General features: G+C 59.3%; 116 protein-coding genes and 2 pseudogenes (2 of these 118 running past the window's edge). 44 read left to right on the top strand and 74 right to left on the bottom strand.

The window, feature by feature from the left end:
* The 5 genes in view from C5N93_RS16125 to C5N93_RS16105 are tightly spaced (at most 50 nt apart) and all read left to right on the top strand, a layout consistent with a single transcriptional unit that may run on beyond the window.
* Window positions 1–2052 carry the 3' end of a DUF4347 domain-containing protein gene (locus tag C5N93_RS16125; protein WP_242560075.1) on the top strand. The gene continues 6606 nt to the left of window position 1, outside the view, so only the last 2052 of its 8658 coding nucleotides appear in the window; the start codon falls outside the window, past its left edge; its stop codon occupies window positions 2050–2052.
* Between the two features lie 50 nt (window positions 2053–2102).
* Complete coding sequence (locus tag C5N93_RS16120; RefSeq protein ID WP_242560074.1) at window positions 2103–3695, top strand: TolC family protein; 1593 nt, start codon at window positions 2103–2105, stop codon at window positions 3693–3695.
* The gene (locus C5N93_RS16115) at window positions 3692–4549 is read left to right on the top strand and encodes an efflux RND transporter periplasmic adaptor subunit (protein ID WP_242560073.1); all 858 of its coding nucleotides are present in this window, start codon (window positions 3692–3694) and stop codon (window positions 4547–4549) included. The genes C5N93_RS16120 and C5N93_RS16115 overlap by 4 nt, the downstream gene beginning before the upstream one ends.
* A 4-nt stretch (window positions 4550–4553) precedes the next feature.
* Entirely contained in the window at window positions 4554–6005 is a 1452-nt protein-coding gene (locus tag C5N93_RS16110; RefSeq protein ID WP_242560072.1) for an HlyD family efflux transporter periplasmic adaptor subunit, read from the top strand.
* Between the two features lie 25 nt (window positions 6006–6030).
* Complete coding sequence (locus C5N93_RS16105; RefSeq protein WP_242560071.1) at window positions 6031–8145, top strand: HlyD family efflux transporter periplasmic adaptor subunit; 2115 nt, start codon at window positions 6031–6033, stop codon at window positions 8143–8145.
* 13 nt (window positions 8146–8158) lie between these two features.
* Here C5N93_RS16105 and C5N93_RS16100 read toward each other — a convergent pair whose 3' ends face one another.
* The 9 genes from C5N93_RS16100 to C5N93_RS16060 all read right to left on the bottom strand — a co-directional run bounded on the left by C5N93_RS16100 (window position 8159) and on the right by C5N93_RS16060 (window position 17048).
* Window positions 8159–9070 carry a sulfurtransferase gene (locus tag C5N93_RS16100; RefSeq protein ID WP_242560070.1) on the bottom strand — a complete coding sequence of 304 codons (912 nt, stop codon included), beginning with the start codon at window positions 9068–9070 and terminating at the stop codon, window positions 8159–8161.
* Window positions 9071–9129: 59 nt separating this feature from the next.
* Window positions 9130–9948 (bottom strand): ABC transporter permease, encoded by an 819-nt coding sequence (locus tag C5N93_RS16095; protein WP_242560069.1) that lies wholly within the window; start codon window positions 9946–9948, stop codon window positions 9130–9132.
* Window positions 9941–10732: an ABC transporter permease gene (locus C5N93_RS16090; protein WP_242560068.1), complete on the bottom strand. Its 792-nt coding sequence runs from the start codon at window positions 10730–10732 to the stop codon at window positions 9941–9943. The genes C5N93_RS16095 and C5N93_RS16090 overlap by 8 nt, the downstream gene beginning before the upstream one ends.
* On the bottom strand, window positions 10729–11538 hold the full coding sequence (locus tag C5N93_RS16085) for an ABC transporter ATP-binding protein (protein WP_242560067.1): 810 nt from the start codon (window positions 11536–11538) through the stop codon (window positions 10729–10731). The genes C5N93_RS16090 and C5N93_RS16085 overlap by 4 nt, the downstream gene beginning before the upstream one ends.
* The gene (locus tag C5N93_RS16080; RefSeq protein WP_242560066.1) at window positions 11522–12592 is read right to left on the bottom strand and encodes an ABC transporter substrate-binding protein; all 1071 of its coding nucleotides are present in this window, start codon (window positions 12590–12592) and stop codon (window positions 11522–11524) included. Before C5N93_RS16080 ends, C5N93_RS16085 begins: the two co-directional genes overlap by 17 nt.
* A 51-nt stretch (window positions 12593–12643) precedes the next feature.
* Window positions 12644–13978 carry an LLM class flavin-dependent oxidoreductase gene (locus C5N93_RS16075; protein WP_242560065.1) on the bottom strand — a complete coding sequence of 445 codons (1335 nt, stop codon included), beginning with the start codon at window positions 13976–13978 and terminating at the stop codon, window positions 12644–12646.
* 251 nt (window positions 13979–14229) lie between these two features.
* Window positions 14230–15165: an ABC transporter permease gene (locus tag C5N93_RS16070; RefSeq protein ID WP_277990333.1), complete on the bottom strand. Its 936-nt coding sequence runs from the start codon at window positions 15163–15165 to the stop codon at window positions 14230–14232.
* Window positions 15152–16033 carry an ABC transporter ATP-binding protein gene (locus C5N93_RS16065; protein ID WP_242560063.1) on the bottom strand — a complete coding sequence of 294 codons (882 nt, stop codon included), beginning with the start codon at window positions 16031–16033 and terminating at the stop codon, window positions 15152–15154. Before C5N93_RS16065 ends, C5N93_RS16070 begins: the two co-directional genes overlap by 14 nt.
* 1 nt (window position 16034) lies before the next feature.
* A complete protein-coding gene (locus tag C5N93_RS16060; protein WP_242560062.1) occupies window positions 16035–17048 on the bottom strand; it encodes an ABC transporter substrate-binding protein in 1014 nt (337 codons plus the stop codon).
* A 288-nt stretch (window positions 17049–17336) separates the two neighbouring features.
* Here C5N93_RS16060 and C5N93_RS16055 point away from each other — a divergent pair, with 288 nt between their 5' ends.
* A complete protein-coding gene (locus C5N93_RS16055; RefSeq protein WP_242560061.1) occupies window positions 17337–17693 on the top strand; it encodes a DUF4148 domain-containing protein in 357 nt (118 codons plus the stop codon).
* A gap of 21 nt (window positions 17694–17714) precedes the next feature.
* Here the strand turns inward: C5N93_RS16055 and C5N93_RS16050 are convergent, their stop codons facing one another.
* The 7 genes from C5N93_RS16050 to C5N93_RS16020 form a co-directional block, all read right to left on the bottom strand.
* The gene (locus tag C5N93_RS16050) at window positions 17715–18662 is read right to left on the bottom strand and encodes a hydroxymethylglutaryl-CoA lyase (RefSeq protein WP_242560060.1); all 948 of its coding nucleotides are present in this window, start codon (window positions 18660–18662) and stop codon (window positions 17715–17717) included.
* A gap of 4 nt (window positions 18663–18666) precedes the next feature.
* Window positions 18667–19632 (bottom strand): FAD-binding protein, encoded by a 966-nt coding sequence (locus C5N93_RS16045; protein WP_242560059.1) that lies wholly within the window; start codon window positions 19630–19632, stop codon window positions 18667–18669.
* A gap of 14 nt (window positions 19633–19646) precedes the next feature.
* Window positions 19647–20396, bottom strand: a complete 750-nt coding sequence (locus tag C5N93_RS16040) for an electron transfer flavoprotein subunit beta/FixA family protein (protein ID WP_242560058.1) — start codon at window positions 20394–20396, stop codon at window positions 19647–19649.
* Window positions 20393–21202 carry an enoyl-CoA hydratase/isomerase family protein gene (locus C5N93_RS16035; RefSeq protein ID WP_242560057.1) on the bottom strand — a complete coding sequence of 270 codons (810 nt, stop codon included), beginning with the start codon at window positions 21200–21202 and terminating at the stop codon, window positions 20393–20395. Before C5N93_RS16035 ends, C5N93_RS16040 begins: the two co-directional genes overlap by 4 nt.
* A 9-nt stretch (window positions 21203–21211) precedes the next feature.
* Complete coding sequence (locus tag C5N93_RS16030) at window positions 21212–22375, bottom strand: acyl-CoA dehydrogenase family protein (protein ID WP_069344124.1); 1164 nt, start codon at window positions 22373–22375, stop codon at window positions 21212–21214.
* A 43-nt stretch (window positions 22376–22418) separates the two neighbouring features.
* Window positions 22419–23630 (bottom strand): CoA transferase, encoded by a 1212-nt coding sequence (locus tag C5N93_RS16025; protein ID WP_242560429.1) that lies wholly within the window; start codon window positions 23628–23630, stop codon window positions 22419–22421.
* Between the two features lie 141 nt (window positions 23631–23771).
* Window positions 23772–25070, bottom strand: coding sequence for a citrate:proton symporter (locus C5N93_RS16020; protein ID WP_242560056.1), 1299 nt, complete (start codon window positions 25068–25070; stop codon window positions 23772–23774).
* A gap of 176 nt (window positions 25071–25246) precedes the next feature.
* Between C5N93_RS16020 and C5N93_RS16015 the strand changes: the two genes are divergently transcribed.
* Complete coding sequence (locus C5N93_RS16015; protein ID WP_069344122.1) at window positions 25247–26149, top strand: LysR family transcriptional regulator; 903 nt, start codon at window positions 25247–25249, stop codon at window positions 26147–26149.
* Here the strand turns inward: C5N93_RS16015 and C5N93_RS16010 are convergent.
* On the bottom strand, window positions 26125–27063 hold the full coding sequence (locus C5N93_RS16010) for a LysR family transcriptional regulator (RefSeq protein WP_277990332.1): 939 nt from the start codon (window positions 27061–27063) through the stop codon (window positions 26125–26127). The two genes, C5N93_RS16015 and C5N93_RS16010, sit on opposite strands and share 25 nt — an antisense overlap.
* Window positions 27064–27244: 181 nt before the next feature.
* Here C5N93_RS16010 and C5N93_RS16000 point away from each other — a divergent pair, with 181 nt between their 5' ends.
* Both C5N93_RS16000 and C5N93_RS15995 read left to right on the top strand, forming a co-directional pair.
* The gene (locus C5N93_RS16000; RefSeq protein WP_242560055.1) at window positions 27245–28873 is read left to right on the top strand and encodes an MFS transporter; all 1629 of its coding nucleotides are present in this window, start codon (window positions 27245–27247) and stop codon (window positions 28871–28873) included.
* A gap of 3 nt (window positions 28874–28876) precedes the next feature.
* The gene (locus C5N93_RS15995) at window positions 28877–29437 is read left to right on the top strand and encodes an NADPH-dependent FMN reductase (protein ID WP_277990331.1); all 561 of its coding nucleotides are present in this window, start codon (window positions 28877–28879) and stop codon (window positions 29435–29437) included.
* A gap of 327 nt (window positions 29438–29764) precedes the next feature.
* Here C5N93_RS15995 and C5N93_RS15990 read toward each other — a convergent pair whose 3' ends face one another.
* Window positions 29765–30064 (bottom strand): type II toxin-antitoxin system RelE/ParE family toxin, encoded by a 300-nt coding sequence (locus C5N93_RS15990; protein WP_242560053.1) that lies wholly within the window; start codon window positions 30062–30064, stop codon window positions 29765–29767.
* 507 nt (window positions 30065–30571) lie between these two features.
* On the opposite strand from C5N93_RS15990, the gene C5N93_RS15985 reads away from it, so the two are divergent.
* From C5N93_RS15985 to C5N93_RS15910, 15 genes are all read left to right on the top strand, one after another.
* Window positions 30572–31492: a hypothetical protein gene (locus C5N93_RS15985; protein WP_242560052.1), complete on the top strand. Its 921-nt coding sequence runs from the start codon at window positions 30572–30574 to the stop codon at window positions 31490–31492.
* Window positions 31493–31567: 75 nt separating this feature from the next.
* On the top strand, window positions 31568–32143 hold the full coding sequence (locus tag C5N93_RS15980; RefSeq protein ID WP_242560051.1) for a hypothetical protein: 576 nt from the start codon (window positions 31568–31570) through the stop codon (window positions 32141–32143).
* A gap of 57 nt (window positions 32144–32200) precedes the next feature.
* Complete coding sequence (locus C5N93_RS15975) at window positions 32201–32392, top strand: hypothetical protein (protein WP_242560050.1); 192 nt, start codon at window positions 32201–32203, stop codon at window positions 32390–32392.
* Window positions 32393–32858: 466 nt separating this feature from the next.
* On the top strand, window positions 32859–33161 hold the full coding sequence (locus C5N93_RS15970) for a hypothetical protein (RefSeq protein ID WP_242560049.1): 303 nt from the start codon (window positions 32859–32861) through the stop codon (window positions 33159–33161).
* A gap of 830 nt (window positions 33162–33991) precedes the next feature.
* Complete coding sequence (locus C5N93_RS28460) at window positions 33992–34600, top strand: hypothetical protein (protein ID WP_347403309.1); 609 nt, start codon at window positions 33992–33994, stop codon at window positions 34598–34600.
* 225 nt (window positions 34601–34825) lie between these two features.
* Entirely contained in the window at window positions 34826–35014 is a 189-nt protein-coding gene (locus tag C5N93_RS15955; protein WP_242560048.1) for a hypothetical protein, read from the top strand.
* A gap of 25 nt (window positions 35015–35039) precedes the next feature.
* On the top strand, window positions 35040–35303 hold the full coding sequence (locus C5N93_RS15950; protein ID WP_242560047.1) for a hypothetical protein: 264 nt from the start codon (window positions 35040–35042) through the stop codon (window positions 35301–35303).
* Between the two features lie 310 nt (window positions 35304–35613).
* Complete coding sequence (locus tag C5N93_RS15945) at window positions 35614–35865, top strand: major capsid protein (RefSeq protein WP_242560046.1); 252 nt, start codon at window positions 35614–35616, stop codon at window positions 35863–35865.
* A gap of 186 nt (window positions 35866–36051) precedes the next feature.
* On the top strand, window positions 36052–37737 hold the full coding sequence (locus C5N93_RS15940) for a hypothetical protein (RefSeq protein ID WP_242560045.1): 1686 nt from the start codon (window positions 36052–36054) through the stop codon (window positions 37735–37737).
* A gap of 7 nt (window positions 37738–37744) precedes the next feature.
* A complete protein-coding gene (locus C5N93_RS15935) occupies window positions 37745–38047 on the top strand; it encodes a DUF2523 family protein (protein WP_242560044.1) in 303 nt (100 codons plus the stop codon).
* A 3-nt stretch (window positions 38048–38050) separates the two neighbouring features.
* Window positions 38051–39103, top strand: coding sequence for a zonular occludens toxin domain-containing protein (locus C5N93_RS15930; RefSeq protein WP_242560043.1), 1053 nt, complete (start codon window positions 38051–38053; stop codon window positions 39101–39103).
* Between the two features lie 2 nt (window positions 39104–39105).
* Window positions 39106–40782 carry a type II secretory pathway protein gene (locus tag C5N93_RS15925; RefSeq protein ID WP_242560042.1) on the top strand — a complete coding sequence of 559 codons (1677 nt, stop codon included), beginning with the start codon at window positions 39106–39108 and terminating at the stop codon, window positions 40780–40782.
* Window positions 40783–40922: 140 nt separating this feature from the next.
* The gene (locus C5N93_RS15920) at window positions 40923–41699 is read left to right on the top strand and encodes a hypothetical protein (protein WP_242560041.1); all 777 of its coding nucleotides are present in this window, start codon (window positions 40923–40925) and stop codon (window positions 41697–41699) included.
* Between the two features lies 1 nt (window position 41700).
* Complete coding sequence (locus C5N93_RS15915) at window positions 41701–41934, top strand: DUF4224 domain-containing protein (protein ID WP_242560040.1); 234 nt, start codon at window positions 41701–41703, stop codon at window positions 41932–41934.
* A gap of 188 nt (window positions 41935–42122) precedes the next feature.
* The gene (locus tag C5N93_RS15910; RefSeq protein WP_242560039.1) at window positions 42123–43016 is read left to right on the top strand and encodes a tyrosine-type recombinase/integrase; all 894 of its coding nucleotides are present in this window, start codon (window positions 42123–42125) and stop codon (window positions 43014–43016) included.
* Between the two features lie 9 nt (window positions 43017–43025).
* Here the strand turns inward: C5N93_RS15910 and C5N93_RS15905 are convergent, their stop codons facing one another.
* Entirely contained in the window at window positions 43026–43571 is a 546-nt protein-coding gene (locus C5N93_RS15905) for a DUF4145 domain-containing protein (protein ID WP_242560038.1), read from the bottom strand.
* Window positions 43572–44066: 495 nt separating this feature from the next.
* Here C5N93_RS15905 and C5N93_RS15900 point away from each other — a divergent pair, with 495 nt between their 5' ends.
* Both C5N93_RS15900 and C5N93_RS28345 read left to right on the top strand, forming a co-directional pair.
* Window positions 44067–45287 (top strand): site-specific integrase, encoded by a 1221-nt coding sequence (locus C5N93_RS15900; protein WP_242560037.1) that lies wholly within the window; start codon window positions 44067–44069, stop codon window positions 45285–45287.
* 177 nt (window positions 45288–45464) lie between these two features.
* Window positions 45465–45587, top strand: a complete 123-nt coding sequence (locus C5N93_RS28345) for a hypothetical protein (RefSeq protein WP_277990375.1) — start codon at window positions 45465–45467, stop codon at window positions 45585–45587.
* A gap of 69 nt (window positions 45588–45656) precedes the next feature.
* On the opposite strand, the pseudogene C5N93_RS15895 reads toward C5N93_RS28345, so the two are convergent.
* The 3 genes and pseudogenes from C5N93_RS15895 to C5N93_RS15885 form a co-directional block, all read right to left on the bottom strand.
* Window positions 45657–45920: pseudogene (locus C5N93_RS15895) on the bottom strand (transposase family protein); the annotation flags it as partial.
* An 843-nt stretch (window positions 45921–46763) separates the two neighbouring features.
* Window positions 46764–47573: an ImmA/IrrE family metallo-endopeptidase gene (locus tag C5N93_RS15890; RefSeq protein ID WP_242560036.1), complete on the bottom strand. Its 810-nt coding sequence runs from the start codon at window positions 47571–47573 to the stop codon at window positions 46764–46766.
* 47 nt (window positions 47574–47620) lie between these two features.
* Window positions 47621–47944, bottom strand: a complete 324-nt coding sequence (locus C5N93_RS15885) for a helix-turn-helix transcriptional regulator (protein WP_242560035.1) — start codon at window positions 47942–47944, stop codon at window positions 47621–47623.
* 284 nt (window positions 47945–48228) lie between these two features.
* Here C5N93_RS15885 and C5N93_RS15880 point away from each other — a divergent pair, with 284 nt between their 5' ends.
* The 5 genes and pseudogenes from C5N93_RS15880 to C5N93_RS15860 all read left to right on the top strand — a co-directional run.
* On the top strand, window positions 48229–49347 hold the full coding sequence (locus C5N93_RS15880) for a metallohydrolase (RefSeq protein WP_242560034.1): 1119 nt from the start codon (window positions 48229–48231) through the stop codon (window positions 49345–49347).
* 13 nt (window positions 49348–49360) lie between these two features.
* Entirely contained in the window at window positions 49361–51598 is a 2238-nt protein-coding gene (locus C5N93_RS15875; RefSeq protein WP_242560033.1) for a ThiF family adenylyltransferase, read from the top strand.
* Between the two features lie 8 nt (window positions 51599–51606).
* Window positions 51607–52344, top strand: coding sequence for a hypothetical protein (locus C5N93_RS15870; protein WP_242560032.1), 738 nt, complete (start codon window positions 51607–51609; stop codon window positions 52342–52344).
* Window positions 52345–52485: 141 nt separating this feature from the next.
* Window positions 52486–55485, top strand: a complete 3000-nt coding sequence (locus tag C5N93_RS15865) for a hypothetical protein (protein ID WP_242560031.1) — start codon at window positions 52486–52488, stop codon at window positions 55483–55485.
* 429 nt (window positions 55486–55914) lie between these two features.
* Window positions 55915–56257: pseudogene (locus C5N93_RS15860) on the top strand (transposase); the annotation flags it as partial.
* 80 nt (window positions 56258–56337) lie between these two features.
* Here C5N93_RS15860 and C5N93_RS15855 read toward each other — a convergent pair.
* The 26 genes from C5N93_RS15855 to C5N93_RS15730 all read right to left on the bottom strand — a co-directional run bounded on the left by C5N93_RS15855 (window position 56338) and on the right by C5N93_RS15730 (window position 72549).
* The gene (locus C5N93_RS15855; RefSeq protein ID WP_242560030.1) at window positions 56338–56691 is read right to left on the bottom strand and encodes a hypothetical protein; all 354 of its coding nucleotides are present in this window, start codon (window positions 56689–56691) and stop codon (window positions 56338–56340) included.
* A 10-nt stretch (window positions 56692–56701) separates the two neighbouring features.
* The gene (locus C5N93_RS15850) at window positions 56702–57136 is read right to left on the bottom strand and encodes a GNAT family N-acetyltransferase (RefSeq protein ID WP_242560029.1); all 435 of its coding nucleotides are present in this window, start codon (window positions 57134–57136) and stop codon (window positions 56702–56704) included.
* Window positions 57137–57772: 636 nt separating this feature from the next.
* Window positions 57773–57994, bottom strand: coding sequence for a hypothetical protein (locus C5N93_RS15845; RefSeq protein WP_242560028.1), 222 nt, complete (start codon window positions 57992–57994; stop codon window positions 57773–57775).
* 31 nt (window positions 57995–58025) lie between these two features.
* Window positions 58026–58553: a DUF2846 domain-containing protein gene (locus C5N93_RS15840; RefSeq protein WP_242560027.1), complete on the bottom strand. Its 528-nt coding sequence runs from the start codon at window positions 58551–58553 to the stop codon at window positions 58026–58028.
* A 37-nt stretch (window positions 58554–58590) separates the two neighbouring features.
* Window positions 58591–58785, bottom strand: a complete 195-nt coding sequence (locus C5N93_RS15835) for a YqaE/Pmp3 family membrane protein (RefSeq protein ID WP_242560026.1) — start codon at window positions 58783–58785, stop codon at window positions 58591–58593.
* 720 nt (window positions 58786–59505) lie between these two features.
* On the bottom strand, window positions 59506–59814 hold the full coding sequence (locus C5N93_RS15830) for a hypothetical protein (protein WP_242560025.1): 309 nt from the start codon (window positions 59812–59814) through the stop codon (window positions 59506–59508).
* Window positions 59815–61274: 1460 nt separating this feature from the next.
* Window positions 61275–61631: a hypothetical protein gene (locus C5N93_RS15825; protein ID WP_242560024.1), complete on the bottom strand. Its 357-nt coding sequence runs from the start codon at window positions 61629–61631 to the stop codon at window positions 61275–61277.
* A 342-nt stretch (window positions 61632–61973) separates the two neighbouring features.
* On the bottom strand, window positions 61974–62609 hold the full coding sequence (locus C5N93_RS15820; RefSeq protein WP_242560023.1) for a hypothetical protein: 636 nt from the start codon (window positions 62607–62609) through the stop codon (window positions 61974–61976).
* 250 nt (window positions 62610–62859) lie between these two features.
* Window positions 62860–63516 carry a hypothetical protein gene (locus C5N93_RS15815; protein WP_242560022.1) on the bottom strand — a complete coding sequence of 219 codons (657 nt, stop codon included), beginning with the start codon at window positions 63514–63516 and terminating at the stop codon, window positions 62860–62862.
* A 125-nt stretch (window positions 63517–63641) separates the two neighbouring features.
* A complete protein-coding gene (locus C5N93_RS15810; protein ID WP_242560021.1) occupies window positions 63642–63914 on the bottom strand; it encodes a hypothetical protein in 273 nt (90 codons plus the stop codon).
* A gap of 17 nt (window positions 63915–63931) precedes the next feature.
* Window positions 63932–64360, bottom strand: a complete 429-nt coding sequence (locus tag C5N93_RS15805; protein ID WP_242560020.1) for a hypothetical protein — start codon at window positions 64358–64360, stop codon at window positions 63932–63934.
* A 295-nt stretch (window positions 64361–64655) separates the two neighbouring features.
* On the bottom strand, window positions 64656–65102 hold the full coding sequence (locus tag C5N93_RS15800) for a hypothetical protein (RefSeq protein ID WP_242560019.1): 447 nt from the start codon (window positions 65100–65102) through the stop codon (window positions 64656–64658).
* Between the two features lie 782 nt (window positions 65103–65884).
* On the bottom strand, window positions 65885–66151 hold the full coding sequence (locus C5N93_RS15795; protein WP_242560018.1) for a hypothetical protein: 267 nt from the start codon (window positions 66149–66151) through the stop codon (window positions 65885–65887).
* A 15-nt stretch (window positions 66152–66166) separates the two neighbouring features.
* Window positions 66167–66553, bottom strand: a complete 387-nt coding sequence (locus tag C5N93_RS15790) for a hypothetical protein (protein WP_242560017.1) — start codon at window positions 66551–66553, stop codon at window positions 66167–66169.
* Window positions 66554–66585: 32 nt separating this feature from the next.
* Window positions 66586–67029, bottom strand: a complete 444-nt coding sequence (locus tag C5N93_RS15785) for a hypothetical protein (RefSeq protein ID WP_242560016.1) — start codon at window positions 67027–67029, stop codon at window positions 66586–66588.
* A gap of 15 nt (window positions 67030–67044) precedes the next feature.
* Window positions 67045–67347, bottom strand: a complete 303-nt coding sequence (locus C5N93_RS15780) for a hypothetical protein (RefSeq protein ID WP_242560015.1) — start codon at window positions 67345–67347, stop codon at window positions 67045–67047.
* An 11-nt stretch (window positions 67348–67358) separates the two neighbouring features.
* Window positions 67359–67520 (bottom strand): hypothetical protein, encoded by a 162-nt coding sequence (locus tag C5N93_RS15775; protein ID WP_242560014.1) that lies wholly within the window; start codon window positions 67518–67520, stop codon window positions 67359–67361.
* Between the two features lie 349 nt (window positions 67521–67869).
* Window positions 67870–68043, bottom strand: coding sequence for a hypothetical protein (locus C5N93_RS15770; RefSeq protein WP_242560013.1), 174 nt, complete (start codon window positions 68041–68043; stop codon window positions 67870–67872).
* Between the two features lie 7 nt (window positions 68044–68050).
* On the bottom strand, window positions 68051–68593 hold the full coding sequence (locus tag C5N93_RS15765; RefSeq protein WP_242560012.1) for a uracil-DNA glycosylase: 543 nt from the start codon (window positions 68591–68593) through the stop codon (window positions 68051–68053).
* A gap of 157 nt (window positions 68594–68750) precedes the next feature.
* Entirely contained in the window at window positions 68751–68978 is a 228-nt protein-coding gene (locus C5N93_RS15760; protein ID WP_242560011.1) for a hypothetical protein, read from the bottom strand.
* Between the two features lie 153 nt (window positions 68979–69131).
* Entirely contained in the window at window positions 69132–69269 is a 138-nt protein-coding gene (locus C5N93_RS15755; protein ID WP_242560010.1) for a hypothetical protein, read from the bottom strand.
* On the bottom strand, window positions 69266–69679 hold the full coding sequence (locus C5N93_RS15750; RefSeq protein WP_242560009.1) for a hypothetical protein: 414 nt from the start codon (window positions 69677–69679) through the stop codon (window positions 69266–69268). Before C5N93_RS15750 ends, C5N93_RS15755 begins: the two co-directional genes overlap by 4 nt.
* A 73-nt stretch (window positions 69680–69752) precedes the next feature.
* A complete protein-coding gene (locus tag C5N93_RS15745) occupies window positions 69753–69971 on the bottom strand; it encodes a transcriptional regulator (RefSeq protein WP_242560008.1) in 219 nt (72 codons plus the stop codon).
* 76 nt (window positions 69972–70047) lie between these two features.
* Window positions 70048–70740: a site-specific integrase gene (locus C5N93_RS15740; protein ID WP_242560007.1), complete on the bottom strand. Its 693-nt coding sequence runs from the start codon at window positions 70738–70740 to the stop codon at window positions 70048–70050.
* Window positions 70741–71128: 388 nt separating this feature from the next.
* The gene (locus C5N93_RS15735; RefSeq protein ID WP_242560006.1) at window positions 71129–71887 is read right to left on the bottom strand and encodes a class I SAM-dependent methyltransferase; all 759 of its coding nucleotides are present in this window, start codon (window positions 71885–71887) and stop codon (window positions 71129–71131) included.
* Window positions 71888–72021: 134 nt separating this feature from the next.
* Window positions 72022–72549 carry a hypothetical protein gene (locus tag C5N93_RS15730; RefSeq protein ID WP_242560005.1) on the bottom strand — a complete coding sequence of 176 codons (528 nt, stop codon included), beginning with the start codon at window positions 72547–72549 and terminating at the stop codon, window positions 72022–72024.
* Window positions 72550–73041: 492 nt separating this feature from the next.
* Between C5N93_RS15730 and C5N93_RS15725 the strand changes: the two genes are divergently transcribed.
* From C5N93_RS15725 to C5N93_RS15715, 3 genes are all read left to right on the top strand, one after another.
* Window positions 73042–73299, top strand: a complete 258-nt coding sequence (locus C5N93_RS15725) for a helix-turn-helix transcriptional regulator (protein ID WP_242560004.1) — start codon at window positions 73042–73044, stop codon at window positions 73297–73299.
* 545 nt (window positions 73300–73844) lie between these two features.
* On the top strand, window positions 73845–74141 hold the full coding sequence (locus C5N93_RS15720; RefSeq protein WP_242560003.1) for a hypothetical protein: 297 nt from the start codon (window positions 73845–73847) through the stop codon (window positions 74139–74141).
* Entirely contained in the window at window positions 74141–74812 is a 672-nt protein-coding gene (locus tag C5N93_RS15715; protein WP_242560002.1) for a hypothetical protein, read from the top strand. Before C5N93_RS15720 ends, C5N93_RS15715 begins: the two co-directional genes overlap by 1 nt.
* A gap of 993 nt (window positions 74813–75805) precedes the next feature.
* Here the strand turns inward: C5N93_RS15715 and C5N93_RS15710 are convergent.
* Window positions 75806–76039, bottom strand: a complete 234-nt coding sequence (locus C5N93_RS15710) for a hypothetical protein (RefSeq protein ID WP_242560001.1) — start codon at window positions 76037–76039, stop codon at window positions 75806–75808.
* A 368-nt stretch (window positions 76040–76407) separates the two neighbouring features.
* Here C5N93_RS15710 and C5N93_RS15705 point away from each other — a divergent pair, with 368 nt between their 5' ends.
* Window positions 76408–76761, top strand: coding sequence for an SDR family NAD(P)-dependent oxidoreductase (locus C5N93_RS15705; RefSeq protein ID WP_301232332.1), 354 nt, complete (start codon window positions 76408–76410; stop codon window positions 76759–76761).
* A 59-nt stretch (window positions 76762–76820) separates the two neighbouring features.
* Here C5N93_RS15705 and C5N93_RS15700 read toward each other — a convergent pair whose 3' ends face one another.
* From C5N93_RS15700 to C5N93_RS15665, 7 genes are all read right to left on the bottom strand, one after another.
* Complete coding sequence (locus tag C5N93_RS15700) at window positions 76821–77141, bottom strand: hypothetical protein (RefSeq protein ID WP_242559999.1); 321 nt, start codon at window positions 77139–77141, stop codon at window positions 76821–76823.
* Window positions 77142–77430: 289 nt separating this feature from the next.
* Window positions 77431–78051 carry an MFS transporter gene (locus C5N93_RS15695; RefSeq protein ID WP_242559998.1) on the bottom strand — a complete coding sequence of 207 codons (621 nt, stop codon included), beginning with the start codon at window positions 78049–78051 and terminating at the stop codon, window positions 77431–77433.
* Between the two features lie 35 nt (window positions 78052–78086).
* Window positions 78087–78296: a hypothetical protein gene (locus tag C5N93_RS15690; protein WP_242560453.1), complete on the bottom strand. Its 210-nt coding sequence runs from the start codon at window positions 78294–78296 to the stop codon at window positions 78087–78089.
* A 151-nt stretch (window positions 78297–78447) separates the two neighbouring features.
* Window positions 78448–79473, bottom strand: coding sequence for a 2-keto-3-deoxygluconate permease (locus C5N93_RS15680; protein ID WP_242559997.1), 1026 nt, complete (start codon window positions 79471–79473; stop codon window positions 78448–78450).
* Window positions 79474–79505: 32 nt separating this feature from the next.
* On the bottom strand, window positions 79506–80636 hold the full coding sequence (locus C5N93_RS15675) for an Ldh family oxidoreductase (protein ID WP_242559996.1): 1131 nt from the start codon (window positions 80634–80636) through the stop codon (window positions 79506–79508).
* A 76-nt stretch (window positions 80637–80712) separates the two neighbouring features.
* The gene (locus tag C5N93_RS15670) at window positions 80713–82011 is read right to left on the bottom strand and encodes an MFS transporter (protein ID WP_242559995.1); all 1299 of its coding nucleotides are present in this window, start codon (window positions 82009–82011) and stop codon (window positions 80713–80715) included.
* 125 nt (window positions 82012–82136) lie between these two features.
* Window positions 82137–83693: an altronate dehydratase family protein gene (locus tag C5N93_RS15665; protein WP_242559994.1), complete on the bottom strand. Its 1557-nt coding sequence runs from the start codon at window positions 83691–83693 to the stop codon at window positions 82137–82139.
* Between the two features lie 223 nt (window positions 83694–83916).
* On the opposite strand from C5N93_RS15665, the gene C5N93_RS15660 reads away from it, so the two are divergent.
* Window positions 83917–84966: a GntR family transcriptional regulator gene (locus tag C5N93_RS15660; protein WP_242559993.1), complete on the top strand. Its 1050-nt coding sequence runs from the start codon at window positions 83917–83919 to the stop codon at window positions 84964–84966.
* Window positions 84967–85004: 38 nt separating this feature from the next.
* Here C5N93_RS15660 and C5N93_RS15655 read toward each other — a convergent pair whose 3' ends face one another.
* The 11 genes from C5N93_RS15655 to C5N93_RS15605 all read right to left on the bottom strand — a co-directional run bounded on the left by C5N93_RS15655 (window position 85005) and on the right by C5N93_RS15605 (window position 99009).
* Window positions 85005–86294, bottom strand: coding sequence for an MFS transporter (locus tag C5N93_RS15655; RefSeq protein ID WP_242560425.1), 1290 nt, complete (start codon window positions 86292–86294; stop codon window positions 85005–85007).
* Between the two features lie 123 nt (window positions 86295–86417).
* Window positions 86418–87161, bottom strand: a complete 744-nt coding sequence (locus C5N93_RS15650; protein WP_277990330.1) for an aldolase/citrate lyase family protein — start codon at window positions 87159–87161, stop codon at window positions 86418–86420.
* Between the two features lie 219 nt (window positions 87162–87380).
* Window positions 87381–88343 (bottom strand): LysR family transcriptional regulator, encoded by a 963-nt coding sequence (locus tag C5N93_RS15645; protein ID WP_242559991.1) that lies wholly within the window; start codon window positions 88341–88343, stop codon window positions 87381–87383.
* Between the two features lie 191 nt (window positions 88344–88534).
* The gene (locus C5N93_RS15640; RefSeq protein WP_242559990.1) at window positions 88535–89455 is read right to left on the bottom strand and encodes an isocitrate lyase/PEP mutase family protein; all 921 of its coding nucleotides are present in this window, start codon (window positions 89453–89455) and stop codon (window positions 88535–88537) included.
* Between the two features lie 78 nt (window positions 89456–89533).
* Window positions 89534–90853: an MFS transporter gene (locus C5N93_RS15635; protein ID WP_242559989.1), complete on the bottom strand. Its 1320-nt coding sequence runs from the start codon at window positions 90851–90853 to the stop codon at window positions 89534–89536.
* A 756-nt stretch (window positions 90854–91609) separates the two neighbouring features.
* Window positions 91610–92902 carry an MFS transporter gene (locus C5N93_RS15630; protein ID WP_242559988.1) on the bottom strand — a complete coding sequence of 431 codons (1293 nt, stop codon included), beginning with the start codon at window positions 92900–92902 and terminating at the stop codon, window positions 91610–91612.
* 63 nt (window positions 92903–92965) lie between these two features.
* Window positions 92966–93934: an amidohydrolase family protein gene (locus C5N93_RS15625; RefSeq protein WP_242559987.1), complete on the bottom strand. Its 969-nt coding sequence runs from the start codon at window positions 93932–93934 to the stop codon at window positions 92966–92968.
* Window positions 93931–95247, bottom strand: a complete 1317-nt coding sequence (locus C5N93_RS15620) for an MFS transporter (protein WP_242559986.1) — start codon at window positions 95245–95247, stop codon at window positions 93931–93933. The genes C5N93_RS15625 and C5N93_RS15620 overlap by 4 nt, the downstream gene beginning before the upstream one ends.
* Before the next feature lie 76 nt (window positions 95248–95323).
* Complete coding sequence (locus C5N93_RS15615; protein ID WP_242559985.1) at window positions 95324–97051, bottom strand: IlvD/Edd family dehydratase; 1728 nt, start codon at window positions 97049–97051, stop codon at window positions 95324–95326.
* A complete protein-coding gene (locus C5N93_RS15610; protein WP_242559984.1) occupies window positions 97048–97944 on the bottom strand; it encodes an NAD(P)-dependent oxidoreductase in 897 nt (298 codons plus the stop codon). The genes C5N93_RS15615 and C5N93_RS15610 overlap by 4 nt, the downstream gene beginning before the upstream one ends.
* A gap of 39 nt (window positions 97945–97983) precedes the next feature.
* Entirely contained in the window at window positions 97984–99009 is a 1026-nt protein-coding gene (locus C5N93_RS15605) for a 4-hydroxythreonine-4-phosphate dehydrogenase PdxA (RefSeq protein ID WP_242559983.1), read from the bottom strand.
* Between the two features lie 190 nt (window positions 99010–99199).
* Between C5N93_RS15605 and C5N93_RS15600 the strand changes: the two genes are divergently transcribed.
* The 3 genes from C5N93_RS15600 to C5N93_RS15590 all read left to right on the top strand — a co-directional run bounded on the left by C5N93_RS15600 (window position 99200) and on the right by C5N93_RS15590 (window position 101162).
* On the top strand, window positions 99200–100144 hold the full coding sequence (locus C5N93_RS15600) for a LysR family transcriptional regulator (RefSeq protein WP_242559982.1): 945 nt from the start codon (window positions 99200–99202) through the stop codon (window positions 100142–100144).
* A gap of 158 nt (window positions 100145–100302) precedes the next feature.
* Window positions 100303–100734, top strand: coding sequence for a hypothetical protein (locus C5N93_RS15595; RefSeq protein ID WP_242559981.1), 432 nt, complete (start codon window positions 100303–100305; stop codon window positions 100732–100734).
* 122 nt (window positions 100735–100856) lie between these two features.
* Window positions 100857–101162 carry a hypothetical protein gene (locus C5N93_RS15590; RefSeq protein ID WP_242559980.1) on the top strand — a complete coding sequence of 102 codons (306 nt, stop codon included), beginning with the start codon at window positions 100857–100859 and terminating at the stop codon, window positions 101160–101162.
* A 52-nt stretch (window positions 101163–101214) separates the two neighbouring features.
* Here the strand turns inward: C5N93_RS15590 and C5N93_RS15585 are convergent, their stop codons facing one another.
* Both C5N93_RS15585 and C5N93_RS15580 read right to left on the bottom strand, forming a co-directional pair.
* Window positions 101215–102147 carry a LysR family transcriptional regulator gene (locus C5N93_RS15585; RefSeq protein WP_242559979.1) on the bottom strand — a complete coding sequence of 311 codons (933 nt, stop codon included), beginning with the start codon at window positions 102145–102147 and terminating at the stop codon, window positions 101215–101217.
* Between the two features lie 93 nt (window positions 102148–102240).
* Window positions 102241–103626 (bottom strand): MFS transporter, encoded by a 1386-nt coding sequence (locus C5N93_RS15580; RefSeq protein ID WP_242559978.1) that lies wholly within the window; start codon window positions 103624–103626, stop codon window positions 102241–102243.
* A 361-nt stretch (window positions 103627–103987) separates the two neighbouring features.
* Between C5N93_RS15580 and C5N93_RS15575 the strand changes: the two genes are divergently transcribed.
* Window positions 103988–104929, top strand: coding sequence for a hydroxyacid dehydrogenase (locus tag C5N93_RS15575; protein WP_242559977.1), 942 nt, complete (start codon window positions 103988–103990; stop codon window positions 104927–104929).
* Window positions 104930–104940: 11 nt separating this feature from the next.
* On the top strand, window positions 104941–105633 hold the full coding sequence (locus C5N93_RS15570; protein WP_242559976.1) for an RraA family protein: 693 nt from the start codon (window positions 104941–104943) through the stop codon (window positions 105631–105633).
* A gap of 543 nt (window positions 105634–106176) precedes the next feature.
* On the opposite strand, the gene C5N93_RS15565 is transcribed toward C5N93_RS15570, so the two are convergent.
* The 3 genes from C5N93_RS15565 to C5N93_RS15555 all read right to left on the bottom strand — a co-directional run bounded on the left by C5N93_RS15565 (window position 106177) and on the right by C5N93_RS15555 (window position 110089).
* Entirely contained in the window at window positions 106177–108243 is a 2067-nt protein-coding gene (locus C5N93_RS15565) for a TonB-dependent receptor (RefSeq protein ID WP_242560424.1), read from the bottom strand.
* Window positions 108244–108315: 72 nt separating this feature from the next.
* The gene (locus tag C5N93_RS15560) at window positions 108316–109656 is read right to left on the bottom strand and encodes a sorbosone dehydrogenase family protein (protein ID WP_242559975.1); all 1341 of its coding nucleotides are present in this window, start codon (window positions 109654–109656) and stop codon (window positions 108316–108318) included.
* Window positions 109649–110089: a DUF2231 domain-containing protein gene (locus C5N93_RS15555; RefSeq protein WP_242559974.1), complete on the bottom strand. Its 441-nt coding sequence runs from the start codon at window positions 110087–110089 to the stop codon at window positions 109649–109651. The genes C5N93_RS15560 and C5N93_RS15555 overlap by 8 nt, the downstream gene beginning before the upstream one ends.
* A 155-nt stretch (window positions 110090–110244) precedes the next feature.
* Between C5N93_RS15555 and C5N93_RS15550 the strand changes: the two genes are divergently transcribed.
* From C5N93_RS15550 to C5N93_RS15540, 3 genes are read left to right on the top strand one after another with little or no spacing between them, the layout of a single operon-like run.
* Window positions 110245–111210 (top strand): NAD(P)-dependent oxidoreductase, encoded by a 966-nt coding sequence (locus C5N93_RS15550; protein ID WP_242559973.1) that lies wholly within the window; start codon window positions 110245–110247, stop codon window positions 111208–111210.
* A gap of 2 nt (window positions 111211–111212) precedes the next feature.
* Window positions 111213–111593 (top strand): CidA/LrgA family protein, encoded by a 381-nt coding sequence (locus C5N93_RS15545; RefSeq protein ID WP_242560423.1) that lies wholly within the window; start codon window positions 111213–111215, stop codon window positions 111591–111593.
* Complete coding sequence (locus tag C5N93_RS15540; protein WP_242559972.1) at window positions 111590–112309, top strand: LrgB family protein; 720 nt, start codon at window positions 111590–111592, stop codon at window positions 112307–112309. The genes C5N93_RS15545 and C5N93_RS15540 overlap by 4 nt, the downstream gene beginning before the upstream one ends.
* A gap of 53 nt (window positions 112310–112362) precedes the next feature.
* On the opposite strand, the gene C5N93_RS15535 is transcribed toward C5N93_RS15540, so the two are convergent.
* Together C5N93_RS15535 and C5N93_RS15530 are read right to left on the bottom strand one after the other, a co-directional pair.
* Entirely contained in the window at window positions 112363–113301 is a 939-nt protein-coding gene (locus C5N93_RS15535) for a LysR family transcriptional regulator (RefSeq protein ID WP_242559971.1), read from the bottom strand.
* A 244-nt stretch (window positions 113302–113545) separates the two neighbouring features.
* Window positions 113546–114762, bottom strand: partial view of a DUF1254 domain-containing protein gene (locus tag C5N93_RS15530; protein WP_242559970.1) — the 3' portion only. Its footprint extends 187 nt past the window's final position; 1217 of the gene's 1404 nt are visible here — the last part of the coding sequence; its start codon lies off the right edge, out of view; the stop codon is at window positions 113546–113548.

Here is a 114762-nt window from a genome sequence, read left to right as displayed (position 1 = left end):
GACAACGGCAGCTCGACGCCGATCACGGTCGACAACGGCATCATGCTGTCAGACCTCGATAACGGCACGCTGGCCTCGGCCACCGTGCAGGTCGGCAGCGGTTTCCACGCCGGCGAGGACGTGCTCGGATTCACCAATGACGGGCTGACGATGGGCAACATCACCGCCAGCTACAACGCGGCCACCGGCACGCTCACCCTGACCTCCGCGGGTGCGAGCGCCACGCTGGCACAGTGGCAGGCCGCCCTGAGTTCCGTGACCTACATCGACACGGCGATCTCACCCGCCACGGCCACGCGCTCCATCGACTTTACGGTCAGCGACGGCACCAAGGGCAGCCCCGTCTACTCGCGCAACATCGCCATCACCGCGACCGATCAGACGCCGCTGCTCACCAGCAGCAGCAACGGCGCTGCACCGTTCGTGGCGGGCGACAACGTTGTCTCGACACCGGTGGTCGTCGATAACGGCATCGTCGTCTCGGATCTCGACAACGGTACGCTGGCCTCGGCAACGTTCCAGATCGGCAGCGGTTTCCACGCCGGCGAAGACGTGCTCGGCTTCGTCAACGACGGTACGACGATGGGCAACATCGCCGCCAGTTACGATGCCGCCACCGGTACGCTCACGCTGACTTCGACCGGCGCGAGCGCTACGCTCGCCCAGTGGCAGGCGGCGTTGCGCTCGGTGACCTACACCGATACGGCGGTCTTGCCCGACACGGCGACACGCACTATCAGCTTCTCGGTGAGCGACGGTACCAAGTCCAGCCTCGCGGTCACCCGCAATGTGAGCGTCACGGCAACGCACCAGACGCCGATAGTCGGCACGGACGGCTCGACCCTGAGCTACACGGCCGACGGCAAGGCGACGTCGAGCGTCGTCATCGGTACGGGCATTACGCTCACCGACCGGAACGACACGCCGCCGACGTCAGCGACGGTCTCGATCGGTTCGGGCTTCGATCCGGCGCACGACGTGCTGAGCTTTGCCGCCAGCGCGGCGACGGGTGATATCACAGCGACCTACGACGCCGCGCACGGCGTGATGACGCTCAGCTCGGCGAGCGGCACCGCGACGCTTGCTCAATGGCAGGCCGCCATCCAGGCCATTACGTATCGCGACACGCAGAACGAAAGCAGGAGCGGCGCCCGGACCCTGACCTTCGTGCTCGGCGACGGCACCGCCAACAGTGCGCCAGTCTCACGCACACTGCAAATCAAGGCCGGCCAAAGCCCGGTGGGCGTGCCGATCCTGCCGCCGACGCCGCCGAATCATTTCGACGTGCCCAACGTGCAGCCGCAGCCGATTGTCTTCGGGCAGAGCAATCCGCTGATCGTCCCAGACGTCAACGGCCACAGCGACGGGGTCTCGAATCCGATCATCGTGAACGGCGCCCTCGACACGCCCGCGCCATTCGGCGTCATTCCCCAGCGGACGACCTTTACATTCGCTGCGCGCGGGGCAAGCGATGCGTCGCTCGGCGACACGCATGTGAGCGCGCTGGACTCCATCGTCCCGCCGGGTACGCAGGATGTGCCACCGCCCGCGATCGCGCGCACACTGCCCGCCGCCGACGTCAGTCCCGCACGCCAGCCGGGGCAGGCCTTCGTGCTCTCGATGGCGCCGCTGGTGCAGACCCCGTCGTCCACACGCAGCGGCGATGCCGCCGACACGCAGGTGGCGATCACGCTGGCCGATGGCGGACCGCTGCCGCAATGGCTGCATTACGACGTGGAGCACGACGTGCTCACGGGCACGCCGCCGGCAGGCTTGCGCTCCATGCAGGTGACGCTGCTCGTGCGCGACGCAGCCGGCAATCTGTCGCGCCGTGAGGTGACGCTGCACTTCGATGCACCCGCTCAGCGCGCACCGAATGCACCGAACGCACCGAACGCACCGGCCACCCCGGCAACACCGGCTGCCCGACCGCACGCCGCGCTGCCGCCCGCGAAGGCGTCGCTCGCCGCGCAGTTCGCCAACGCGCATGCGGCGCTCCACGTCGCGACAGCCCCCGGCGACTCGCACGCCGCGACGGGAGGCCGCTCGTGATCCCAGCTTTCCAGACTCAACTCGCTCAACTTAAAAAGAGACCCGTCGAAGTGAAAAACAAGCCGATCAAGGGACGCCTGCCGCGCCCCGCCCTGCTCGCGGTTGCGCTCGCCATCGTGTCGTTGTCCGGCTGCGCGATCAAGCCCGTGCCGTTCACCGATGCCGAACGCGCGGCAACGGCACAAGCCGACCGCACCACCATGTTTGCGGATCAGCAGCCGGTCACCGGTCCGATCACGCTTGACGAAGCGATGGCCCGCGCGATTCGCTACAACCTCGACCATCGTCTGAAGATGATGGAAGAGGCGCTCGCGCAACGTCAGCTCGACCTGTCGAACTTCGACCTGCTCCCGAAGCTGACGGCCGCCGCCGGCTATACGAACCGCAACCACGATCTGGCGTCGTCCTCCGAAGGTTTCTACACGCGTGAGCAATCGCTGGTGCCGTCGTTCTCGACCGACAAGAACGCGCGCACGGCCGATCTGAATCTGTCCTGGAACATTCTCGACTTTGGCGTGAGCTACTTCGAAGCGAAGGAACAGGCCGATCACCTGCTGGTGCTCGAACAGCGCCGCCGCAAGGTCGTGCAACTGATGATGCAGCAGGTGCGCGAAGCCTACTGGCAAGCTGTCGGTGCGCAGCGCCTGCGCGACCGTATCGGGCCGCTGCTCGCGGATGCGCAAAGCGCACTGGACGACTCGCGCGCCACGCAGGCACAAGGCCTGCGCTCGCCGGTCGAAACGCTCAACTATCAGCGCTCGCTGCTCGACCTGATGCGTCAGCTCGAAGCGGTGCGCGATCAGTTGGAAGTCGCCAAGCCGCGTCTGGCCTCGCTCATGAACCTGGAGCCGGGTCGCGACTTCACGCTCGCCGCGACCGATGCGTTCCGCGTGCCGAACTTCGACATGGCCATGCCCGCCATGGAAGACATGGCCTTGCAGCGTCGCCCGGAACTCGTCGAAGCGAGCTACAACGAGCGGATCAGCGTCAACGAAACGCACAAGGCGATCGCCAAGCTGTTGCCGGGCATCGAACTCAGTGTCGGCGCGCATTACGACAGCAACAGCTTCCTCGTGTACAACGCGTGGCGCTCGGCCGGTATCAGCGTGAGCTGGAACCTGCTGAACCTGCTCAATGCGGGCAACATTCGCGGCACGGCGCAGGCCCAGCTCGACGTCGCGAAGATGCAGCGCATGGCGTTGAGCATGGCCGTGCTCACGCAGGTACACGTCGCGCGCAGCGAACTCGGCGCCAAGACGCGTCAGTTCGACCTGTTCAAGCGCCTCAATGACGTCGACCAGCAAATCCTCGAACAGACGCACAACGCCACGGTGACCAACGCGAAGGGCAAGCTTGAAGAAATCCGCGTGGCGACGGCGGCCATGATGTCCGAGCTGCGTCTCTATCAAAGCTACGGCGAACTCGAGAGCGCTTACGGTCAGATGCTGGCCACGCTGGGCCTCGATCCGGTGCCGGCCAAGCTCAATGGCAACGACATCGCGTCGCTGACCCAGTCGATCGGCGAGGAACAGAAGCGCTGGGACGATATCGCGGTGCATGGCGTTCAGGCCGCCGCACTCGCCCAGCCAGGCCCGACCATTGCCGCTGCGGCAGCCTTGCCGACGGGAGCCGTGCAGAAATGACGTGGTTCGTGACTCACCGGGCAGCGCTTGCCGTCTCGCTGCTCGTCGCAACGCATGCCGCTTCGGCGGCATCCCCGCAGGCCGCACCGGTCGCGTACCCCCCGGCGCGATCGGTCCCCGGCCTCCCGGCCAGCAACGCGCCGGCCGCGCCGCCAGCAGCGTCGCCAGCCGCACCCGCCACGGCAGCCGACAGCAACGATTCGCGCATCCGTATTCAGCTCGTCTCGCGCGATCAGGTGGACGTGTCGAGTGAAGTCGCCGCGAAGATCGCGTCGTTGCCGTTCCGTGACGGCGACGCCTTCCGTGCGGGCCAGACGCTCGTCACACTCGACTGTTCGCTCTTCAGCGCGCAGTTGCGCAAGGCGCAAGCCGATGCCGACGGCGCACGTGACCTGCTCGAGACGAACCGCAAGCTCCAGGCGTTGCGCTCCATCGGCGACCTGGAGGTTCAGCAGGCGCAGGCGAAGCAGAAGTCGACGGCGGCCGACGTCGCCTACATGCAGGCAACCGTGCGCAAGTGCTCGATTGCAGCCCCGTTCGACGGCCGTGTCTCGAAGCGCAGCGCCGCCCCGCAGCAGTTCGCGGAGCCGGGAAAGCCGCTGCTGACCATCGTCGACACCAGCCATCTCGAACTGAAGATGATCGTGCCGTCGAAATGGCTCGGCTGGCTCAGGACCGGTCATGCGCTCAGTGTGCAGGTCGATGAAGTGGGCAAGACGTATCCGGCCAAGGTCGTACGCATTGGCGCGCGTGTCGATCCCGTCACGCAGACCGTCGACGTGACGGCCGCCCTCAACGGCAGCGCGCCCGAGCTACTCCCGGGCATGAGCGGCTGGGCGACCTTCGCGCGGTGACGGCATGACGCAGACCCAAATGGCCGAAGACGCCCAGCAAATCCGGATCGACGGCCAGCAGCTCGCGCTGTTGTGGCAACTCTCGATCCGGGCGCGCGCGGCGACGAGCGAGACGACACTCGGCTTCACGATCGTCAACGAGACGCTGGCGCTCGTGCCCTTCCGGCAGGCGGCGTGGTGGCGGGGCGACACGCCGGGCCACGTGGCGGCCGTCTCCGGCCTGCCGCAAAGCGATCCGAACGCGCCGTACGTGCAATGGCTCGGGGCGCTGTGCAAGGTCCTCGCCAAAGGGTTGCCCGAGGTCCCGCCGAAGGAGGCCGCCGCGCACGTGGAAGGTCGCGACGCGGCGGTGCTGCCGGCACAGCCGAGAGTGCGTGTCTTCACGGCGGACGACGTCGCGGCAGAGGAACCACACATCGCGGCGGAATGGGCCGAGTGGTGGCCGGCCCACGGCGCCTGGCTGCCGCTGGCCTATCGCGGCGGACACCCCGCCGGGGGTATTGTCTTCGCGCGCGAAACGCCGTGGAGCGCCACCGATCTCGCCCTGCTGAGCGAACTCGGGCAGGTGTGGGCGCACGCGCTCGAAGCCTTCTCGCCGCGTGCGCGCTGGCTCGATCGCGCGCGCGCCGTGCTGCGTCCCGGCAAGTTGCAGCGCCGTGTGCTGATTGCCGTCGTCGCCATCTGCCTGATACCGATGCGCCTGACGGTGCTGGCGCCGGCGGAAGTCACGCCGAAAGATCCGTTCGTGGTGCGTGCACCGCTCGACGGCGTCATCGACCATCTGTACGTGAAGCCAAATGAGCCGGTGAAGGCCGGCACCGCGTTGCTCGGTCTGGACGCCACCACCTTGCAGTCGCGCTACGCCGTGGCCCGCACCAACTTCGATGCGGCGCAGGAAGAGTTTCGGCAGACGGCGCAGCTTGCCGTGACCGACGACCGCACGCGTCTGGACATGGCCGAGCGACGCGGCAAGCTCGATCAGAGCCGCGCAGAGCTCGATTTCACGGCGCGGCAGCTCGCGCGCGTGAGCGTCAACGCGACGCGCGCCGGCGTGGCCGTGTTCAGCGACCCGAACGAGTGGACCGGCAAGGCGGTGGCCGTCGGCGAGAAGATTCTGGTGCTGGCCGACCCCGCGCATGTCGAGGTCACGGCCTGGCTACCGGTCGCCGACAACATCGACGTGCAGCCCGGCGCGGTACTCACGCTCTATCCCAAGAGCTCGCCGCTTACCAGCTACGACGCGCGGATCGACTCCATCGCCTGGCGCGCCGAACCGACGCCGGAGGGCGTGCTGGCGTATCGCGTGCGCGCCAGCTTCGAGGTCGACGGGAAAAGCGCGCAGCAGGCCCCGCTCGGTGCGATGGGCACAGCACGGATTCGCGGTCCGTGGGTCCCCGCCATCTACTACGTGCTGCGCCGCCCGTTGACGCTCGCGCGTCAGTGGCTGGGCTGGTAATTCCTCGCGCCCCTCGATTCGACTCATGGTCCGACTTCCGCAGCTCCGTCAGGAGCTCACCCTCACTCCCGGGGCCGCCACGCCCGATGGCGCCCCGACGTGGATGCTCCACGACCCGGCGGCAAACCGGTTCTTCCAGATCGGCTGGCTGGCGTTCGAGCTGCTTGCGCGCTGGCCGCTCGACGACGCGCACGCGATCGTCGAGGGTGTCAATCGTGAAACGACGCTCACCGCGACGCTCGCCGATTTCGAGGCGCTGGTGCGCATGCTGCGTCACCAGAATCTGCTGGTGTCGTCGAACGCCACCGACACGGCACGACTGGAACATCACGACGCCGCGCAGCAGACCTCACGCGCGATGTGGCTGCTCAAGCACTATCTGATGATCCGGATTCCGCTCTGGCATCCGATGCCGTTCCTACGCGCAGCCGAACGCTATGTGCGGTTCGCCTTCCGGCCGTTATCGTGGGTCGTCGTGGCGCTCGTCGCGCTGACGGGACTGATTCTGGTGTCGCGTCATTGGGACGAGTTCGTCCATACGTTCCATAACTACAGCGACTGGCGCGGCTTGATCGGTGTGGGGATTGCGCTCGGTTTCGCGAAGATCCTGCACGAGTTCGCGCATGCGTTCACGGCGCAGCGCTATGGCTGTCGCGTGCCCACCATGGGCATTGCGCTGCTCGTGATGCTCCCGGTGCTCTACACCGACACGACCGAAGCCTGGAAGGTACCGGGGCGTCGTGCGCGGCTCTGGATTGGCGCCGCAGGCATGTTGAGCGAAATCGCGCTCGCCGCCTTCGCGACGCTGGCGTGGAGCCTCTTGCCTGACGGACCGCTGCGTGCCGGAGCGTTCATGCTCGCGACCACGACCTGGGTGGCGACGCTGGCGATCAACGCGAGTCCGTTCATGCGGTTCGACGGCTACTTCCTGCTCTCCGACTGGCTCGACATGCCGAACCTGCACGACCGCGCGTTCGCGTTGGGTCGCTGGTGGCTACGCGAGCGGCTGTTCGGTTTCGGCGATCCCCAACCCGAGCCCTGCCCCGCCTCGCGGCGACGCTTCCTGATCGCGTTCTCGTTCGCCACCTGGCTTTACCGGCTGGTGGTGTTCATGTCGATCGCGCTGGTGGTGTACCACGCGTTCTTCAAGCTGCTCGGCATGTTGCTGTTCTGCGTCGAGTTCGGCTGGTTCATCATGCGCCCGGTGTGGCGCGAGGCGCAGGCGACGTGGCAGCGGCGCGACGAATTGCGCTGGTGTCGGGAAACGCGTCGCTCGGCAGTGCTCGCGGCGGTGCTCCTCGGTGTCCTCGTGCTGCCCTGGCATGCCGGAGTGAGCGCGCCGGCGGTGCTCGCGCCGCAGCGCGCGCAAGGGCTCTACACCGTTGCCCCGGGGTATGTCGCCGACACGCCGCCCCCGGCGCGCGACGGCCAGCATGTGCGCGCAGGCGAGACGCTCGCGGTGCTGGTATCACCCGATCTCGAAGCACAGTTGGCCTCGGCGACGACAAACGAAGCGATGCTGCGATGGGAAGTCGAGCAACAGTCGTTCGACGACCGGCTGCAAAAGCAGGGCACGGCGCTCGCCCGCCGATGGGAGTCGGCCCGACAGACTGTTGCCGGATTACAGGCTCAGATCGCGCAACTGACCATCACCGCGCCCTTTGAGGGCACGGTACAGGCCAACGACGACGCACAGGCGGCTGGCACGTGGCTGCCGCGCGGCGAACGGATCTACGACCTCATTGCGCCCGGCGGCGTAAAGGGGGATGCCTATGTCGGCGAGGACGACGTGGCGCGGTTGAAGGCCGGGCAATCGGCCACCTTCGTCGGGAGTCTGCTGGAGTTGGGGGCGCGTCATTGCACGATCGATGCGATCGACAAGGTCAACGTGGCAACGCTCGACGCGCCGTCGGTCGCCAGTCCCTATGGCGGCCCCATCCCCGCCGAGCAGAACGCGAAGACGCGCCAGCTGGTGCCTCTTACGGCGACGTGGCAAGTCCGGTTCGGGCAATGCAGCGGCGGCAACGGGCTCGGACGCGAGATCACCGGCACCGTTCACCTCGGCGCCGGACGTCAGAGCTTCGCGGTAGAAGGCGCTCGCTTCGTCGCCGCGGTGTTGCAACGGGAAGTGGGGTTCTGAGTTTCCAACGAAATCAGACGCTCACCTCAAGCTGCATCGGCAACTCCGGCGCACTGCCCCACTCTCCGAGCGATGCGTCGTAGAGACGCACGTTCGGATGCGCGAGCTTCATGAGCGCGAAGACCACGAGGCTCGCGGAGACCCCGCCACCGCAGTAAGCGATGACAGGCGTGTCGGCGTCGACGCCCGCCGCCGTGAACAGCGCGCGCAGTGCATCGTCATCGAGAAAGCACCCGCTGTCGGCATCGAGCAGACTTGCCGCGGGAATGTTGATGCTGCCGGGAATATGACCTGGCCGTCCTTTGCGCGGCAGCTCCTCGCCGCTGTATTGCGCAGGACGAAGCGCGTTGATCAGACGTGTCGCGGTGTCACCGCTCACGACGTGTTCCACGTCTTCGCGCTGCGCAACGTACGGTCGCTTCGGTGCGGGAGTGAACTCCCCCCGGGCAGTGCGCTCGCGAATGACGCCCTCTCCTGATTCGACCAGCCTCCCCTCGGCGATCCAGCGCGCTAACCCGCCGTCGAGCACGTGCGCGTTCGTGAATCCATAGGTCCGCAACATCCACCAGACGCGCGTCGCCCACCAGATCGACCCGGTGCTGTAGATCACGACCAGACTATCGTCGCCGATACCTAGCGCTTCGACGGCCACCTTGAAGGCCGCCGGGGGTGGCAGCATCAGGTGGAATCGATGCTCCCGATCCGAGAGCTGCGCATCGATGTCGATGAACTGTGCACCGGGAACGTGGCCCGCCTCGAAGGCGGCACGCTCCGGCTGCACACGCTGCCTGATCACGGGATCGACGACCATCGTGGCGCTGCAATCGAACACCCGTAAGTCCGGCCGATGCAGATTGGCAGACAGCCATTGTGTCGAGACCAGAAACCCCGGAACGATCCCGGCGGAAGACGCTTCATGCGACATCGAAAGACTCCAGAAATTCTATGACCCGGGCCACGACGGCCCGGCGTCACGGCAAGACGTCACGCGTCCGCCCAAGCGGCAAAGCGGCGCTGAATGCGGGCAATCGCGGCGTCTGCGAGATAGCCGACGAGCATCGTGACCAGCACATAGGCGTACACCTGTGCCGACTGAAAATAGCGCTGCGCCTGCACGATAGCCTCCCCCAACCCGCCGCCCGTGACCATCTCCGCCGTGAACACGGTAATCAGCCCGATCGGCAAGGCGATGCGAACGCCCGAGAGCAACGCCGGCACGGTCGCCGGCAGAATGACGTAGCGGAACAGGGCGTCCTGGCGCGTGCCGAGCGACTGCGCTGCCCATCGCAACTTCGGTGACACGAGCGATGCGCCTGACTCGGCAGCCACGATGAACGGAAACACGCACGTCGCGAACACGAGCACCACCTTCGACAGACTGTCCATGCCGAGCCAGACGGTAAACACCGGGATCAGCGCAATCTTGGGCAGCGGAAAGCCGAATGCGACGTAAGGCGAGAGCAACCAGCGACACACCCGGAACTCAGCCATCGCAAATCCCAGCGGAATGCCCACGACACCCGCCAACACGACGCCTGCCACCGCCCTGAGCACACTCGTGCCCAACGTCGCCCAAAGCTCCCCGGAGACGACGAGATGGGCGAGCGTGGCGAACACCACGGCCGGTGACGGCAGGAAAACGGCCCGAACCCACGCGTGGGCCGTCGCGACCTGCCAACCAGCCAGCACGGCGAGCAACACGAGCCAGGGCTGCGACAGGCGCCACAGCCGACGCAAGAGCATGCGTGCGCCGCGCGACCTCGGCTTCGCCGGGACTTCCATCAGTTCAAGCGTCTCAGCCATGGCGTTGTCCCGATTCGTGCCAGCGCAGCAGTGCGCCGGTCGACCAGCGCAGGGAGGCATCGAGCCCATACGCGACGACCGTCGTCACGAATAACGCCGCGAACAGATAGTCGTAACTGCCCTGATCGCCGTATTGTCCGACCAACTTCCCGATGCCCTGATTCGCGACGATCATCTCGCAGGAGATGGCGACCAGCAGCGTGAACCCCAACGCCACTCGCACGCCGGTCAGGATCTGAGGCAACGCAGCGGGCAAGACCACCCGCCACAGCAAGCCCGCGCGCGACGTCCCTAACGAACGCGCGCTCCAGAGCAGCACGCGCGGCACTTCACGTGCGCCGCGCAGGGAATAGACGATCAGCGGCAGCGCCGCAGTGATTGCAATCACGATCACGTTGGTCGCGCCGCCCACACCGAACCACAGCACCAGCAGCGGAATCAGCGTCGTCTTGGGCAATGCATAGGTGCAACGAACCACGGGGGTGGCAATGCGATCGAAGACGGGCGCCAACGCCATCGACAGGCCAAGCGGCACGCCTGTCAGTATTCCTGCGGCGAGCCCCAGGGCACTGGCGCGCAACGTCGCCATCAGATTGACGCCGAGCTCACCCGAGCTCACCAGATGTGCCGTCGCACGCCAGATGTCGGCCAGCGACGGGACGAACCCGTCGGTCAGCCAATGTGCGGATGCCGCCGCTTGCCAGACGACAAACAACGCCGCGACGGACAGCGTACCGGCCAGCGCGGAAAGATAGCGTTGTCCTGCCGGGGGCGCCGACGTCATGACGCTTCCTCGGTGAGCACGCCCCGCACCTGTTCACGCACCGACAGCCAGACGTCGTTACGCAGCTCGGAAAAGCGTGGCGAGAGCATGGTGGCTTCGCGCCCGAGCGAGCGGTCGAGATCGACATCCACGCGCTTGACGATGCGACCGGGGCGTCGCGACATGACGTAGATCGTGTCAGAGAGATAGACCGCTTCGTCGATATCGTGCGTGACGAGCAGCGCCGTCTTGCCGGAACGTTCGAACAGATCCAGCAGTTCGTCCTGCATGAACTCGCGCGTTTGGGCGTCGAGTGCGCCAAACGGCTCGTCGAGCAGGAGGATCTTCGGATCGCTGGCGAAGGTGCGTGCCAGCGCGACACGCTGACGCATGCCGCCCGACAGTTCGCGCGGATAACGTCGCTCGAACCCCTTGAGATGGATGAGCGCGATGTAGCGCTCGACCGTGTGTTCGATTTCCTCGCGACGCTTCCCCTTGCGGCGCAGGCCGTAGGCAATGTTCTCCGAGACGTTCAGCCACGGAAACAACGCGTATTCCTGAAACACCACGCCGCGATCGACGCCCGGCCCCCGGATCCGCTCGCCGAAGGTCTCACACACGCCGTGCGAGGCTTCGACGAATCCGCCGAGAATGTAGAGCAGCGTGCTCTTGCCGCAGCCGGAGGGGCCGACGAGCGAGACCAGCTTCCCGGCCGGTACGTCGAGCGCAATATTGTCGAGCGCGACAACGCGCTCCCCGTCCTTGTCGAAGAACTTCGACAGGCCGGCGACGTGAATGGCGGCCGTGGCGTCATGCGGGGCGGTCATGGTCAGGCCTGGTGCGGGAGATGAGGGGGAGATAAGAGGCGTCGACGTTCGCCGCGATCTTGACCGGCTTGGGCAGCAATCCGAGTTGTGCCATCGCATCGATGGGCGGCTGGAGACTCGCGGCGGAGATCGTTGCGTTCGGATCGCGGTAGAAGTCCTTGGGCGTCAGGAAGTACTCGTCCAGCGATGCCGCAGGGGTTTTCGCAAGATCGGCGGTCAGTGCCACCACTTGCTTGCGATTCGCCGGGTCGTAGATCCAGCGTTGCGCATCGACATAATCCGCCAACCACGCGCGCACGGCGGCCGACTTTTCCGTCAGGAACCGCGTGCGGGCGCTCTGGAACAGCACAGGGTACGGCGGCACGACACCGACGGCATCGAACACCGTGCGAATGCCGCCCTTCTTGGCTTCATCGACCTGAAACGGCATGGCAAGTACGCCCACGTCGATACGTTTCTGACGCAGCGCCGGCCCGATGTTGCCGAACGGCATTTCCACCACGCGCACGTCCTTGCGCGGATCGAGACCGTGCTTTTGCAGCGCGATGCGCAGGATGATGTCGACACTACCGTTGAACGCGTTCACTGCGACGCTCTTGCCTTTGAGATCGGCAATGGTGCGCACGGGGCTGTCGGCCAGCACGACGAACGGGTTCGACGCGTAGCCCTGCACGGCGTCGCGGTGAATTTCGGCGATGGCGGTCACGCCGCCGGGCACGGCGTCCTGGGCGACGGCGGTCGCCAGACTCGTGAATGCCAGCGTACCGATGTCGGCCTGCTCGGCAGCCAGCAACGTGGCAACGCCCGGTGTGCCGCGTGCCGTGGTCGTCTCGATCACGTACTCCTTGCCGTAACGCTTGAGGACATGGGCCTTGAACCAGTCGCTGGTGATGACGGTTTCAAGTTCGCCGGGTCCGACCACGCCGGCCGTTGCATAACGGATCAGCGGCGGCGCGGCGCGCGCGATCATGGGAAACGACAATGCGGTCGCCACCGCAGCGCCTTGCTTGATGAACTGGCGGCGCGAATGCCGCGGGGAATTGTCGTGTGCCATGAGATGTTTTTTGCAGGAAGCGAGAAGATTCGACCAGAAAGTGGAGCAGGCTCAGTGCGCCGGTCGTGCGAGTCCCAGGTGATCGCGAAGCGTGTCACCGGCATATTCCCGACGGAATACGCTGCGCGACTGAAGCTCGGGAATGACCAGACGCACGAAGTCTTCGATGCCGCCCGGCAGATAGGGCATCTGCACCATGAAGCCGTCGCATGCGCGTGCGTCGAACCATTGCTGCATGACGTCGGCGACCGCGCCGCCCGTGCCGTTGAAATCTCGCAATGGCCCGATGCCATAGCGCTTACCGATATCGCGCAATGACAGCCCCTGCTTGCGCGTGAGTTCCGCGACTTCCTTGTAGTGGCCCTGCACGCCGCCGACTTCCAGATCCGGCAGCACGCCGTCCTGCGGGAACGGCGAGAGATCGATATCGAGCTGGTAAGACAACGTCGAGAGACCGGCTTCCGGATCGCAGAGATCGTCGAGCAGCGCCTGCTTGTCGCGCGCGATCGCATCGGTTTCGCCCACGACCGGCACCATTCCCAACAGGATCTTCACGTCCTCCGGATTACGGCCATGCTGCGCCGCGCGCGCCTTGATGTCGTGATAGAAAGTCTGCGCCGAGTCTTGCGACGAGTGCGTGACAAAGATGACGTCGGCCCACTTGGCCGCGAAATCGCGTCCGCGACTCGACGCGCCCGCCTGAATGAACACCGGCCTGCCCTGCGGCGGGCGGCTGACATTCAGCGGCCCCTCAACGTTGAACCACTTGCCACGGTGCGAGATCGGGCTGACCTGCGCGGGATCGGCAAACTGGGGCGTCTCGCGATCGAGCGTGAGCGCGCCGTCGCGCCAGCTATTCCACAACTTGCAGGCGACTTCGACGAACTCGTCAGCGCGGTCGTAGCGGTCTTCGCGCGACAGCTGTTCGTCGAGCCCGAAGTTGCGGGCCTCGGCGTCCTGAAACGAGGTGACGATGTTCCATGCCACGCGCCCGGCACTCAGGTGATCGAGCGACGCAAGCGCACGCGCGACGTGAAACGGTGTGAAGTAGGACGTCGAGATCGTCGCGGCGAGCCCCAGATGCCGGGTGCTACCGGCGAGCGCCGAGAGTACGACGATGGGGTCCAGACGCAAGGCACCGAGCGCGCCATGACGCAATTGCGAGTCGAGACTGTCGCCGAGCCGGCGCGGCAGTGCCTGAATATCGGGCAGGAAGAGCATGTCGAAGCGACCGGCTTCGAGCAGGCGTCCGATTTCCTGATAGAAGCGCACCGAAAGGATGTCATGCTGTGCGGACGGATAACGCCAGCCGCCGTGATGACCGGAAACCGGACCGGCCATGACATAGGCGGCCAGATGCATTTGACGCGATGCTGCGTTCGACATACTGCGATATCCGAAAAGACATGTTCAACGATCGGCGCGCGGAAGAGTCGTGGGCTACGCCTGTCTCAGTCTTCCCAGAGCACTGCCAATACTTCGGGGCGGCACCGAACAACCGAGCCGCCTGTTCGAAAGCAGTATATGGGTGCCTGACGTGTTAACAAATTCGAATCGCTGCTAAGCAAATACAGAAAACCGATGCCGCGCGATGTGAACGAAAGGCGAATGCGGGCAGACCATCGACACCGAATCGCCTAAGCACTCTGCATCCCCCAGCGGCGCACTGTCACCCGGGCCAGCGTGTCGAAGACAAGGTGTTCGACGATCAGGCCGATGAGAATCACCGTCAGCAGTCCGGCGAAAACCTTGTCCGTGTACAGTTCGTTGCGGTTCTGATAGATGTACCAGCCGAGTCCCCCGGAGCCGGTATTCGCGCCGAACACGAGTTCTGCGGCGATCAGCGTGCGCCACGCGAACGCCCATCCAACGCGCAGCCCCGAGAGTGCTGACGGCAGCGCCGCCGGAGTGAGAATCCACATGACCTGACGCAATCCCGAAAGGCCGTAGTTGCGCCCGATCATCCTCAGCGTCGGTGACACGGACTCGAACCCGGAATAGACGCTCAGTGCCAGCGGCCAGAGCACTGCATGCACCAGCACAAACAGCAGACTCCCCGTGCCCAGACCAAACCAGAGCAACGCGAGCGGCAACAGCGCAATCGACGGCAACGGGTTGAACATGCCCGTGAGCAACGATAGCAAGTCGCGCCCCACCGCAGTCGTCATGGCGAGCGATGTCAGCACGAACGCGCAAAGCACGCCCAGCGCATAGCCCCGCAACAACACCCAGAGCGACGTCGCCGTGCGGGCGATGAGTTCACCGTTCAGCAAGCTGCTCCACCATGCGTGCGCCGTCGCTGTCGCGCTGGGCAAAAGCAGGTCATTGTCCACCCAGTGTGCAGCCAGCTCCCACAGCAGGATAAGCACGATGCCGATAGCCAGCTTGCGCCAGAAGGTCGGTGTGGCTTGCCACCATCGGCTGATGTCCACAGGTCGCGACACCGGTGCCGCGCCGTGTTCCTTCGGTGGTGCCGGAGGCAATATGCGCTCAGGACGCCGGGGCGGTCTGAGGCGGACGATATCTGACGACGTTCGATTCACTGCGTTGTCCTCGGTCTCACGCCGTTTCATGTTCGCCGAAAAGCAAATGATGAATGCGTGCGGTGGCATGTCTGAATTCAGGTGAGGCGGCGTCACCCGGCTCGAAGTCTCCAGCATCCAGTTCAGCACGCAGGCGCCCCGGCTGACCGTCGAGCAGGACGATGCGACTGCCGACGATGAGCGCTTCTTCGATCGAGTGCGTGACGAACAGCAGCGTGACGTGCGTGTCGTCCCACAGACGCAGCAGTTCCTCCTGCATGCGCAGGCGCGTCAGCGCGTCGAGCGCGGCGAAGGGCTCGTCCATGAGCAGCACGCGCGGACGCACGGCGAGCGCACGGGCGATGGCTACGCGCTGCTTCATGCCGCCCGATAGCGTGTGCGGATAGGCATCGGCGAACCGGGAGAGTCCGACCTTGGCCAGCGTCTCGTGCGCACGCTCACGCGCCTCCTGTCGCGACAGTCCCCTCGCGATGCGCAACGGAAACATGACGTTTTGCAGCACTGTTTTCCACGGTGCGAGTTGATCGAACTCCTGAAACACGAACATCCGGTCAATGCCCGGACCGTTCACCGTCTGCCCGTCTAGCGATATTTCGCCGCGTACCGGTTTGACAAAGCCTCCGATCGCCTTGAGCAGCGTGGACTTGCCGCAACCCGACGGGCCGAGAAGCACCAAGCGCTCAGCGTTGTAGACGTCGAACGAGACATCGTTCAACACGGGCACACGACGCGCGCGGTGCACAAACTCGATACCGAGATCGCGCACTTCCAGGACTTTCGAGCTGCCAAGCGCGTTCTCCAGCGCCGAAGGGGCCTCGCCGGGCAGGGGGGTGGCATCCCGCCCTACCCTCGCCCCGACATCCGTACGCGCCAGCAACTGAATGCTCGACGTCCCCATCTCAACTCCCCTGCCCCAGCGCAGGATCATCGAAGAAGTAGTCTTTCCATGAGTTCGCTTTATGACGAACGGCCCCCACTCGCTGCATGAATTGGGCAAGGCCCAGCGTGTTCTGCGGCGCAATCGAGAAATTGACCTTCGGGTCGGTGATGATGCTCACCAACAACTTCTTGTCGGTCTTGGACTGATTGACGCGAAGGTACGTATCGGCGGCCGCCTCCGGCTGATGTTTGACGAAATCAGCCGCACGCGCGAGGGCCAGCACGAAGGCGCGATACGTTTTCGGATTGTCGTTGCGGAATTTTTCGGTCGTGTAGAGCACCGTTGCGGAGCTCGGCCCGCCCAGCACGTCGTAGGAATCGAGCACGATGTGCGCGTTGGCGTTCGCGGCAAGTTCCTGTTCCTGGAACGGTGGCGTACCGAAGTGTCCTGTGATTTCGGTACCGCCCGCGATGATCGCGGCGGCAGCATCGGGGTGCGCCATCGTCTGCGTCCATTTATCCAGACGGTCGAACGCCGCGTCGCCCCATTGTTTCGCCGCAGCATATTGCAGCACGCGAGACTGCACCGACACCCCCACGGCTGGCAGCGCGATGCGATCCTTGTCCGTGAAATCGGCGATGGTGCGAATCTTCGGATTGTTGCTCACGAGGTAGTACGGCAGGCTGCCCAGCGACGCCACACCGCGCACGTTCTGACGGCCGTAAGTACGATCCCAAACCGTGATCAACGGGCCGACGCCCGCGCCGGCGATGTCGATCGCGCCGGACAACAGCGCATCGTTGATCGCAGCGCCGCCCGACAAACGCGCCCAATCGACCTTCACATCGACACCCAGCTTGCGCCCCTCCTGCTCGATCAATTGCTGATCTCGCACCACATTGAGCAGCAGATACACGATGCCGAATTGCTCGGCGATCCGTATCCGCCCTTCCGCGCGCGCCGCAGGCGCCGCGATCACCAACGAGAGACTGACGAGCAGCAAACGAACCAGCGGGGTACGAGCGAAGCGCATGGCAACCGTGACCTGTGGAGGGCAAAGAAGCGAAATTAGCGACGCCCTCGGCGAAGGTCAACGAAGCAAATCACACAAGGTTATGCCGACTGCGCTGATAAGTTCTTGCGCGCACTGGGCGCACAGGAACCGCATCGATCCCGAAACATTACAAAACGGTAATCATCAGGTCACTTTCGGGTCAGAAGCCAACGCGCAGAATGGGTTCACCCTTCGCGACATTGTCGAAGGCTGGCCGAACTGCTCCGGTTCCGGGTGCAGAGGCCTCTGACCCTTAAGGTGAATATGATGAAAGTACGCTTCTCCACACTGCTTGTTGTTTCCTGCGCACTGGCCGCACCGCTCTCGGCCTTCGCTCAATCGGTGAGCGCCAGTAACGCGCCGCTCACGCGCGCTCAGGTTCAGGCGGATCTCGTGCGTCTTGAAAAGGCCGGCTATCAACCGTTTGGCGGCGACGACGATTACCCCGCCAATATCCAGCGCGCCGAGGCAATCGTTGCGAAACAGGATGCTCAGTCGGGCAACGCCCAGCTCACGAGCGCCGCGATCGAAACCGGCGTTGGTATCGGCATCAATACCGGCATCAGCACCGGCAATCAACCGACCAACCCCGCCAACGGCCACTCGCTTTACGCGGGTAGCTGATGTCAGCGCAACGCACGCCAATCACACAGGTCTGAGATCTTGATTTCCGCGCAAACCGCCAGCCTTCTCGCGATTCGCGAGTAATGCACGAGCCACCCTGGAGGCTGGCGTCCGGTCCAATGCGTCCGATATCCATCCAGACGTTTCGACCAGCGAGTCCAGATCGATCCCGGTATCCGCGTCGAGGCCTTGCATGAGGTAGACCACGTCCTCCGTCGCCACATTGCCCGAGGCACCTGCGGCGTAGGGGCAGCCGCCCAACCCGGACACCGACGCGTCGAATATCCGCATGCCGCACACGTAGGACGCATGCACATTCGCGACGGCCATGCCGTAGGTGTCGTGATAGTGTCCCGCGAGCCGCGACATCGGCACGCGACCGGTCACCGCTTCGAGCATGCGTACGATGCTCGCAGGCGTGCCCACGCCAATGGTGTCCCCCAGCGACACCTCGTGGCAGCCGAGATCAAGCAGTGCGCCAGCGACATCGCGCACCCGCTGCGGGCTCACCTCACCTTCGTACGGACAGCCGACGACACAGGAGACGTAGCCACGAACGCGCACGCATTCCCGACGCGCCACATCGAAAATCGGCGCAAAGCGGTTCAGAGATTCGGCGATCGAGCAATTGATATTGCGCTGCGAAAACGCTTCCGAGGCCGCCGCGAACACCGCAACCTCGCTCGCCCCGCTGGCGATTGCGGCTTCAAGCCCCTTCAGGTTCGGCACCAGCACCGGATAGCTCACGCCCGGCTTGCGTTTCAGACGTGCCATGATCTCCGAGTGATCCGCCATCTGCGGCACCCATTTGGGCGAGACGAAAGCCGTCGCCTCGATGCACGTCAGTCCCGACCGTTCGAGCCGCTCAATCAGTTCGAGCTTGATATCGGTCCGAATGTGTTGCGACTCATTCTGCAAGCCATCGCGAGGCCCGACTTCGACGATCCGCACCTTGTCTTTCGAATGCATCGCGCTATCCCCCGAGTGCCCCGAGCGCCCCGAGCGCCCCGAGTGCCGTCGTCAGTTCCGGGACGACGGCAAACAGATCGCCGACCAGGCCGTAATCGGCCGCGCTGAAAATGGGGGCGTCCTCGTCCTTGTTGATTGCCACAATGACCTTCGAGTCCTTCATGCCCGCGAGATGCTGGATGGCGCCCGAGATACCGACCGCCACATACAACTGCGGCGCGACGATCTTGCCGGTCTGGCCGACCTGATAGTCGTTCGGCACGAAGCCCGCGTCGACCGCGGCGCGCGAGGCGCCGAGCGCGGCGTTCAGCGTATCGGCCAGCGGTTCGAGCACACGCGTGTAGTTGTCGCCGCTGCCGAGGCCCCGACCGCCCGAGACGATGATTTTTGCGCTCGTCAGCTCCGGGCGATCCAGCTTCGTGACCTCACGGCTCACGAACTGCGAGATACCTCTGTCTGCCACCGCGTCAATCCGCTCGATGGGCGCGCTTGCGCCTTCGTCCGCAACGGCGTCGAAGCCCGTCATACGAACCGTCATGACCTTGATCGGATCGGTCGACCGCACGGTGGCGATCGCGTTGCCTGCGTAGATCGGCCGCTCGAACGTGTCAGGCGAAGTCACCGCCGTAATGTCGCTGATCTGCGCGACGTCGAGCTTCGCGGCGATACGCGGCATGAGATTCTTCCCGTAGGCCGTGGCGGGCGCGAGGATGTGCGAGTACGCCCGCGCAATCGTCAGCACCGTCGCCTCGACGTTTTCTGCAAGGCCCGCAGCCAGTTGCGGCGCATCAGCGAGCAGCACCTTCGAAACACCCTCGATTTTCGCTGCCGCGCGCGCTGCGGCCTCCGTGCGATGACCCGCGACCAGCACATGCACGTCGCCACCGATCTTCTGCGCTGCTGCGATGGTGTTCAGCGTGGCGACTTTGACGCATTCGGCGTCATGCTCGGCGATAACAAGATTCGTCACTTCGTCACTCTCCCTTACAGCACTTTGGCCTCAGTCTTTAACTTCTCGACCAGCGCGCTCACGTCCGGCACCCGCACCCCGGCAGTTCGCTTCGGCGGTTCGGCGACCTTGAGCGTGATCAGACGCGGTGTCACGTCGACACCGAGCGCCTCCGGCGTCGTCGACGTCAACGGCTTTTTCTTCGCCTTCATGAGGTTCGGCAAGGTGACATAACGCGGCTCGTTCAGGCGCAGATCCGTGGTGACGACAGCCGGTAGCGCCAGCGACAACACTTCCATGCCGCCGTCCACTTCGCGCGCCACGATAGCCTTGCCATCCGCGACCGTGACGTTTGACGCGAACGTGGCCTGCGGCATCTCCGTCAGCGCGGCGAGCATCTGCCCGGTCTGGTTCGCGTCGTCGTCGATGGCCTGTTTGCCGAGAATCACCAGTTGCGGCTGCTCCTGATCGACCACGCCTTTCAACAGCTTGGCGACGGCAAGGGGTTGTAGTTCCTTGGCCGATTCGATCAGGATGGCGCGATCTGCACCGATGGCCAGCGCCGTGCGCAGCGTCTCCTGCGACTGCGCCGTTCCACAAGACACGGCGATGACCTCGCTGGCAACCCCCGCCTCCTTCAACCGCACCGCGGCTTCCACGGCGATCTCGTCGAACGGATTCATCGCCATCTTCACGTTCGCCACATCGACGCCGGTGCCGTCGGACTTGACCCGCACCTTCACGTTGTAGTCCACCACCCTTTTTACGGCGACCAGTACCTTCATCTTGCTTCCCCAGCGAATGACTGCGACACCCACTCTGCGGTGCGTTTGTGCAGAAACGCGTCAACGCCTTCACGGCCTTCAGCGGACGCGCGTACGTTGGCAATCAGTTTGGCCGTGCGGGCAATCAGTTCGCCGTCAATCGGCTGATTTTCCACCGCACCGATGAGCGCCTTGCTCTGCGCGAGCGCTGCGGGGCCTCCCGCCAGCAGTGCCGTCGTGAACTTGCCGATCGACGCGTCGATCTCTTCCGGCGCACAGACCGCGTGGACCCATCCGCTCCAATGCGCCTCTGCCGCCGAAATACGCTCCGCCGTCAGCATGTATCGACGTGTCGCCGCCGCACCGAGTTTTTGAACGATGTACGGCGAGATGGTGGCCGGCACAAGCCCGATCCTCACTTCCGAAAGGCAGAACTCCACAGTGGTTGCGGCGACGACGATGTCACACGCGGCGACAAGCCCCATGCCACCGGCGAATGCCGCACCGTGAACGCGCGCCACCGTGGGCTTCGGACAGTCGTTGAGCGTCTGAAGCATGGCGGCAAGGCGCATGGCGTCGGCTTCGTTCTCGCTGGCGCTGTACGTCGCCATGCGCTGCATCCACTGGAGATCCGCACCGGCCGAAAAGGCTTTGCCACGACCGGCCAGAACGATTACACGAACGTCGTCGCGCTCACCAAGCCGTTTTAGCGCGTCGTCCAGTTCCGCAATTACGGTTTCGTTCAGCGCGTTGCGCACGTCAGGGCGATTCAGCCATATCGTGGCGACCCGGTCGGTCACGTCGACGTCAAGGGTTTGATAGGTCATGACATCGCCTCAGTAGGATTTCGGCAAGCCCAGTGCCTTCTCGGCAATGAAACACAAGATCAACTGCGGGCTGACCGGGGCAAGGCGCGGAATCCATGCTTCACGCATGTATCGCTCGACGTGGTACTCCTTCGCGAATCCCATGCCGCCGTGCGTGAGAATTGCGTTCTGGCAGGCGTTGAAACAAGCCTCACCGGCGAAATACTTGGCGGCATTCGCATCGGCCGCACAGTTGCTTTTCGCGTCGTAGCGCGACGCCGCCTTGAGCACCAGCAGATTGGCCGCTTCCAGCTCGATCCACGAACGCGCGAGCGGATGCTGAATGCCCTGATTCTTGCCAATCTGCCGATCGAACACGACCCGTTCGTTCGCGTAGGTCGCCGCCCGTTGCAGGGCTGCACGCCCCAATCCCACCGCTTCGGACGCGATCAGGATGCGCTCGGGGTTCATGCCGTGCAGTATGTATTCGAAGCCTGCGCCTTCCTCGCCGATCCGGTCGCTCACCGGGATACGAAGCTCGTCGATGAACACCTCGTTCGAATCGACACACTTGCGGCCCATCTTCTCGATCTCCCTCACCTGAATTCGCGCGCGATCGAGGTCGGTGTAGAAAAGCGACAGCCCTTGTGTGCCCCGGGCTTCCTCGATCGGCGTGGTGCGCGCCAGCAGCAGAATCTTGTTCGCCACCTGCGCGGTAGAGATCCACACCTTCTGCCCGGACACGACATAGTGATCACCGTCGCGCACGGCCCGCGTTTTGAGCTTGAGCGTATTCAGACCGGTGTTCGGCTCGGTGACCGCAAAGCAGGCTTTGTCCTTGCCGGCGATCAACGGCGGCAACCAGCGCTGCTTCTGCTCCTCGGTGCCGAATACGACGACCGGATGCAGACCGAAGATGTTCATGTGCACGGCGGACGCACCCGACAGCCCCGCGCCCGTCGCCGAGATCGTCTGCATCATCAATGCGGCTTCGGTGATCCCCAGCCCGGCGCCGCCATACGCCTCCGGCATGGCGATGCCCAACCAGCCCGCATCCGCCAACGCGCGATGAAAGTCGTCCGGGAAACCGCCCTCGCTGTCCTTGCGCAACCAGTAATCGGCATCGAACGGCGCGCACACGCGCTCAATGGCGTCGCAGATCTGTTGCTGCTCTTCCGTAAGGTCAAAATTCATGTCTGTTCCTGTTGTTCATTGACTGCCCGGGTGACCGGCGGGGTCAGCCCTTGCCCATCGCACCGGACACCTGAAGCGCCGCAATCTCGGCAGCGGTGTAACCCAGTTCCCCAAGGACTTCGGCCGAATGCTCCCCCAGCCCCGGCGCGGGAGAGGGTTCGGTGCAAGCGGTACGCGACCATGCCGTCGGATTGCCCGGCGTGCGCAATCGACCTTCCGTCGGATGCTCGACCTGTCGGATGAACCCTGCGGCCGACAGATGCGGATCGTCGAGAAGATCGCGCGGCGAATTCATCGGCATGTTGGGAATATCGGCGGCGTCGAGCAGGACACGCCACTCGTTCGTGGTCCGCTCACGCATGAGCCGGGCCACTTCCGCATAGACCGCATCGATGTGCTGTGCGCGATTCGTGTGCGTCGAAAAACGTGCGTCGCTCTCGAAGCGCTCGCCCTCGCCAATCGCCGCGAAGAAGGCGCGCCACTGCTTGTCGTTGTAGATCAGCACGCAGAGGTGCCCGTCCTTCGTTTCGTAGGGCCTGCGGTGCTCGGTCAGCAGACGCGCGTAGCCGGGGTCGCCGTTCGGCGGGTCGAAGCTGAGACCGCCGAGGTGATCGCCGAGCACGAACTGGGTCATGGCTTCGAACATCGGCACCACGACCGATTGCCCGATCCCGGAGCGCTCGCGCTCATAGAGCGCCGCCGTGATCGCATACACGGCGTGAAGCCCGGTCACGCGATCGGCGAGCGTCGTGGGCGCATAACGCGGTGTCTGCGCACCGGACTGGCTCATCAACCACGGCAAGCCCGACGCGCCCTGAATGAGGTCGTCATACGCCGCACGGGCCGCATTCGGTCCGTCCTGCCCGAATCCGCAACAGGAGACGTGAATCAGCCGGGGGTTCGTTGCCTTCAGGGTGTCGTAGTCGAGTCCGAGACGCCCCAGCGCCTTGGGTCGGATGTTCGAGATCATCACATCGCAGCGCTCGACGAGCTTCGCCGCGACCTCACGGCCTGTCGGCACCTTGAGATCGAGCACCACACTGCGCTTTCCCTGATTGGCGTGCAGGAAGATATGCCCCATGCCCGCATGGTTCATCGGCCCGACGTGACGCATGTTGTCGCCCTCGGGAGACTCGACCTTGATCACGTCGGCCCCGAGTGCGGCCAGAATCTGCGTGGCAAACGGTCCCATGATCACCGACGTCAGATCGAGAATCCTGACGCCGGCAAGCGGCCCACCTCGCTCGGTGCTCATGAGCGCACCTTCAACGTCGCGCCTGACGTTACGCACGTCACTGACTTCATCTGCCTTCTCCATAACTTCGGTGTTCTCGCATCGCTGCCGGCGTGCTTTTCGGCAGATCAATGCCTGATAGATCGAACGGGGACGACCCCGTCATAGGGGAAAGACCCCGAAAATCACGCATGCGATCGTCATCACGACCGATGTCGCGAAAAGAAACGGGATCGCGAATTTCTGGTGTTCGGCCAGGTCGATGCCGGCGAGACCGACGAGCAAGAACGTTGCCGGCGTCAAGGGACTGACAGGGAAACCGGTCGTCATCTGGCCGAGCAACGCGGCCTGCGCCACCTGGATCTGCGGCACCCCCAGTCGCTCGGCAGCGCCGGCCACAACGGGCAGCACGCCGAGATAGAAGGAATCGGGGTCGAAGAGAAGACTGAGCGGCATCGAAATCAGGCCCATCACGAACGGAATGTGATGTGCCTGTCCGGCGGGAATCAAATGCACGGCTTCGCTTGCCATGGCGTTCAGCATGCCGGTCCCGGACATGATCCCGGTGAAGGTGCCCGCCGCCAGCAGGACACTTGCCATCATCAGTGCGGCAGGCGCGTGAGCATCCACCCGGCGCCGCTGCTCGTCGGCGTTGGGGTAGTTGATGAATAGCGCCACGACGGTTCCGAGCATGAACATCACGACCGGATCGACCTTGCCGGTAATCATCGTGCCCATCACGACCAGCGTCAGCACGAGATTCGGCCAGAATCGCCGGGGGCGGCGCAACGCCAGTTCCTGCTCGGACAGTTCGCGTGTGGGAACTACGAACGGCCGACCATCGTGCACGAGCCCCAGCCGGCGTTCCTCGCGCTTGCCCAGCAGATAAGCGATCAAGAGCACGAACACCAGACCGACGCCCTGAACGAGTAGCAGCGGCGCGAAAATCTCGGCGGTCGGAATGTGCAGCGCGACCGACGCGCGAATCGTGACACCCGCCCAGGGCAGGAAATTCACACCGGCGCCCAGCGCGGCCATACAGACGAGCAGGCGCTTATCCATGTTCAGGCGCTCGTACACCGGCAGCATCGCGGGAATCGTCACCAGGAAGCACACTGCGCCGGAGCCGTCGAGGTGAATGAGCAGTGCGAGTAACGCGGTGCCCATCAGAATGCGAGGGGGACGCGCACCGACGAGCCGAAGTATCCGGCTGATGATCGGATCGAGCATGCCTGCGTCGGTGAGAACGCCGAAGAAAATAATGGCGAAGATGAACATGCCCACCACGGGCGCGACGCTGGTGATGCCTTTGAGAATGAAGGTCGTGATTTGAAGGCCAAAACCACTGACCACCGCAGCGACGACCGGCACGGCAATGAGCGCGGCCAGCGGCGACATGCGTTTCGTCAGAATCAATGCCAATAGCGCCAGCACCGAAATGAGTCCGGTTAGTGCAAGCATTTGTCTCCCCCAGGGGGTTTATTGTGAAGATGGACCGGAATCACTCTTGCGGCGATTCGGCAACCGGAGACCGTCGCTGTCTCGGCGGCGTGTCTGGCGGCTTGAAAAGTGTGTGGTATTGGGTAAGATTCGTCCAATACATGTTTTGTCCACTTTGATACGAATTTCGTCTCACCATGATCCCCGGTCGCTTACTGACACAGTTCATTGCCGTCGCGGAAGAGCTGCACTTTGGGCGTGCCGCCGTGCGGCTGCACATGGCGCAGCCGCCACTGAGTCAGGCGATCAAGAATCTGGAGGAAGTGGTGGGCGTGCAGTTGCTCGCCCGCTCGAAGCATTCCGTGTCGCTCACGCCAGCGGGGAGTGCCTTTCTGGAGGAAGCGCGAGAACTTCTGGCGCATGGGCAGCGCGCCATCGACACGGCCCGCCGGGCCAGCGAGGGGCTTATCGGCAGGATTACCGTCGGCTTCATGGGGTCGGTGAGCTACGAGTTTCTCCCCCGCATACTGCGCGACTTTCGCACGAAGTTCCCTGCCATTCACGTCGATCTGCGCGAGCAGACTTCGGTTGAGCAAATCGAAAGCCTGCACGCGAGCAAGATCGATCTTGGCATCGTTCGCGTGCCGCTGAACAACGCCTCCGATCTCAATATGCGCATCGTCGAGGTGGAGCGGTTCATTGCCGTGCTGCCGAGAAACCACCGACTGGCGGCGGCCCGAACCTTGCGCCTTGAAGATCTGGCAGACGACTCGTTTATCGTCTTTCCGGCCAACAGAAGTCCGAGCCTGCACGCCAAGTTTCTGATGGCGTGCGACGAAGCCGGATTCAGCCCACGAATCGGCCACAATGCGTGGCAGATGGCCAGCATGGTGAGCCTTGTCGCCGCAGGCATGGGCGTTACGCTACTGCCCGCGCAGGTAAGAAACAGCCCGCACAAGGGCGTGGTGTACAAGGAACTGGCGAACGACTCCGCGCACCTCCAGCTCGAAATCGCGGCCGCCTGGCGTCCCGACGATATCTCCGCCGGCGTTCACTCCCTGCTGTCGATTCTGGGTCAATCCGCATCGAGTTCGGTTTGAAGCGACGCGATTGATAGCGCGGGAACAGGCCCGCCAAATTCGTGGATCAGAAAGTCGACTAACAGCCGAATCCGCGGAGGAACCGGATTGCCGGGTGCGAATACGACATACAGATCAATGCGCGGCATCGGATAAGACGGGAGCAAGCGGACCAGACGGCCGGCGTCGAGGTCCTCGGAGACGTCCCACTCCGCTTCGCAGGAGATCCCCTCTCCCGCCAGCGCCCATTCGCGCAACATCGCCCCATCGGCACTGCCCAGCGTGCCGCTTACGCTAACGTCCACAAAGCCACCTTGCTGCAGGAACCGCCACGGACCGGGGACGCGATGGCGTCGGAACAGACGAAGGCAATTATGGGCACTCAGGCCCTCCGGCGTTGCCGGACTGCCATGTTGCGCCAGGTACGACGGCGCCGCCACAAGCAGCATTTCAGACGTGGCGACTTTACGCGCGACCATGCCTTCATCGCGAGGTAAGCCGAAACGCAGCGCGACGTCGCAGCCATCAAGCATGTTCTCGATGCCGGCATCGGACAGGAACAGCGTGATTTCAAGGCCCGGATGCAGACGCGCGAATTGCGCCAGCAATGTCGATAGCTGACGACGCCCCAAATCGGAAGGCGCACCAACGCGCAAAAGTCCACGCGCTACGGTGCCTCGGGAAGAGACTTCCGACTCGACATCTCGCACCGACTCCAGAATCGCTGCCGCACGCTCGTACAACAACTTCCCTTCGTCGGTGAGATGGAAACGTCGCGTGCTGCGATTCGCAAGACAAACCCCTAGGCGCGTCTCCAGTTGTCGCAAGCGTCGGCTGACCGCAGCAGGCGAGGAATGCAACGCCACTGCCGCGTGCGAAATGCCGCCGCTGTCGACAATCGCCTGAAAAAGCTCAAGTTCGGAAATCGAGTCCAAAACCGCCTCCTGCCGAGTGACTTGCCTCGGGCCAACGCTATTTTCACCGGAAAGGATGCTAGCACCGCACGCCCCATATTTCCACTAATCGGAATAAACCAATGCAGATTGATGGGTTTCGGCGAGATAACGAGCAATTCAAACTGAAGGTTCGATCCCGTCATTTCCGAATTCTGCAAATATGTCGTCTTTTCCCTCTCTTCAATCCGGTGCGTTGAAAACCGCTACCGCGCCTGCATCGCAAGGCGATGGGAAACAGACGGGACTTCTCACCGGGCTCGGGCTGACCGCATGGCTGGAGTTCTACACATTCGATGCCGTCAATCTCGTGCTGCCCGACATGGCGGGCTCGTTTGGCGTATCGCAGGACGAAGCCAGTTGGCTCTTGATTACCTTCAGCACGTCGTTGTTTCTGGGTGTGGCCGTTTCCATCTGGCTTGCCCGCCACATCGGCTATTTGCGCTATATCCTGGGCAGTATCGCCGTGTTTGCGGTGGCATCGCTGGGATGTGCGTTCGCCACCGATTTCGGCGCCATGCTGCTATGGCGTGCGGTGTCTGGATTTGCCGGTGCAGGTCTTGCGATGTGGTGGCGCGGTAGCGTCTATCTGCTGATTCCTCGCCCGCGACGCAGCGTCTCGATGATGCGCATCTCCATGATGATCTATCTGTCGACGGCACTCGGATTGCTGGTGAGTGGCTATGTCACCGACCAATACACGTGGCGACTGCTTTTCGTGCCAAATATCGTCGTCGCCGTGGTCGCCATCTGGCTGCTCACACGACACTTCCCGAAGGTTGTTCGCCCCACTGACATACGCTCCCGGGGAATCGACGTGCCCGGACTTCTCCTGCTCAGCGTAGTGCTCGTCTGTGCGCAAGTCATGATGAGTCGGGGACAAGCAAAAGACTGGTTCGGCTCGTCAGAGATTCGTGGGCTGGCATGGGCCGGACTGTCAGCACTCGTCCTGTTCGTGGGATGGCAACTCCATCATCGCAACGACAGGCGGCTGCATCGTCTTGAGCTGCTTCGACACCGCGATGTCACGGCTTCCGTTGTACTCGGGGTGCTTGCCGGCATCATCGTGTCGGGCAGCACGTACGCGCTGCCGGAATTCCTGCGCACGGTTTATTCCCCTCATCTCGATGCGACCCACACAGGACGTGTTCTCTGCGTCTATGCGCTGACGGCTGCGGCCATTCGGCCACTGGTCACACGATCGGTCGGCAAGTTCGGGCCACGAAAGGTGCTCGCTTTCGCGTTTGTGCTTCTGACGATATCCATGTCGCTGATGTCGCATCTGATCACGACCACCACGCCATATGAATATTTCGCGTTGCCGCTGATCCTGTATGCCTTCTGTCTTTCACCGGTCCTGTCGGCACTCGCCAGCGGCACGGTGGCCCGATTGCCGCAAGAGGTACAGCTCGATGCGGTCGCAGTGTACATGACGTTCCGACAATTCGGGATGTCGCTGGGCGTGACCCTCGTGACCGTCGTACTGGCGTGGCGGGAGCAATTGCATTCGAGCCGGTTGTTTGACTTCCTTTACGCAACGTCTCTGCAAGTCGATGAATGGATGACATCCGCGACGGCGATGCTGATTCAGCGAGGGGTATCGGAGACGCAGGCGCGTAGTATGGCGCAAGCGCTATTGGCAGAAACAGCGATAAGGCAGGCGAGAACGCTCGCCTATGCCGATGCCTTCATGTTCATGGCGGCGGTCGGGCTGTTGGCGTTGTGCTTCGTTCCCCTGATGGCGCCTGCACAGGTTACAAAAAAGGCGCTCCATCAAACGACTAATGGATAAGCGATGAGTGAAACAAAACGGGTACTGGTCATCATGGGCAGCACGCGCGCAGGCCGGAACTGCCCGACGATCGCACAGTGGGTCGTCGATGTCAGCCAGTCGTGCACGGATTTTTTGTATGAGATCGTAGACCTCAGCGCGTGGCATCTTCCGCTTGACGACGAGCCGGGATTGCCCGCGACCGGAGCGCCCTATGTGCAGCCGCACACGCGCGCATGGAGTGAGAAAATTTCCGCCAGCGACGCCGTGATTTTCGTCACCCCCCAATACAACTGGGGCTATCCCGCGGCGCTGAAGAATGCGATCGACCACTTGTATGACGAATGGCGAGAGAAGCCAACGGTCATCGTGACATATGGCGGACATGGCGGAACGAAGTGCGCCAGTCAACTACGAGAGGTCGCCCAGGCGCTGAAGATGCGCGTTGTGGCGACTGCGCCGTCGATCACCCTGTCGGACGATGTGATCCGTCACGGCGGCACCTTGCATCCGGCAACGGATTTCGCAGACGCGGCGTCCAGCGCAGAACAAGCGATGACCGAACTGGCGAATCTGATGCTGTGAGCCGCCGCGCGCAATCCTATTAGACAAACGAAAAACGCCCCGATGGGGCGTTCCGTAACTACTTGTACTACAAGGATTTTTTTGGTCGGAGCGATAGGATTCGAACCTACGACCCTCTGATCCCAAAACATCGTTTCGCCCGGCGCCGGGCATGTTGTGCAGCGAGGACTTCCGGACGTTAGCGCCCTAATCTTTGCCTTATTCACGTTTTACGGAAATACAAGGCTCGGCAGGCTATGCTTTTGATGATTTTTTGGGGACTTTTTGGGGATCGGGCGGGGGTATGCGACGGCTCGTGAAGACATCGCATACCGAGATTCCGCGCGCTCAGGAAAACAAGATCGCAGCGTAATTTCGCGCGCTGTGCAGGATGTGGACGACATCGATTCGCTCGTCCGATTCGACCACACGATAGAAGATTTGATAGTTGCCGTAGACGCAGTGCCGGATACCGAACCGCTCGTAGCGAGACACAACCGGGAACGCGAACGGCATCTCCGCAAGGCTCACACACTTGTCCCGCAGTTCTTGAGTGGACGTCAAGGCACGGCGCGGATTATCCAGCGCGGTGTAGTCACCAATGGTTTCGAGGTCGACGACGGCTTCTGGCAGTAAGTGAACAATCATCCCTTGTCGTTCACCTTCGCCTGATACTTCTTCTCAAGGCGGTCGAATACATCGGCGGCAGGCTGACCCCGGCCGGCTTCGGCATCGGCGATGCCCTTCTCAATGACAGCATCCAGCGCGCGGCCAACTTACGTAAAAGCACTCCACTCACAAGAATCACGGAGGCGTGGGAAGTTCTTGCGGAACATATCTTTTCGGGTGCATGTGCCGCCTTTCATCACGTAAAATCGACGATCAACGGCGCAATGAATATTTCTAACAACCAAAGAACCGTGCATTATGCATACAAAGTCAACATCAAGAAATGTTCAAAATATTCAATGGATTACTGACCTTTCCGGCTGGACCATGCTTAACTCAATTGATTATTCATTAATCATATTGACAAATTAAATTAATTATGAAAAGGAAAAATTAATTGAATTAATTTCTCATTCGATGTATAAACACATTCGCAAAATTCATTGATAAATCGAATTATTTTTTCAATAATTATCGGGGATTGGGATGGCAAAGTTTCGTGTATACAATATCCAACTTCTTCCTGTTAGTGCGGATGTGGAAGAGGTTGGAGTTAGAGGATACAAAAAATTGTTTTCCGAATTCCGTGATCACAATAAAGCAGTGATCAGAGAGCGCCGGGAGGGAACTTACCATTTTCGACAGAGCGAAGATACATTCATCGGTCCAACGAAAAATTTCAAATTCCCAGCTGGTTGCGTATACGGGGAATTCGTTCGCTATCGAAAGACGGATGCAGTAAATGAGCTTGGCACGGGCAAGCGACTTTTCACTGCTGGAGCGCGAACGGGCGTAACATCGGAAGAATACTTTGCTTTTGTTTTTGATACCCAAGAACATCTCTTGGCAATAGAGGCTCCGGCTTGGATGCCTGCTCCGCAAGTCTTCGGTGACGCTCTCGCGGGAATGCTGCAACCAATCGCTGATGAACATTTCCCGCAGCATGAGCTAGGGGTTCACTCAATATCGAAAGCGACGGAACTTGAAAAGGTTTTCCAAGCTGCGAACTCGTATTCGGTCGTTGACCTTGACCTCACATTTAGGAACGGTCATGACACCGAGGAGCTTCTCCGAGAACTCAAGGAAACAAGAACGAAATCCTTGACCGTGCGTGCTTCGGCGGGAAAGGGCGGCAGGATGAGCCGCCTACCAGAGTTTCTCAAAGGCATGCTTGTGGCAACGGCCGCAGGGTTGGGTAGCGCTACGATCACATACTTTACCAAGCAGAAAGTTGGCGAAAAAATTGTCGAAAGGCAAGCCAAATATGACTCGCGAGACATGCCGGTTACATTTCAAGTCAATAGAACTAGCGCTGCGACTGAGGATCCCACGGAGTTTTATGATAGGGTCCACGACAAGCTTCTAAAAGTTGGAGATGAACTGGACGAAGAAATTGAGAACGGTTGATCGTCCGACCTTGGGAGCGGGAAAATGAGCCTATACAAATGGCTTCGAAAAATTCCGATCATAGGAACTCTCCTCATGATTACGAATGCGTATGCCTATCGAGGAGATTTTTCTTCTGATGAGGGATTTGCCGGAGTACTCGCCTATTGGAAAGCATTCTGCTGGCAGATAGTTATTGCAGTCGCACTGTCCGCAGTTGTACTAAAAAAATGGATATTAGTCGCGTGGCTTGGCAATGATCTTTCCGTGAGCCAATTGGACACATTTGCCGCGTCTGCCGGAGCATTGACGATTTCAGTTATACCTAGTCTTTTGGGTTTTGGGATCGGTGTGTATGCGCTTACATTTGCGATTCCCTCCAAACTGGTTCGAGACCTGGACAAACTACTAACCGACGCAGTCAAAGTCGGTAAGCGCAAGCACGGGTCAATGCTTGTATTGAACGTCGACCTTGGCTACCCACTCGTAGTTCTAGCCATGACGCTGGGAGTTGGTGTAATGCAGCAGGCGTTTCCTTCTGTTAGGCCACTCGTATGTCTTTGCTGGCTAGCCTTTTGGTACTCAATCATTTCGCTTATAGAAATCGTTGGCGTGCTGTTTCGATTGGGAGAGGTGGCGCTACTGGAAAAAAGATCCGAAAACAGCGGTTAAGGAAGTCGCAATGAAAACTCATTCCTCGCAGAAAACCAACTAACTCAAGAGAAAATAATGGCTTATTTCGCTGAAGCAAACGCGTCCACGGCGGCCCTCGAAATCATCAAGGCTCTGGCCGAGAGCGGGAGTCTCAAAGTTTCCGGGGCACCTGGTGACAAGAATTCAGCTTCGGAAGTTGGGAAAAAGGATGGCATTTACATTGCCGCACTACTCAACACCATTTACGAGGAGATCCGACTGAAGTAATCGGCTTGGCAGTGGAGAAATCGCGTCCCGGAGGCGAGGTCTTCGGGACGCTTTATACGATTGGAACTCTGTATCTACCCCTTCCCGTATCTGCTGTGCCCGTTATTCCTGAAGGCCTTCGTAGCTCTGCACCGAATTCCTTCGAGTCTGCCAGTCAAGAGCAATATTGGCTGCTGTCATTGATGTGTCGCTGGCGTCGTTTTACTTCTGGCGCTTCGATCAATAGGTGCAGACGCTGTGGGCATTCAATTTACGCGCGAGCTCATCAACGCGAGGACGGTGGCGTCCGCGACAGTTCAAACGTCGTCGTCCGTCATCAGCGTTTTTGTGCTCCAGCGATATATTTCGAGTCCCGCCACATCCAAAAATTTATTCGGAAGTTCCTGAAACTCAAGGGCCGTCACTGCTGCGATGATGGGCTTGGCCGGTTTCCCGGCTGAATTCATTTAAATCATTGGAGACCTTTATGAGCCCGTCGAAGAGTGACAGCGGAAAGGGCAATGGCAGTGGAGGAGACGATGGATTCGAGATCCCTGAGACGCTGCCACGCCCAGGGCATGTCGTCTGGTTCTACCAGCAGAGGAAGTACCTAGGCTTTGAGTGGGATGCGACGAGCAAGCAGATAAAGAAAGCACCTGTGACAGATCCGGAGCATGCGATCTACTTCGACACTTTCGCGCATGCGGTGGTCTCGTCGGACAGAACTGTTAGTCCGAGCATCATTCTTTACTCGCGTGGCAACGGCTGGCCCCCCGAAGTGAAGGGGTAAAACCTGTGGGGCCGTCAATATCGGCGGTCCCCGCGTATCACCTTTCATCGCCCCCCCCCGTACACACGCTTCAAAAATCAAGGTGTGGCCACTACCACTGTGTGCGTTAACGCACTCGTCATGACGACCTTGCTTGTGCCCAATCGAATGCCCCTATCTTTGACGCCGAAATTGCTTAGGGTTGTAATGCGTCTTGGCCCGATCCAAGGGCTGTAACGCCACGCTGCTCGAACGCCTTAGTCGAAAAAGCCGTCGACGAACACGGCTTAGTAGAGAGGATTTTCTGAACGGTATGAAGGCCATATGTTGAGCATTGAGTAGCTAAAACCTGCTTTTATTATTTCCCTTCCGATATGAGTTGCGGCACGATGTGCCGACAGCGTTAAGTTTTCCTGCCTTTCCACCATCGGTTGTAAACCTTCCCTGCTTTTATCCAGCCTTCCTTAGCGTCTGCAAGTCCCGAGCGATACGCGCCAGCGTTGGTGATGTGTGCCCGTTCGCTTCATCGGTTTTCCCCGTCATCAACCAAAAGGCGTACTGAGGCCACACGCTGCCGAGCGCTTCAAGCATGTCGTCACTGGCCCGCTGCTGTCCCCTGACAACGTTTTGCCAACGTCGTCCGTTGATTCCCGTTCGGGCCTCCATGTCGACCCACGGCTTTCGCGGATCAAGCTCAACGTCCGCTAGCTCCTTTATTCGCCCTCGCATTTCGGACTCATCCCAATCCCAAAATCTGTGCTGTCGACTAACATTTAGTCGGCGGCACATTGATATGTAATCCGTACTTTGTCTGCCGACCCATACATTCGTTTCCACAGGGAGTCCGGCGAATGACCAGCAAACAAAAACTCACCATCCTCGACGTCTCTCGACGCGAGGGCATATCCAGCAAGACCGGCCGTCACTACGACATGCGCATTGCGGAGTGCGTCCTTTGGCAGAACACCAGTGAAGGCGAAGACGCCGTAGTAGGCACCATCACACTCCCGGACGCTGTGAAGGACGCAGGCAAAGGCGACTACCTCGCGGAATTCATCCTCGCGCGATCGATGGAGGGTCAACTTGCCCCACGCCTCATCGCGTTGCAGCCATACGGCGACGGCACCCGGCCTTCCACGCCGGTCAAGAAGCAGAAGCTCACCATCCTCAGCGTCGTCCGCCGCGAAGGCATCTCAAGCAAGACAGGCCGTCCGTACGACATGCGCACCGCTCAATGTGTCCTCTGGCAAGCAACGCCAGAAGGTGACCGCGCCGTTGTCGGCACCGTCCCGCTGCCCGACGTCGCGAAAGAGTCCTCCAAAGGCGAGTACTTCGCCGAAATGGCGATGGCGCAATCGATGGACGGCTCACTTGTCCCGCGCATTGTAGCGTTGCAGCCCTACGTAAGTAGTACGCGCCCAACCGCTACCGCCAAAGCTTCCGCGGCTGCTGCCGCATAACTTTGCGTCATCTCACGTCGCTGAAACGCGAAGCGACAACCAGCAGTTAAATCCGGCCCCCCGCCAGATTCTTCGTACCGTCACCGCTAGAAGGCCGTGATGGGATTGGGGGTTGCGATGCTTCACCAACTGTCACTCGACCTTTTCGGCGGATTCGCTCCGGCCCGAATCAAACAGCGGCGTATGCCGCGTCCCCGTCCCGTCGCTCGCCGTCCGTGGCGTCAATTGCGCCTCAAGCTGCCGCTGCGTCGTCTTATCAAAGCCGGCAAGGGCTTCATCTGGACGCGTCCAGATGGCATCCAGTTCGTCTGCAAAACCATGCGCTCACTCATCGCGCGAATCATGGACTACGACGGCCACCTGATTCCGGCAAGCATCCGCAAGGCGATGAGCAAGTCGCTTAAGCGTCAGTGACGCCCAAAACCGCATAGGTCCCGACATGGCAGCCCCCACGACCGAACTCGTCAACCGAACCATCACGGCTACCGATGGAAAGTGCATGTGCATCGCGCGCGTCGGCGGCGTCGACGCAGAAGACACGGAACGCTTCGCCCGAATGCTGGAAGCCTCAGCACTGCTTTACGAGACCGTGCAGGTGCTGGCTGGCGCTCTGGATCTCACTTACGAAGCGCACGAGTTGCCGCAACCGGCTTGCGCAAAGTTCGCGTGGCAGATCCTGCGAAATATTAATCGAGGGGGCTGACGATGACGACTCAAGCGACGCGTGTCCTGACTTGCAAACCCGTGGTATCGGCATCGGCGACCGACCGTCAATTTTGCCCTCCGGTAGACGGCCAACAGTTCTCTGTAGTCGCAGCAACCGCCCTCGCAACGAATCAACACGAAATACAGCCCGACGTCCCACAGATGATGGGCTTCTGGACATTGGCATTCACGACGGTCGTAGGTCTGTACGTCCTGAGTGCTCATGTAGGTGCAATTCTCGGATTCATACGTCGAGGATGAGCCAGCGCGCCGGACGCACTCCGGTATCTCTGAAGTGAGGAAATCTAATGAACACGAAACTTGCACGATTCAAATATGTGGGCGCACGTGCCAGTGCAGGCTTGGCGCTAGTTACCGCGCCCATGCTCGCGTTCGCGGAAGGGGGCACGGCCACGAATTTCGACGTCTCCGCGATTACCGGCCAGATCAGCTTCGCTAGTGTCGCGGCCGGCGTGATCGCCATCGCCGGTTTGCTTGCAGGCGTTTACGTCGCCATCAAAAGCGCCAAGGTAATTCTTGGCATGATCCGCGGCGCCTGAACCTGATGTGATTTTGGGAGGCGATCCGGACGCTTCCCAGTCATGACCTCCGCCCGTCGAAAACTTGTCCCTCTTTCTCGTCAACAAAGGACGCCCGATGGCTTCGCAAGAACTCTGGAATTTGATGTGCTTTGCGTGGGGCGTTGTCTGCGGATGGGCCGTCGTAAGCGGCCTACGGAGCATGTGATGAAGAAGCTGTTACTAGCAGCCGTGTGCTTCGCTTTCGTCGCAAGAAGCACAAGTGATGCTCAAGCCAACCCGCTCGCACGCGCCTTCACAACTTTTGTCATCAACCAAGTCGTCGCGCTCGTCACGCAAAAGGCTGTACAACAGGATGGAGTAAAGGCTGAAGACCCTCGGCTACTAGCAACTCAAAGAGCCATGTCAATGGTGGCCACTGACTATGTCGAACTTGGTTCGAATGGGCGATTCATGATGGCTGCGAACGGCCCCACGTGGCTCAGCCTTGCTTCGGTTTTGCTTGGCGCTCACCTGGGCGAGATCGCGTCGGCCAAGATCGGAAAAAAGGACGTCACAGTCAGTGCGACGGCATCCGGCGAGATAGTGGTGAAACGCGAGTGGATTGAGCCTCCTCCGAGAGTGATAGTGCCCGCCTATCCCGGTGCAGGTATGGACACGGCGGGAACCAATCCATGGGTTGCCATGGCAGCACTTGGCGCTCAGGTGTATCGGGAGTCAAGCTGCAATGAGCCAGAATGCGCCCCCTTTCCTGTGCTGGGGCGGGATCCAGCTCCGTACCCGGAAGGCTTGTTTTTCGATTGGTTTCGCATCTACAAAGGCAGTCTTAAGGCATATGCGCGAGGTCTCGAAAACGTTAAAGCTTATCTTCTCGCCTATGCAGAAACACGACTAAGGAATTACAAGCTCAAGGTGAGGAATCTGCGTATCGAGGTTGTATCCAGCAAGATCACCTATCTGACATCGGAGGATTTCGCATTCAAGGCTTATTACGAATTTGAACGTTGCAAAAAGGTATCGGAAAAACAGCCGGACGGCAAAAGCCATTTGATCGAGAAGTGCTCTTGGCTCGATGGTGCGTCGGAGGGGCCACTGGTTTCGTTTCCGTGGGTGGAGCGCCGTGTTCTGGACACCGCATCGAGAAAAAGAAGGGACGATAGCGTTTTCGATTCATTAGACGACGCATTTAGGGGCCTATCCGACGAGGAAAAGGCGCTGGAACTCAATCCCACGTTCGTTGCGAATATCGCAAACTCCTTGGCTAGCAAGGCCAGCCAGCGAAAGGACTACGCTGGCGTTCCTCACAGCATGACGTCCCCGATTCGTCCCGACGATGTTAAGACGCTAACGGATGAAAACGGCAAGAAAGTCACGGCGCGTCTCGCAGATGCATTCTCCCGACCAATGGACGTGAGCCAGCGCTTTGTACCGGTTTATGTCACGGTAGTACCAAATCAACCTTGGCCTGGGACTCGGACGTGGCCCGACGGTCGCCCCGATCCGCGCGATAGACGCCCATACGATCCAGACAGCGAGCTTCCCCCGGATCTCCAATCGAGGGATGTCAATGTCGTCAACACGCCCGGCGTGCATGTCGTCAACGCGGTTCAAATCGATGTCGGGCCAGCGCCCAACACTGGTGAGCCAACTCTTGAGACGCCACCAACGCCCAGCGCAATCCTTTCGCCAATTCTTAGCCTACTTCCGGATTTCAAGCAGTGGAGGACACCAAGCCGCACTGCTGCCTGTCCTCGCCCTGTCTTTGACGTCTTTCAAACACGCATAAGCATGGACGCGATGTGCGATATCGCTGAGCGGCATCGCAAGTCAATCCACGCAGCGATGCTTGCCGTGTTTCTGTTGATTGCCGTAACAGTTCTGCTTGCCGCTTGAGGTCGAAATGAACACGCTATTCAATGTCCTCGTCTTTGCAATAAGAGGATCGCTCCAATTCGTTTTTCGCTCCGTAGTCGTCAAGTTCGGTACTTTTTTTGCGCTGTGGTACGTCACGACGGGATTCGTGGAGGTACTGAAAAACTCAGGCGTTCTGCCTAAGGCCGATGCGCTGACGGGCGCTTTTGCGAGCATCCCGCCTTCCGCCTGGTACTGGCTGGAACTCTTGGCGTTCCCCGAGGGAATGCCCATCGTTTTGGCGGCGATGGCGAACCGCTTCGTGCTGCGTCGCATTCCGTTGATGGGGTAACCGATGGCGATCAATGCGTACACCGGACTGATGGGGTCAGGCAAGAGCTATGAAGTGGTGGGGAGTGTAATCGTGCCCGCCGTTATCGCAGGACGTCGTGTTGTGACAAATATTGATGGCATCCAGCCCGATGCGATTCGCGACTACTGCGTGGACGTCAAGAAAGCCAATCCAGAAGCGCTCGGCAGCATAGTTCCGGTGACAAACGAAGACGTGACGCGGGAAGGTTTCTTCCCTGACGAAACTAGGCCCGAAGCGAAATCAATCGTGCTCGCTGGCGATTTGGTCGCGATAGATGAAGCATGGAATTTCTGGTCGATCGGGAACAAGATCACCCCAGAACACATGCGCTTTTTTCGAATGCACCGTCATTACGTTCACCCCGAGACAGGTGTGGCCTGTGACGTCGCGCTCATGATTCAGTCGATAGGGGATCTGCACCGGCAATTGCGCTCAGTAGTAGAGATGACGTTCGTCACGAAGAAACTCAAAGAACTCGGACTAAACCGGAGTTACCGAGTCGAGATGTATGAGGGCGGCAAGGTCACAAAATCAAATCGCGTCGACACCTTCTCCAAGATGTACAACAAGGCCATTTTCCCGTTGTATCAGTCCTATGTGGGGGGTAAAGGTAATGAGCGCGCCATTGACAAGCGGCAAAACAAGCTTGCCAACATGCGCATCTGGTCCATTTTCATTTTCATGCTATGCGTCGTCGGTGTAAGCGGTTGGTACATCATGGTTTTTTTTCGCGGCGACCACTTGCCAGTAAGAAAAGATCACGACGCAACAGCACCTGCCGAGAACGCCTCGTCCGTTCTGCGGGAAGTCAACCAACACTTTGCTCCTGCGATGAGCGCCGACTGGCGCATTGCGGGCAACTTTAGTGTTGGCGACGAACGCTACATCGTTGTCGCTGATGATGCCGGTCGACTTCGTGTGGAGTCCCCGTCTATGTTTCAAAACAGCGGCATCGCCGCCATCGGAACTGTCGATGGACGGCGAGTCACAGTCTGGTCGGGCGGCCGTTCCAACGCGGCAGTGGCGGGGGACTGACAATGAAACTGCTGCTCATTTCATTGCTTTTTGGCGTTTGGACCTCTGCACATGCTGCTGATGCCAAGTTGACGCCCGCGCCCATTGACTTCAATGGGTTTCGACCTCAAGAGGAATACTCCCCTCTGGACTACGCAAGCCGACCAATGCTTGAGGCGGAGTTAGATCGAGAGCGCCAAGCCAAGCGTGCGACGCTGCTCAAGACAGCAGGTCGAGGAGTGTTTGACTTTCAACTTGTCAGCGTCTCGCAGTTGCTGACGCTCTTGTATGGCGAAGCAGTTAAGACCCCTTATGTGATTTCGCCGGAGGTGTTGCAAGACCAACGTCTTGTCTCATTTCGATATGACACCAAACATGGGGACCTGAAGACGTTCCTCGTCTTGTTCCTGGATTCTCTTGGCTTCAGCGTGGAGCAACGCTCAGGTGTTGATTTCGTGTTCAAGCGCCACGATCTCAATGACGAGATTGCGCAGAATCGGGAGGCTTTCATATACCGTCCTTGCTATCGCGACACGGCCTATCTCGCACGTCTAGTTAGCCCATTGTTCCAAGGGAAATTCACTGTTAATCGTCCTGTCTCTGCCCCGCCCGAAGCACGTGTCGGCGGCCATGCTCCGGAAGGGTCTGCTGCATCGTTGATAGATCAGCGTGGAGACACTTTACTGTTCCACGGCACGCCTACCGAGATTGCAACGCTAGCAAAGCTGCTTCCTCAACTCGATACGCCCGTGGGCGAGGTCAGCGTACGCGCAGCCGCATACGAAGTCGTCAACAACACCGAACGCGGTTCCGCATTCCAGCTCGCGTTAGATCTGCTGTCGAAAGGTCTGGGGATCGAGGTAACGATAGACGGCGACCGATTCGGTAACGCCATCCGCCTGAAGGCGGGCGACTTCTCCACTGTCTTCTCGGCGCTGGCAAAGGATTCGCGATTTCAGGTCATCAACAGCCCGAACCTACGCATTCGCTCGGGAGCAAGGGGCCGTCTCACCGTCGGCCAGAAGGTGCCTGTCCTCAAATCCGTGAGTTATCCGCGCGGCGGCGGTGAACCTGTCCAATCGGTCGAATACCACTCGTCCGGCGTGATCTTTGAGTTAGCCCCCACGGTCAAAGATCGAATCATCGACTTGCACGTCACGCAGCAAATCAGTGACTTCGTGAAGACGACCACGGGCGTCAATAACTCCCCGACACTCAACACTCGCGAAGTCAGCACCGAAGTCAGCCTGCACGACGGTGACGTGATTCTCATGGGCGGTCTCACGACCAACAAGAGCACCGACAACCGTACAGGACTCGCCTTCCTGCCGCGCTTCCTCGACAGCCATAGCGACGCCTCGTCCAACACCGAAATCCTGCTGATGCTCCAGGTGCAACGTGTGAGGATGACTAGCGTCGGGAGTGTCGGCGCCGATGCCGAAGCCGAGGTCGCCCACAAGCCAGACCGCGAAGTCCGGGCTGATGACGCGCGGCCCAGCGCGACCCGCGCGACCGAGCAGTGGGTAGCACCGCCGACGTCCGCCGAAGCCTCGCCATCGACCACACTTGCCCTCACTGAAAACCGCCCTGCCGTCAGCCCGGAACGTGAAGTGGCGCTGAGGCATGAAAGGGCAAGCGACGCGGCGCTCCCGCCGCCCGCAGGGGCGAGGACGGCGGGGGCGCGCGAAGCGCGCCCCTAGATTTATATCAGTAACACTTAACGTACAGACACCCGCTCAAGCCCGCCAATCAAGGCAAGAACACTCCCCCCGAAAAAGAGAAGGCCCCGAACGCAGCAACGAACGGGGCCAGCACATCAACACGACAATCTGGAGTTGCCATGCTTGAGAACAGTGTAGACGACTATCCGTTCCGCCGCGAATGGGTCATCGGAGGCCGAGACTTTGGTGAGGGTCTGCATGAGATCAACGCCACCCGGTTTGACCGCTACATGCGCGCTCAGTCGCTGTATCGAATCCCGAAGGCGAAGCGCGGGGAATCGGAAAAGAAAGAAGACAACCGGCTAGCGTCGGCCAAACGCGCCCGACGGAATGTGAGGCTGCGTTGTAAAGCCATGCAGGCGGACAGGATGATCACTTTGACGTACCGCGAGAACATGCAGGACAAGCAGCGTCTCAAGCACGATTTCGACGCCCTACGTCGACGCTTGGGGAAGTTTCTGGACTTTCAGTACATCGCAGTCCCCGAACGGCAGAAACGCGGTGCGTGGCACATCCACGTCGCGGTGAGGGGGCGACAGAACTACCGGGTACTTCGCGCTATCTGGCACTCCATCGTCGGCGCAGATAACGGCAACGTCGACGTGCGTAACCCGTTCCGCCAGAAAGGGCTTCGCCACAAGCTGGCCGGCTACCTGAGCAAGTACATCACGAAAGACTTCGCGGAACATGAGGCCAATGAAAAACGCTACTGGACCAGCAAGGGCATCGCGGTTCCGGAGCGGCAGCCCATCGCCCACATTCTGTGCGACGACCCAGTCAAGGCCATCGTGACCGCCTTCGAAGCGGCAGAGGCGGCAGGCGCAAGCCTCGACCATTGCCAGGTGTTCTGGAATCAGGATCTGGGGTGTTTGTGGTTAGCAACTAGGGAGAATTAACGTGGCATCTAACCTCATTTCATACGATGCGCTGGTCGAGATAACCGGCATGAAGATGCCCAGCGCGCAGGCACGCTGGTTCAAGCACGAGTTCGGCGTGGAAGTCCCACGAAGGTACGACCGTAAGATCGTCCTAACGTGGTCAGTGTTCGAGGCCCTGCAAGCCCGGAAACTCGGCCTCAGCACCATCGCCCCGATCGTCGATCGCCCTGAAGTTTGCTCTCCATTCGCATGAACGCAACACGAAAAAAAGCAAAGTATCCCCGTGTCTACGCGAGCGATGGCTCGTGGTATTGGGTTGAACCCGTCTCGGGAAAGTGGATTCGCCTTTGCCGAATCACGGACAGCGAGCACAGATTGCTCGCACGACTATCCGAGGCAAAGAAGCGGTACGCCCGGCCAGAAGGTACCGGTGACGCTCGCATGCTAATCGACGACTACGTCCGCAAGCATAAGGCCCGCCATCGGGAGAAGGCATGGCCAGCTTACGGCCGGTATGCGGGAAATGCGCTGCGGAACGTCGACGTAGCAGAGATCGACGCAACCGTCGTGATGCAAGTACTTAAGCACTGGAAAGACAAGTTGCATATGCAGCGCGTCATGCGGGCGTTTCTGTCCGGCTTTTTCCGCTGGTGTATCGAGGAAGGACGAATGAAGACAAATCCATGTAACGAGTTACGGGGGTGGCTGAAGCGCCCTAAGCCGAGCGCTGTATATATACCGGACGATCACTTTTCGGCGATCCGTAGTGCGCTCGTCCGATATACCTACATTCGGAAAGGCAAACGGCTATCCGGCAAGGTCAACTCAGGTCCGATGATGCAGTGCTTCGTCGACCTCTGCTACCTGACAGCCCAACGCTCGACCGAAATCCGGACGCTCAAATGGTCGCAGATCGACTTTTCGAAAGGCGTCATCCACTTCGTTCCCAGCAAGACGGTGGACTCAAGCGGTATCGCCATCGACGTGACAATCACTCCAGAAATCAGGGAGGTGCTGAAGCGAATTCAAGCGTTGGACGGGCGCGAACGGATCGGCAACTTGAACGTCGTCCATTCACTGTCATTTGAGCAATACGAGTCAAACGGCATCCGCACGGCATGGAACCGTGCAGCACAACGGGCCGGACTGGCTGACCGGGGATATACCGTCAAATCGATCAGAGCGAAGGCGCTTACTGACGCCAAGCGGGCAGGGTATGACCTCAATGCCCTGCAAACAGTAGCAGCACACAGCACGCCCGCAATGACCAAGGACTATCTCAAGCTGCGTGATACTCCGACCACTTCGATCAGGCTCAAACTTCCCAGTGAGTAACGTTTGGACTTAAGTTTCCACCGCGCTGGCAGAATCGTCAGATTTGCCCGCTGGTTTAAGGATTGCAGGCCGTGGCGGGATTCTTTCTGTCAGCTTCTGCACACCATATTCATGGACGTATAGTGACTCAACGATGTGTTCCATGACGTCGACCAATGTTTCCAAGTCGTCCGCACTTGGAGTATGCCCTCGATGAATCGTTGCGCTTCCCGCGTCGAGCACTTTTTTGAGCCGATCTCGCATGAGCATCGAAACGTGACCTTTTTCGAAAAGCGCATTAAGGTTCGCGTCGAATCGATTTAGGTCCCCGCCGATTTTGTCGATCATCACGAGTTCGAGAACCGACCTGACACCCATCGCCGCTAGATGTGGCTGGTCATTCTGCAATGCGCGGTACACCTCTCTGCAGATCGTCATCGCTGGCTTGTCCCCGTCAGCAGAACTCATCCACCACCGAAACATCCATGACGGCTCCTTACGAATCACGCGAGCTGGGTAGTGCGTGAGAGCAGGCTCCGGCATCCCCGAGGAATCCCATTCCTCAAGCAGTTTCACTGCTCGACATCCGCAGCATTGAAGCGTATAGAAAGTCGTTGTCTCGAAGTAGTTATACCGCTCATCGTCAAATCGATTACCGGTGACATGCAAGACTCGATGCCATCTATCACCACCGCATCGGTTGCAATGACAACTAACTTCATCTCCGATTTTGTTCATCACCACCCCATTTCTTTTCTTTGTGAGGGAGATTTGAGCGTGAACTACGGCACCATGAGCCATGAGACGGCTCAACAGTTATTAGGGAAATGCCAAGGAAAAGATTAGGGACAATAGATGCTGCCTGTCCCAATCCCTTGAAGCTAGTGGTCGGAGCGATAGGATTCGAACCTACGACCCTCTGATCCAAAATCAGATTTACAGCACTTCAATGCAGATCATCCGCGTTCACAAAAACACTCAACCGTTTGATATATAATGATTTTTCTTACTCACAAAGATTTCCTGATCTAACAAAATCAACCCACATGGTAGCAATAGGGTAGCAATAGAATGGGCCACTCGAGCAAGATCTCACTGAACTTCACCAAAGCAGCGATCGAGGGACTTCCCCCGCCCGACACCGGCTGGAAGTACTACTACGACACGAAAGTGAATGGTCTTGCCGTCGGCGTCGGGGCCAGCGGAGTCAAGACGTTCGTCTTGTATCGGAAAGTCAATCGCAAGCCGGAGCGCGTCAAAATTGGGCGATTTCCCGATCTAACGATCGACAAGGCTCGCGCCCAAGCGATGAAGCTCAACTCTGAAATCGCTGAAGGGATGAACCCTGCCGACGCAAAGCGAACACGACGTGCGGAGATGACATTTGGTGATCTCTTCGGCGAGTACTATACGAATCACAGTCTCCCGCATAAGAAAACCGCCACCGAGGACAAGCAAAAGTTCGAAAAGTATCTTTCGAGCAACACGGACGGCATCAATCTCGCGTCGCGACAACTTTCCGAGATCACGAAGTCCACGATCGCACAACTGTTCACAAAGGTCAGCAAACAACACAAGACCATGGCGAACCGTGTACTCGCGTTGGTCAGTAGCGTGTTCGGCAAAGCAATTGAATGGGGGATTTGGAACAAACTCAACCCTTGCCATGGAATCCGCAAGCACAGTGAGGTGAGTCGTGATCGATTCCTACAACCCGATGAGTTACCCAAATTCTTCGAACAAGTGCTTGCATATCCCAACCCGACCGTCCGCGATTTCATCTTGATCAGTTTGTTCACGGGAGCGCGGCGCGGGAACGTTCTAGCAATGCGGTGGGATCAGATCAATTTCGATCGCGCCGAATGGCGTATCCCGGACACAAAAAATGGAACACCTCAAACTGTGCCGCTTGTTGCCGATGCCATCGCAATCCTGAAGGCACGTAATAACGCCCGCGCCAACTCGCCATTCGTCTTTCCCGGTGACGGCGATACCGGACATCTCGTTTCACCGAAGAATGCCTGGAGGGCGATTCTCGAAAAAGCGGGCATTGCCGATCTTCGCATACACGATTTGCGGCGTACGATGGGGTCATGGCAGGCTGGAACCGGCGCGAATATGTCCGTGATCGGTCGGTCGCTAAATCACAAGTCAACACAAACGACCGCGATCTACGCACGACTGTGGCTTGAACCGGTGCGTAACTCTATGGAGGTTGCGACGTCAGCAATGCTACAGGCCGCACGAACACCCAATGCAAACATAGACACACCGGGTGAAAATAGCGACTGAACATATCGAAAGATTGCGTAAATACCTGAGATGCAAGTTGAATCACAACTTCCGGCCGATCGAAGACATTCAGTCCGATTCGACGAATGGTCGCGTTTGCGCGGATTTGACGTGGTCGTGCATAGGTGGCGTTGATTTGAACACTGAGTCTCCCCTCACTATCCAAGGACATGTTGCATGATCGACAGAGAAATCATTGTTCCCGATGGAATGGAGCAGATCGTTGAACGCGCGGGCTATGCGCCAGCCGTCAAGGTGGAAACAAGAGTCTTTTGCGCCGGACAAGTCTGGCGTACATGACCTGCCCTCGGTTTTAGTCCGAAACGCTTTTAGAGTCCGAGGTAAAAAACTGCTGCTCTTCATGCGCCCGAGAGAGCTGTGAGGCCGCTCTGTGTTGCACTCGATACGCCACGATTCAATCAAGTTCTTGGTGTGACGCAGCGAGACGAACCAGTGTTCGTTCAGACATTCGTCACGGAACCGCCCGTTGAAGCTCTCGATGTAGGCATTCTCTACAGGTTTGCCGGGTCGGATGAACGACAGCGTGATGCCGACCTCGTACGCCCAGGCGTCCAGTACCTTGCCAGCGAACTCCGGCCCGTTGTCCACGGTGATGGATAACGGCAACCCCTGAGCGCTTCCCGGGTTTGAGCTCGTTCCTTGTGAGCGTTTCCGAGGACGATATGGAGCAGGCTGGAGCCCGAGGCGTATCAAAGGATGCCGCGGCTATCGCGCAGAACACTGTGCTCTCACGTAGCTTGCGCGGAGCGCTTCCCAACTTCGTTCCGACCTTTACCCTCAAATTCGGAGATGTTAAGGAAATATCGAACCTTGAACCTCTAGTTGGAAGCGTAGCCAAGTCGTCCGCCATTCCGTCGCCAACATCAGCTGCGAGGTGGCAGCAGGAACGTGATGTTCAGAATGCTTATTGGAACAGAGCCGCGATATAGAACGCGACCAACAAGCTGCGGAAATTTCCGACAGTTGGTTCCGGCACCAACTGCGGCCCCATCTTCGATGGTTCGGTTGCCACAGGTCGGGGTCACTACGATTGACGGGCCGAAATTCATACCGCTCGCCGACCTCTATGCGCCAGGCGTTGCTTGCTACTTCGTCAACGGGAATACGATAGCGTCCGAACAAAGAAAGAGATTGAGACCCCGGTGACGACGGCTCATTGAATTGCGGTGCTCCAACATAAATCACCACATTTGCGGCTGGTGAGGGCCCGAGAAAGGTGAGATTGCGCACGGGTTGGCGAATCGTCTTGGCGCGACGAAGGCCCTTCCCGCCGATGCATTTCGCCTACTCGCCCCACAATCACCTTGATGCACGGCCCGCTCCAGACACCCTCGCCCGAAATGTTCATATATCGAACGCCGGGAAAGCAATACGCCCACTGCTTACCGTCGCCACTTCTTGTCCATCAGAAGTGATGGCAATGGCATTTTGCTCGATAGACCGCTCCGGAAACCGTTAATCGCTTGCGCCTGCGAAACGTGGAGTCCAGACATCTTCCGTGCTGGGAAGCACGAGAAGCGTCAGCACGGTGTCGTACGTGTCGGAGACGAGTTTCATCTCCCGCAAGAGCGTGCCAGGTGAGGCATCAGGGAACCAGACTTTGGCAGGCAACAACTGCCCCTGCTTCTCGCTGGTAATGGTTGGATTCGCGGCAAGCGAACCAGGGGGAACCTCAATCGTTTCCCGTCGGGTTCGAAAGAACGCTCCGGCCTTATGTGCACTGTCGCTTGCCTTCGCCGACAACATGTACCCATCACGGGAAACGACCAGAACGGCCTTTTCTTCAGTGCTATTGAGCCACTGATGGATGGTTGCCGTCAGACTTACGCCGTAGCGCTCAGCACAATCACCGAGCACTTTCAGGTCTACCGTCGACGACAGTTGGGCCCGGAAGTCATTTAGCGGCATAAGCAAGTAGGCGGCAAACTTATCGGCCTCTAGCTCAGTGCTCTTCTCACTCTCCGTCGCCAGACCAATGTCGCCGCACTGGAACATCTCCTTGGTAGCCCGGTGCAGGAGATAGTGACCAAGCTCGTGCGCTTGCGTGAAACGAATCCGCCCTTCGGATGGCAGGCTATTGTTGAAGAGCAATAGCCATTCGTTGCCTTTGCGGAAAAGGCCGCCATCAAATCCGTCGATGTCTGCACCTTGTACGGAGGTGATGAGGTCAGGGAAATTGAAGAAGTTGCCGCACTCAAGGGCCAACTTACATACATCTACGGGGAAACGCTCCCCGCCATGGACAGCGTGGAATGCGTCCAACATCTTACTCAATCGATTCGCTTCCTTCGCAGGAGAACTCGTCATCTGGTCTAGTTTTTTGGTTGGAATGTCTCCAATATTTTACGCAAACGCTCCTTCGATTCGGAGTCCAATTTTTGATAATTGCGGTAAAAGGCTTCGTCCATATGCCGCTCTTCCGGTACGCGGGTGTCCTCTTCAATGAAGAACGTGTACGCGACCCCCAAAACGTCACCTAGCGCGGCCAGCTTATCCGCCGATGGCCGCTGCGACTCGCGATTCTCTAGCTCCCAAAGATAGCTTTTGCTCATTCCAGCCGCATCGGCCAGTTTTTCGAGCGTCAGCCCCTTTTGCTTCCGAAGTTCGCGAAGCTTTTCGCCAAGTCTTGTCGACATCAAATCTCTCCTGCTAGACACAAAACTCCGAGCAAACTATACCACTTCTCCGAACTTTTTGTTTGACAACAGAGAATGGACGGGTATAAATTTGCTGCCAGTAACGCTCCTCCGAACTTTTTTTGGGTGATCCACGGGAATTGTTGGGGTGGTCGTAGTCGGGCTGCAGTGGGGCGTCGGTGAGGTCATTTTGACCTCGTTCGTTGTCTGGCGCCGCTTAGCGGCGAGTGTAGAGATTCGATATGGCACCTCAAATCACGTTTTACCCCGTCGGAAACGGCGATATGACCCTCATCCAGCTGGAAAGCGGTCGAACCATTCTCATCGATGTGAACATCCGCATTCCGGGCGACGGAGTTCGGGATGTAGCCAAAGACCTACGTGGTGTCCTGCGCCGTGACGAGCAAGGCCGCCCTTACGTCGACGTCATGGTCTTGAGTCACCCCGACGAGGATCACTGCCGTGGGCTGGTCGACAACTTCCACCTGGGCCCCCTGTCTGGCTATAACGACAAGGCCGAGGTGAAGAGGATTGTGATTCGAGAGATGTGGTCGTCGCCGCTGATTTTCCGCCGTGCGAGCAAGCTCCATACGCTTTGTGAAGACGCTAAAGCGTGGAATACGGAGGCGAAACGTCGCGTGGAATTGCACCGTAAAGGGCTGGGCTACGTGGACGGCGACCGCGTCCGGGTACTCGGGGAAGACAGCGATGGGAGAACCGATGACCTAGGGGCGATTCTCGTTCGGGAGAAGGAGAGCATCACCACCATCTGTGGGAGCCACGAACCTAACTTCGAAGGCGTTCTCCTCGCCCCGCTTCGCGCCAGCGACGAAGAGGAGGATGAAGTTCTGAGCAAGAACGAGTCCAGCGTCATCATGAACTACGCCATCGGGGTCAAGCGCGCGCCCAAGGCCGTGAAGTTCCTTTCGGGCGGCGATGCGGAAGTCGCAATTTGGGAGCGACAGTGGAACCGTCACAAGGACGAGCCGGAACTGCTGGAGTATAACCTTCTCTCGGCTCCGCACCACTGCTCCTGGCACTCGCTGTCCAGCGATAGCTGGCGTGACCTAGGCCGCAAAGCCAAGGTGAACGAATCGGCCCGTGCCGCCTTGGCCCAAGCGTTGCCGGGGGCGCAAATCGTGGCGAGCTCGAAAGAAGTGTTGGATGACAAGAAAGACCCGCCATGCATTCGAGCTCAGGAGGAGTACGAGGATATTGCTGCCAACGTGGACGGCAAGTTCTGGTGCACCGGCGAATACCTCAGTCCCGACCAGCCGGAGCTCCTGATTTTCGAAGTATCGGAAGGCGGCCTCAAGCACGTGAAGAAGCAGTCGGAACGACGTGCTGGAGCGGCTGTCGCCAGCGGCGTAGGTTTGGGCGTCACGCCGGTGGCGCATGGTTGAGCCGGAGATTCAGATGGCGGTGCCGGTGGCCATTGAAGACGCTATTCGGAGCATCGGAGCTAACGATGCTGTTAGCTCCGTTGAGTATAGCGTTCGGGAAAACGGTGAAGTCGTCGTCTCGGCGCTTATCGACACCGATTTGCCCTCGACCTGGCGAGCGCAAGGACAAAGCCCGTCAGGCGTGCGTCCGGTCGAAGAGGTGCAGTTTCAGTTTTGGCCGGATTACCCCCAAAGCGCACCCCGCATTACCCTGCGCAGTGACTTCAACAGCTCCTTGGCGCACACGCTGATGCACGCCAAGGGCGAGCGGGTGCCCCCTTGTGTCGCGTTTGGCGGTTTTTCCGAGCTGCTTTTTCAGGGCGGGATGGCATGGGTTGTGAGCCAGACCGTGCTATGGCTCCAAAACGCCGCAAACGCAGCTCTCGCCGAATCTAGCCTTGGTTGGGAGCCAACGCGTCGCGAGGGCATTGCTGACATCGTTCGCATAGATATTGCGCCCATAGTGGCTGACAAACCCCAATGGGGAACGCCTACGGCCTATAGCGTGTTCGGTGCCTGGGCGAAGGAGGGTGACGGGTCGTGGTTTTCGCAGGCTGAACGGTTGAACGGCCTGCCGGAGCTCAAGCAGCTCAAGAAAATGTATGACCACTGCGAAGAGCTGCCCAACAATACCTTGCGAGGCAGTGCTCCATTTTTCGTCTGCTGGCCGTCGGTCGACAAAGATGGCGTCATGGCGGTCAATGACATGTTCCTTCCTGACACGGTTAAGACCTTCGCCGACCTGCAGATTCGGGCCGCGGAGCTCGGTTGTGACGTAAGCCTTGGGTACGTAATTTCGAACCTTCAATCCGTGCTGAAGAAGGCGCGCGGGCTCTTGGCACACCCCGCATTTATTGTTTTGCCCGTTCGTCGACCGACCAACGTCGTCGGCTACACGACTGATATCGAGTTCTTGGCCTATCGGCTGAACATGCCCGTATCGGGCCACGTCGACGATTGGTCGACACTTCCTGTGGCGCAGACATATTTGGCGACTCCTGCGTCCAAGGAGTTACTTCGCCGACTTTCATCTATCCCCGAGAAAGACTCGAATCTGTCGTTCGGTTTCGTCGGGTGCGGCAGCCTCGGCTCAAAGATTGCCGTGCACATGGCTCGCGCCGGCGTTACTCCCGCACTCCTAGCCGACAAGGACACGTTTTCCCCGCACAACCTTGCCCGCCATGTCGTCTTTCCTCAAGACATCAAGACGACCAAAAAAAAGAGTGCCGTGCTCGCGGCGCTGCTAGATGGGTTTCCAGAAACAGGCCGGCCGGTCATCTGCACACAGGACTTCACCGGCATAAACCTTAACCACGGTGCCTATCGACGGGTGCTGACCAACGAAAACGCCGTGTTAGTCAATACGACTGCGGCGCCGGCCATCCGATATTTCTTGGAGCATGCGCCGTTTTCACCTCGAGTGCTTGAGGCGTGCTGCATGAACCTTGGCAGCATCGGCGTTATGACGCTGGAGGGGGCTGGTCGAAATCCGTCGACGGAGGACATGATGGTTGCGGCCTACGAAGAGCTTCGTGGAAAGGGGCTGCTGAAATCTCCGGCGAGTATGGCTAAGGCAAACATCGGTGTCGGCATGGGCTGTAACTCGGTGACCGTGCCTATGTCCGACGCGCGCATCTCCCTGATAGCCGCAGGTGTCGGTCAATTCGGATTGAGCTTGCATTCCTCAGGGTTGTCGGACGAAGGGCTTGTTGCCGTGGCGCAGGTCTCCGATGACGGAATGTCGGTGGCGTGGGAGCGAAAGTCCATGGGGCCGACCCAGGTAGTGCAAGTGGTCGATGAGCCAGGGTGGACGGTGCGCGTACTAGATACGGCACACCAAAAAATCACTGCAGACGTCGCGCGGCACACGAGCGTGGAAACGGGCGGGGTCATCGTCGGGCGCGTGTCGCAGGTGTCTCGAGAAATCACGATTACGGATGTCCTCGATGCACCGCCTGACAGCAAGCGCTTAGCAGGGCTCTTCGTGCTTGGCACGGAAGGGTTGACTCTGCGGCTTAAGGATTACAACGAACATGGCGCCGGGGTGCTTTGGTGCCTGGGTACGTGGCATAGCCACTTAGCGCCGATGGGCCCATCTCGCGTTGACGTCGCTTCTGCCAATCAACTGAAGGGAACAACTGCGGGCGCGGTGGTATTGCTCATTCATCGCCCCGACGGCTACTCGGCGCTCGTGCGCTCCTCCAACTCTTAGGACGAAGTATGGTTATCGGTGGACAGTTTGTTTTCGATGCGTACGACCGAAAGGCACGTTTGGTGCCTGCGCTACTGGCGATTGCCCCGCTGTTCTTGGTGCTCGTGTTGCGCATGGACGAGTGGCCCTTCCTCGCCAAGCTTGGTTCAGCGGCCGTGGCGTTGGGCGGTCTCTGGCTGTTGACGGATGTGGCCCGCTCGATGGGAAAGTCCAAGGAAGCACAGCTCTATCGCAGCTGGGGGGGCAAACCGAGCGTCCAATTGCTGCGTCACTCCAATGCAGAAGTCGATGGCTTCACGAAAATGCGATACCACGCGTGCCTTTCAAAAAAAACAGGTACCGCTATGCCGACACCTGCTGAGGAAAATGACGACCCCAGGCAGGCGGACGCAAGATATGACTCCGCGTCGCGATGGCTCTTGGATAACACTCGCGATAAGGCAAGGTTTCCACTCCTTGCGAGCGAGAATATCACTTACGGATTCCGTCGCAACGGCTATGGCATTCGCGCTGTTGGACTGCTCATCTGCGCGCTGACATTTCTCTGGGGCCTCGTCGGCGCCCCACTTCATCAGCCGGACGCCCTTCTTGAATTCGTCTCCAGGCCGAAAACCGCCGTTTCCCTACTCATATGTGTGGTGATGGCGGTTTTATGGCTCGCGTATTTCCGAGCTACAACCGTGCGAACTGCGGCTTTTACTTATGCCAATGAGCTTCTGCGAAGTTGCGAACGACTTGCTATATAGATACGAATGCCAAATTTTCGGTATCGCGCTTGTTACGCGAGCGCACGGCGTTGGCGCGTCTTCCTTTCAGCTCGCCTCAAAGTTTATTAATAGGAACACATTTCCGGGGAAGTAATGCTCCAATATTTTGAGACTCTTTGTGTGACGACGTCAGCTTGTGCGTCTGTTCTGCCCTGGGCCCAGAATACCCCCGGCGCGGTTCTGGCGTTTGTCTGCACCGCGCTCGTTGGCCGAAAAGTCTACACGCTGATGACCAATGCAAATGCGCTCGTTAAGGCTTTGACGAAGTTCATGAATGTACTGACGAAGATGATGTCATTCCTGTTAAAGCGCAAACATTCTGCGGCGACTGCCGCCCAGAAACATTTCTGTAAGATTCTGGAAAATCATATCAAAACAATGGAGGCATCCGAGAGTTGGCTAGGAACTGGCATTGGATCAGATGACGGACGATTTAGCGAGCTCGATGCTGTTGTGGAGATGAGCGGTCGCCGTTACCCGTCGCCACTAGCCCGACTATTACGGTGGAAGACAAATAGCCCGGGCGGTGCGACCGCACTTGTTTCCGCGATGGGAAAAACAGACGAGAGGCTTATCGTCCTTCTAGGAGACGCTGCAAGCGGAAAAACTGTGGCTTTGCGGCGACTCGCGCTTTGTCAGCTAAGCGCTGGGATGCGTGGTGACCCAACAGCAGAGATTCCGTTATATGCAAACCTGCGTGCATTGAACCTAGCAGAAGAGCCCTCGTCACGAGTGCGCGACAGAGAGCGTCTAAAAGAATTCATATGCCTGCAGGCAGTTGGTCAACACTTCGCGGATGCCGACTTCTTGCGAGAGAATTGGGATGAATTTTGCAGGCAACGTCGCTGGTGCATCTTACTAGACTCGTTCGATGAAATTCCCGAGATTTTGAACAGCGAAGAAGCCCCTCATATTGTCCGGCGTTATGAGCGTGCCATAGAGGACTTCGCCGATTCAATCGGATATTGCCGAGTCGTGGTGTCCGCTCGCGAATACAGGGCGCCGTCTCTAAAAAAATGGTCCCGATTTAGCATCTTGCCGCTCTCGCCTGAAAGGCAAAATGAGTTCATCAGTAAGCAGGTGCAGGACAAGCACTCACAGAAGGCCCTTCGAAGCTACGTTCTGGAGCAGACCAACAACTACTATTGCAACCCGCTACTCCTTTCCTTGCTATGCAGCGAAGCCAGTACTGGGGTGACCATGCCCAAAAGCGACTACGACGTCATCTCACGGCAAATTGAGCAGAGAATACGCAATGGCCTTTTCGAGCACGCGCCGGGTGCATCTACCGAAGAAGCAATGGCAGTTGTGGCGCTTGCGGCGAGACATATGCTTGGGACTCCAGTCAACGGCAAGCACCGTCGCGGTTTGGCAGTCTCGGCGGCGAAACTGCGTGCACAGGTAATGATGACGATTCCTTCGTTGGCTAGTGCCGATGAATTGATCTCCGCTCTTGTCGCCCTGAAAGTCCTGTTGGTTGAGGAGCTCGACGCAAAAGACGGTGGCAAATCTTATCGCTTCGTTCATCGCCGATTTCAAGAAACAATGATTGTTCGAGAAATTGTAGAAAACCGACTCCCCGTTCGGGCAGACGATTTATTACTACGCGAACCGTGGCGCGAGTATGCCGTCACGTTACTCCAATCGCAACGACAGGACTCTATTGCCCCGCTTGTAGCCTCTGCGCGGGAACTTCTTCCCACACTTTGGGAGCAGGTCCCGAACAGAACAACTTCCTTCGGTGGAGTGTCGACGCAGTACTTTGACCTGCACGAATGCGCATTTAGACACTTGCTGCAACTCCTACAGGATGGACTGCAGTATCGAGACGATGCGTGTGCAGAGCCACTTCGCGCCGCGGTTGGAGAGGCGACCAATAATCTCTGGGTGTCGGAGGACTTCGTCGACCGACAAGTTTGCCTATCCTTGTCTGTACTTTGCTCGGAAGAGCAGTTGAGCTCTCGCGTGCGTAGCTTTACTGAAGAGCCTGCCCCTGCGCAGCAAAGTGAAGCAATGGGCGTCCTAGCACGAGCAGGCGCCATCTCCAACTCTCTAATGACATGGTTGCGGGAACATTTGGCCAATCAGACGCTTGAAGCAAAGGACCGAAAGTCGCTTTGGCGCCTCGATGCTGTCGTTGCCCGCATGCCAGCCAAGGTAGGCGCAAGAGTAATTAACGCCCGATGCAGGCTGCTTCGATGGCCTGGTTACCTATGTAAGGAAGCATTATCACCGGCCCTCAGAATTCTTAGGTGGATTGCTACACCTATTCTTGGAGACCTTTTAGGAAATGAGCAGTCTGACGAACTAACGGCGTCGCGCGCAACAAAAGGTCCTCATCGAGGATTCTTCATCCTTGGTATGGCGGGTGTGGGATTGTTCGCATTTTTTAGTCTCGTTTGGACTGCGTTTAGCGTAGCGTACAACAAGCAATATGCATGGGTTTCAGCACTCATCTTTTTGCTGCTATTCGCCATGTGCGTGTATGGAACCACATCATTTCGGCTTCGTTCATACCCCGAGCGTGTTACGTGGAAAGTCGTCTACACTGAAATCTGCCTGCGGCTACCACAAACGTGGTCGGAAGTGTTCAGAATATTGAAGACGCTTGTCCAAATACTCTGTTTCACCATCGTTCTCATCGGTGTTTCAGGAGGGGTCCTTTACACGTTGATTGAGATTGCGGGAATCCCCGCAACTCTCATTTTGTCAGTGGCTTACCTTGGTCCGCTCGGCGCAGGCCTTCTTTTTTCTATCGTTAGTTCGAGGAAGAAGCACGCAAGCATTAAGTGCAGCCGCATGCGACGAGATGAGTTGGCACGAGCAGAAAAATCTCCTGCAGAGGTGCTTCTTGAGGCGCGCAACTTTGCCGAACTTCAGTGGTGGTTTGACGATGGAGGTGAGTCGCTCTTCACCTCGCAAGCCGAGGTCCGAGCGTTCGCTGCTTGGGTCGCGCGACCGGAAAGCCACAAGCGCTGGCAACGCCCTGAAAAAGAAATTTTCCTTAAGCGAATGGCGTGGGAGGCAACCGCACAAGCCGCCCAATGGCGAGACCGAGAACCAGTCGCGGAACAGGCGCTCAATGGTGATCACGTCAAAAATGACATCAGAGCTGCGTAGCAGCGCTTGATTTTTCGCCATGACGCGAACGTCCGGATCTTGGTCAATTCAACCGTCGCGCCAGGCGCAGCCACCGTTCATCACGCGGGCAATTTACGGTTCTACGTTCAAGAAATGCTTCAACTAGACTCGATATCCGGGATGAGTTGAGCACTACAATGCCTGCCTACATCTCACTTGGGCGTATTGTCAGTGAAAATCTATCCAGCTCCGGCGATCTGTAGAGCTCCTGTTCATTGAACTGAATAAGTGCGAAAGTTGGCCAGTCCGAACGCGGTAGTTCACGAGGACTCATGGCAAACGAGATTACGTAACTACCCGGCTCAGTCCGAATGGAGAACTGCGCTAGCTCTGAGCGGCCCCCAGTAAGCAGTGCCATGATGTAAGCGAGTTTTCGGCGGACTTTTTCAGTATGAACGGAGCCGTACGATGAGACGCAAGCGCTTCAGTGTTGAGCAGATTGTGGCGGTGTTGAAACAGGCTGAAGCAGGCATGCCGGTGGCGGAACTGATTCGCCACGTGGGCATTTCGGAGCAAACCTTCTATCGCTGAAAGAAGGTATATGCTGGTTTGCAGACGGACCAGGTGCGGCAGCTCAAGCAGCTTCAAGACGAGAACGCCCAATTGAAGAAGGTGGTCGCGGAGCTGACGTTGGACAAGGCGATCCTGACCGACGTACTGAAAAAAAGTGGTGATGTCCTCGCCAAGGCGCCACGTCGTGGATTATCTAAAGTCTTCCTATGGAATAGCAAAGCGGCGTGCTTTCCGCCTGCCGTTTCGCTGCTTTACGTAGATCTAGATGTCCTTGTAATTTGCCATAGCGCGCACAGATTTTTTCCGTGGTGTTTCCCATTACCTGCGGTCGTGTCGCTTGTAGATGAGATCGTCAAAGTCTTGGACCAGATGTGCTCCGAGCATTTCGTCACCTTTTGAATAGGCGTCAAACGCATCGCCAAGTAACGATTCAAGGCGCTCACGTTTGCCTTTATCGGTGGCTGAAAAATCAACAAAATTCAAGCCATGCCTTAGCTCGACAAACGCCTTCTCGATATTCATTTGCGCGTCGTCAGTCAAATATTCTCTTACCGGGAATCGATCAGGGGCGCACAAGACTACGTCGCCAATGAAATCATAAAGCGAGTCGACATCATTAACTACTGAGGCCGCCGGCTGAGGGATGACGCGGTCGTTCCGGTCAATGGACATCTCTGTTTTCCTACTCGTTGTATCCGGGCGATAGACTCTTCGTCATCAGCCTAGAATCTCGTTTTCCATTGAACCCCATGCTCGAATACCAATAACGGAGCATCGCCAGTTTTGTTTGCTCATCAAGTGGGTGTGCTTCAAGCTCTAGGATCCGTGCTCCCATCGCCTTCGCAGCACCTTCCGCGCGTCGCATGAGTACTTTGGCGATACCACGCCGCCTAAACTGACTCAAGACGAGTATTTCGTACACTTTCGCGGTGGAGGTACGGTCGTAAAAATCGAGCATGAGCAACCCGGCTTCGCAACCGTCTACCCGCGCGAGGAACCCGCTCGTCCATACACGCCACCCGAGATCTGCCCGCGCGCGCAACGCACTTTCTTCGACGTCCTCCGCTCGACAAATGCTCACAACGTCAAGGTGTCCCTCATTCATCGCGATTTCCATGACTTTTCCCGGCGGTTACGCCTGCTGATTTGCGGCCTTCTCGGGCATCACCATGTCAATACACAGAGCTTCGTAGCGGAGGGCTTCGCCGCGCAGGCTCGCTCCGTGACTCGCCATCTCCACGAGTGCATTCGCGTGCTTTGAGTCAACTACATCGTCGCGTACTAACACGCGCCTTCCATCGTCCTCGACCACCCGGATCTCGTACATCGTTCTCGTCTTTCGGTTAGTCATAGAGTTGGTGACAGGCCGTAGCGACAAGCGATGTTCGCGCACCTGGGAAGGTCACCCCATCCATCACTCGTGGGCTATCCACCATCCCTGCTGCCTCGTGGATCACACAATCGTCGCCGCTGGAATAGCTCTTAAGCGCTCGGCGGTACCAAGCAAGCGGAGGATGTTCCATGCTGAGAGCGTTGCCTCCGTAACGTGAACTACAATCTCGCGAGACCGCTACCGCAGCGATGTCATTGTTCATCGTACCTACGTTGGCAAGGACGCAATCTGCCCAACTCGTGGGCGTAACGACGACACGGATTAGGCTGTATGCGCCAGCGCAGAAAACAAGCACAGCACTGGAGATCAAGACGATACCTCGTTGCGAAGACGTGATCTGCATGTGTTTTTTCGGCTCAGTTAGTGCGCGTCGAGCGCGTCATTCCACAACTTCATCATGCGGGCCGCGTCTGCACGTGACTCGGGGCTGTCCGGCCCCATAAGCGCGATTGTGAGACCGCTACCGTCCTCACCCTCCAACATGACCCACGGCATGGTCGGATCTGCCACAGCAAACTTCGGCAGCCGTGTCGTCACCATCACCCGCCGTCGCGTGGACTTGGTTTCGTCAATCTGCATCATTTGCATGGCCGTAGTTTTTCAGCTGACGTACTCACTCCGGCCGAACTTTCGCATTGATCTCCGTCAACCCGAAGTTCTCCTGGAACTTCTTGTCCGCAATTTCACGCGGCCCAACATAGGAGGACATCCGCTTAAGCTTCCAACCGAAGCAAATCATGCCGTACTCTGCTGGGCACCGATTGGTGTCGAACGAAACATAGACGGTCTCTCCAGCCTCCACGGTCAGGATCATTCTGGCCGGATCCATATCGGGGCCCATCCAAGCTTGTCCCCAACGCTGCTCGAGGTGATACGTCCCCGGACTCAGCGTCATCCACGAATACCCGTTGCGGTCCAGATCGAATGCGGGAACATCATTAAGGTAGAACTTTGCGGTACGGCCACCAAGTGTGAACCGGTCGTATCGGTAAACGTAGACCAACCCCTTATCTTCCGGAACGTTCCTCACCGACTCGTATGCTGGTCCCATTGCACCGCAGGCTGTGAGCCACTGCGTTGCGGACAAGGCCATTACGACGGCATAGCTGCGTAAGCTGATTCCCCCGAATGTTCTTCTCATTTTTCTTCTCTAGCGTTTTGAAATTTTTTCCGTAGTCTCAGCCGCGATTCGCGAGCGCGCGCTCAATCTTCTTGTCCGTCTTGTACTGGCTCAATGCGTACACAGACCAGATAGCAGCAGGGATCCAGCCGATCACCGTGAGTTGAAGAAAAAGACAGATGATTCCCGCTATCGGACGCCGAATGGTGAAAAATTGCAGCCAAGGGAGAATCAAGGCAAGCAGCAAACGCATGTAGTTCCTCGTGTGGTTAATGTTCCGGCTTCCGGCCGGTGCGGGGCGCCATCGCGCCAGAGACTGCGACCCTTGACACGATGTGTCAGGACCTCCGAAGTAGCGCGCCAAGGCTCACCTTTGATCCGCCACATTTCGGACAACTAGGGCACATATCGTCAGGGCCTACTCGCATTCGTGCGACGGCCACCAGGTCCGGAGGTATCTCGTTGAATCCTACGTACACCGTCCTCGAACGCCCCCAGTCGTCTGATGTTCGATGCACTCGCCTTCGTGCCCACAGGCGTTGCACGTTGCTCTACGATGGTGATGTTCCCAAGACATTTCGTTTCCCCGGATATGGGGGCGATATATTCAGCATATGCAGGGATCCGGATCTTTACGTCACTTTTTTTCCGATTCCTTAGCGACCATCGACGTCACTTTGCGCCTTGCCATGAAGCGCGAACACTCCAAGTTCGCCGCTTGTAAATTCCACACGAGGCTTCGTACCCGTTGCGATAATCGATCTGACTCTGCCCACGACATCGCGATGCAATACGCCCTGTTCGGCGCGTCCGTGCGCTATGGCGCCTATCTCGAACGCCCCTCCACATGCGGGGCATTCGTACAGATAGCCGTCGCCAGCCGGCAGTGTCGATCGGCTCGCCTGGGCATTACACAGAACACAGCGGGCGTTTTCGCGCATGGCCAGTTTTTCCTAGGGATAGAGTGTTGCGCCTACTTGTCGTAAATGGCCATCTCAGCAGCAGGGAAGCCCATGTTGTGAGCCAGGTCGGCGAGGTGCCGTTTCATCTCTTGCCAGCCTGGCGTTCCGCCACCGGATCGAATCATCAAGTCCGCATCATGACGGCAAGTCTTTCCATCGATGCTGCCCTTGTGGACGTGGAGCGTCTTAGCACGTTCACCGTCCTCGCGGAAATTTTCGAACACAACAGCGGCCTTACCCGCCTCGGCTATACGCTCACCGCACACGTCGCAAAACAGCATTGGAGCGTTGATACCGCTTACCATTTGAATTTCAATCATCGTCAGTTCCTTTGGATGCTTCTGGCCCGTTTCGCGATTAGTTGACGATTGCTGCGGCAACACCGTATGCCCATTTCGCAACGTAGTCTGAGTGCCCCACCGCAGCGCGTTCAGCGCGCTCGACGTCGTCAAGCGAGGGGGCGCGACGACCCAACTTCTGTGCCTGGAAGATGGCTTCACGCAGAACAGCGTCACGCTCTGCCGAAATCCATTCTTCAGTGGACCGGCTCTTCCGCTTTGAGGCCTCGCGTCACAATGCATCGTAGATGCTCCGGGCAGGTTCTCGTGTGGGTCTGAAATGGTCCATATTTTTCCCTGGCGTCAGTCGACTGGTCGCCGCAAACCATCAGACATCGTAATCTTTCGCATCTTCTTCCGCCGCTGACAGCCACGCTTGGAAAGAGGTATATCGACAGCTCATCTCCGAACCCGGTGCACAAAAATCATGGATCACCTGCACCGATTGAGGAGATTTGCCATCCCAACAAGCTACGTCATCGCAATCCAGACGACGAGCAAATGGCACTAAGTCCTGGGCAGGAAATCGCTTTTTTCAGCCCCTTATGCCTCACACGGAGCCAATTCCCATCCAGAATCTGCCACGGCCCAATGTCGTATAGCCCCCCTCCTTGAATAGCTTTGAGGAAGTCTTCAGGATACGAAAACCATGTTGGCAATTCTTCCTGATTTAACAACTTGAGATTTATCAAGATGTGACCTTGCTGTTTTTCCGTTACGTTTTCTTGTCATCTAGCCGTATAGCGGATTCTCCCGCTACTGCGGCGGATAGTTCACCACTACTGGCTGCCACCCTTGCCCGGCCCAGAAGAACCGCGGCTGCGTAATCCGGATGGGAGACTCGGTGATCAATTCACGATACTCGTGTGTGGCGTCAGTTGACCAGTATGCCTTCGCCCTGTCGCAGATCCGCGGATAAGAAAGGCCTTCTAAGTCCCGGAACATATCCGCGTCCCCGATGTGCGTCGGGGCGCCCGGGTCACAGATCTCCGCGCTCCAGATCAGGAGTTGCTGCTTGCCCCAATATTTGGGCTCGGCCGTTCGCATCGCGTCTTGGAGGGACGTAAACAGGAAACTGGCTTTCCACCTGCTCGGCAGTTGCGGATTCGATCTCAAACGCTCGAGTTCGATTGCCTGTTCGATTACAACCCACCACGGGTCACCGCCGTTAAGCCGCTTAACGGTGTAGTCTGAGTAACCGCGAGCCCATCCTCCGGGGAGGATCTCCGTTGGCGCGTGCAGATGCGTTTGTCGGGACACAAAGTATAGATCAGGCATTTTTCCTATGCTTCCGACGTTGGGCCTGGCTACAGGGGTAGCGCCAACTCGCGTCCCGCCTCGGTCAAAGCAACGAGCCTAGACTCGTGCGGATTAATTTCAGCAAGCCCTCGCTGTTCAAGACCTTTCGCCGCTTGAACCACATGGAGGCGGCTACAGTTGATTCAATCCAACTTTACGATACGAACCCCAAGCCCCTTCAGCCTGTTCAATACATCATCCGCAAAGTCATGATCATTAATGGGCAAATCAAACTCTCGCCCCTCCGAATTTCGATAACACAACATCTCGGATACTGGGGTCTGCTCAATGAAATAGTTTTCCACTGTGAGCCCACGCCCAAACAGGAATTCATCCACTGTTTTCTGTGACATGTTCATCTCTACAGCATCAATTTTTCTGAAGCAATGGGTTCTTTCCAAAGCCCGGATAAAAGATAGTGTTATCAGTTTTTCCGATAGGTTAGCGGCTCGCCGCACGTGCTGGGCGCGGGACACTATGGACCAGCCGAGGACCGTCATGCTTCGCCTGGAGGAAATGCATGCGCCCAGACAGCACCTGCTCAAGTGACTCGATGAAGCGCAACGGTCGGTCAGGAAAATGTGCGCGTCGAACATACTCCCAGAGCAACTCGATCGCGGGCTCTCCATTTCCGGCCTTCACGTCAACATTTAGATACTGCAACCCGTGCTGTGATACGCCTGCCGGAAACAACAAATTCATGTGCTGCGATAAATCCGGAGTTGCTGACAAATCCGGTTTGATCAAATCAATTTCGAGGCCAGCTCTAAAGCGTGCTCGGCGGTCGACGTGAAAGTACGTGGCCATCGGTCATTTTTCCTGTGTGTGGACGACCGAGGACCTCACTGCGCCTTCGCCGCGTCTTCTATATTCTTCAATTCGTCGGTGCCAAGCGGGGGGAGCTCTACGCCATCGACGATGTCTTTAAATGTGCCCATGATCGCGTTGAAATGCTCAATTGCCTTGTCGCTGTATTCGACCACGTATTTTGGCTCGACACCCGCTTTGTTGCTTTCCGCGAGGTACATTGCTCTTGACTCCGCGTGGCCGATCGCACTCCAAACCGCCTTTCGTGCTTCTGCACTCAAATACAGACAGTTGTCATCCATCCAGTCCTTACACTCTTGAATGACTCCTGTGTCTTCGCGGGCAGACAGCAATTGCTTCACTCTCTTGAACGCCCTCTGGTGTGCTTCCATCCGCTTATCCGCGACCAGCGTTCGCAGCGCATGTCGCTGCTTGGACGCTTCTAGCAGATCGGTGAATTGGTGCTTTATCTCTTCCTGCTTTCGAGTGATTTCTGCAACGTCTTGCTTTGTGGCGAGGTTCGCGCCTTTCGTCACAAAATAGCTTCGGAGCAATGTGCCTGCTGCCGAACCAACAGCACTGCCCAGAAGTACGAGGAGGAACGCACTTGTACTCATCTTTCCCTTACGATTGAGCCGCAGCCGTGGCCACGTCCACTTCAGTTTCTCCACGGCTGTCACGAGTTTTCCGTCCAGTCTTTGTTTGGAGGAGAGTCCTCACGCGCTCGGCTACCCGCATGGAAATCTTGTAGCGAAGTTTGTCCTTCACCTCAAGGGCTTCGATCATAGACAAGCCATGGTTTTTGTGGAGATCCACGGCCTCCTTGAGGGTTGTCTTGCGTCTGGTCCAAACTTCGTACGGCGTTGCGAATACGTTCACGACGGCGGCTTTTTTTCCACTGTGTATTGTGTGAATCTTGCTCTACAAGGATGTAATTAGGTCCGGGAGGCAGTCCGCGAACTCCGACTGGATTGCACGCACTGAATCGGCTGCGGCGCCGTCACGAATGAGGATTGCCATGGCCATTCCAGTCATGGTGCTTAGACCATTCGAGTTTCGCAGCACCTGAACGGCCAAGGACGGTGGAAAACCGTCCGAAGCACGCCGCAAAGGATGTATGCCGCTGTGTACGAAAGAGTTCATCGCATTCCATGACTGAGCCTTGAACTGGCTCAACATCTGGTGAACCGCTAGCGGCGCATGCCCCTTGTTCTTTATCTGCTGGATCATCTCGTTGACACCCGGAATATCTTTCGCTGCCTGTTCAGCTTCCAGAGTGAGCGGCGCTTGAAGCTTTGCAATCGCGGAGTCGAGCGCAGCATACATCAGCCACAATGCCCGGGTCACAGCCTCGAACTGCAAGCGCAACAGACTCACGGCAGATATCGGCATTCCTCCGGCTATCAGTTCACGTAGCGCCCCAGCGTGCTCCAGTGCTATCCAGCACATGTTGAGCGCCAACTCATCGCGGCCGGCACCACTAACCTCAGCATCCTCCACGAGCTCATGCAAGCGCTCGTGGAGTGCATCCCCACGGTACAGCACATCCTTCAGAGCCGCTAGATCGATATCTGTCACAATGCCTTCCGGTTCGCCGGAACCTGCTTCTTCGCAACCATCTGTCTACCTGCCGTATCGGCCGCGGAAGCGGCCTGAGTCGATTCACGGATGCTCACATCGGTCAAACGGATCTTTCCGATTCGTTAACGGCCCAGGACAACTAGACCAAGGGATTCAGCCAAGTTCACCGCCTCAGCTCGAGTGTCACAGCAGTCAACCCAGAATGCCGTGCCTATGACGACGATGGCTTGTGGCAGGGCCTGGTGTACTTCATCCTGCTGCACGACAAGCACTTCCGCCCCGGATATCAGATACTTGGCCATGTCCTCGCGGCACTCAGGAAATACCTTGGCCACGTGCGCAACTTGCGCCGCGGTCAGCCCGTTGATCGAGTATGGAGAGTCCCGAGATTTCATACAGTTTTCCCCATGTGTTACCAGCTAGCCCGCAATCCGGCTGTATTGCACACTCGCTTGAACACCTGGAGGTTTTTAGGGTGCATCCGTTTGATCGGATTTGCCTCGACCGGAAGTGATCTTGGCTCGCTCTGGAGCGATTCAATGTCGCCAAAAGCATCAATCTTCAGCGTTGCACTCCGGCAGTCCAGAAGGTTTCTTGTGTAGCCGGTGGTTTTCAACATGGCCTGCCGCTCAATGAACACCGCAGTCGAAGCTGTCACTGCTCGAATCATCGGCTGACCATCGGGAAAGTTTCCGAAGATCACATAACCCATTACAGGATTCTCGTTCAGAGGTACGTCCTTTAGACGAGCGAACAAGGGCAACTCTTCAGCCAGAACAGGCCCAGCAAACAGCACCGCAGTCAGTGCGATGAGCAGTAAAAATCCTCGACGAACGTTCATCGTGTCTCCGTTTTTTCGATCACGTTGATGACTTCACTGGAGAGAGCATCTGAGACAGACGCGAATAATCGGCCGCGTACGACGCTCTTGTAAGCGAGTCAAGATGCTGCCAGAGGTCGAAAATAGCGTTAGCCACACCTGTCTGGTAGACCTCACCGTAGCATTTTCCAGCTTCACTCTCTCTTGCTGCGGCGTCGAGGCGGACGCGGATTTCTTTTCTCGGCAGTCCGCGTAAGCGTCGTGTAGCTGAGTGTCTTCAATTTTTTTCTGTGTAAATCCGGTCGCAATTCCCTCATCACACTCCACTGTTGCCAAGCCGGTGCCATCCTTCGCGAAACTCATCTCTATCGTACGCCTTGGCACTCAGCCAGAATGCTCCACCATTTGCGTCTTGAGTGGATAGTGCCCTCACTTCGTCCACCGTCATTACAAAGCACTCCGGGCGATCGCTGTTCGCGTGAATCGTGACGATCCACCATGGTGATCGTAGCTTATCGAGCGATTTTCCCAATGGAACAGCGTGCCGCTTGCTTAGTGCCTTTGATTGGACGCCGAAAAACCGGGTTTCCTCTGCGTCAGTTACAATCAAATCCGAACCGCGGGCATTGCGGATAGTCGGCATGGCGTGCCAACCTCGCCGGGAAAGTTGCCACGTTACGTAGTGCAACCCTGCGTTTCCGGTCATCGAGTTCTTGTAGGAGCCGGAAAGTTCACCAACGAAGTTCTCAGGTACGTTCAACATCAGTGTTTTTTCCGTCGTATTAGTGCGCGCCGGCACGAAGCGCGTTACGCAGCTCGTGCAGCCAGCCTTTGATATCGAACTCAGCTCTATACTGCGAGTGTGCCCGCCGGATCGTTTCGGCTGCCACGTTTATGGCCACCGAATCTTCCGTTTCCAGCGCGTCCAATGCCTCCTGAAGCCAGCCGTCTGGTGCAACTGGCACCTCACGCGGTTACTCTTGCGCGGTGAGCACCGCGCACCGTAGTGCATCTTCAATCGATACGTGCCGGTCCATGTCAGTTGTTCCGTTGACCCTCAGTTACATCTTCTTCCGCCTGGACTCGCTACACTTTGGACACTTCTCGCCAGGCTCCAAGTTGGTCCAATTTTTGCAGCCTTCCCGTTCACCGTTTTCGCAAGGCTTCGGTTGTTTGATTGCTTTATTCATCAAGAAATACGCAATAGCTCTTGCGATGTCTTCGTCGCTAAAGTTTGGTCCTGACATTCTTTCCTATGCGTTGTAGCGAACGCCACCAAGGAGTCGGGCGACGCCGTTATAGGCCAAGCTCGCTAACATTGCCCAGATAGCACCCAGCATGGCTAGGCCAAGGGGCATGAGAATCCACAACCCCCACCAAGGGGCTGGAGCGGTCAAATCGGCCCGCTGTGGATCGAATTGCTGCAAAAACCGCATGATTGCTGCGATGGGGTACGCAAGCAAAAGCAACACCAATGCCGCGTGAATTCCAGCGCTTGACGGGGAAACCGAAGTGAGGCGTCTTTCGCTCATCGCTTTTTCACGTCTACTTAGCAGAGGGCTGCGACTTCTCAGCGGCAGCCGGGGCTGTTTCCTCATCTTTCTGTGGGGCAAGTTCCAGTGCTGATTCAACAAATTCTCGTTGGATGAAGCGCCTACGCTTGTCAGTCAATGTGCAAACGACCTTCCCCGGAGACGTAGCGACTCGGCCACCACTCATCGAGGACGTTGCAACGCCAGCATCCCCCTTTACCGTCATCTTCTGGGTTTTGCCGATCTCTTGAACCTCGTCGCCAACCTTAAAAATCTTCATGTCGTTGTTTCCAGGCTATTTGCTGTCCGATGCCAAGCGAGGAATTTCGTGAGACTCGACAGCACTCAGTTTGACGTCTCCGCTTGACTCAATAGCTGCGCGTACTTGTGCCATCTCACCCCGCAGGGCTTCAATGTCACGCTTGTAATGCTCTGCGATCTCACGCCACGCCTCTTCTTTGCCTGCTTGGCGAGCGGCTTCGATAGGATCTGAATCCACCTTAGCTCGACTTGCTGCCCCTGCAGCATCCGCCTTTTGCTTCGCCTGCTCTGCCCGTTCTCGCATAAGATCGCTGACGAATTTTGATATCCGATCGAATGCGATCTTTAGAAGGTCCGCGATGACGTCTTTAATGATCGGTCGGAGGAGCTTCCAAACCATCTTCAGAATTTCTGTTCCCATTTGTCTAGTTCCTTTGGGGTTCCGTGTTTTTCCTAGGCATTCGTCGCGATAGCATGCTGGGCGAAAATCTGCTCAAGCCGTGCGATCACTGATTTCGCAAATTGGACGACTTCCAATTCTGTCCCGTCGTCCCAGCGCACCCACCGTCCTCCCGAGGCGTTCAGCGCAATACTGTTGAGTGCCGCGCCTCCAATTGCCCCCGATATTTCGTAGGTCGACGGGTCCGGTCTACCACGCGTAAGTGTCATGTGCTTCGCCTTGTTGCACACGTCGGCACAGTGCTTCATCACAGCGTCATTCAACACCGCTCGATGGTCCGCATCGGACAATACCGGCTTGAGGTAATCGGTTACGTGGTAAGCCGTGGTGAAGAGGTTATAAACGTGGTCAATCGATTCCTCCGCTTCAAGTCTTTCTAGTTCCCGTTTCGCCTTCGCCAGCATCGCACCCGCAGTGCTTAGTTCGAAGAAGCTCATCAGCAGTTTTCCGTTTCAATGAGGAAGGGCGCGAGCAGCTCGGTGAATGACGCTCCGAACACCCTTACCCTCCATATAGAAGCCGTTACACCAAATCTCGAGGCCTCCCATGCGACTGATCCTTACCGGCTGACCGTCGAGCCCTAGTCGCTTGCGTGCATCCGGATCAGACACCATCGCTGCAATTACCTCCGCGGCGAACAGCCCATCAACAGTGACCACCCCGGACACGCCGTCATCGGATAAGTCTTCGGCGCCGACAATTTGAAGAGCGCGATCGACCTGCATTTCAGGAGTGCCTACCGTCGTTGCTTTCATGATTTTTCCGATCATTGGCCGTCGACGAAGAGCACGTCCAAATCCCCCGTCTTTTCACGAACAAAATCGACCACCTCCCGCGTGTCATTAACGATCCCGTACACCTCGCCGGTAACTTGATCGACGACCTTTAATTTCCCGTCTACCTGCTTCTTTACCCAAACCGAAACCATGTCATACCCCTTGTTGTCTTCCGCTGGTTCGCTAAACGTTCTTCATTATTCGCTTCTGATCGCGTTTTCCTGGTGCCGGCCCCGCCGGCGTCCTACTCGCGTGGTAGCCAGTGCTTCGCGTTTCGCGACGGCAATGGCTTGCCCTCTGCGAGAAGTTTTGCCGTAACCTTCTTCTCGAGGTGCGGTGCCCACCCGTCCCAGTTTGCATTCCAACAAGGCATGCAGACTGTGATTTTGTATGTCCGGATAGCCTTGCCATCATATCGATGCGGACCAAACTGGAAAGACCTTCCGCAAACATCGCAATTGAGTAACACCGGGTCTGGTTCCATGACCGTCTTTCCCTTGTTCAATCGGGTTGAGCTTCCGTCCACTCGCGAGCCTGCTCATTCAGATCTGCGACGGAGCGATGCGACAGCAACACGCGAACGTCAGTTGTGCCGATCAGGATTAGATCGTCCGCAATCTCGTTGCACCCGGCATCTTTAAGCATCGCGACTTCGGCTTTCGAGGGCTTTGCCATTGCGTTTCTATGCCCCTGACAGTGCTTGCGCCCATTGACGTGGTATCTGGTCCCACATAGCGCGATTCGGTCCTTTCACCAGTGGGCCCGGATGTGCCGACTTGATGGTCCGCAACCCCGCTTGCCGAATCAAAGATTCCGCGCGCTGCGCTTTATTGCCTACAAGTACAACGGTGTTGACACGTGGTAGCAAACTCAAGAGATTTGTCAGTTCTTCAATTCCCGCTCCCGTCTCCCCTGCTGCAATTTCCCTCTTGCCGTTCCAACCCGGTATGGTGTTCCACAGCACCGTTCGCTTGCGATCAATGCCCGCGTCCTGCATGAATAAAAATGTCGCCTCAGCAGTTGGATCGTTGTTATCCCGTGAGATGAAGCCGGATCCCTTTCGCTTATGCTGCGGCGAAGTCATCGGCCCCGGTTTTTCAAAAAGAAATAGCAGGTTAGCGTCCGTACCGCCGTCCATGGGGTCGAAGTCCGGGAATTCCCAGCCAACGTACTTTGTGCGGAGTGTTGAGACATACTCCGTCAACGGGCGAATATGTGGCGCCATGAGGAGCGCTCTTCGTGCTTCAATCGCACTCGACTCTCGCAGTGATCGTGGCTCGCACATTCGATTCATTTTTCCTACTCGTTGGTCTTACCGCGATCAGGCCTCCGTTTCAGACCCATTGCGGACGTTGGAAAGAAACTGCTTTTAAGTTGGTCTGTCATGTTTGACCGAGTTGCAGGCGCGCCGATTGCCATTCAGGCCAGACAGCCTCTGCAACAATGTCCGGGTAGCCGCGTTTCTCTTCCATCATTGCAGCTTTTGAAGCGGGCATCGCCATGCAAACCGCTGTGTCACGAATGGCAATGACTTCAGCCTCAGTCAATGGCCTGCCCTGTGCCTTTTCAGCGTGTAGAAGAACGGTCACAAGCGCAGGGATGAAAACCAAGCAGAGAGGGTCTTCGGACGGGGACGTTGGCGCTTGCCGTTTTCTGAACATTCCAAACATTTGGCGTAGAAAAGAAAAAAATAATCAATCAAAATTTTCGCAAAGACCGCTTGTGGCCGGAAGCGGTCTCCCGCGACTGGCTTTTTCCTTGGCTTAGCGGCCCTGCTTCGCGCGCTCGAAGCCGTCTTTGCGGGCCAATTCCGTATGGCGCAGCATTTGCGCTTTGGTAGCGCGACCGCATGCCCATGCCCGTCCGAGTCGGGCCAGTTCAGCTTTCTCTTTCTGCGTCATGGTTTTCCTTGCTCAGAAGCTGCGCGGTTGCCTGTGGCGATCATGCTGAGGCTGAGATGTTGAATCGTACCGACGACGGCGGGATGGCCCGTCCGCTGGATGCACTGAAACCAGCCATAAGTGCTGCGGCGCGGATCGGCCTCACGCTCGACGACTTCGAACTCGTCACCGCCCACGACGACCCGCTCGCCGGGCTGCGGGTTGATGCGCTTCTGGCAGGCATCGGCCAGTGCAGCGGCTTCGTTTGCCCACGGCGTACCCGCTTCTTCCTTCGCGGCATTGCGCAGGAAATGCATGGCATCTGCCCAATCGCCCTTCGCGATGCTGCTCCACGCGAGTTGGCAACGCTTCACTTGCTCATCCGGAGCGCTAAGCAGCAAGTCATAAGCAGTTTGCGGCGCAGTCTTCATTTCGCTTCCCCAATCCTGTAACGGCAGTAAAGCCAGAGAGATTAAGGAAACTATATATACTCAATGAGTATAGTCAAGCTGATTTTCTGTCGTTATCCAAAATTTCTCGGATGAACTTCCACGCCATGTCCGGCATCGACCGATACTCCTTCGAGTCGTTCGGAAGAAGCCAATTGTCCAGGCCGCGCTTCTTCGTCCCGATGCGATCGGCGAACTCTTCACGAGTCATCCCTAGGCGATCCATCGCGTCGCGCAGAAACTCTTGCTGGGTCTTCGGTGCTGTTTTACTCACCCGTGTGTCCTTCCATTCAAATATACTCGTTGAGTATCATAGCCCAACTGGCCCGAAAACGCGTCCTCTCATTCTCTTAGTCCCAACCGTCTCCTAAAGCTGCCACGGCTTCGCTCGCCTCGCGCGATGTCACTTCCAGATACGGTGACACGTGATCGAGATGAGCATGGCCGAGCAATATTTGTACGGTTTCGATTGAGTGCCCTTGCGCCAGAAGGCGGCTGGCAAACGTGCGTCGACCGGAGTGGCTGCTGTACCCCTTCCCAAGCCCTGCTGCGCGGTACAGGCCGGTGACATAGCTCTGCAAGCTGTCCGCAGCCAGGTATTCGACTTGCTCTCCGCTGTCGTTCGTCCGGCGCTTGACGCTCAGCCCGTAACGGCTCCCCTTGTGAGTCAGGATCAGTGACGTCTGAGGCATCAAGCCCCGCCACTTCTGGCGATCCATTGCAGTGCCTTTGCTCCGCTCCCACCGCCATTCGATGTAGCGATTGAGTGCGGCAAGCGCCTTCGGATGGCTCAGGTACACACAGCGCTGGCGGCAGCCTTTCGTGATCGCCGCCCGCAGGCTCACCTCTTCTCGAATCAGTCCGGACGGCTGGAGCACGTCGGCCACTTCGATGCGGGCAATCTCGGAGATCCGCATGCCGCAGGTAAAACCCAGCAGCAGAACGAGTGCGTCACGCTCCGGGTGCCGACTGGTGGCCTCGGTCACGCGGAGCAGGTGGCGGATTTGGGCAGGTTTGAGCGTCTTGGCGCGTTTGATGTGCATGGTTTCTCGGTCCTCGTAATGCGCTCGAAATTGAGCTTGTTACGAGAGAGAAACGCCGGGCGCTCCTTTTCATGATAAACGCCCGTGATTCCTACCGTCATCGGAAAATCGCGTATCGACGTCGCGGAGCACTCTCGAACTCGCGATTCTCGGTTGCACACTCATCATGACGGTATTCGGCTGCTACTACCACCGGGCTGACGCTAGCAGCTCCTTAATTTTGCGGGGTTTGATGAGACTGGCTTGCAAAACCACGGCTAGACGTGGACTTCAACCTGGCACCGGCGCATCGATCTAATGCGCATGGCACATGCGTAACAGCCCGATACAGCGTTTGCGATCTTCGACGACATTGCGCATACAGGTTGACCACTACAACCATCCCCAGCTACTTAATTAGCGATGCAACCAGGAACTTATTAGTAAGCACTCGGCCGTCAATGTTAAGTCGGAGCTGCGCCTTCTTCTCGGAAGCGTACGTCTGCTCACCGGACTTACGCAGTGCCCTGCGATACGCCCGGTAGCTAACACCGAAAATCGCGGGATAGAACGGAAACATCAGCCACTGCGACGACGAGCTTTTTTCAGTCCGATGCACTGTCATTGACGCAAACCCCGCGAGCATCGACAATGTGCGAAGTTGCTGCGCGCCCATGAGGAACAGATGCCCGTAGTACCTCCGCTCGCCGGACTCACCCCAAACGCTTTCCATCGCACTCGCTGGCGTTCCTCGCAGAATCTCGCTTTCGAAGCAGAGATACGCAAGCTTTGACGCCAGCGAGCTTCGATTCGGCGTGGTGAGGAACAACTCCCCTCCCGGCTTGAGGATTCGACAAATCTCCTGAAGCGCCGACAAATGATTGGGAAGATGCTCGATCACCTCTTGCAGGATGACGACATCAACAGACTCACTTGCGATCGGCAATCCCTCCATGATGTCGGCGTACTGTGCGCCCCCTTCCAGCAGGCAATACTCCGGCATGATGTCATAGGGGGCTACATTTGCCCCTAGCTCACGCAGAATGTATGTCGTGCGTCCATCGCCGCACGCGAGATCCACAACCGACTTCCCGCCCCAATCGCCCCGGCTTCTCAGGATTCGGTCAACATTGCGCCCAATGCCTGCGCCCATTTCTCTTTCAAACATGGTGATTTGTTATTTCTTCTACGGATCGTCAAACTCCGCGTGATGCGGCGCCGAGCTAACGTCGCCCTAGCAAAGAACGAGTAGCAAGATCACCCCAAATCACGCAACGACTCACGGCCCTTCAGTTGCGCGCCCTACCACCGCCTTCTGACGCAGGGTGTACCCCGCCGGTAACAGCCGTCGTAATAGTCGGTGATCTGTTTGCCCCTGCCGGGATCGGTGACGTTGTCCTCATATATGTCCTGGACCATCGCTGCCATATAGCCTTGCGCGGAGGTTGGCATAGCACCGACAAAAGCCATCTGCTGAGCTTGGGAAAGTCCGCCGTTGCGGCAACGAATAAACCGCTCGGCAATACTGACTCGCTCGTCAACAAGTACCGGGCAAGCTGAAGCGGCACGCTTTGCCGCTTCAAAGTCATTTTGTGCATCTCTCTCCGCCCCTCTCTGTCGCGCCGCATCGGATGCCGCTCTTTCGGCTCGAGGCAACGGCGACAGATCCGACGGTGCCGATGGAATTGGATGTGGCGACGTCAGACCGCCAACAATCGAGGCTGCGTCACGCGCTGACTGCACCAGACCGGATAGTTGGTTGATTTGCGCGTGCCCGGCCAATGGTGTGAGCGCAACGACAAAAACTAAAAAACGTCCTGATTTGATCATGCTGTTCCTCATATTTTCTGCATCGAAGCTCTTACCTTGAACTGCTAGCGCAAACTTGGAGTGGCTTAACCTTACTGATCGACCCGGCCTGACTTCTCGATATGCTCCACGCACTCTCGGAATAGCCATTCACCAAGCAGGCCACTTCGCCTCAAAATCGCGAGGCGACTGCTACGAATCTCCATGCAATGCGATTCATCCCCCACAAGCGTCAACACTGCGCGCACCAAATCCCTCCGGACTTTCCGGCGAGCCACGAGATACGGCGCAGCAACAAGAACACCTAGCCCAGTACACGCAAGCGCCCATAACCCCACCGGGAGCCAGATTCGGTTGACTCGAAGGAGGCGCATATCCACTGCGATCGCCACTGCAACTAAAACGCTTGCTACCGCCCACGCTAATGCCAGCGCCTTCATGAAGCCCCCCCCCTAGCAACGTAAGCCTGTATGCGCATTTCGCATATGATAAATGCGAATTTAGAATTTTTCCATGCCTCATCCAATCCACGATCCTCGCTACCAACTAGTCGCAGCTCGTCTTCGTGAACTTCGCGAGGCGCATGGCTGGTTTCAACAGGACGTCGCTGATCGCCTCGGGCGCAACCAGACGTTCGTTTCGAAATATGAAAGTGGCATCCGCCGTGTAGATGTCATCGAATTGCTAGACATCCTTCGCGTGCTCGAGTCGGACCCACATGAATTCCTCGATTACCTCAATGACTCACCGATGAAAGCACTCCCGCGATAACACGGCATCCAGATGCACTCGCGATCTTCGGGCCATACACATTCCGATCACAGAAGCGTCGAGCCAGGGGGAGCGTCCATCAACAGTTTTTCATTTCATCGAACAGGGTGGGCAATCACTGCCGTTGCTTAACGCCATAGCCCTGACACTGTCCGCGGTAGCGCTTCCTCATACGCCGGCTCCCCCACGCCCCACGACTGTCGCGTCGCAAAACTGCAACAAAATTCCAAAAACACATAAAAATAAAGAATTTCCCATCGAATTTTTATAAAAATTCGAATTTATCACCGAAACATCCGATTTCTTGATATATTTACCGTGAGCCGATCAAAATCGGCTCGGTTGCCCCTTGGGCAGCATGTTCATCCGTCGCAAGTGTGAGTTCGCACTTCACCTAGTAATTCACACGTAGTCAGCATCTCGTTTCACGGCGCCGCGCCTGGCGTCCTCTCCAGCAGTAACCTCGGTTGAAATCCCCTATTTCTGTTTGACTTATCCGCATACGCGGAGGGCCTCCTTTCGACCATCTTATTTAGGATACCTACATGAATATCAAACAAGGAAAACCACCCCTCTTCCCAACAGGGACCGTCCTGGCCACAGCCGGAGCTCTCGAGCTGATCGAAAAAACAGGGACAAATGCAGTGGAGTTGCTCATGCGTCACGTAAGTGGCGACTGGGGAGCTGTGTGCGAAACGGATGCGTTGTTGAACGACTTGGCCGTCGTCGCCGGGGAGCGAGTTCTCTCTTCGTACGTAATCGGCCCATCACATGAACGAATCTGGGTCATCACAGAAGCAGACCGCAGCTCGACCACGTTGCTCCGGCCCGAGGAGTACTGATGCCGTTCACCGTGCAAAAGCTCCACCCGGCACTCCGGGCCGGTCTACGGCTGACGATCGCTGGATCGAACGCTCCGATGTTTAGCTTTCAGGGGAGTTTCGACTCATCATGCGCGCTGCATGCCGCGGCGATGGCGCTTACCGTGCATCAATGCATGCCCAACCCCTTGCGTCCTTCATCAAGACATTCTGCAGACCAGCAGGAGTTTCTGCACCGCATAGGACAGTTCTGGCAATCAGGAATCACGCTGGTGCAATTGTCCAATCTGCTTGGGAAATTGCGTCTGGGCTTGAAACCGACGCACTTCGAAGGGGCGCACCCCGACGTCATTCAGTTCTGCGCGCAGCAAATGCTCGAAGGATGCCCGGTCATTCTTTATTTTCATGAATGGCATCGCACGGTACAGCACGCAGCACTCGTCGTCGGCGTTGAAGGGGACCAACGACGCGGGGCATTGTGCCCCCACACCCTTCTGCTAATCGACGCTGCCGAATGCGAGCCGTGCTTGGCTGCGTACAACGCCAGATTGACATGGTGCTCCGAGGACGCGTCGGCGAGCACGCGCGCGCTTTACGAAACCGCATTCCAGCGAAGCAAGATTGTTGCAGTGGGTGCGATCGCTGTCAAAAAGCGCCGCCCGAGTACGGACAGACGCGACAAGCCGCCATAACGCTGATCACAACACAGCCAACCGCACCGGGTCACTACTGCCCAACAAGTTTCGAACCGCAGCGTCTCGTTGATCGATCACATTTTCAAACTCTCAAGGATGTCAAAATGACTCATCCCGCTGAAAACAATGACTCACAAGAATCCACTTCGCCCCAACCACGTCGCAGTCGTATCGGGCGATGGATTTGGGCCATCATTTGTGTAATCGTCGCATTCTTTGCCGCGTCGGTCTATCTGCCACACCAATCGCACGCTTTTGCAATCAAAGTTCTGAGTCTGTGGATGGCCGGAAGTGTTCTCGGCTACATCGGCGTGCGCCTTGGCGACGGGGTACGACGCGTCATGCAGCCGGACGTGCTAGTCACAAGCGCTAGGATTTCCGAAGCTATGTGGACGCGCATCTGTTGGGCAATCGGTCCACAGACCGTTGGGTTGTATCTGGGTGCAGTGACCGGTACGAGCATCTTGGCTGACTGGATCAGTTGATCCGCAACGAGATGCTGAATTTGGCTGTCAATTTGTCATGACGAAAGCATGGCTTCGGAAGCATCTATGCGCAGCAGAAATTTGATCAAATGACAAACTGATATGTGGCTACTCCCCCCGCGAATCGGTGACTCGTGGGGGACACACTGCGAATGTGACCGAACGTTTGTCGAGCTTCCTGCTTACAGCGCGACAGGATGCCAACTTGTCTTGCATACCGGATGTCAGAATGACATGGTCCGTCAGGGGGAACAGAATACGCAGAAGACGATGACAAACTGGGTATACAGAGCATGCCGCTACAGCCCGACCGATACCTGTCATCCGGCGACGACAAAAAAGCTCACCAGAATGTGGGGGCTGAAATCCGTATCACTTGGGACAAAGGGGGCTGACGGCTAAGCTAGGCCTCACGGGTTCCAGATGCCCACTTCTAGGGAAATCCCGCGCATGTCGACTTCAAACGGTGGATCCATTAGATGGCCAGCGAATCGCATAACATCGATCAACAGCCGACCAACCGCCGATCAATCGCCACGCAAACCTCTTCGATGAGGTCTGCTTTGATCGCATCGAGCTCTTCCGTTTTCGCCAATTTGAGTTTTCTGACACCGAATGACTCGATCAACTCGACGCCATCGAACGGCGTGACTTCGATAGTCACGTCCCACAAAGTCGCGCGCTCGCCGATAGTGATGTCAACGGCGCACCCGCGATACAAGAAGTTGATGGACGACATGATTTGAGCGGCTTCCTGGAGTCGCCAAGTGTCCATGATAGTACAAACGAAATTCTGCGAATCACCACAAGAGGCTGAGGATGGATAGATGAGCAGCTATCTCTCCATGCTCGAACTCGCAAAGCTGACCGCAAGCAACGCTAACCGACGGGGCCCCATGTGCCGCACGGTCCCACTCACACATCTGCTTCTCGTCTTCAATGACACTCGCAGGCACCGCCCAGTAGGACTTGAGCACCCTCTCCTGCCCATCTTGTACGTACGCCAACGCATGTGAATTTGCGGCCACATAGGCTCCTGGCCCCGGTTCCGGGAGATTTATAATGTATAAGTTACCCCTGTCATTGCTCGCGCGATAGCGTCCACAGATTGCGCTCGTCGCCGAAACGCTTCTCATACTTCGGAGCAAGCGCGGCACCAACGTCAATATCAGCTCGGTGGCAAGACGCAAGACGTTTCCGATCCACACGGCCTACGTCGGCACCAAGTTCGCGGTGCATGGACTCTCGGAGAAGCTTCGCGAAGAACTGTCGACCCATAACGTGCGTGTCGTGACCATCGCGCCCGGTGCAGCGGAAACCGACCTTCTCAGCCATAAGACCGATCAGAGAATCAAGACGGGCTACGAGGCTTGGAAGACGGAGATGGGCGGCAAGGTGCTGGCCGCGGAGGACATGGCCAATGCCGTCTACTACGCGTATGCCCAACCGGCCGGCGTGTGAATTCGCGAGATCGTGCTCGCGGCAACGCGTCTGCATGCCTGACTCGCACGCCCCCCGTGCTACTCACCCGCGTTGCGAACGGCCCAACGCCCCCCGGCCAATGCCGTGAGCGTCAGCAGCAGTGCAAATGATGTCACGGCACCCGCCAATCCGACGACATCGATCAGATACCCGGCCATGACCGAAAGAAGGCCCGCCGGAACGTAGCCACCGATACTGAGTACGGCATTGGCTTGCGCGCGATTTCCATCGTTCACGTGCAGGCCGATCAAGCTCAGACCGCCAAGCTGCCCCAGTCCCTGGCCCATCCCGGCGAGCAATGCGGCCAACACGAGCGCCGGAACCCATGACAGGTAGATCGCGCCAAGGAGGCAGATCATGGACAGCATCGTCGCGAGCGCACTCGTTGCAAAAAACCTCCGAACGGCCCATTGCCTCACCAAAAACTGTATGCCGACGGCCGCAAAGAACATTGCACAGGCCATACTTCCGGCCAGCAAGGGGCTTCTCATGCCCAGGAGTCGAGCCAGGAGTGACGGCCCAAGCGCCAGGACGAACGAGGTCGCCGTAATACCGGGTCCGAACACGGCAATGCCACACAGCACCTGAACGCGATTCTCTGCGGGCACGCGCGGCAAACGCAACGGTCCTGAGCTGGCCCCCGCCCCCTCACCCGCTCTTGATACGGATGCCGACGCGTTGTGGCGACGGTCCACTACCCGCAAGGCCACCATCAATGCGCTGACCAGCACCAACGACTCGACGAGGAAAATGGGACCCACAGGCTTCTCCAATTTCTGCGCGAGCGCCCCGGCAAGCAACGGCCCCAGCCCTGCGCCCAACACCATGGCGATGGAAGCCAGCAGCGCGGCATGACGTTTTTGCCGCTCCCCCCGCCGCGTCGACCACGGCAGCCATTCCCGCCGACACAATGACCCCAACGGCCACACCTGCCAGCAATCGCCCCAAGGCCAGCATGTAGACCGACGTGGCGCTGGCAAACAGACCGCAAGCGACCAATGCGGCGATGAGCCCCGGCACCAGGACAGGCTTTCGACCGTAGCGATCGGATAGCTGCCCCGCGACGAGAAGCGTGCCAAACAAGCCCGCGATGTAGAGCGCGAAAATGACCGTCAGCACGCCGGAGGAAAACCCCATTTGCGCTTGCCAGTACACGTAGAGCGGGGTCGTCGAGTTCGACAACATGAAGACGGCGCTCACCATCCATGCCGCGCGCCACATGCGCGATGCCGAGGGCTGTTTTGCCGATACCAACAAGGGAGAGGTCATGACTTCCTTCAGTACGAGTTTTTTCGAACTATACGTCAGTTCGAAAAAACTCGTACTGGTGTATAGTTCGAAAGATGAAGAAAACCAAGCTCCCCCTGGCACCGACGACCGTTGCCGAAGATGAACGTGCCGACCTTCCACCGCCACTGGATGAGCCGGCGGTCGAAGCACTGCAACTGGAAGCGATTCTGGGTGCGCTTGCCGACCCGCTGCGCCTGACCATCGTGCACATGCTGCTTTTGCACTCGGACGCCTATGACCACACGTGCGGTTGGTTCGGCTTCGACCGGCCGAAGTCGTCGCTAACGCATCATTTCAAAGCGTTGCGAGAGGCCGGTCTGATTCGTCAGCGTCAATATGGCTTGGAGCGTCGCAGCCGTCTGCGCACAGAGGATCTCAATGCCCGTTTTCCCGGCTTGCTTGCATTGGTGGAAAATTGGCAACCGCCGGGTCGGACGCCGGCGTCCCTCGGGCCGACACCCATCGCGCGACGAGTGCCGTCATGAGCGGCACGCCGATCGTCGTCACGACCACACACGACGCCACGAGCAGCGTTGCGCTTTTCGCAGCCTCTGCATAGACCGGATTGGCCGCAGCGACAATGGCCGGCACCGCTGCCGCATTCCCCGCCGTGCTGGCAGCGGCCACACCGGCGATGCCATTGCCGCCGGTGAGTCTGTCGGCAATGAAAAGCACGATGCTCCCCACCACCAGTACGAACACGCCGAGGCCGATGCCCAACAGGCCCGCGCGCCAGACGTTATGCAGGTCGAGCCCACCGCCTAATGCGAACGCGAAAAACGGCAACATGACCGGCACTGCGGCGCTCAAGAAACGGCGCATGTCACGATCCAGATTGCCGAGCACCATCCCGGCCATCAGCGGCAGTATGCTGCCCACGAGCGTCTGCCACGGAAAGGTCGACAATCCGGCAATACCCAGCGTCACCATGGTGAGAAACGGTCCCGACTCAAGTGACATGATCGAGTAGGCCCCCACGTCTTCCGGCTTGCCGTACTGGCCCATCAGCGCCATGTAGAGGCCGCCATTCGTGTCGTTCATTGCGGCCACGATCGCCAGTACGGACATACCTGCCAGCCAGCCCGCCGCGACAGGCTGTTCGCCCCACAACCGACCGAGCACTACGCCGCAGGCGATGGCGATGAGCACCTTCGAGCCGAACAACACCCCGCCCTTCTTGATGACGTAAGGCGTGGAACGCAGGCTGATGCCGGCCCCCATGCATACGTAGAAGACAGCCATGATCGGCAGCGCGCCGGTAAAAAGCGCGCCGGTAAATGAGCCGAATGCCTTGGGCACGTTGGGAAAGAAGGTAGCGACGATGGAGCCGAGCAACAGCGGCACGATCATCATGCCGCCGGGAATGCTTTCGATGGAGGCTTTGATGGGGATGTTCTTCATGGGGGACTTCCTGATTGGATAGCTTTACGGTGTTACTCGCCGGCCGAGCCGGCGGTGTGCGATGTCAATGCCGACGGGAACGTCAGCCCATACTGCGATTCGAAGGGTGCCAACGAGGCCGCGATGGCGGGATGCAGGCGCACGCCGCGGATCAACTGATCGCGCTTGCACTGCTGCCCTGCATGTCCCGGCATGCGCACCCGCGCGGTCCCCGGCACGGGTGGGTTGCTCACGCAGGCGTCGATGATCCAGTCGATCTGCCGCGTGAATTCAGGCATCCCCGCAAATGCGTCGATGTCGTAGAGCGTGAGGCACACGGCGGCACCCGGCCCCTGCGGCGGATCGGCTCGCCCGAACCCACCGAGCGCCGCCGTCAGCGCTTCGACCAGCAGCGCAAGCCCGAACCCCTTATGGCCCGATGCCATGCCGCCCAGCGGCAAAATGGTGCCCGGCGGTGTCTGCCTGAGCACGCGCGGATCGGTGGACGCCTCGCCCTGCGCATCGAGCCAGCAGGGCTGCTCGGCCGTCTGGCCTTGCGCGATCATTCGTGCGCTCATCGCGTTCGTCACGATCGATGCGGAGATGTCGACAAGAATCGGATCGCCACCGGAGGGAATGCCGATGGCGAAGGGGTTCGGCGTGAAGACCGCCTTGCGCCCGCCGAATGGCGCTACGCTCGCTGACGGCGGATAAGGGTCCGACGTCGCGAGCAACAGCACGAATCCGGCCGCCGATGCGCGGGCGAGATACGCCGCCAGGCAAGCGATGTGATGACTGCGACGAATGACGAGCGTCGCCACGCCGTGTTCTCTCGCCTTCGGCATGAGCGCATCGAGTCCTTTATGGACGAGCCACGGCCCAGGCAGACGCTGTCCATCCCAGAGCAGCGTCGCCCCCCGCTCGGCGACGACGACAGGCTCGCCGGTGCCACGCATGGAACCGCTTTGCAGCTCCCTCAGATAGCCCGCCAGTTGCGCGAGACCATGCGTATCGTGTCCGAGCAGATCGCCTTCGACCAACGTACTGGCCACGGCATCGGATTTCTCAGGTTCCATACCCGTGGCGCACAACAGGCGCGTGGCATGTTCGGTGAGCGCAGCGGCGTCGTACAGCGGGAGATCGCTCTGGCCGCGCGTCGAATCCAGGGTGGGGGAGGCATTCATAAGCAACGTTGAAAAAAGCCGGGACGCCCGACGCGTTCGACGGCACTCGCCATCGAACGAGGACGCCGCGGGGAAATCACCGGTTCACGACAGCAGCCGGCAGCCGAAAAATAAGGAGCGCGCCGATCGTCATGCAGGCGCAGATGAGACCGATGCCCAGATGAGTGCTATGGGTCAGATCCTTCGTGTAACCCATCAGATAGGGACCGAAGAAGCCCGCAAGATTGCCCAGCGAGTTGATGAGTGCGATCCCTGCCGCCGCAGCGATACCGTCGAGGAAAGCTGCGGGCAGGCTCCAGAACAGCGGCACGGTCGTGAGCCCGCCGGCGGCCGCAAGCGCGAGCCCGACCATGGCGATCACGAGGTGATGTCCGAACACAGCGGAGATGATCAGCCCCACGATACCCATCGCTGCGGTGAGGGCAAGGTGCCAGCGGCGTTCGCGACGGCGATCTGCGCTACGCGAGATGAACACCATGGCCGCCACGGCGCAGGCATAAGGCACCGCAGTGAGCGCGCCGACCTGCAATGGGTCCGTGATACCGGCCGTCGCAATGAACGAGGGCAGCCAGAAACCCACGGTATAGAATCCCGCAACCATACAAAAGTAAATCAAGGTGAGCAGCCAGACCCGCTTGTCGCGGAACACGGCACGCAGCGACACATGCGCCTGATGACGCGCATCGGCCGCAACCTCGGCAGCGAGCAGGCGCTTCTGACTTTCGCTCAGCCACGTGGCGTGCTCCACACGATCGGTCAGCCAGAAGAGTGCCGCGACACCGGCGATCACCGAGGGAATGCCTTCAAGGACGAATAGCCACTGCCATGCGGAAAACGGATGGGCGTCGCGAAACGTGTGCAGCAAATAGCCGGAGATCGGCCCGCCGATCATGCCCGAGAGCGGCACACCGAGCGCGAAGATCGCAAACATCTTGCCGCGTCGATGCGTGGGATACCAATACGACAGATACAGGATGACGCCGGGATAGAAACCGGCCTCGGCAACGCCCAGCAAGAATCTCATCACGTAGAAACTCGTGGGCGTGGTGACGAATGCCATGCCGGCGGAAATCACCCCCCAGGAGATCATGATGCGCGCGATCCAGACCCTGGCACCGACCTTATGCATGATGAGATTGCTCGGAATCTCAACAAAGAAGTACGCCAGAAAGAATATCCCCGCGCCGAGTCCGTACACGGTATCCGAGAACCGGAGATCGGCCATCATCTGCATCTTGACGAAGCCGACGTTCACGCGATCAAGATAGGACAGCAGATAACAAGCCAGCAGAAACGGAAGAATTCGCCAGGTGACCTTTGCATAGGTACGCTCGACGAAATCCTCGGCAGCAGGTGCCAAAGTGAGGTCAGCCACGGGTGTCTCCTGATTATTTTTTTGGATGTTCGGGCGTCGGGGGTTCGGTAATGCGCGCAACGGGTGCGACGTGCGCCGGCGGGCCGGGTCGATCGTCCCGGCCCGCTGACATCACGTCGATCCGATTACACGATGACGCTCAATTGCCACGGCACGAATTCGTCCTGGCCGTAACCGTGAATCTCGCTGCGAGTACGTTGCCCGGATGCTGTCGCCAGCATGAGTTCGAAGAGTTCTGCGCCGAGCGCATCGATGGATTTGCCACCGTCGAGCACTTCGCCGCAGTTGATGTCCATGTCGTCGCTTTGACGCGCCCACAATGCGCTGTTCGTGGCGAGCTTGAGCGACGGCGAAGGTGCGCAGCCATAAGCCGAGCCTCGCCCGGTGGTGAAGCAGATCATGTTCGCGCCACCGGCAACCTGCCCCGTCGCGGAGATCGGGTCGTAGCCTGGGGTATCCATGAAAACGAGCCCGCGAGCACGCACCGGTTGTGCGTACTCATAGACCTCCACGAGGTTCGTCGAGCCCCCTTTCGCGATACCGCCCAGTGACTTCTCCAACACCGTGGTCAGTCCGCCCGCCTTGTTGCCGGTCGACGGGTTGTTGTCCATCGATGCGCCATTGCGCGCGCAATAGCGCTGCCACCACTCGATGCGCTCGACCAGTTTGCGGCCGACATCGGGCGACACGGCCCGACGCGTCAGCAAGTGTTCGGCACCGAAGATTTCCGGTGTTTCCGACAAGATGGCGGTGCCGCCCTGCGCGACGAGACGGTCGACCGCCGCCCCCAGCACAGGATTGGCGGTAATACCCGAGTAACCGTCGGAGCCACCGCATTGCAGACCGATGGTGAGATGACTGGCGGGCACGGTCTGGCGTCGAACCCGGTTTGCGCCCGGCAGCATCTCCCGGATCGCGGCGACGCCATGGGCAACGGTTTTCGTCGTCCCCCCTGTGTCCTGAATCGTAAATGCCTGCAAGCGTGCCGACGCAGTGAGCCCTTGCGTTTCGAGCAGGCGCGAGACCTGATTCGTTTCACATCCCAGACCAATCACGAGCACCGCTGCGAAGTTGGCATGGCAAGCGTAGCCACCCAGCGTGCGTTGCAGGAGCGCCAGTCCCTCGCCCTGCGAATCCATCGCACAGCCGGAACCGTGAGTGAGCGCCACGACACCGTCGACGTTCGGATAATCCGCCAGCGCTTCCGGGTGGATGTCACGTCGGAACTGGTCGGCAATGGCTCGCGCCACGGTCGCCGAACAGTTCACGGACGTGAGAATGCCGATGTAGTTGCGGGTGGCAACGCGCCCGTCTTCACGCACGATGCCCTCAAAGGTGGCCACCGATGCGCTAACGGGCGTCACCCGTGCATCTTGCGCGAACGCATAGTCGCGCGAGAAGTCGTCGATGACGAGGTTGTGCGTGTGCACGTGCTGCCCCGGACGAATCGGTTGGCTGGCAAAGCCGATGATCTGCCCGTAACGATGCACCGGCTGACCCACGACAATCTCGCGCGTCGCCACTTTGTGCCCCGGCGGAATCAGGCCGGAGACGGTGACCCTTTCCGACTCGATCACTGCGCCCGACATAAGCTGGTCGAGCGAGACGACCACGTCGTCGTCGGCATGCAGACGAATCACACGTGCAGCGGGCAACGCTGCGGGTTCGATGACGACGCTCATGCGCAGACTCCTCGGACAACGCGTTGAAAGAGAGCGCTCGACGACATCCGCCGACGACGACAGATGCTCTGCGAAAAAATGCCTTGAATCATGATGCGAACCTTAATAATGACTTTTGCCTTCATTGGTCATTAATATAAATGACTTTTGTCAGCCAAAGTCATTATGGTTTTCCCTGAGCGAATATTTCCTAACGATGCGTGTGTCCGGCAAAATACGTGTCATGAAGCGAAACTCCTCTTTGTCCATGCCGCTTGACGACATCCCCACTTCGTCCGCCGCCGCGCCCGACGCCGACTCGCAGGTACCGGTCTACGCGCGGGTCGCGGGCATTCTGCGCGACGCAATCGGCCAGGGCACGCTGGCACCGGGCATCGTGTTGCTCGAGGAGCCGTTGTCTCAATTGCTGGGAGCCACGCGCACGCCAATCCGTCAGGCACTCCAACAACTGGAGCAGGACGGTGTGGTCAGTCGTTTCGACGGGCGAGGCTATCTGGCGGGCGCACCGGGTGTCACCGTCCGACGCGTGGCGATCACGCCGGACATGCTCGGTCTGGATGGCGGGGCGAGCCCGATTCGTAAAGTGCCGCGCTGGGAATTGATCTACAACGAGGTCGAGCGCGAGCTGATCCACCTGTCGGTGTTCGGGCGTTACCGGGTGAATGAAGTCGAGCTGGCACGTCATCACGGCGTGAGCCGAATCGTGGCGCACGACGTGATGCTACGTATCGAGAGTCTGGGGCTAGCGGAAAAGGACGAACGGCAGCGCTGGGTCGTCAGCCCGCTGGACGACGCGCGCATCGTTCATCTGTATGAACTGCGATGGCTGCTGGAGCCGGCGGCCTTGCAGGCGGCTGCCGCTCACATTCCGGCAACGGAATTGCGCGAGATCGCCGCACGGCTTCGCAGCGCCATGCGCGACTATACGCATGCCACGCGGGAAACGTTCGACGCTCTGGAGCACGATTTGCACGTGCGCCTGCTGTCCTATTGCCCGAATGCAGACCTGCTCAAGAGCCTTCAGCGCACGCGTGGTGTGCTGATGCTGAGCAAGCACGTGCTCGGATTCACGGCACCGATGCCGCCCCGCAAGGACACATTTCTCGCCGAGCATCGCGACATCCTGAACGCCGTTCAGGAAGAGGACGTCCCGCTCGCCGCCGCACGTTTGCGCGAGCACCTTCAGGCGTCTTGCGAAAAGGTACTGCTGCGCGCAAAACACGTTCGCACGCATTACGCGCAGCCGCTGCCCGGCTATGTGACCGAGCGATAAGCACGCCAAACGCATGCCATAAGCGCGCCGGCTAGAATCTACGCCGGCATCCGTTCCCGCATTTTCAACACGTAGTGCGTGCACAGGAACGCACATGCGGCGGCAATCGTCACCGTCATTGCCGGAATGGCCTTGTTGCCTGTCGCATGAATCAGATAGGTCGTGATGGCCGGCGTGAAGCCACCGAGCACGAGCCCGAGACCGTAGGCGAAGGAGAATCCGCTGGTTCGCACGTGCATCGGCATGACTTCCACCAACGTGACGATCAGAGTGCCGTTGTACATACCGTACAGGAACGAGAACCAGAGGTCTGCGATCAGCAGCCGCTCGAACGATGGTCCGCCGACGAGCCAGTGCATGACCGGATAGACCGTCAGGACAGCAAGCACGGTCGTGCTCATGAGCATCGTGCGACGGCCGAACCGATCCGACAGCGCCCCACTCATCGGTTGCCAGAGAAAGTTCGTGAAACCCACACACAAGGTGACGAGCAGCGCAGCGCCATCACTCAACCCAAGCACGTCGCGTCCGTAGGTCGGGGTATAGGCCGTGATCGTGTAGAACGACACCGTCGTCATGACCGACATACCGATACTGCCCAGAATCAACTGCCAATGCTGCGCAATGGAACGCAGAATCTGACCGAAACTGGGATGATGCTTTCGGGAGAGGAACGCTTCCGTTTCTTGCAGCGAGCGACGAATGTGCAGCAGGAACGGCACGATCAGGCAACCAACGAAGAATGGCACGCGCCATCCCCAATCGTTGATCTGCTCGGTGGACAACGTACGGTTGAGCAGCAGCCCGGCGAGCGCCGCCACCATCACGGCAATCTGGGTGCTGGCCGACTGCCATGCACAATAGAACCCCTTGCGCCCCGGTGGCGCAATCTCGCTGAGATATACCGAAACGCCGCCAAGTTCTACGCCCGCAGAAAAACCTTGGAGCAAGCGCCCGAGCAATACGAGCGTCGGTGCCAGCACGCCGATACTCGCATAGCCCGGTACTGCGGCCACGAGCAGCGTGCCCAGCGCCATGAGCGAGAGCGTGAGCATCAGCCCTTTGCGCCGTCCGTGCCGATCGACGTAGGCCCCCAGAATCACACCGCCCAGAGGTCGCACGAGAAATCCCGAACCGAACACCGCCAGCGAGAGCATGAGAGACGCGAATGAACTGCTCGCCGGAAAAAACGTATGCGCGATCTCCTTGGCGTAGTACCCGTACACCATAAAGTCGTACATTTCGAGGAAGTTGCCACTGATCACCTTGATCGTCGCACTCAATCTCGACCCTCGGGCCGCCTGCGGTGCGGCGACATCGTTCGTCATTACCGGCAAAGTCTCTTCCATGTCTGTCTCGTCCTCTTGGCTGCTTTTCGATTTTTCTTGTCTTGTCATCTTGTCTTACGAGTCGGCACGCTGACGCTTCAGCGCAGTCCGTCTCGCGGAAAATCAGGCGGCTGCACCGCAATCGGTGCTCGGTCGATACACCGCGTTGATCGCGCTCGCTTGCCGGGCATTCAAGCATGTCGCCCCACGAAACCCCAACGATCGCGAGCGTTGCAGCATCTCGGTGAAATGTTCGATATCACCGAATGCCTTCACCGATCCGAGATGACCGAGAGGCACGACGCCATTGGCGAACGCCGCGACGATCATTCGCTCCTTGACCCGCACTAACAGGTCGCTGTCGCTGGGAATTGCCAATTCGGCGGCAAGATCTTCCGCGCCGACGTTGATGGCGACGACGCGCGCGCACGCCCCCGCCACAGCCTCGATGTGCGCGATCGCGTCCGCTGTTTCGATCATCGGAATGAGGCCGATGCCACCGATGGGCAGGCCACGCTCACGTTCGAGGAAGCCGACGAATTCGTCGATGAACTGCACGTAGGCGGCACTGTTGACTTTGGTCAGCATGATCGCGTCGACGCCTGCGATCACTGTCGCCTCAAGATCCCTTACCAGTAGATCCAGACGACGATTCACCCGCACAACGACGTGACGCTGCGCCCGGCGAACCGCAGCGATATCGGCGTCGACGTGCGCACGCGCGTGTGACTTGCGCTCGGCGGGAACAAAGTCTTCCAGGTCGACGATGATGGCATCCACCTCGGTGTGACATGCCTCGGCAAGCTTCTGACTGTCTGCGCCCGGAACGTAAAGCAGCGAAACCCACGTCGAAACGACATTCTTCATGATGCGTGAACCCCTGGGGGGAATGGTGAAGCACGGAGGCTTACGATAGAGACTTCACGCAATGCACGAAAGCTAATAGTTTTCACGATGGGGCGTGAAAAATTTTCCACATGCACCGATGTCCATGAGTACGTACAGAGGCAGTGGACGTGCAGGGCTCACGTCACGCACAGCGGCGGCGGCGGCGGCGGCGCGCAAATTGGAATATCCGGCGACGTTTTAGCCGCGATGGCCCGAAACGATGCCGGGGACGCTGGTGAAATCGGCAAGACGCATTACGATGCCCTTCATCACGCTGATGATGCGGCGGCTGTCGTCTCGCCGCCAGTCGATGCAATAGCGCATGTCGGGTAACGGCGGAACGCTGGTGAGTTCCACGAGATGCCCGCGCTCGACAAGGGGCCTTAAGTAATGACGCGGAAACACGCTGATGCCGACGCCCGCGATCGTCAGCTCGGCGAGTGCATGCAGACTGTTGCATGTCAGCGCGTGCGGCAGTTCCAGCTTGTGTTCGGCAGCCCAGCGATGGACCAGGGCACTCAGATGCGCCTCCGGGGCGAGACTCACGACCGGATGCGCCAGAAAATGCGCCGGCGTGAGCGTCGTGCCGGAAGCCAGACGATTGGGCGAGGCCGCCCACGAATACGCCAGTTCGCAGATTTCCTCACTCGCCAGGCGGGGTGACGACGGCGGCCCGGGAATGATCGCGAAGTCGAATTCTCCTCGCTCCAGACGCTGCTCACAGCGATAGGTCAGATCGACGTGCGGTGCCAGCACCAGCTCGGGATGCTGTGCCCGAACATGCGTGACGAAGCGAGGAAACCACGTGGTCGCAACGAGTTCGCTAATGCCGAACCGGCAGGTGCCGCGCAAGGCATCGTCAAGCAGATCGTCGCGAATGCGGGTTTCGACGTCCAGCATCTGACGGGCATGACCGAGCAGACGATGCCCCGCGTCAGTGAGCGTTACGCGAGGCGTCGTGCGATCGAACAACTGGCGGCCGATATCGGACTCCAGTTCCTGAATCCGTTTGGAAAGCGACGACGGGGTGACGCTGAGCCGGTTGGCTGCCACGGCAAAACTGCCGTGCGTAGCGGCCCAGTAAAAAGCTTCGAGTTGCTTGAGCGTCATGTCGTGCCGGGTAGTGCCTGAACGTCCCTGCGGCGAACTTGAACCGTACATTGAGAACTCGTGCCGCCCCTGTCCTCAACCATCGCATCCGGCGAGCGCCGGACGCTCGATGATAGTCCCGACGCCCTTGTTCGCACAACGCATCGCCGCCCTCGCTCCTCTCGACACCGCTATCGCTGCGGTTTTCCCAACATGCATTTCCCATACATCACCCGGTTGCTTCCCGACAAACCGGGGCATCCTCACGCCCGAAGCAAGACGCTTTCCTGACGCTCAACTGCGTCGGCATCGAGCCATTCGCGCAACGCCGCAGGCGTCGCGAAGCGGCCCGCAGGGAAGCCGCCCTCGTCGGCATGCGTTGGTGTATCGCGCGTCACGCCGAGGCTGGCGAGGGTCTCGCAAACGTCTGCCATCGCTTTGGCCGCCGCTGACGGCAACCACTGCGGCAAGCTGATCCGACGCACCCCCAGGCCACGCAGACGCTCGATCGATTCGCGCAGCGTGGTGCTCGCCCTTAACGGGTGCTGCGTCGAGACACTGATCGAAATCGGCACATCTCGGGCGGTATCGACGAGCGATGCGATTTGGGCGTCGTCGATGGTGCCCATCGGCAGAATCACGTCGGCACCGGCGGCGATGTACTCGGCAATGCGCGCACGCGTTGCGTCGATCCCTTCGACAGGCAAGGCATCGGTGCGCACGATGAGAATGAAATCGTCGTCGCGACGCGCCTCACATGCAGCCTCGATCTTGCGAACCATCTCCCGCACAGCGACGACTTCGGCACCGCTCCCGCTACCCCAGCGACGCGGCGTTACCTGATCTTCCAGATTGACGCCGGCGAGCCCCGCTTCCTCAAACAACCGAATCGTGTGAAAAACGTTGAACGGATTTCCGTAACCGGCATCGGCATCGGCGGTGAGGGGAATGTCGATCACGCGGGCGAGACGGCGGCAATGCTCGACGTTTTCCGTCACGCTCAATACGGCAACGTCGGGCAGCCCCAGCAACGCATGAGAGAGTACGGCACCGCTCGTGCATGCGCTGGGGAAACCGGCCGTCTGGACGATCTTCGCCGCATAGGCGTCATGAATGGCGGGGGCCACGATGAACTGCCCGCTGTCGAGCAGCGCTCGCAGTGACTTTCGTTTTTCGTTCAACATTGAAGTATCCGGCATGTGGGCCGCCGAAACGCGTTCGGCGATCCCGGGATCAGGGGTGATGAATCAGGGAGTCGGCGATCAGGGCGATGCCGTGAGCGACGGGCGGGCATCGACATGAGGAGCCGCATCGGGTTTGCGTGTCCTGGGGACGAAAACCATGAAGCAGATCACGCCCCCGAGCAGCATCAACCCAACCGTGGCGAAGCCGCCATAAAGATTGCCGGTCACCGCATTGGCGCGCGCCACGATCAACGGGCCGGCCGCGCCACCGAACTGCCCTAGTGCGCTGATGAGACCGATGCCCAAAGGGGCAATCCGGCGGTCGAGCCATGCCGGAGGAATGGTCCAGAACAGACTCAGCACCCCGTAGCCACCGATGGTGCCGAGCGAGAGCAGGACTGCCGTTAGCGCGGTGCTGTGCCGGGTGAGCGCTATCAGCAAATAGGCCGCAGCGGACAGCGCGCCACAGCCGATGATGTGCCAGCGACGCTCCTGAAGGCGGTCCGAACTCTGACCGACCAGAAAGATGCCGAGGGTCGCACCGACAGACATCGCGCCGCTGATCCAGCCAATCTGCCCAAGCGATGCGTGGCTCACGTTGCGCAACAGCGTGGGCAACCAAACCTGGTTCGTATTGAAACTCGTGACGGTGAAGTAAATCAGCGCGAGCAGATAGATGCGTGGGTCGCGAAGCACCTCGCCGACCGTGGCCGACGATTGGCTGCGTTGCGCCCGATCCTGTGCCAGATCTTTCGCGACGGCGCGCTTCTCGTCGTCCGATAGCCAACGCGCGTGCTCTGGCGAGCGTGGAAGCACGAACAGCGCGAGTACTGCGGCGACAATCGCAGGCGGGGCCTCGCACAGGAACAGCCATTGCCAGCCGCGCAGCCCGTGCAGGCCGTCGAAACTCTGCATGATCCAGCCGGAGAGCGGCCCGCCGAAAATGCCCGAGAACGGGATCGCAATCATGAACGTCGTCATGGCACGTCCCCGATAGCGATCCGGGAGCCAATAGCTCAGATACAGCACGACACCCGGGAAGAACCCCGCCTCGGCGGCACCGATTAGAAAGCGCAGCGTATAGAGCCAGTATTCGTGCATCGTGAACGCCATGCCCGCGGTGAAGATGCCCCAAAGCAGCATGATCCGAAACAGCGTAGCGGGCGCGCCGATGCGCGTAAGCAGCAGATTGCTGGGCACTTCGAAGAGCACGTAGCCGATGAAGAACACGGCAGCCGCGATGCCGAACACGGTTTCATCGAGATGCAGATCGTGCAGAAACTGAAGTTTGGCGAACCCAATGTTCACCCGCTCCAGATAGTTGATGACGTAGCACAGGAAAATGAATGGAATGATCCGCCAGAGGATCTTTCGGTAGGTCAAATGCAGCGGGGTCAACGCGTGTCTCCGGACTTTTGGCGATAGCCTTGTGGCGCTTGCGCGGTGACGGTCAAGACCGCAGGGCAAGCTGTGCCGACAAGGTAGCCGCGCGTATGCGCGTTGCCAACCGAAGAATTCTCTCGATAACGTGTCGTAAAAGGAAACCAGCACGCCGGGGGCCCTATGACACCCGAGAACACCCGATAACGCCGTATCCACATGCGTCGCGGTCATATGCTGACGACTCTATCGTCAACGTGAGGTGCAATGGCGACGCAACTTAAGACTTTCCGAATGAATGCACTCAGTCGGCCAGTTCCATGAGCCATTTTTCCGCGTAGTTCTGCCCGTATGCGCGAGCATCGCACCGCGTTGCAAACGTTTTCTCATAAAGCTCGCGCCGGTAGCACGACTGTCGACAGCCGACGCGCTCCCTTCCGAGCTTCGTCATAGGGATTAGCGCACGCTTCTCGAACCGATTCCGGGCCTTGGTTCACGACCTCGGATACGCGAAACAGACCTCGAACGAAAAAGCGCGTCGAATGCTGGGATGGTCGCCGCGCGCCCCTCGCGAAGCCATCGTTGCTGCGGCACGGGGCATCGTGGCAAGTGACAATACCGGCCAGTAGCCAATACGCTAGAGGACATCAGTCCACGGCAGCGCGCTTGTGTTGTCTCAATCCCACCAAGACGACAAAAAGCGAGGGAATCGACAACCCTATTGAACGGGGTTGTTCGGTCGGCGGCATCAGTGGCGCGGCAAAAGCTACGCCGCTACGCAAACCGCTTGGACGCGCTCTCGCCGCGTTCTTGGCGGTCATCGAGTGTAATGTCGGGGCGCATGAACGTTGTCATGACGATCCCTAGCGCGAGCAAGCCCAGCGAGCCGATGAACGGCAACGTCCAGTTGCCTGTTCGATCGACGACAAAGCCGAAGACGATCGGAGAGAAAATACCCGCCAGCGCCGACCCGGCGTTCACCAGCCCGCTTGCAATGCCGACATAACGCGGCGTAATGTCCATCGGCACCGCCCAGATCGGTCCCACGGTCATCTCGAGGAAAAAGAAAGCCAGACTGATAAATACCGCCATCAAAGGCAACGACTTGACGAAAATCACGGGCACGAGGCACAGGAATGCCCCGAGAAACGAGAACATGATCACGTTGCGGCGCGCGGCCACGACATTTCCCGTCAGCTTGAGTACTTTGTCGCTGACGACCCCGCCGACCGTGTTGCCAACGACTCCGGAGAGAAAGACGCCAGCGGAAAACAACGCCGACTTCGTTAGGTCAAGCCCCCTGCCATGCATGAAAAACGTGGGTAGCCAGGTGAAGAAAAGCCACCCGGTCCATCCGTAGCAGAAGTAGACGAACATGGTCGGACCTACCCGCTTCACGAGCCGCAGCCAAGGAACCGGTGCACGCGCCTGATCGCGGACAGCCGGCATGGCGGGCGGCAGCGTGGCTTCCTCCGAGGACGTCATGTGTCGGTGAGCACGCGGGTCGTCCTTGAAATACCAAGCGCACACAAGCACCCACACTAGCGTCAACGCACCGACCATCAGGAACGACGCGCGCCACGAGGTCAGCGTCGTGAGCAACGCGACGATCGGCGGCGTGAGTGCATTACCCAGCCGCGAGAAGGAATGCGTGAGCCCTTGCACGAATCCCCGACGACCGACCGGGAACCAGTTGGTCAGCGCGCGCGCTTGCGCCGGAAGCGCCGCCCCCTCACCCACGCCTAGCAACATACGCGCGCAGAAGAGCGAAACGATACCGCCGGCCAACCCGGTAGCGACGGTCGCGACGATCCAGATCGAGGCGCATAGCACCAGCGTCACCTTCGATCCGAACCGGTCGCTGACCCAGCCGCCTACGATCTGAAAAATCGCGTAAGTGTAGGAAAACGCAGCGAACACGAAACCGATTTCCGTATTGCTGAGATGCAGATCGTCACGAATCAACCCGGCCGCCGCCGAGAGGTTGACCCGATCGAGATACATGATGAACGACATCGCACACATGATGGCGAGTATCGACCGACTGACGTTTCGTTGGCGCAGCATTGTCTCTTCCTTGTCGTTATGTTCAGCACGTTTTGGGGCCACCGGCCGCCTGTCAGGTGCCGACTACCGTGCGGGCCGCCCGAGCGGCGACGGCAGACCGATTCGATAGACCTCGCACGCCGTATCGTGGAACAGCGCGCGTTGTTGGTCAGGCGTATGGCTGGCCACAAGGGACTTGAAGCCGGCGTAGATGTCGTCGTAGCTCGCACAAAGGCTATCGACCGGAAAATTGCTGGCGAACATTACGCGAGGCGCACCGAACATCGCAATCACTTCGCGCACGATCCATGCCTGATCTTGCGCACGCCACGCCCGACCGGCCTGTCCCAGACCGGACACCTTGACACGCGCGTTGGGCATTTCGGCGAAACGCCCCATGGCGGCATGCCACGCACTCAACCCCGCCTCACTGCGCTCGGACGGCAAACCCGCGTGGTTCAACACGATCAGCGTTTCGGGGAAATCGCGGGCGAGCAGCACCGCATCGTCCAAATGCCACCATGGTGTTTGCAGATCGAAGTGCAAGCCGTACCGGTTCAGTAGCGCATACCCCCGGCGCCATGACTCGCTGCGCATCAACGACGGCTGCGTGGCGGCGTCTTGCGGCGTCGATGCGCGCCCCGGTTTATGTCGCACGCTGCGCACCAACGCGAAGCGCGCCTGCTCATGCAGCACAGCGTCGATATCGTCGCGATCGAGCCATGCCTGTGCGACGACGGCGTTGGGCAAACCGTAACGCGACGCAATATCGTGGATGTATCGCGTCTCGCCGATCGGGTCCTTGGGATTCCACTCTGCCTCCACGTACACCGTACCGACGATCCGGTGATGTCCGGCATCTGCCAACAGGTCCGGTGGGAGATACGGCCGTTTTATCGCATCGTAGTTGCCATATCGAAACGCAAGCCTCGCCTGCGGCGCGAGCCAGGGAAGCCTATCGCCCTGCGGCTCCCAGAAGTGCTGGTGTGCATCGACAATCGGTCCGTCATAAATGGACGGCACGTCGCCAGCGCCCTGATGTCGTGCGTTCATCGTGCGGCCCCGTAAGCTTTGGGCTCGTGAATCGTGATAGCAACGCTTGCCAGCACGTAGAGCGCGGCGCACGCGGCGAAGTAAAGGAACATCGCCGTGTAAGTGCCGGTGATCTGCAAGATGAAGCCGGCGACGATCGGTATCGCGATGCCGCTAGCACTGCCGGCAAAGTTCATCCAGCCACTCACCATGCCCACGCGATGCGGCGGCGCGAGCAGTGCGGGCAGACTCCAGTAAAGACTGCCGAAATACAGCAGGAAAAGCATCGTGCATAGCACCGCGACGGCAACGACAACATTCGACAGAAACGGCAGCACCACGAAAGCGCAGAGCGTGCCGACACCGCTGATCGACAGCAGACTCTTGTAGACGACCGAGCGTCGCATGCCGCGAATGTGCATGGTGTCCGCAAGCCATCCACTGCAAAGCGAGCCCAGCATGCCGGCAGCGAACATCAGAAACGTCACCCCGCCCAGTTCCTTCAGATTCATATGCCGGGCCTGTGCGAGATAGCTCGGCCCCCAGGTCAGCAACCCGAAATTGATCATGGCCCACGCCGCCCGGCCAGTGAGAATTGCGCCCATCGAACGCCGAGTCAGGACGAACCCGGAAGCGTTGCTGTCCATCACGCTAGGCGCTTGCGATCCGATCAGCGAAAGCTCTTGCTCGTTGACCCCCGGATGAAGTGATGGCTTGTCGCGCAGATATCGCCATGCCACCAGCCCCAGGACCATCGTCGCCAACCCTGCGACCGCAAATGCCGCACGCCACGAGTTCAGTTCCGAAATGAGCCACGCAATGATCGCCCCGCCGATGGCCGCTCCCAGCGGCGCGCCGCTATCAAGCAGCGTCGCACCGCGCCCCCGCTCCCTCGGCGGCAGCCAACTGGCGCTGAGCTTCGCCCCTGCAGGGAAGAGCGGCGCCTCCAACCCTCCCAAGCCGATTCTGCAAAAAAACAAGGACATTCCCCCCGTGGCGAATGCCGCGAGCGTCTGAAAAAAACCCCAGCCCACGGTCGCTCCTGTTAGGACCGCGCGCGGACCGTAGCGATCCAGCAACCAGCCCCCGGGAAGCTGAAGCAACATGTAGCTCCAGAAGAAAGCGCTGAGTATGAGCCCCTGCATTACCGGCGTCAGCCCGAACTCCGCAGAGATCGTTGGCATGGCAACCGACAAGGTGGTCCGATCGACGAAGTTGACGACCACGACGGCAAAAACTACGAGAAAGATTCGCCATCTCACCGATGAAGGCGCTTCGATGTCTGCGAGCCCGACGCCTATCGGGTTCTCCAGCTTGTCGGATACCGGTTTCATTGCTTGTCTCCTATGACCCGATGCGGGTTCTTTTAGGTATTTTTGGATTGTCTTTCGCGCAACAACGACCGCAATATCAATGATTGTCGCGAGGAACGCGCGAACCACTGCTGCCTGTGAGGAAATCCAGATCGGCCCCCTCGTGCGCCTGAGTAACGTGGTCGATGTAGAGTTTCACGTAACCCCGGTCCGCATGCGGTGCGGGCGGTTGCCAACCGGCGCGTCGACGCGCCAGTTCGACATCGTCGACAAGGAGCTCCAGCGTGCGCCCGGGCACGTCGAGCCGAATGAGGTCGCCGTCGCGCACGAGCGCGAGCGGCCCTCCGACGGCCGCTTCGGGAGACGTGTGCAATACGACCGTGCCGTAAGCCGTGCCCGACATCCGTGCGTCCGAAATCCGGATGAGATCCTGAATTCCCTTGCGCAAAAGCTTGGGCGGCAGTGGCATGTTGCCGACCTCGGCCATGCCCGGATATCCCTTGGGCCCACAGTTTTGCAGCACCATCACGCAGTGCTCGTCAATGTCCAGCGCGTCGTCGTTGATCCGCTCATGCAGATCTTCGATAGATGAGAAGACGACGGCCCGACCGGTGTGTTGCAGCAAATGGGGCGATGCGGCCGACGGCTTGATGATGGCGCCGTTGGGGGCAAGATTCCCATTGAGCACCGCGATACCCGCCTCGGGTTTGAATGGCTCGTCCGACGCGTGAATAACTTCGGGACGCCAGCACTTGGCGTCTGCTACGTTTTCACCCAGCGTCCTGCCGTTCACCGTCAATGCATGTTTGTGCAACAACCCTTTCGATGCGAGTTGCCTGAGCACGACCGGCAGCCCCCCCGCCTCGAAGAAGTCCTCCATCAGATACTTTCCCGATGGCATCAGGTTGACAAGGCAATCCACCTCCCGGCCGAGGCTGTCCCAATCGGAGAGGGTCAATGCGATGCCGACACGTCGGGCTAGTGCCAGCAAATGCACCACAGCGTTGGTCGATCCGCCGATGGCTGCGGTCGTGCGAATCGCATTCTCAAACGCCTCGCGCGTGAGAATGCGCGAGAGCGGCACGTCCTGCCGGACCAGATCGACGATTTGCCGCCCCGCCGCACGCGCGAGCACCTTGCGCCGCGAATCCACCGCAGGAATCGCGGCATTGCCCGGCAGGCCGACGCCCATCGCTTCCACGAGGCATGCCATCGTTGATGCGGTCCCCATCGTCATGCAATGACCGTTGGAACGGTTCATCGCAGCCTCGGCCTCGTGAAATTGTTCGAGGGTGATGGTCCCTGCACGCAACTGCTCGCTCATGGAGATCGTGTTGGTACCTGAGCCAATGGTGTGCCCCTCGTAGTACCCGCGCAGCATGGGACCGCCAGACACGCCAATGGTGGGAATGTCGACGCTCGCGGCGCCCATCAGCAGCGCCGGTGTTGTCTTGTCGCACCCCATCAGCAGCACGACGCCATCGAGGGGATTCGCGCGCACGCACTCTTCGACATCCATCGCGGCCAGATTGCGATACAGCATTGCGGTCGGCCGCATCATCGTCTCGCCCAGCGAGAGGACCGGAAACTCCAAAGGAAAGCCCCCGGCCTCGAGAACCCCGCGCCGCACATGCTCGGCAATATCCCGGAAATGCGAGTTGCACGGTGTCAGTTCGGACCAGGTGTTGCAGATACCGATTACCGGTCGGCCTTCGAACTGATCCTGGGGAATGCCGTTGTTTTTGAGCCAGGAACGGTAGTAGAAGCCCATCTTGTCCTGGCGATCGAACCAGGCGCGACTACGCAGAGGTTTTGAAGCTGTCATGAGTCTTGCACCGCAGTGAAATGTGTCATCGATGGCTGGTTCAGACGTGCGATCTCGAGCCACAGCCCGCAATGATCGACTTCGCCCGAGCGCGCCACAAGTTCGTGAAAAAGACCAGTCACCGTCTGAGCGGTGGGCGCTGAAAAATCGTGCTGCGCGGCGACCTCCATCGCATTGCGGAGGTCCTTCAGCTGCATCGTGGCTCTGGCCCTCGGCGAAAAATCGCCGTCCACCATGCGAGTGCCGTACAGTTCGAGCACCCGACTCTCGGCAAGACCGCCGCGTATCGCCCGCACCACATTCCCGGCGTTCGCACCGCCACGCGCCGCGAGTTGCAAGGCTTCGGCAACGGCCGCGATATTGACGGCGACGATCATCTGATTGGCCAGCTTTGCCAATTGGCCGCAACCGTGCGGCCCGACATGCGTTGCCCGTCCCATAGGTTCGAACACCAAATGCAGCGCTTCGACGTCGACGGCATCGCCTCCGACCATAATGGCCAGCGTTCCCGCCTGAGCCGCCACCACGCCGCCGGAGACCGGCGCATCCAGGTAGCGAAGTCCCATGCCCATCAGGCGCTGCGCGTGATCCCGTGCTTGCGACGGCTTGATCGAGCTGGTGTCGATAACGATTGCGCCCGGCTTCAGTGCTTCAGCCACCCCGTCGCCGAACAGCAACTGCTCTACGACGTCGCCGTTTTCGAGCATCGCAATGAGCACGTCTGCGCCACGCGCAGCTTCCGCCGGTCCGGCCGCCACGAACGCGCCGTCGGTCGCCAGAGGCAGCGCCTTATCAAGCGTTCGGTTCCAGACGCGCACATCGTGGCCCGCCCCTAACAAGCGACGAACCTGGTGCGCCCCCATGAGACCGGTTCCCAGGAATGCAATCTGCATAGACTGTTATCTCCTTGAGACGAACGTCACTTCGACGCGTCAAGCCGCCATCTGGCTCGATACGGCGACTCGGGTACAGATGTCGAAAGCGCGTTGCAGGCCTTGAATGTTGGCAATGCCCTTGCCCGCGATGTCGAACGCGCTACCGCTCGCCGAAGTCGCCACAGGAACGGGGAGCCCACCGTGGAACGTCACGCCGTGATCGAAGCCCATCAGCTTCATCGCGATTTGGCCCTGATCGTGGTACATGCACACTACGGCGTCGAAATCGCCGCGCTGCGCTGCGAGAAACACGGTGTCAGAAGGGTAAGGCCCCGATGCGCCGATGCCTTGCGCCTGCGCGTCGCGAATCGCCGGTGCGATGACTTCGATTTCCTCCATGCCGATGGAGCCACTGTCTCCCGCGTGTGGGTTGAGCCCGCAGACGGCAATGCGCGGTTGTGCAACGCCGGCACGCCGAAGCGCCGTGTCTATGATGCGCGCAGCCTCCAGCACGCCCTCGCGCGAAAGATGACTTGCCACGTCCCGCAGCGGTACGTGCGAGGTCACGCGAGACGTCCATAGGGCACCGGTAATGTTGAATTCGCACACGAAACTGCGCACACCGAACCGGAGTTGCATATGTCGCAGTTCGTCTTCCGCCTGAAGTCCTCCCAAACGAAGCGAATGCTTGTTGAGCGGCGCGAACAAAATACCGCTGACGGCTTCTTGCACGGCCAGTTCGACAGCATGCTCAAGCGCTTCGAACGAGGCTCGCCCTGCCAGCTCGGAGCATTGACCCAGCGCCGGCAACTCGCCTTTCAAGGCATCGATATCGAGCAACGAAACCTTGTCGCGCTCGTAGCGAATATCGGCCAGCGAGCGGGCCGTCAACGTGTCGACTCGCGTATCGGCGATGCGCTGCGCAGCCTCCCAGACGCACGCGTCACCAATGACCAGCAAGGGCATGCGGGCACGATTGCCGGCATCGGACAAAAGGCGTGCCGCCATTTCAGGGCCGACACCGGCCGGGTCGCCGAGCAATATCGCCAAAGGTTTGAGAGAAGGGAGCATGGATTGGGGCATGAATGACTCGATTGAGAAGTGACGTCGGAAGACCTCATTCATGGCCTGGATGGCTTGGACCTCAGGCCGCATGCGGCAATGACTGTCTCCGTTCGCTTTCTAGGGAAAGGCTCGTTATGCGACAGAGGTTATCAAGCCGTATCATGTCAATTCAAATGAAAACTCAGACCATATCCATATACTTTTATATATGATAGACAACACGGATATCCGAGCCCAAAGCGACACGCAGTTGCTATTGCGTCTGCGTAGCCGGCAACTGCTCCTGATTCGTCTTCTGGATTCGGAGCGCCACCTTGGGCGCGCGGCCGCAGCGTTGAGCATCAGCCAGCCAGCGGCGAGCAAACTGCTAAAGCAAGCGGAGGCCGTGCTTGGCGTTACGCTTTTCGAGCGCAGCCTGAAAGGCGTTCGGGCAACGGCGGCGGGCGAAGTCGTGGTGCGTCATGTGCGCTCGATGCTCAACGACTTTGGCGTTATGCGCGAAGAGCTGGGGGCGTTGGATTCGGGACTCACGGGGAAATTGCGTATCGGGAGCGTGCCGGGAGCGGTCCCTCAACTGCTGTCGCCGGCACTGGCCGAGTACAAACGCAAGCACTCGCGTGTGCAGGTCTCGGTGTCGGTGGACACGAGCAACGTCCTGCTGCATCAGCTCAGTCGGGGCGATCTCGATATGGTGCTCGGGCGCATTACCGACGAGCACGCGGGCGGGGACTATGACGTGGTGCCGATTCTGGATGAAGCATTGGTCCTCGTTGTGCGCCAGGACCATCCGTTGAGTCGGCGCAGTAGCGTAACGTTGAAGGACCTGAGCGGCGCAGCATGGATTATGCAGCCGCCGGGAGCACCCCAACGGGTTCGACTGGATGCCGCCCTGCGAGAGGCGGGAATCGCACAACCGCTCAACGTCACCGAAACGGCATCCACGGTGATGATCACATCACTGCTGCAAATCTCGGACATGGTAGCCGTCATGCCATTATCTCTGGCGCAGCATTACGCGGGCCTCGCAGCACTACACGCGCTCTCACTGGACGTGCCCATGCATGTGCCCGCCATCTGCCTGATTACGCCATCAGGCCCGGCGATGAACGCCATGGTGGCGCATCTTGTTCCCTTGATTCAGTCGAAACCGTGAGTTTCCCGGGTACTGGAGCGCTGTGGCAATCGCCGCCCGCAACCGTAGCAGATGCCGCTCAACGCAGCAAGGTGTGGCCGTCTACCGCTCGCACACGCGCTGGACATCATCAGGAGTTTCCGTCCGTCAACGGCGATTGCATCGCGGATCAACTAAGCATGGAAGATATATTCACTCTCTCCGACTGGGCAAAGTACACCGATCACAAGGCGCTGGATGATCTTGACCTCCCGGGAATCTATTGCCTCGCGCATTTCGAGAAGCCGCCAACCACGGCACCATCGGTAACCGCAAAAGAAATCATCTATATCGGAGAAACGACAGAGCAGAATATTGCTAGGAGGCTGTATCAATTTGGGAGAACCGCATTCAAGCGATATCCGGCGCACAGCGGAGGATCCCGATACTCAGACACCTACCTGATGAGCATCCCCGTAGATCGCCCCCCGGAAAACTTATATGTGGCGATCATGGCATTCAGATCATCCAATCCGGAAGAGACGAAGGTTTATATCAAGTATCTTGAGCGCGCGGCGATTTGGTCATATTTTCAAACGAACCACGCCATTCCGAGCTGCAACGCCTGCTGATGGATGATTTTTTCTCTCGAGGCAGAAGTCAGACGATCGTCGGGGTGTGCCTCCGAACCTCACGCCCGGCATGACCTTTGCAATGGCAAGCCGTTACATCACCAACAACTCCATGGACCATCATGAGCAACAAGATAAAAGTCGGCACGGCGCTGGAGTTCCTCACCTATGACGAGAACATTTTCGTCGACACGCTTATTTCAATGGATAAATCGGAGGAGTCGATCGTCGATCAGGTAAAGGCGCTCAGATTCGGAAAGCGAATCGAGAATCTCAAATTTCTAATGAGAAACGCCGGATATGACGAAACCCGAACCAACGAACTCATCGAACAGAACATGGCTGAGCTTCTCTCAACGAGAAGAATGGAGGACATATTGAAAGCGATCCGATCGGCCAATCCGATTCAGGGCGGCAACGAAATGTGATTGCTGTCGTCATTGCTCCCGGCGAAGAAAGAAAACGCCATGGTGCGCGCCATCATTTTTGCGCCGAACGATCGACATATTCGCTAATGGAACCCAGCGAGAGCGTGTAATCCACCTCTTCCTTTGCGAATTGGGCCAGCGCCGAGATAAACGTCCGGGTATCGTCAGTGCGCCACTTGAAACAATATTCGACGTTGGGCAACTCGGGCACCATGCGAAACGCATTCAGTTGCCCCGCTTCGATGAGGTTACGCATGAACAGACTCGGCAAAAAGCTGATACCGACATCCGCCACAGTGAGCCCCACAATGGCGCTCAGACTGTTGCAGGCAAGGAAGCGCCGCGCGTGAATCTTGTTCGACGCAGCCCATGCCTCGTAAGTTGCAGTGAGGCGAGATTCCGCAGTCATCGTGAGTATGGGATGCCGGGCAATGTCTTCCGACTTGAGAACAGTGCCCGCAGCAATGCGCTTGGGCGACGACATCCAAGCGAACTCCAGCACGGCGAGCGGAACCGACGTCAGCATGGGATTGTCTTCACCGCTTTGCGGAAGAATCGCGAAATCGATCTCACCCCGAACCAGACGACGCTCCAGTCCTGCCGCCAGATCGACGTATGGCTCCAGCGACAGATCGGGATGATTGGTCGTAATGCGCGCCACAAACTTCGGGAACCATGTCAGCGCCGTGAGTTCGCTCACCCCGAACCGGCACGGGCCGGACAGACGAGGCGCCACACCAAGCAGTTCGTGGATCTCACCTTCGAACTGAAGAATCTTGTGAGCGTGGCCCAGAATGCGGGTGCCATGCTCCGTAAGGACCGAGCGCTGCGCCGAGCGGTCGAACAGCGGCACGTTGAGCGCTGCTTCGAGCTCCGCGATGCGCTTCGAAAGCGTGGATTGCGTGACGTGCAAGCGGGTGGCGGCTATTGAGAAGCTACCCAGGCTAGCCGCCCAATAAAAAGCCTCAAGCTGTTTGAGCGTCATATTGCGAATCACCTACAAGGACGCCGCGACGTCACGGCATCTCATTATAGGGGCCGCGCTCTGGTGCGATGAACGCTTACCGCCATCTTGATTTCACGCATTTCGCCTGGTGAGTTGCGTGTTGTTGCCGCCAGTGCGCTTCTTCGCGGGAAGCGGCGCCTCCCCCGCAGCATCGCTTCTCGGCTCCACGATGCTCAGCAATAGCAGGAAGGTCGTCGCCGAGCATGCCGCCAGAAAGGCAAACACTGCGGGCCAGCCGGACGTATCGAGGATGAGCCCGACCAAGAAAGGCGCGAACGCACCGCCGAGGGAGCCCCCGGTGTTGACGATGGACGCAGCGAGCGGCACCTTATCGCGTGCAGCAATGCCCATCGGATAAACGAGGAACGTCGAGTACCCGAGATTGAGCAGCACACCAGCGACGAAGAACAGCAGCGCGAGCCCCACCGGGTCGCTCGGTGCGAACAGCAGCGCATACATCATGCCCACTGTCGCTACCGAAGTGATCATCATGACGGGCTTGCGTCGCCGGGCAAATACGGTGTCCGAGAGCCATCCGCCAAGTAGGTTGCCAACGATCGCCCCCATCCAGGGCGCAGATGCCACCGCGCCCATCTTCAGCGTCGAGAAGTGTTTTACGCTGACCAGATACGTCGGCACCCAGGTCATGATGGCGTAAGTGATTCCGACCAAAAAGAAGTAACCGAGCGCACATCCCCACACGTTCCAGGAGGTGAAGACCGCCCGGCTCGTCGCGAGCAATGGGACCTGACGGGTTCTGATCAGACGGTCCACCCAGAAATGCCCGACGGCCGCTGCCCTCGGCTGTGCTGGCGCGGCAGCCTGCGGCGACGACTTGATGTAGTCGATCTCGCCCTGCGACACGAAGCGCGATGCCTTGGGTTCGTCGCGAACCAGCCAGAACCACAACAGCGAAGTGATCAGCCCCGGCACGGCAAAGATAAAGAACACTTCTCGCCAGCCGAACCGCAACAGCAGCAAGGCGCAAAGCGGTGGTACGAATGCCGGGGCAAATTTGATGGCAGAGATGAAAACGCCTGTCGCCAGCCCCTTTTCCTGAGGCGGAAACCAGCGGTTGATGGTCGACACAATGCCGATGTTGATCGGACCTTCGGCAACGCCCAGAACGGCCCGCGCCGTTTTGAGCTGGACGACGCTGCCCGCCAGCCCCATGAATAGCGTGGCGAGTGAAGTCAGCACCATCGAGCCGACCATCAACCCGCGCACACCGAGCTTGCCGAACAGATAGCCTGACGGGATCTGCACGATGGCGTATCCGAAATAGAACAGACTGGCCATAGCCCCGACGTCGGTGTTGCTGAGATGATATTCGCTCCGAATCGTCGGGATAACCACACCGAGGTTGGCCCGGTCGGCGCCGGCAATGCAATAGGTCACGAAAATCATGGCGAGAACGACCCACCGGTAACCGGTGCGCGCTGTGGAAGGGCGATTCATGCGTGTCTCCTATCTCCGGTGCTACCGGTGACATGTTCTGGTTCTAGTTCTGCGAACGAGGGCCATCGTAAGTCGTCTCATCGCGCCAGGCATAGCGACTTTTGTCGATATTCCAGCATTCCATTTTCGACTTGCGGAATAACCCTCACGCATTCGGTCGCACCATTGCCATGACACGCTGCGCGCTGCCCGACGCCTACCCGGCAGCGCGTGCAGAGCACCCAATCCGGGTTCGCACCGACAGTCGCAAACGGAATGCACCCAGGTCGAAAAATATCGCTACGTACGATCCGAGCGCCGCTCTTATGCTGAGTCCCGATACTTTGACAATCGCCCGCCCCAAGACATGAACGTTTTCGTCATGGACCCCATTGCCCCGAGCGCCGTTGAGCGACTCAGGAAGGCTCATACGGTCGTGGACTACCCGGAATCCCGCGCCGCCGACTGGCATGCTCATGCAGATGCCGTGGTGGTGCGAACCTTTGAAGTCCGTGCGTCGGATTTTTCGAAAGCGAAGAAGCTAAAGATCGTCGCGAAGCATGGCACCGGTGTGGATAACATCGACATTCCCGCAGCGAACGACGCCGGCGTACTAGTGACGAACACGCCCGGCGCCAATGCCAACGCAGTCGCGGAATACGCGCTGGCGATCACCCTCGCGCTCGCCAGAAAGGTCTGTGTCGCCGATCGCGCGTTACGCCACCCGCACCCGATGCAACGTCATGCGGGCATCGAGATCTCCGGAAAGGCCATTGGCCTGATTGGCTTCGGCGACATCGGGCGAAGAACGGCGCGGCTCTTCAAGGCGGCGTTCGGCTCGGCGTTGCTGGTCTACGACCCGAAAGCCCCCGATGCCGCTCTCGAAGAGTTGGGGGCGGTGCGAATCAACACGCTTCACGACCTGCTGCCGGCTTGCGACGTCATCAGCCTGCACGTTCCGTTGCTGGCCTCGACGCGGTATCTCATCGGCGCATCCGAGTTCGAGCTCATGCGCCACTCGGCGCTTCTCGTCAACGTGGCGCGCGGCGGGATCGTCGATGAATCTGCACTTTACCGGGCGCTAGCGCGCGGGCGAATCGCCGGTGCAGCGAGTGACGTGTTCGAAACCGAGCCGGTATCGGCGTCACACCCATTGCTAACGCTCGATAACTTCGTCGCATCGCCACACATTGCTGCCAGCAGCGAGGAGTCGCTCGTTCGCATGGGACACGCCGCGGCACACGCCGTCATCGAAGCCTTGGCGGCACGCATCCCACCGCATCGGATCGTTGACGGCCCCGACATTACCCACATCAACGCCTGAGATCATTCGCCATGAAGACGAACCGTTTCAACAATACCCCCAATTTCGAACGCGTCACCCCCGAGCAGATCGAGCGCGCGAGAGAGTTTCAGGCGGCCGTTCTTTGCGACGTCGCGGGACGTCGCGGGGCATTGCACGGCGACATTCAGCCGCTCGCCCCCAGCATGGTGGTCGCTGGCCCGGCGTTTCCGGTCGAGGTCCGCCCGGGCGACAACCTCATGTTTCACGTTGCACTGGCAATTGCGAGACCTGGCGACATCATCGTCGTCGACGGAAAAGGCTATCAATCGGCGGCGTTGTTCGGAGAGTTGATGGTGACGCAGGCGATCGCTGCAAAACTGGGGGGACTGGTCGTCGATGGCACCGCTCGCGACGTTGCGACGCTGCGTAACAGCAGCCTGCCGATTTTCGCAAATGGCCGCAATCCCGCCGGCCCCACGAAAGGTCTGGACGGGCGTATCGGCGTGCCAATCTCTCTGGGTGGCGTATCCGTCGAGCCGGGGGATCTGGTCATCGGCGATTGCGACGGTGTCGTCATCATCCCTCGCACCGATGTCGACAAAGTGCTCAAGGCCGCGGAGAAAAAGCTTGAAGCAGAGGCACAGCGCCTCGCAGAAATTCGTGACGGCATACTCGTTTCACCGTGGCTCGATAACGCGTTGCGCGCGGCGGGCGTCATCAGTGCGACCGAAACGCTCGAATGAGCCCCCCGTCTAAAGAGATGCCGCGGCCAGGCCGCCTCCTGACGAACGTCGTGAAAAGCCGATAGCGCGCTGCAACTACCGGAGATGACCGCCGAGCAGAAGAAGCAAGGCGATCAGGCCCACGCAGCTAACGCCAGCGATCAATGTGCTGCGCAATTCGGCGTCGTCCCGATCGGGTATGCCGGAACGCCCTTTGGGAGGGATGAAATAGGTCGTCGCCCCAACGATGATGCACATCGGGAGCATCGCCCCCACAATCGTTCGAATGGTCACAGTCATTTCAGTCCCCCCTGTTGCGATACTGCAGGCCCGACTTCGTGTCGGTAATGCCGACGTCGACCTATTGAAATTGATAGTACGCGGCGATAACCTGACGATCAATCCGAAACACCCGTTTGAGCGATACGGAGGCATGCTGAGAGGGGCCGTCACGCCCCGAATATCTTGCCCTCGATTCGTGAGCGCGCTCCGGCGAGCCCTCGGAAATTGACGGGGGCGCCGCGTGCTCGGCCCACCGGAGGCACGTAAGCGGTGGTCTGCGGGTCAGTACCGGTAAGCCACGCTGAGTCCTGCACTCCAGTTTCGACCGGGTGCGGGCTCGAAGAATCGGCCATTGCTGTCGTTCACGATCACCGAACCGGCGTAGTGCCTGTCGAATACGTTGTCTACGCGTGCATAGGCACGCGCTTCCCAGGGACCGATGCGCCACAGGTAGCCGGTACTGAGGGCGGCGACGAAATACGCAGGGGCGGCATCGGAATTCGCGTCGTCCACCTGTACCCGACCTAGATAACGTCCCTCGACGCCCGCCTGCCATCCCTGATCGGGCGCCCAGCCAAGCGCGATGTAGGCTGCCTGCTGCGCAGTGCCCGGGATGCGGTTACCGGCGTTGATCCCACCAGGGACCGAGTCCCGGTAGCGGGCGTCGAGCCACGAATAGGCGATCTGTGCGCGCATGTGACCGGCAAATCGCGCGGTCCACGCCAACTCCGCACCGTCGCGGCGCGTACGTCCGCCGTTGCGATATGAGGTACGCCCATCGGTACTGGCCGTCGGGACGATCTCGTTGCGCGTATCGCTGCGAAAAAGCGCAACGGTCAACAACCCGACCGGTGTGCGCCACTTCGCACCGGCTTCCACGTTATCGCTAAGCGAGGGCATGAGGGCAAAGTTCAGCCCCGAACTGCCATCGGGGCGATACGATATCTCATTGAGCGTCGGTGTCTCGAAACCTCGTCCATAGGAGATGTAGAAGGTCGTCGCCGGCGTCGGCGTGTAGCGCAATGCAGCCACCGGCAACGCTTGCCGATATCGTGCACTGCCGCTGTCGTCCTGGTTGCCCGCCGTGATGTAGTGATCGTCCGAGTCAAACGACACCATGCTGTAGCGTAAACCGGCGTCGAGCGTCCAGTCCGGGGTTGCCTGCCACGATGCCTGAACGTAGGGGTCCGCGCTATACACCTTGTTGGTCTCATCCCGGCGCAACGCACCGCTCACACCAAGCGTGGGTGACGCCGGGCTTCCCAGAAAGTTCTGATAACCGCGCCGATGCTCCGTCAATGTGTCGTACGAAAGGCCGGCGATCAGCGTCATGGGCCGATTCGCCACGGTGAGCTTCGAACTCACACGCAAGTCAGCGCCGCCGTACTCTCGCGAGAGGTCGATAACACCGCCGGGATTGCCGGGGGATAACTGTGTCGCCACCGGAATCGACTGATATTGCGTCGTTTGCCGTTCACCGTAATACACCATGCCGCGCAATGTGCTCCCGCCCCCGAGATCCCGCTCGTAGACGAGCCCTCCCTGACTTTGTTGCACCGACTTGCGCGTGTTGAAGCTAGCGGCCTGTGTGACAGCACTGCTCGGGTCTTTCTGAAACTGCGCCCTCGTGAGACCCATCGGGTCCTGTGCGCTCAGATCGACGGCATTCGCCACGATCGTCAAACGGCTGACGTCGTCCAGTTGCACATTGAGCTTGGCGTTACCGAGACTCTTGTGTGCGCCGCTGTGGTCGCGAAACCCCTGCGTCGTGAAACGACTTGCGCTAACGGTGTAGTCAGTCAGCCCGAGCCGTGCGTCGAACGCCCCGCTTGCCTTCACGCCGTATCGCCACATGCCGAAGCTGCCGGCGGCGACGTCGACGGCGACTTGCGCAGGCAAGGCGCCGTCCTCGGTAAACACCTGCACCACGCCCCCCGACGAATTGCCGTACAACGCCGAGAACGGGCCTCGCAAGACCTCGACCCGATCTGCTGACGCAATGTCGATGTTCGACGTCTGCCCCTGTCCGTCCGGCATGGTGCTCGGGATGCCGTCGACATACAGGCGTACGCCGCGCACGCCGAAGCTGGAGCGCGCGCCGAACCCGCGTATCGACAACTGGAGATCCTGCGCGTAGTTCTGCCGGTTCCGAATCTGGAGACCCGGCACGCCCGCCAGCCCTTCCGAGAGGTCGATGCCGGGCTGGCGAGCGCGCAACTGCTCGCCGTCGACGATGTCCACTGACGCAGGCGTGGCGAACAAGGGCGTGCCGAGTCGCGTGGACTGAACGGTCACGACCGGCAGCACGGTAGAGGTGCTCTCCTGCGCCGCAGCCCCAATCGGGAGCATCAACAGCAGGAGGTGAGAGCGTCGCAAACGCCAGGGGGCCAACACGCGAAATGTCCTCATTGGCGTTCGGAATCAGCGATTGTCGCCCGGCGTTGCCGCGGACACGCGCCAGACCGCGTTGCCCACGTCGTCTGCCACCAGCAACGCACCGTCGGCGTCTTCGGCCAGTCCGACCGGCGCCCCCTTCAGGAACTTCTCATTCTCCGATGCAAACCCGGTCAGTATCGGCTCGGGCACGCCGGACGGCTTGCCATCCTTGAACGCGACATAGACCACTGCATAACCGCTCAACGGCGAGCGGTCCCAACTGCCGTGCTCGCTGATGAACGCGCCGCCACGATACCGCTCGGGAAGCCCGTGCCCACGATAGAACAGCAGGCCGAGTGGCGCGACGTGAGACCCCAGCGCGTAATCCGGGCTGATGGCTTTGGCAACGAGATCGGGACGCTGCGGCGTGACGCGGCTGTCCACATGCTGGCCGAAATAACTGTACGGCCACCCGTAGAAACCGCCCTCCTTCACGGAGGTGAGATAGTCCGGCACGAGGTCCGCGCCAATCTCGTCGCGCTCGTTGACCACCGCCCACAGCTTACCCGTTGCAGGCTCCCATTGCAGCCCTGTGGGATTTCGTATACCGGACGCATATACGCGACTCGCCCCCGTTCGCACGTCGACTTCGAGCACGTTCGCCCGGCGATACTCCACCGCGAGTCCATTCTCGGTAATGTTGCTGTTGGAACCCACGCCGACGTACAGCTTCGTTCCATCCGGGCTTGCCAACAGCGATTTCGTCCAGTGGTGATTGATGGTGCTCGGCAGATCGGTGAACTCGGCGCCAGGGTCGGACATTCTGGTTTCGCCCGGGACATAGTGATACTTCATGATGTTGTCGGTATTCGCGACGTACAGCGTGTCGCCGATCAGCTGGACACCGAACGGTGAATGCAGATGCTCGATGTACACATGTGACTCCCAGGTATCCGCGTGACCGTCCTTACCCACGGACTTGCGCAGCAGCGTGATGCGATTCCCACCCTTGCCGCCTTTTCCTGAACGATTCTTGACGATCCCGGCAATGAGTTGCTTGGGCGAAGTGACAGGCTCGGTGCCCGGGCCATTCGACTCGACGACGAGCACGTCCCCATTGGGCAGCGTGAGCAACTGGCGCGGGTGCAACAGTCCGCCCGCGATCTTTTCCACGCGCAGGCCAGCGGCAACGCTCGGCGCTTCGCCGTCCCGCCAACCGGTTCCGTCGGGCACCTGCATGGGGGGCACGAGAAAGTTCTGCGCTTTCGGCATGGGAGGATTGGGGCCCGATTGCTGCACCGGATCGTAGGTCGCTTTCTCGGAACAGGCTGCCAGGGCAATGCTTGCGGCAAGCGCGCAGGTCACCACGCGATAGGACTTATTCATGATCGACTCGCTTTGCCGCAGCGCATTGCGCGGCCAGAACCATAGTGCTCACAACGAGCAAAAGCACCGTGATGGCCGACAGCCAGACGGCCTCCGGAACCGCCGCGTACGCGTCGCGGCTGTGGACGAACGCATTGACGATGGCAACCAGGATGGCCACCAGATTGAGCCAGAAATCGACTTTCTCGAGATAAGGTGTCCTGCTCGGGGCAAGCCAGACATGCACGAGGTTGATGAGTCGCGGAATGATCGCGAACAGCAGCCCGAAGGTGATGAGCCAGGCGGCCGCCTTGACCCATAGCACGTCGCCATTGCTGGCGTAAGTGGCATCGAAGATCAGCGCACCAACGAAGAACCCGTAAGGGATGGGGTTGAGAAGTGCGTAAATGACATACGCAACGACCGAGCGTATTTGCCCAGTGTGAGTGTTCATGACGAGCCCTGCAGTCGTGGTTGAGGTGTCAGTCATTTTTGGCGAGCGGACCCGGTTTGACTATGCCCCGTTCTGCAAAGCTCATTTGCCGTACAGGGGGTTCCGTGTGCGAGGGCTCCGCGACATGATTGCCCTGGAATTGACAGGAGTTCATCATGAGCATCAGTACGGAAAAGGCGTCGGCCGCCACTGCGACGCCACGGCAGACGAAATCGGTCGGCGTTCTCGGGTTCGGCCACATGGGGCGCGCGCTGACTGCCCGCATGCACGAGGCCGGCGTCCAGACCTTCGTGTACGACCGGGACATCGAATCGCTAGCAGCCCTGATACCCCCGGGCGTCAAAACCGTCTCCGACATCAGCGGGCTGGCGAATTGCGACGTGATCTTTACCTCGCTGCCGGACGACGACGCCCTGAATGCCGTAACCAAATCTCCCGGCGGGTTGTTCAGCGTCATGCGCCCGAACACCTTGCACATCGCCACCAGCACCGTCAGCCCCGCCATGTCGCGACGCCTCGCGGCGAGCCACCATGCACTCGGGCAGCGCTTTCTGGTGGCGGCGATTCTCGGCAATCCGGACATCGTGCGCAACGCACAGGCCTTCGTGCTCGCGGGAGGTCAGGAAAGCAGCCTGATCGTTGCCGCCCCCCTGCTACGCCACGTCTCGCAACGGATCTTTCATATTGCCGAAGATCCCGGCATGGCCAGTCTCATGAAAGTTGCGTCGAATGCCCTGACCGGCGTTACGCTCCAGAGCATGGGGGAAATACTGGCCTTGCTTGCCAAAGCGGGCATCGAGCGCCGCAAGGGATTCGAGATTCTCACGGGGACGATGTTCGACGCGCGGGTACACAAGGCCTATGGCGGCAAAATTCTCGAAGAACGCTACCTGCCCGCCGGTATGACCGCACCGCTTGCAGTGAAAGACTTGCGACTCGCGATGGCCGAGGCGGAGCACTGGATGGTGCCGATGCCACTGGTCAGCATCGTCCATGACCGCCTTGTCGCCATGATGGCGCGCGGATGGGCCGACCTCGACTGGTCGGCGCTCGGCGCCCTCGCAGCCACCGACGCCGGGCTCGACGTCAATCTCGGCCACACAGCCGACCATCGGGCGTGACCATGATCAACGCGCTCTCGATCCTGATCGGCGCACAGCTTCTGGGCGAAGTGCTGCGCCAACTGCTGCATCTGCCATTGCCGGGGCCGGTCATCGGCATGTTCCTGCTCGCCGGTGCGCTCTTGATTCGTCAAGACGCCAATGGTTTGCGCGAATCGCAACTCACGCGGGTGGCCGACACACTCATCACCAATATGGGACTGCTGTTTGTGCCCGCAGGCGTGGGTATCGTGACCGAAGGCAGCCTGTTGCGCCAATACTGGTTGCCGATTCTCATCGGCCTGATCCTGTCGACGTTGCTGGGTCTGCTGGCCACGGCCTGGGTGATGCATGTCGGCTCGCAGCGACTGAAACGTTCGACAAACTCCGAGATCCAGCCATGATGACGACGCTCCACGCTCTCTGGACACCGATGACGCCAAGCCCCTTGCTCTGGCTCGCGCTCACACTCGTGAGCTTCGCGCTGGGCAAGCTGGTGCAACGCCTTTTCGGTGGACTGGCGATCCTCAATCCGGTACTGCTGGCCATTGCCATCATGGCCGTGCTGCTCAAGGTCACGAACACGTCCTACGCCACGTACTTCAGCGGCGCACAGTTCATCAACTTCCTGCTCGGGCCTGCCACGGTGGCACTGGCCGTACCGCTCGCCATGAACATCGGGCATGTGCGCAGTAGCTTCCGGGAAATAGGGCTCGCGCTACTCGCCGGGTCGTTGACGTCGACCGTGAGCGGCGCATTGGTGGTATGGCTGTTCGGTGGCGGGCGCGACGTGGCAATGTCCATGGCATCGAAGTCGGTGACGACACCGATTGCCATCGCACTGGCGCAGGAGGTCGGCGGCGTGCCGGCGCTGACTGCGGCGCTGGCGATCGCAGGCGGGATCGTGGCGGCCTCCGTGGGCAAGACGGTCCTCGGCTGGCTGCGCATCAGCGACTGGCGGGCGCATGGCTTCGCGGCCGGTGTGGCCGGCAGCGGCGTGGCCGCCGCGCAGATTGCGCCGCTCAATGGACTGGCAGCGGCATTCGCGGCCATCGGCATCGGACTCAACGGACTGCTCACCGCCCTGATCGTGCCCCTACTCGCCTTGCTCTGGCACTGACATGGCAGGTCGCGGGCGAGAGCCGGCGACCTGCGGTCCAACCGGGCAATGCGTCAGGCTCCCCAATACCCGGGGGCCGAGAGAATCTCCGCATAGAAGTCGACGAACGCGCGCACTTTGGAAGAGACTTTCTTTTTCGGAGGGTAGATCGCCCATATCGCGGCGGGATTGCGCCCCACCTGCGCCTGCCAATCCGGCAACAAGTGCACCAGCTCGCCGGCTTTCAGCGCCTCACTGACGCTCCAGCTCGGCAGCAGCGCGACACCGCGGCCTGCGACCGCAAGACTCAGGATCGACTCCGTGTCGTTCGCTCGCAATGCGCCTTGCAATCGCACCGCAATCTCTGCCGGCCCGCTTGCCCGCGCCGCATTCGTCTCTCGGTTGACGAGCAGCCACCGGTCGTCGGTGGCCAGCGAAAAACGCAGCGCTTCGTGCGAAGCAAGCTCTTCAGGCATCGCCGGCGCGCCGTGCTGGGCCACATAGTCCGGGCTAGCGCAGACGACGCGCTGGTGCTCGGCGAGCTTGCGCGCCATAAGTTGCGAATCTGCCAGCGCACCGATGCGGATGGCGAGATCGATACCGGAGTCGATCAGATTGACCACATCGTCGGTAATCACCGCGTCGATTGAAATGTCCGGGTACCGCGCCAGGAACTGCGGGAGATGCCGGACAATATGGCGACGACCGAACGCCACCGGCATGGTCACACGCAAATGCCCTTGCGGTGTCTGGTTCAACGACGAGGTGAGGTTCCTCGCGTCGTCGAGCGCCTGAAGTGAAATCAGGGCGTGCTCGCGAAATACCGTCCCCCCCTCGGTGAGCACGAGGCCCCGCGTCGAGCGGTTGAACAGCGCGATGCCCAGGTCGGCCTCAAGCTGACCAATATACCGCGACACCGTGGAAGTCTTGATCCCGAGCTGCTGGGCGGCTTTGCTGAAGCTCGACGCTTCGGCTGACGAGAGAAAAGCACGAACAGCGGTGTAGTAATCCATATTGCGACACTTTAAGGGAAAAGCGAACGTAGATACCTGCCGCAAGTATCGTCGATCGATACGTTCGCACGGAAAACCTGGCGTCTGTTCCTTGTATATTGGCGCCGCGATAAACGCCGGGCCAGCCAGCCCGGCGAAGACCGCCTCGGCACGGCGTCGACCCGACGATCGGATCGAAAACCGATCTTCTCATATTCGGGGCGCGTAAGCGTTGTACAACCGTATGCCAGTGCGCGCCCGTCGATCAGCGGCGAATATCGACGACCGGGGCACGCCACTTTCCAGCCAGAACCTCCGGCTTCGGCAGATAAAGTCGCATGACAAGGTTGATCGGCCCTGCGGCGGCAGGCAACCAGTTCGATTCGAGATCGGCGCCCGGCGATTCTTTCTGAATGTAAATGACGATATCCCCCTCGGGCGTTCGCCGCAATTGCTTCGCCATCGAGGAGTTCACGAGGTAGCGCTGCAACGGGTTGGGCACGAGCAGCTTGGTTGCGCCATCGTAGAGTGTCATCGACCAGAAGGCGTCGACGGGGGGCAGTCTCCCGCCGGGAAAACGCATCACATAGTCGTGCTTCGACGTATCGAGTCGATGACCTTGCGCGTCGGTCGTGATGATCGGGTAATAGGCTTCCTCGATGTCGTTACCGTACAAGCCACCTTTGGCCGCAAGCGCTCGTTCCCAGTACTTGTCGCGCATTTGTGCCGGGGTTCCGAACAGGCCCTTCGACGATGTCAGTCGTGCCACCCCTGCATCGATATCCTTGCGCGTCTGCTCGCCGACTTCGCGCATCATCCGTGCCGTTGTCTCGGGAAATCCCGCCGGCGGCCACTCCTGGCCGGAAGCCAGACCGAGTTGCCGGAACGACGCGCGTAGCGACGTCTCCCAAGGCAGCGGTGCCGCGAATGGCAGCAGGAAGCTCACATACGACCAGAAATCCGTCTCCGAAGTCCGACGATCGATCGCCGGCCATTGCGTCTCGGGCACGCGCTCGCGAGTGTTCACGCCGAGGTATTCACTCAGCGGGGCCACGGCATACTGTCGCTGAATGGCGACCACGTTCGGCAGATCGGCGGCGTCAAACAATTGGGTGCGAAACAGCGTGCAAGCGATCGACGTGTCGAAGCGCACGACCCGGCGGATGCCCGCCGGCGTATCGCCATTCCATGAGGGGCCCGCGAGCAGAAAACGACCACCGCCATTGCCGTCGACACGCGTGCCGAGATAGCCGACGTTGTGCGTATACAGATCGATCAGTTGCACCGAATAGTAGCGCCCCGCTTCGATTGGCGGCAGCGTAACAACGAGCGGTTCGGCACGCAGATCGGCCATCATGAACGAATAAGGCGTGTCGGAGTTGGGGGTGACGACCCCCGTGTCCTCCGGCGCAAACACTCTGGCAACGTTGCCGATGCGATTGAAGGGCGCCTTGAATTGGCTGTTGTCTCTGTCGACGGCGT

The sequence above is a fragment of the Pandoraea sp. LA3 genome (assembly GCF_022696215.1).
Classification (GTDB): domain Bacteria; phylum Pseudomonadota; class Gammaproteobacteria; order Burkholderiales; family Burkholderiaceae; genus Pandoraea; species Pandoraea capi.
Note: the sequence above shows the minus strand (reverse complement) of the source record. Positions and strands in the feature narration are given on the sequence as shown.

Coding starts and splice junctions, on each gene's coding strand:
- C5N93_RS16105 (WP_242560071.1), top strand. CDS start 6,031: ATGGTCCGACTTCCGCAGCTCCGTCAGGAGCTCACCCTCACTCCCGGG.
- C5N93_RS15785 (WP_242560016.1), bottom strand. CDS start 67,029: ATGAGCTTCTTCGAACTAAGCACTGCGGGTGCGATGCTGGCGAAGGCG.
- C5N93_RS15935 (WP_242560044.1), top strand. CDS start 37,745: ATGAACACGCTATTCAATGTCCTCGTCTTTGCAATAAGAGGATCGCTC.
- C5N93_RS16095 (WP_242560069.1), bottom strand. CDS start 9,948: ATGGCTGAGACGCTTGAACTGATGGAAGTCCCGGCGAAGCCGAGGTCG.
- C5N93_RS15630 (WP_242559988.1), bottom strand. CDS start 92,902: ATGCTGCGCCAACGAAACGTCAGTCGGTCGATACTCGCCATCATGTGT.
- C5N93_RS15535 (WP_242559971.1), bottom strand. CDS start 113,301: ATGGATTACTACACCGCTGTTCGTGCTTTTCTCTCGTCAGCCGAAGCG.
- C5N93_RS15945 (WP_242560046.1), top strand. CDS start 35,614: ATGAACACGAAACTTGCACGATTCAAATATGTGGGCGCACGTGCCAGT.
- C5N93_RS15550 (WP_242559973.1), top strand. CDS start 110,245: ATGAGCATCAGTACGGAAAAGGCGTCGGCCGCCACTGCGACGCCACGG.
- C5N93_RS15845 (WP_242560028.1), bottom strand. CDS start 57,994: ATGATGCAGATTGACGAAACCAAGTCCACGCGACGGCGGGTGATGGTG.
- C5N93_RS15625 (WP_242559987.1), bottom strand. CDS start 93,934: ATGAACGCACGACATCAGGGCGCTGGCGACGTGCCGTCCATTTATGAC.
- C5N93_RS16020 (WP_242560056.1), bottom strand. CDS start 25,070: ATGCTTGCACTAACCGGACTCATTTCGGTGCTGGCGCTATTGGCATTG.
- C5N93_RS15970 (WP_242560049.1), top strand. CDS start 32,859: ATGAGCCCGTCGAAGAGTGACAGCGGAAAGGGCAATGGCAGTGGAGGA.
- C5N93_RS15665 (WP_242559994.1), bottom strand. CDS start 83,693: ATGAGCGTCGTCATCGAACCCGCAGCGTTGCCCGCTGCACGTGTGATT.
- C5N93_RS15715 (WP_242560002.1), top strand. CDS start 74,141: ATGCCGTTCACCGTGCAAAAGCTCCACCCGGCACTCCGGGCCGGTCTA.
- C5N93_RS15780 (WP_242560015.1), bottom strand. CDS start 67,347: ATGAAAGCAACGACGGTAGGCACTCCTGAAATGCAGGTCGATCGCGCT.
- C5N93_RS15660 (WP_242559993.1), top strand. CDS start 83,917: ATGAAGCGAAACTCCTCTTTGTCCATGCCGCTTGACGACATCCCCACT.
- C5N93_RS15930 (WP_242560043.1), top strand. CDS start 38,051: ATGGCGATCAATGCGTACACCGGACTGATGGGGTCAGGCAAGAGCTAT.
- C5N93_RS15615 (WP_242559985.1), bottom strand. CDS start 97,051: ATGACAGCTTCAAAACCTCTGCGTAGTCGCGCCTGGTTCGATCGCCAG.
- C5N93_RS16060 (WP_242560062.1), bottom strand. CDS start 17,048: ATGCGCTTCGCTCGTACCCCGCTGGTTCGTTTGCTGCTCGTCAGTCTC.
- C5N93_RS15725 (WP_242560004.1), top strand. CDS start 73,042: ATGCCTCATCCAATCCACGATCCTCGCTACCAACTAGTCGCAGCTCGT.
- C5N93_RS15655 (WP_242560425.1), bottom strand. CDS start 86,294: ATGACGAACGATGTCGCCGCACCGCAGGCGGCCCGAGGGTCGAGATTG.
- C5N93_RS28345 (WP_277990375.1), top strand. CDS start 45,465: ATGATCGACAGAGAAATCATTGTTCCCGATGGAATGGAGCAGATCGTT.
- C5N93_RS15620 (WP_242559986.1), bottom strand. CDS start 95,247: ATGAAACCGGTATCCGACAAGCTGGAGAACCCGATAGGCGTCGGGCTC.
- C5N93_RS16050 (WP_242560060.1), bottom strand. CDS start 18,662: ATGCATTCGAAAGACAAGGTGCGGATCGTCGAAGTCGGGCCTCGCGAT.
- C5N93_RS15540 (WP_242559972.1), top strand. CDS start 111,590: ATGATGACGACGCTCCACGCTCTCTGGACACCGATGACGCCAAGCCCC.
- C5N93_RS16115 (WP_242560073.1), top strand. CDS start 3,692: ATGACGTGGTTCGTGACTCACCGGGCAGCGCTTGCCGTCTCGCTGCTC.
- C5N93_RS15775 (WP_242560014.1), bottom strand. CDS start 67,520: ATGGTTTCGGTTTGGGTAAAGAAGCAGGTAGACGGGAAATTAAAGGTC.
- C5N93_RS15640 (WP_242559990.1), bottom strand. CDS start 89,455: ATGTTGAACGAAAAACGAAAGTCACTGCGAGCGCTGCTCGACAGCGGG.
- C5N93_RS15700 (WP_242559999.1), bottom strand. CDS start 77,141: ATGATCTGCCTCCTTGGCGCGATCTACCTGTCATGGGTTCCGGCGCTC.
- C5N93_RS15885 (WP_242560035.1), bottom strand. CDS start 47,944: ATGTCGACAAGACTTGGCGAAAAGCTTCGCGAACTTCGGAAGCAAAAG.
- C5N93_RS16065 (WP_242560063.1), bottom strand. CDS start 16,033: ATGGGGACGTCGAGCATTCAGTTGCTGGCGCGTACGGATGTCGGGGCG.
- C5N93_RS15595 (WP_242559981.1), top strand. CDS start 100,303: ATGGAAGATATATTCACTCTCTCCGACTGGGCAAAGTACACCGATCAC.
- C5N93_RS28460 (WP_347403309.1), top strand. CDS start 33,992: ATGACCAGCAAACAAAAACTCACCATCCTCGACGTCTCTCGACGCGAG.
- C5N93_RS15950 (WP_242560047.1), top strand. CDS start 35,040: ATGGCAGCCCCCACGACCGAACTCGTCAACCGAACCATCACGGCTACC.
- C5N93_RS15560 (WP_242559975.1), bottom strand. CDS start 109,656: ATGAATAAGTCCTATCGCGTGGTGACCTGCGCGCTTGCCGCAAGCATT.
- C5N93_RS15830 (WP_242560025.1), bottom strand. CDS start 59,814: ATGATTGAAATTCAAATGGTAAGCGGTATCAACGCTCCAATGCTGTTT.
- C5N93_RS15675 (WP_242559996.1), bottom strand. CDS start 80,636: ATGAATGCCTCCCCCACCCTGGATTCGACGCGCGGCCAGAGCGATCTC.
- C5N93_RS15900 (WP_242560037.1), top strand. CDS start 44,067: ATGGGCCACTCGAGCAAGATCTCACTGAACTTCACCAAAGCAGCGATC.
- C5N93_RS15765 (WP_242560012.1), bottom strand. CDS start 68,593: ATGGCGCCACATATTCGCCCGTTGACGGAGTATGTCTCAACACTCCGC.
- C5N93_RS15850 (WP_242560029.1), bottom strand. CDS start 57,136: ATGGAAATCGCGATGAATGAGGGACACCTTGACGTTGTGAGCATTTGT.
- C5N93_RS15840 (WP_242560027.1), bottom strand. CDS start 58,553: ATGAGAAGAACATTCGGGGGAATCAGCTTACGCAGCTATGCCGTCGTA.
- C5N93_RS15825 (WP_242560024.1), bottom strand. CDS start 61,631: ATGACGGTCCTCGGCTGGTCCATAGTGTCCCGCGCCCAGCACGTGCGG.
- C5N93_RS15645 (WP_242559991.1), bottom strand. CDS start 88,343: ATGTACGGTTCAAGTTCGCCGCAGGGACGTTCAGGCACTACCCGGCAC.
- C5N93_RS16015 (WP_069344122.1), top strand. CDS start 25,247: ATGATCCCCGGTCGCTTACTGACACAGTTCATTGCCGTCGCGGAAGAG.
- C5N93_RS15605 (WP_242559983.1), bottom strand. CDS start 99,009: ATGCCCCAATCCATGCTCCCTTCTCTCAAACCTTTGGCGATATTGCTC.
- C5N93_RS15920 (WP_242560041.1), top strand. CDS start 40,923: ATGCTTGAGAACAGTGTAGACGACTATCCGTTCCGCCGCGAATGGGTC.
- C5N93_RS15890 (WP_242560036.1), bottom strand. CDS start 47,573: ATGTTGGACGCATTCCACGCTGTCCATGGCGGGGAGCGTTTCCCCGTA.
- C5N93_RS15695 (WP_242559998.1), bottom strand. CDS start 78,051: ATGACCTCTCCCTTGTTGGTATCGGCAAAACAGCCCTCGGCATCGCGC.
- C5N93_RS15575 (WP_242559977.1), top strand. CDS start 103,988: ATGGACCCCATTGCCCCGAGCGCCGTTGAGCGACTCAGGAAGGCTCAT.
- C5N93_RS15730 (WP_242560005.1), bottom strand. CDS start 72,549: ATGATCAAATCAGGACGTTTTTTAGTTTTTGTCGTTGCGCTCACACCA.
- C5N93_RS15790 (WP_242560017.1), bottom strand. CDS start 66,553: ATGGGAACAGAAATTCTGAAGATGGTTTGGAAGCTCCTCCGACCGATC.
- C5N93_RS16000 (WP_242560055.1), top strand. CDS start 27,245: ATGTCGTCTTTTCCCTCTCTTCAATCCGGTGCGTTGAAAACCGCTACC.
- C5N93_RS15975 (WP_242560050.1), top strand. CDS start 32,201: ATGGCTTATTTCGCTGAAGCAAACGCGTCCACGGCGGCCCTCGAAATC.
- C5N93_RS16035 (WP_242560057.1), bottom strand. CDS start 21,202: ATGACCTATCAAACCCTTGACGTCGACGTGACCGACCGGGTCGCCACG.
- C5N93_RS15610 (WP_242559984.1), bottom strand. CDS start 97,944: ATGCAGATTGCATTCCTGGGAACCGGTCTCATGGGGGCGCACCAGGTT.
- C5N93_RS15770 (WP_242560013.1), bottom strand. CDS start 68,043: ATGGCAAAGCCCTCGAAAGCCGAAGTCGCGATGCTTAAAGATGCCGGG.
- C5N93_RS16080 (WP_242560066.1), bottom strand. CDS start 12,592: ATGGCACACGACAATTCCCCGCGGCATTCGCGCCGCCAGTTCATCAAG.
- C5N93_RS15570 (WP_242559976.1), top strand. CDS start 104,941: ATGAAGACGAACCGTTTCAACAATACCCCCAATTTCGAACGCGTCACC.
- C5N93_RS15545 (WP_242560423.1), top strand. CDS start 111,213: ATGATCAACGCGCTCTCGATCCTGATCGGCGCACAGCTTCTGGGCGAA.
- C5N93_RS16090 (WP_242560068.1), bottom strand. CDS start 10,732: ATGACGTCGGCGCCCCCGGCAGGACAACGCTATCTTTCCGCGCTGGCC.
- C5N93_RS15880 (WP_242560034.1), top strand. CDS start 48,229: ATGACCCTCATCCAGCTGGAAAGCGGTCGAACCATTCTCATCGATGTG.
- C5N93_RS15555 (WP_242559974.1), bottom strand. CDS start 110,089: ATGAACACTCACACTGGGCAAATACGCTCGGTCGTTGCGTATGTCATT.
- C5N93_RS15585 (WP_242559979.1), bottom strand. CDS start 102,147: ATGACGCTCAAACAGCTTGAGGCTTTTTATTGGGCGGCTAGCCTGGGT.
- C5N93_RS15600 (WP_242559982.1), top strand. CDS start 99,200: ATGATAGACAACACGGATATCCGAGCCCAAAGCGACACGCAGTTGCTA.
- C5N93_RS15985 (WP_242560052.1), top strand. CDS start 30,572: ATGGCAAAGTTTCGTGTATACAATATCCAACTTCTTCCTGTTAGTGCG.
- C5N93_RS15755 (WP_242560010.1), bottom strand. CDS start 69,269: ATGACGCAGAAAGAGAAAGCTGAACTGGCCCGACTCGGACGGGCATGG.
- C5N93_RS15910 (WP_242560039.1), top strand. CDS start 42,123: ATGCTAATCGACGACTACGTCCGCAAGCATAAGGCCCGCCATCGGGAG.
- C5N93_RS15710 (WP_242560001.1), bottom strand. CDS start 76,039: ATGTCGTCCATCAACTTCTTGTATCGCGGGTGCGCCGTTGACATCACT.
- C5N93_RS16070 (WP_277990333.1), bottom strand. CDS start 15,165: ATGAAACGGCGTGAGACCGAGGACAACGCAGTGAATCGAACGTCGTCA.
- C5N93_RS15735 (WP_242560006.1), bottom strand. CDS start 71,887: ATGTTTGAAAGAGAAATGGGCGCAGGCATTGGGCGCAATGTTGACCGA.
- C5N93_RS16110 (WP_242560072.1), top strand. CDS start 4,554: ATGACGCAGACCCAAATGGCCGAAGACGCCCAGCAAATCCGGATCGAC.
- C5N93_RS15720 (WP_242560003.1), top strand. CDS start 73,845: ATGAATATCAAACAAGGAAAACCACCCCTCTTCCCAACAGGGACCGTC.
- C5N93_RS15855 (WP_242560030.1), bottom strand. CDS start 56,691: ATGTCCATTGACCGGAACGACCGCGTCATCCCTCAGCCGGCGGCCTCA.
- C5N93_RS16055 (WP_242560061.1), top strand. CDS start 17,337: ATGAAAGTACGCTTCTCCACACTGCTTGTTGTTTCCTGCGCACTGGCC.
- C5N93_RS16030 (WP_069344124.1), bottom strand. CDS start 22,375: ATGAATTTTGACCTTACGGAAGAGCAGCAACAGATCTGCGACGCCATT.
- C5N93_RS15810 (WP_242560021.1), bottom strand. CDS start 63,914: ATGAAATCTCGGGACTCTCCATACTCGATCAACGGGCTGACCGCGGCG.
- C5N93_RS15835 (WP_242560026.1), bottom strand. CDS start 58,785: ATGCGTTTGCTGCTTGCCTTGATTCTCCCTTGGCTGCAATTTTTCACC.
- C5N93_RS15980 (WP_242560051.1), top strand. CDS start 31,568: ATGATTACGAATGCGTATGCCTATCGAGGAGATTTTTCTTCTGATGAG.
- C5N93_RS16075 (WP_242560065.1), bottom strand. CDS start 13,978: ATGTCGAACGCAGCATCGCGTCAAATGCATCTGGCCGCCTATGTCATG.
- C5N93_RS15565 (WP_242560424.1), bottom strand. CDS start 108,243: ATGCTCCCGATTGGGGCTGCGGCGCAGGAGAGCACCTCTACCGTGCTG.
- C5N93_RS15680 (WP_242559997.1), bottom strand. CDS start 79,473: ATGAAGAACATCCCCATCAAAGCCTCCATCGAAAGCATTCCCGGCGGC.
- C5N93_RS15800 (WP_242560019.1), bottom strand. CDS start 65,102: ATGTTGAACGTACCTGAGAACTTCGTTGGTGAACTTTCCGGCTCCTAC.
- C5N93_RS15590 (WP_242559980.1), top strand. CDS start 100,857: ATGAGCAACAAGATAAAAGTCGGCACGGCGCTGGAGTTCCTCACCTAT.
- C5N93_RS15805 (WP_242560020.1), bottom strand. CDS start 64,360: ATGAACGTTCGTCGAGGATTTTTACTGCTCATCGCACTGACTGCGGTG.
- C5N93_RS15580 (WP_242559978.1), bottom strand. CDS start 103,626: ATGAATCGCCCTTCCACAGCGCGCACCGGTTACCGGTGGGTCGTTCTC.
- C5N93_RS16085 (WP_242560067.1), bottom strand. CDS start 11,538: ATGACCGCCCCGCATGACGCCACGGCCGCCATTCACGTCGCCGGCCTG.
- C5N93_RS15990 (WP_242560053.1), bottom strand. CDS start 30,064: ATGATTGTTCACTTACTGCCAGAAGCCGTCGTCGACCTCGAAACCATT.
- C5N93_RS15650 (WP_277990330.1), bottom strand. CDS start 87,161: ATGAAGAATGTCGTTTCGACGTGGGTTTCGCTGCTTTACGTTCCGGGC.
- C5N93_RS16040 (WP_242560058.1), bottom strand. CDS start 20,396: ATGAAGGTACTGGTCGCCGTAAAAAGGGTGGTGGACTACAACGTGAAG.
- C5N93_RS16025 (WP_242560429.1), bottom strand. CDS start 23,630: ATGAGCACCGAGCGAGGTGGGCCGCTTGCCGGCGTCAGGATTCTCGAT.
- C5N93_RS15750 (WP_242560009.1), bottom strand. CDS start 69,679: ATGAAGACTGCGCCGCAAACTGCTTATGACTTGCTGCTTAGCGCTCCG.
- C5N93_RS16100 (WP_242560070.1), bottom strand. CDS start 9,070: ATGTCGCATGAAGCGTCTTCCGCCGGGATCGTTCCGGGGTTTCTGGTC.
- C5N93_RS15795 (WP_242560018.1), bottom strand. CDS start 66,151: ATGAAGATTTTTAAGGTTGGCGACGAGGTTCAAGAGATCGGCAAAACC.
- C5N93_RS15870 (WP_242560032.1), top strand. CDS start 51,607: ATGGTTATCGGTGGACAGTTTGTTTTCGATGCGTACGACCGAAAGGCA.
- C5N93_RS15875 (WP_242560033.1), top strand. CDS start 49,361: ATGGCGGTGCCGGTGGCCATTGAAGACGCTATTCGGAGCATCGGAGCT.
- C5N93_RS15740 (WP_242560007.1), bottom strand. CDS start 70,740: ATGCACATCAAACGCGCCAAGACGCTCAAACCTGCCCAAATCCGCCAC.
- C5N93_RS15940 (WP_242560045.1), top strand. CDS start 36,052: ATGAAGAAGCTGTTACTAGCAGCCGTGTGCTTCGCTTTCGTCGCAAGA.
- C5N93_RS15925 (WP_242560042.1), top strand. CDS start 39,106: ATGAAACTGCTGCTCATTTCATTGCTTTTTGGCGTTTGGACCTCTGCA.
- C5N93_RS15995 (WP_277990331.1), top strand. CDS start 28,877: ATGAGTGAAACAAAACGGGTACTGGTCATCATGGGCAGCACGCGCGCA.